The 101828-nt window shown below is 72.0% G+C and carries 79 protein-coding genes and 5 pseudogenes (1 of these 84 only partly in view); 51 read left to right on the top strand and 33 right to left on the bottom strand.

From position 1 onward, the window contains the following. A pseudogene (locus tag ACWGR4_RS26190) lies at window positions 1-798 on the top strand (hypothetical protein); the annotation flags it as partial. Then, window positions 795-1661: a hypothetical protein gene (locus ACWGR4_RS26185; RefSeq protein ID WP_452128711.1), complete on the top strand. Its 867-nt coding sequence runs from the start codon at window positions 795-797 to the stop codon at window positions 1659-1661. The pseudogene ACWGR4_RS26190 and the gene ACWGR4_RS26185, both read left to right, overlap by 4 nt. Window positions 1662-1798: 137 nt before the next feature. On the opposite strand, the gene ACWGR4_RS26180 is transcribed toward ACWGR4_RS26185, so the two are convergent. The 3 genes and pseudogenes from ACWGR4_RS26180 to ACWGR4_RS26170 all read right to left on the bottom strand — a co-directional run bounded on the left by ACWGR4_RS26180 (window position 1799) and on the right by ACWGR4_RS26170 (window position 4193). Then, a complete protein-coding gene (locus tag ACWGR4_RS26180) occupies window positions 1799-2797 on the bottom strand; it encodes an alpha/beta hydrolase (protein WP_452128710.1) in 999 nt (332 codons plus the stop codon). Window positions 2798-2837: 40 nt separating this feature from the next. After that, window positions 2838-3310 (bottom strand): annotated as a pseudogene (aac(6'), locus tag ACWGR4_RS26175) (aminoglycoside 6'-N-acetyltransferase). 274 nt (window positions 3311-3584) lie between these two features. Beyond that, window positions 3585-4193, bottom strand: a complete 609-nt coding sequence (locus tag ACWGR4_RS26170) for a TetR/AcrR family transcriptional regulator (RefSeq protein WP_452128709.1) — start codon at window positions 4191-4193, stop codon at window positions 3585-3587. Window positions 4194-4302: 109 nt separating this feature from the next. On the opposite strand from ACWGR4_RS26170, the gene ACWGR4_RS26165 reads away from it, so the two are divergent. Beyond that, a complete protein-coding gene (locus ACWGR4_RS26165) occupies window positions 4303-5004 on the top strand; it encodes an SDR family NAD(P)-dependent oxidoreductase (RefSeq protein ID WP_452128708.1) in 702 nt (233 codons plus the stop codon). A gap of 213 nt (window positions 5005-5217) precedes the next feature. On the opposite strand, the gene ACWGR4_RS26160 is transcribed toward ACWGR4_RS26165, so the two are convergent. Further along, window positions 5218-6999: a PucR family transcriptional regulator gene (locus tag ACWGR4_RS26160; RefSeq protein WP_452134248.1), complete on the bottom strand. Its 1782-nt coding sequence runs from the start codon at window positions 6997-6999 to the stop codon at window positions 5218-5220. 368 nt (window positions 7000-7367) lie between these two features. On the opposite strand from ACWGR4_RS26160, the gene dnaK reads away from it, so the two are divergent. The 9 genes from dnaK (at window position 7368) to ACWGR4_RS26115 (ending at window position 17656) form a co-directional block, all read left to right on the top strand. Continuing rightward, entirely contained in the window at window positions 7368-9266 is a 1899-nt protein-coding gene (dnaK, locus tag ACWGR4_RS26155) for a molecular chaperone DnaK (RefSeq protein WP_452132080.1), read from the top strand. An 8-nt stretch (window positions 9267-9274) separates the two neighbouring features. Then, complete coding sequence (locus ACWGR4_RS26150) at window positions 9275-9871, top strand: nucleotide exchange factor GrpE (RefSeq protein ID WP_380003837.1); 597 nt, start codon at window positions 9275-9277, stop codon at window positions 9869-9871. 6 nt (window positions 9872-9877) lie between these two features. Beyond that, window positions 9878-10831: a DnaJ C-terminal domain-containing protein gene (locus tag ACWGR4_RS26145; RefSeq protein ID WP_452132079.1), complete on the top strand. Its 954-nt coding sequence runs from the start codon at window positions 9878-9880 to the stop codon at window positions 10829-10831. Further along, window positions 10828-11235 carry a chaperone modulator CbpM gene (locus tag ACWGR4_RS26140; RefSeq protein WP_380003835.1) on the top strand — a complete coding sequence of 136 codons (408 nt, stop codon included), beginning with the start codon at window positions 10828-10830 and terminating at the stop codon, window positions 11233-11235. The genes ACWGR4_RS26145 and ACWGR4_RS26140 overlap by 4 nt, the downstream gene beginning before the upstream one ends. Further along, entirely contained in the window at window positions 11226-13865 is a 2640-nt protein-coding gene (gene clpB / locus ACWGR4_RS26135) for an ATP-dependent chaperone ClpB (RefSeq protein ID WP_452132078.1), read from the top strand. Before ACWGR4_RS26140 ends, clpB begins: the two co-directional genes overlap by 10 nt. Next, entirely contained in the window at window positions 13862-14320 is a 459-nt protein-coding gene (trxA, locus tag ACWGR4_RS26130) for a thioredoxin (protein WP_452132077.1), read from the top strand. Before clpB ends, trxA begins: the two co-directional genes overlap by 4 nt. Before the next feature lie 38 nt (window positions 14321-14358). Then, the gene (locus ACWGR4_RS26125; protein WP_452132076.1) at window positions 14359-14622 is read left to right on the top strand and encodes a UBP-type zinc finger domain-containing protein; all 264 of its coding nucleotides are present in this window, start codon (window positions 14359-14361) and stop codon (window positions 14620-14622) included. Continuing rightward, on the top strand, window positions 14622-16376 hold the full coding sequence (locus ACWGR4_RS26120) for an FAD-dependent oxidoreductase (protein WP_452132075.1): 1755 nt from the start codon (window positions 14622-14624) through the stop codon (window positions 16374-16376). Before ACWGR4_RS26125 ends, ACWGR4_RS26120 begins: the two co-directional genes overlap by 1 nt. A gap of 161 nt (window positions 16377-16537) precedes the next feature. Further along, window positions 16538-17656 (top strand): hypothetical protein, encoded by a 1119-nt coding sequence (locus tag ACWGR4_RS26115; protein ID WP_452132082.1) that lies wholly within the window; start codon window positions 16538-16540, stop codon window positions 17654-17656. A gap of 214 nt (window positions 17657-17870) precedes the next feature. Here ACWGR4_RS26115 and ACWGR4_RS26110 read toward each other — a convergent pair whose 3' ends face one another. Next, a complete protein-coding gene (locus ACWGR4_RS26110; protein ID WP_452132074.1) occupies window positions 17871-18686 on the bottom strand; it encodes an AraC family transcriptional regulator in 816 nt (271 codons plus the stop codon). Between the two features lie 112 nt (window positions 18687-18798). On the opposite strand from ACWGR4_RS26110, the gene ACWGR4_RS26105 reads away from it, so the two are divergent. Continuing rightward, a complete protein-coding gene (locus tag ACWGR4_RS26105; RefSeq protein WP_452134247.1) occupies window positions 18799-19503 on the top strand; it encodes an alpha/beta fold hydrolase in 705 nt (234 codons plus the stop codon). A gap of 45 nt (window positions 19504-19548) precedes the next feature. Here ACWGR4_RS26105 and ACWGR4_RS26100 read toward each other — a convergent pair whose 3' ends face one another. From ACWGR4_RS26100 to ACWGR4_RS26085, 4 genes are all read right to left on the bottom strand, one after another. Continuing rightward, window positions 19549-21435: a tetratricopeptide repeat protein gene (locus ACWGR4_RS26100; RefSeq protein WP_452132072.1), complete on the bottom strand. Its 1887-nt coding sequence runs from the start codon at window positions 21433-21435 to the stop codon at window positions 19549-19551. Continuing rightward, a complete protein-coding gene (locus tag ACWGR4_RS26095) occupies window positions 21435-22706 on the bottom strand; it encodes an AAA family ATPase (RefSeq protein ID WP_452132071.1) in 1272 nt (423 codons plus the stop codon). Before ACWGR4_RS26095 ends, ACWGR4_RS26100 begins: the two co-directional genes overlap by 1 nt. A 364-nt stretch (window positions 22707-23070) precedes the next feature. Continuing rightward, window positions 23071-24255 (bottom strand): lipase family protein, encoded by a 1185-nt coding sequence (locus ACWGR4_RS26090; RefSeq protein ID WP_452134246.1) that lies wholly within the window; start codon window positions 24253-24255, stop codon window positions 23071-23073. A 445-nt stretch (window positions 24256-24700) separates the two neighbouring features. After that, the gene (locus ACWGR4_RS26085; protein WP_452132069.1) at window positions 24701-25246 is read right to left on the bottom strand and encodes a MarR family winged helix-turn-helix transcriptional regulator; all 546 of its coding nucleotides are present in this window, start codon (window positions 25244-25246) and stop codon (window positions 24701-24703) included. A 187-nt stretch (window positions 25247-25433) separates the two neighbouring features. Between ACWGR4_RS26085 and ACWGR4_RS26080 the strand changes: the two genes are divergently transcribed. The 4 genes from ACWGR4_RS26080 (at window position 25434) to ACWGR4_RS26065 (ending at window position 30635) form a co-directional block, all read left to right on the top strand. After that, entirely contained in the window at window positions 25434-26684 is a 1251-nt protein-coding gene (locus tag ACWGR4_RS26080; protein ID WP_452132068.1) for an MFS transporter, read from the top strand. Window positions 26685-27071: 387 nt separating this feature from the next. After that, on the top strand, window positions 27072-28151 hold the full coding sequence (locus ACWGR4_RS26075; protein ID WP_452132067.1) for a prenyltransferase: 1080 nt from the start codon (window positions 27072-27074) through the stop codon (window positions 28149-28151). Window positions 28152-28194: 43 nt separating this feature from the next. Continuing rightward, window positions 28195-29556 carry an ATP-binding protein gene (locus ACWGR4_RS26070; protein ID WP_452132066.1) on the top strand — a complete coding sequence of 454 codons (1362 nt, stop codon included), beginning with the start codon at window positions 28195-28197 and terminating at the stop codon, window positions 29554-29556. Further along, window positions 29553-30635, top strand: coding sequence for a tetratricopeptide repeat protein (locus ACWGR4_RS26065; protein ID WP_452132065.1), 1083 nt, complete (start codon window positions 29553-29555; stop codon window positions 30633-30635). Before ACWGR4_RS26070 ends, ACWGR4_RS26065 begins: the two co-directional genes overlap by 4 nt. A 28-nt stretch (window positions 30636-30663) precedes the next feature. Here the strand turns inward: ACWGR4_RS26065 and ACWGR4_RS26060 are convergent, their stop codons facing one another. After that, a complete protein-coding gene (locus ACWGR4_RS26060; RefSeq protein ID WP_452132064.1) occupies window positions 30664-32427 on the bottom strand; it encodes a gamma-glutamyltransferase family protein in 1764 nt (587 codons plus the stop codon). A 352-nt stretch (window positions 32428-32779) separates the two neighbouring features. Here ACWGR4_RS26060 and ACWGR4_RS26055 point away from each other — a divergent pair, with 352 nt between their 5' ends. Then, window positions 32780-34924: a hydantoinase/oxoprolinase family protein gene (locus ACWGR4_RS26055; protein ID WP_380003818.1), complete on the top strand. Its 2145-nt coding sequence runs from the start codon at window positions 32780-32782 to the stop codon at window positions 34922-34924. Window positions 34925-34926: 2 nt separating this feature from the next. After that, window positions 34927-36807 carry a hydantoinase B/oxoprolinase family protein gene (locus ACWGR4_RS26050; protein WP_380003817.1) on the top strand — a complete coding sequence of 627 codons (1881 nt, stop codon included), beginning with the start codon at window positions 34927-34929 and terminating at the stop codon, window positions 36805-36807. Between the two features lie 153 nt (window positions 36808-36960). Here the strand turns inward: ACWGR4_RS26050 and ACWGR4_RS26045 are convergent, their stop codons facing one another. After that, entirely contained in the window at window positions 36961-39024 is a 2064-nt protein-coding gene (locus ACWGR4_RS26045; protein ID WP_452131494.1) for a sigma-70 family RNA polymerase sigma factor, read from the bottom strand. After that, window positions 39021-39368: a YciI family protein gene (locus ACWGR4_RS26040; RefSeq protein WP_380003816.1), complete on the bottom strand. Its 348-nt coding sequence runs from the start codon at window positions 39366-39368 to the stop codon at window positions 39021-39023. Before ACWGR4_RS26040 ends, ACWGR4_RS26045 begins: the two co-directional genes overlap by 4 nt. A 291-nt stretch (window positions 39369-39659) precedes the next feature. Here ACWGR4_RS26040 and ACWGR4_RS26035 point away from each other — a divergent pair, with 291 nt between their 5' ends. Beyond that, window positions 39660-40256, top strand: coding sequence for a dihydrofolate reductase family protein (locus tag ACWGR4_RS26035; RefSeq protein ID WP_380027162.1), 597 nt, complete (start codon window positions 39660-39662; stop codon window positions 40254-40256). A gap of 397 nt (window positions 40257-40653) precedes the next feature. Further along, the gene (locus ACWGR4_RS26030) at window positions 40654-43458 is read left to right on the top strand and encodes a hypothetical protein (protein ID WP_452131495.1); all 2805 of its coding nucleotides are present in this window, start codon (window positions 40654-40656) and stop codon (window positions 43456-43458) included. 419 nt (window positions 43459-43877) lie between these two features. Here ACWGR4_RS26030 and ACWGR4_RS26025 read toward each other — a convergent pair whose 3' ends face one another. Beyond that, on the bottom strand, window positions 43878-44957 hold the full coding sequence (locus ACWGR4_RS26025; protein ID WP_452131496.1) for a GNAT family N-acetyltransferase: 1080 nt from the start codon (window positions 44955-44957) through the stop codon (window positions 43878-43880). Between the two features lie 30 nt (window positions 44958-44987). Between ACWGR4_RS26025 and ACWGR4_RS26020 the strand changes: the two genes are divergently transcribed. The 3 genes and pseudogenes from ACWGR4_RS26020 to ACWGR4_RS26010 all read left to right on the top strand — a co-directional run. Then, complete coding sequence (locus ACWGR4_RS26020) at window positions 44988-45455, top strand: MarR family winged helix-turn-helix transcriptional regulator (protein ID WP_452131497.1); 468 nt, start codon at window positions 44988-44990, stop codon at window positions 45453-45455. Between the two features lie 157 nt (window positions 45456-45612). Beyond that, window positions 45613-45849 carry a hypothetical protein gene (locus tag ACWGR4_RS26015; RefSeq protein WP_380003810.1) on the top strand — a complete coding sequence of 79 codons (237 nt, stop codon included), beginning with the start codon at window positions 45613-45615 and terminating at the stop codon, window positions 45847-45849. 274 nt (window positions 45850-46123) lie between these two features. Beyond that, window positions 46124-46723 (top strand): annotated as a pseudogene (locus tag ACWGR4_RS26010) (helix-turn-helix transcriptional regulator); the annotation flags it as partial. On the opposite strand, the pseudogene ACWGR4_RS26005 reads toward ACWGR4_RS26010, so the two are convergent. The 3 genes and pseudogenes from ACWGR4_RS26005 to ACWGR4_RS25995 form a co-directional block, all read right to left on the bottom strand. Then, window positions 46720-47049 (bottom strand): annotated as a pseudogene (locus tag ACWGR4_RS26005) (SDR family oxidoreductase); the annotation flags it as partial. The pseudogenes ACWGR4_RS26010 and ACWGR4_RS26005 sit on opposite strands and share 4 nt — an antisense overlap. A 188-nt stretch (window positions 47050-47237) precedes the next feature. Continuing rightward, on the bottom strand, window positions 47238-47810 hold the full coding sequence (locus ACWGR4_RS26000) for a dihydrofolate reductase family protein (RefSeq protein WP_380003807.1): 573 nt from the start codon (window positions 47808-47810) through the stop codon (window positions 47238-47240). A 187-nt stretch (window positions 47811-47997) separates the two neighbouring features. Beyond that, a complete protein-coding gene (locus tag ACWGR4_RS25995; protein WP_452131498.1) occupies window positions 47998-48804 on the bottom strand; it encodes an alpha/beta fold hydrolase in 807 nt (268 codons plus the stop codon). Between the two features lie 155 nt (window positions 48805-48959). On the opposite strand from ACWGR4_RS25995, the gene ACWGR4_RS25990 reads away from it, so the two are divergent. Beyond that, window positions 48960-49664: a TetR/AcrR family transcriptional regulator gene (locus ACWGR4_RS25990; RefSeq protein ID WP_380003805.1), complete on the top strand. Its 705-nt coding sequence runs from the start codon at window positions 48960-48962 to the stop codon at window positions 49662-49664. Window positions 49665-49790: 126 nt separating this feature from the next. On the opposite strand, the gene ACWGR4_RS25985 is transcribed toward ACWGR4_RS25990, so the two are convergent. The 3 genes from ACWGR4_RS25985 to ACWGR4_RS25975 form a co-directional block, all read right to left on the bottom strand. After that, a complete protein-coding gene (locus ACWGR4_RS25985) occupies window positions 49791-49988 on the bottom strand; it encodes a DUF397 domain-containing protein (protein ID WP_452131499.1) in 198 nt (65 codons plus the stop codon). 193 nt (window positions 49989-50181) lie between these two features. After that, window positions 50182-51483 carry a cytosine deaminase gene (gene codA / locus ACWGR4_RS25980; protein ID WP_452131500.1) on the bottom strand — a complete coding sequence of 434 codons (1302 nt, stop codon included), beginning with the start codon at window positions 51481-51483 and terminating at the stop codon, window positions 50182-50184. 40 nt (window positions 51484-51523) lie between these two features. Next, window positions 51524-52975, bottom strand: coding sequence for a purine-cytosine permease family protein (locus ACWGR4_RS25975; RefSeq protein ID WP_452131501.1), 1452 nt, complete (start codon window positions 52973-52975; stop codon window positions 51524-51526). 172 nt (window positions 52976-53147) lie between these two features. Here ACWGR4_RS25975 and ACWGR4_RS25970 point away from each other — a divergent pair, with 172 nt between their 5' ends. The 10 genes from ACWGR4_RS25970 to ACWGR4_RS25925 all read left to right on the top strand — a co-directional run bounded on the left by ACWGR4_RS25970 (window position 53148) and on the right by ACWGR4_RS25925 (window position 69306). After that, window positions 53148-54944: a PucR family transcriptional regulator ligand-binding domain-containing protein gene (locus ACWGR4_RS25970; RefSeq protein WP_452131502.1), complete on the top strand. Its 1797-nt coding sequence runs from the start codon at window positions 53148-53150 to the stop codon at window positions 54942-54944. A 467-nt stretch (window positions 54945-55411) separates the two neighbouring features. Beyond that, on the top strand, window positions 55412-56188 hold the full coding sequence (locus tag ACWGR4_RS25965; protein ID WP_380003798.1) for an LPXTG cell wall anchor domain-containing protein: 777 nt from the start codon (window positions 55412-55414) through the stop codon (window positions 56186-56188). 257 nt (window positions 56189-56445) lie between these two features. Next, the gene (locus ACWGR4_RS25960; RefSeq protein ID WP_452131503.1) at window positions 56446-60738 is read left to right on the top strand and encodes a hypothetical protein; all 4293 of its coding nucleotides are present in this window, start codon (window positions 56446-56448) and stop codon (window positions 60736-60738) included. A gap of 154 nt (window positions 60739-60892) precedes the next feature. Next, complete coding sequence (locus ACWGR4_RS25955) at window positions 60893-61819, top strand: SDR family oxidoreductase (protein WP_380003797.1); 927 nt, start codon at window positions 60893-60895, stop codon at window positions 61817-61819. A 29-nt stretch (window positions 61820-61848) separates the two neighbouring features. Beyond that, window positions 61849-63114: a CaiB/BaiF CoA transferase family protein gene (locus ACWGR4_RS25950; protein ID WP_452131504.1), complete on the top strand. Its 1266-nt coding sequence runs from the start codon at window positions 61849-61851 to the stop codon at window positions 63112-63114. Window positions 63115-63125: 11 nt separating this feature from the next. Then, the gene (locus ACWGR4_RS25945) at window positions 63126-64667 is read left to right on the top strand and encodes a carboxyl transferase domain-containing protein (protein ID WP_380003795.1); all 1542 of its coding nucleotides are present in this window, start codon (window positions 63126-63128) and stop codon (window positions 64665-64667) included. 218 nt (window positions 64668-64885) lie between these two features. Next, window positions 64886-65914 carry a carbamate kinase gene (locus tag ACWGR4_RS25940; RefSeq protein ID WP_452131505.1) on the top strand — a complete coding sequence of 343 codons (1029 nt, stop codon included), beginning with the start codon at window positions 64886-64888 and terminating at the stop codon, window positions 65912-65914. 183 nt (window positions 65915-66097) lie between these two features. Next, window positions 66098-67204: a barbiturase gene (locus tag ACWGR4_RS25935; RefSeq protein WP_126637145.1), complete on the top strand. Its 1107-nt coding sequence runs from the start codon at window positions 66098-66100 to the stop codon at window positions 67202-67204. 224 nt (window positions 67205-67428) lie between these two features. Then, the gene (locus tag ACWGR4_RS25930) at window positions 67429-68277 is read left to right on the top strand and encodes an SAM-dependent methyltransferase (RefSeq protein WP_380003793.1); all 849 of its coding nucleotides are present in this window, start codon (window positions 67429-67431) and stop codon (window positions 68275-68277) included. A gap of 87 nt (window positions 68278-68364) precedes the next feature. Next, window positions 68365-69306, top strand: a complete 942-nt coding sequence (locus tag ACWGR4_RS25925; protein WP_452131506.1) for a D-2-hydroxyacid dehydrogenase family protein — start codon at window positions 68365-68367, stop codon at window positions 69304-69306. Here ACWGR4_RS25925 and ACWGR4_RS25920 read toward each other — a convergent pair. From ACWGR4_RS25920 to ACWGR4_RS25910, 3 genes are all read right to left on the bottom strand, one after another. Next, window positions 69296-69970: a DUF2867 domain-containing protein gene (locus ACWGR4_RS25920; protein ID WP_452131507.1), complete on the bottom strand. Its 675-nt coding sequence runs from the start codon at window positions 69968-69970 to the stop codon at window positions 69296-69298. The genes ACWGR4_RS25925 and ACWGR4_RS25920 overlap by 11 nt on opposite strands. A gap of 298 nt (window positions 69971-70268) precedes the next feature. Next, the gene (locus ACWGR4_RS25915) at window positions 70269-70715 is read right to left on the bottom strand and encodes a hypothetical protein (RefSeq protein WP_380003789.1); all 447 of its coding nucleotides are present in this window, start codon (window positions 70713-70715) and stop codon (window positions 70269-70271) included. A gap of 187 nt (window positions 70716-70902) precedes the next feature. Then, complete coding sequence (locus ACWGR4_RS25910; protein WP_380003896.1) at window positions 70903-71289, bottom strand: SPW repeat protein; 387 nt, start codon at window positions 71287-71289, stop codon at window positions 70903-70905. Between the two features lie 256 nt (window positions 71290-71545). Here ACWGR4_RS25910 and ACWGR4_RS25905 point away from each other — a divergent pair, with 256 nt between their 5' ends. The 4 genes from ACWGR4_RS25905 (at window position 71546) to ACWGR4_RS25890 (ending at window position 74252) form a co-directional block, all read left to right on the top strand. Further along, window positions 71546-71857 carry an ArsR/SmtB family transcription factor gene (locus ACWGR4_RS25905; protein ID WP_380003787.1) on the top strand — a complete coding sequence of 104 codons (312 nt, stop codon included), beginning with the start codon at window positions 71546-71548 and terminating at the stop codon, window positions 71855-71857. Window positions 71858-71973: 116 nt separating this feature from the next. Next, on the top strand, window positions 71974-73152 hold the full coding sequence (locus ACWGR4_RS25900) for an MFS transporter (protein WP_452131508.1): 1179 nt from the start codon (window positions 71974-71976) through the stop codon (window positions 73150-73152). Window positions 73153-73204: 52 nt separating this feature from the next. Further along, window positions 73205-73537 carry a LuxR family transcriptional regulator gene (locus tag ACWGR4_RS25895; RefSeq protein ID WP_452131509.1) on the top strand — a complete coding sequence of 111 codons (333 nt, stop codon included), beginning with the start codon at window positions 73205-73207 and terminating at the stop codon, window positions 73535-73537. Window positions 73538-73643: 106 nt separating this feature from the next. Then, on the top strand, window positions 73644-74252 hold the full coding sequence (locus ACWGR4_RS25890) for a HutD/Ves family protein (RefSeq protein ID WP_452134245.1): 609 nt from the start codon (window positions 73644-73646) through the stop codon (window positions 74250-74252). A gap of 28 nt (window positions 74253-74280) precedes the next feature. Here ACWGR4_RS25890 and ACWGR4_RS25885 read toward each other — a convergent pair whose 3' ends face one another. From ACWGR4_RS25885 to ACWGR4_RS25875, 3 genes are all read right to left on the bottom strand, one after another. Continuing rightward, window positions 74281-76032 (bottom strand): chitinase, encoded by a 1752-nt coding sequence (locus ACWGR4_RS25885; RefSeq protein WP_452132190.1) that lies wholly within the window; start codon window positions 76030-76032, stop codon window positions 74281-74283. Window positions 76033-76351: 319 nt separating this feature from the next. Further along, window positions 76352-77149 (bottom strand): TIGR03084 family metal-binding protein, encoded by a 798-nt coding sequence (locus ACWGR4_RS25880; RefSeq protein WP_452132189.1) that lies wholly within the window; start codon window positions 77147-77149, stop codon window positions 76352-76354. A 199-nt stretch (window positions 77150-77348) separates the two neighbouring features. Continuing rightward, window positions 77349-78143 (bottom strand): metallophosphoesterase family protein, encoded by a 795-nt coding sequence (locus tag ACWGR4_RS25875; RefSeq protein ID WP_452132188.1) that lies wholly within the window; start codon window positions 78141-78143, stop codon window positions 77349-77351. Between the two features lie 64 nt (window positions 78144-78207). Between ACWGR4_RS25875 and ACWGR4_RS25870 the strand changes: the two genes are divergently transcribed. Further along, the gene (locus ACWGR4_RS25870; protein ID WP_452132187.1) at window positions 78208-78444 is read left to right on the top strand and encodes a hypothetical protein; all 237 of its coding nucleotides are present in this window, start codon (window positions 78208-78210) and stop codon (window positions 78442-78444) included. Between the two features lie 61 nt (window positions 78445-78505). On the opposite strand, the gene ACWGR4_RS25865 is transcribed toward ACWGR4_RS25870, so the two are convergent. Then, window positions 78506-79705 (bottom strand): helix-turn-helix domain-containing protein, encoded by a 1200-nt coding sequence (locus ACWGR4_RS25865; RefSeq protein WP_380003777.1) that lies wholly within the window; start codon window positions 79703-79705, stop codon window positions 78506-78508. Between the two features lie 94 nt (window positions 79706-79799). Further along, window positions 79800-79967, bottom strand: a complete 168-nt coding sequence (locus tag ACWGR4_RS25860; protein ID WP_170222150.1) for a hypothetical protein — start codon at window positions 79965-79967, stop codon at window positions 79800-79802. Between the two features lie 223 nt (window positions 79968-80190). On the opposite strand from ACWGR4_RS25860, the gene ACWGR4_RS25855 reads away from it, so the two are divergent. The 9 genes and pseudogenes from ACWGR4_RS25855 to ACWGR4_RS25815 all read left to right on the top strand — a co-directional run bounded on the left by ACWGR4_RS25855 (window position 80191) and on the right by ACWGR4_RS25815 (window position 91908). After that, entirely contained in the window at window positions 80191-81255 is a 1065-nt protein-coding gene (locus ACWGR4_RS25855) for a DUF3068 domain-containing protein (RefSeq protein WP_452132186.1), read from the top strand. A gap of 245 nt (window positions 81256-81500) precedes the next feature. Further along, window positions 81501-82673, top strand: coding sequence for a glycosyltransferase family 4 protein (locus tag ACWGR4_RS25850; RefSeq protein WP_380003774.1), 1173 nt, complete (start codon window positions 81501-81503; stop codon window positions 82671-82673). 4 nt (window positions 82674-82677) lie between these two features. Beyond that, window positions 82678-83403, top strand: a complete 726-nt coding sequence (locus tag ACWGR4_RS25845; protein ID WP_380003773.1) for a class I SAM-dependent methyltransferase — start codon at window positions 82678-82680, stop codon at window positions 83401-83403. A gap of 87 nt (window positions 83404-83490) precedes the next feature. After that, window positions 83491-87909, top strand: coding sequence for an alpha-(1->3)-arabinofuranosyltransferase domain-containing protein (locus ACWGR4_RS25840; protein WP_452132185.1), 4419 nt, complete (start codon window positions 83491-83493; stop codon window positions 87907-87909). Continuing rightward, window positions 87906-89312: a condensation protein gene (locus ACWGR4_RS25835; RefSeq protein ID WP_452132184.1), complete on the top strand. Its 1407-nt coding sequence runs from the start codon at window positions 87906-87908 to the stop codon at window positions 89310-89312. The genes ACWGR4_RS25840 and ACWGR4_RS25835 overlap by 4 nt, the downstream gene beginning before the upstream one ends. After that, entirely contained in the window at window positions 89312-90031 is a 720-nt protein-coding gene (locus ACWGR4_RS25830; protein WP_452132183.1) for a class I SAM-dependent methyltransferase, read from the top strand. Before ACWGR4_RS25835 ends, ACWGR4_RS25830 begins: the two co-directional genes overlap by 1 nt. Window positions 90032-90045: 14 nt before the next feature. Continuing rightward, window positions 90046-90999, top strand: a pseudogene (locus ACWGR4_RS25825) (hypothetical protein); the annotation flags it as partial. Beyond that, window positions 90932-91141, top strand: coding sequence for a Trm112 family protein (locus ACWGR4_RS25820; protein WP_380003768.1), 210 nt, complete (start codon window positions 90932-90934; stop codon window positions 91139-91141). The pseudogene ACWGR4_RS25825 and the gene ACWGR4_RS25820, both read left to right, overlap by 68 nt. Continuing rightward, window positions 91138-91908, top strand: coding sequence for an FkbM family methyltransferase (locus ACWGR4_RS25815; RefSeq protein WP_452132191.1), 771 nt, complete (start codon window positions 91138-91140; stop codon window positions 91906-91908). Before ACWGR4_RS25820 ends, ACWGR4_RS25815 begins: the two co-directional genes overlap by 4 nt. Before the next feature lie 12 nt (window positions 91909-91920). Here ACWGR4_RS25815 and ACWGR4_RS25810 read toward each other — a convergent pair whose 3' ends face one another. Together ACWGR4_RS25810 and ACWGR4_RS25805 are read right to left on the bottom strand one after the other, a co-directional pair. Continuing rightward, entirely contained in the window at window positions 91921-92637 is a 717-nt protein-coding gene (locus tag ACWGR4_RS25810) for a response regulator (protein WP_452132182.1), read from the bottom strand. Further along, a complete protein-coding gene (locus ACWGR4_RS25805; RefSeq protein WP_452132181.1) occupies window positions 92634-93875 on the bottom strand; it encodes a sensor histidine kinase in 1242 nt (413 codons plus the stop codon). Before ACWGR4_RS25805 ends, ACWGR4_RS25810 begins: the two co-directional genes overlap by 4 nt. A gap of 246 nt (window positions 93876-94121) precedes the next feature. Here ACWGR4_RS25805 and ACWGR4_RS25800 point away from each other — a divergent pair, with 246 nt between their 5' ends. Continuing rightward, window positions 94122-95501 carry a tannase/feruloyl esterase family alpha/beta hydrolase gene (locus ACWGR4_RS25800; RefSeq protein WP_452132180.1) on the top strand — a complete coding sequence of 460 codons (1380 nt, stop codon included), beginning with the start codon at window positions 94122-94124 and terminating at the stop codon, window positions 95499-95501. Window positions 95502-95626: 125 nt separating this feature from the next. Here ACWGR4_RS25800 and tatA read toward each other — a convergent pair whose 3' ends face one another. From tatA to dctA, 4 genes are all read right to left on the bottom strand, one after another. Next, window positions 95627-95893, bottom strand: coding sequence for a Sec-independent protein translocase subunit TatA (gene tatA / locus ACWGR4_RS25795; protein WP_380003764.1), 267 nt, complete (start codon window positions 95891-95893; stop codon window positions 95627-95629). 116 nt (window positions 95894-96009) lie between these two features. Further along, window positions 96010-98838 (bottom strand): HAD-IC family P-type ATPase, encoded by a 2829-nt coding sequence (locus ACWGR4_RS25790; protein ID WP_452132179.1) that lies wholly within the window; start codon window positions 98836-98838, stop codon window positions 96010-96012. Beyond that, a complete protein-coding gene (locus ACWGR4_RS25785; protein WP_078980386.1) occupies window positions 98822-99211 on the bottom strand; it encodes an ArsR/SmtB family transcription factor in 390 nt (129 codons plus the stop codon). Before ACWGR4_RS25785 ends, ACWGR4_RS25790 begins: the two co-directional genes overlap by 17 nt. A gap of 126 nt (window positions 99212-99337) precedes the next feature. Next, window positions 99338-100780, bottom strand: coding sequence for a C4-dicarboxylate transporter DctA (dctA, locus tag ACWGR4_RS25780; RefSeq protein ID WP_452132178.1), 1443 nt, complete (start codon window positions 100778-100780; stop codon window positions 99338-99340). Window positions 100781-101033: 253 nt separating this feature from the next. Between dctA and ACWGR4_RS25775 the strand changes: the two genes are divergently transcribed. Then, a protein-coding gene (locus ACWGR4_RS25775; protein WP_452132177.1) for a sensor histidine kinase crosses the window boundary here: on the top strand, window positions 101034-101828 show its beginning. Its footprint extends 837 nt past the window's final position; 795 of the gene's 1632 nt are visible here — the first part of the coding sequence; the start codon lies at window positions 101034-101036; its stop codon lies beyond the right edge, outside the window.

The following is a 101828-nucleotide window of genomic DNA, read 5'->3' as shown; positions in this document are numbered from 1 at the left end:
CGCACGGTCGTGGACGGGCGTCCCGTCGCGGTGACCGGCTCCCGGGATCACAGCCTGCGGGTTTGGGACCTGACCAGCGAACAACCACGCGGCGAACCCCTCACCGAATACACCCACTCGGTGAATGCGGTGGCGTGCACGGTCGTGGACGGGCGTCCCGTCGCGGTGACCGGCTCCCGGGATCACAGCCTGCGGGTTTGGGACCTGACCAGCGAACAACCACGCGGCGAACCCCTGACCGGACACACCCACTCGGTGAAAGCTGTGGCGTGCACGGTCGTGGAGGGGCGCCCCGTCGCGGTAACCGGTTCCGACGATCGCACGGTGCGAGTGTGGGACCTGACCAGCGGCCGGCCACGCGGCGAACCCCTGACCGGACACACCGGCTCGGTGAATGCGGTGGCGTGTTCGGTCGTGGAGGGGCGCCCCATCGCGGTAACCGGCTCCGAGGACCGCACGGTGCGAGTGTGGGACCTGACCAGCGGTCAACCGCACGGCGAACCCCTGACCGGACACACCCACTCGGTGAAAGCTGTGGCGTGCACGGTCGTGGAGGGACGCCCCGTCGCGGTGACCGGTTCCGACGATCGCACGGTGCGGGTGTGGGGCCTGGGCTCGGGGCAATGCATCGACCGGATCCTCCTGCCCGCTCCCTGCCACGCGCTCGCCGTCGGAGACGGAAATCGGCTGTTCGTCGGATTCGGCGCGGACGTCGCGCTCCTGACAGGCGCCCCTTCACCATCGCCGGCACGGCCGGCCCCCGGGCACGCCGACACCACCACTCAGGAGGATGCGTGACACAGGCCGTCGTGGGAGTCCACGGCATCGGGAACCTCCGCCGCGGCGAGACCCCCGAGCAAGCCGCCCGAACCCTGGGACGCATCTGGCAGACCCACCTCGCCACCGCCCTGCGCCGCGCCGGAGCCGGCGGTGCGTCACCCGAGGTGTCCGTGGCCTACTACGCCGACCTGCTCCGCAAGCCCGGTCGACAGGGCGCCGGGGACGACCTCGACGACCTGGACCCGGCCGAGGCCGAGTTCGCCCGCCGATGGATGGACGCGTTCGACCTGCCCACCGGAGTCGCCGCGGGCCGGTCCACCATCGAGGTGCGCCAGGCCGCCGAGACCCTCGCGCGTATGCGCGGCCTGGGCGCGCCGGCCACCCGGTGGTTCGTCGCGCTCCTGTGCCGGGAGGTCCCCGCCTACCTCGAGGACCCGCACAGCGCCGCCCGCGCCGCCGCCCGCGCCCGCGTCACCGACGCCGTCGAAACCACCGGCGCCCGCGTGGTGATCGCCCACTCACTCGGTTCCGTCGTCGCCTACGAAGCCCTGTGGGCCCGCCCCGACCTGACGATCGACCTCCTGGTCACCCTCGGCTCTCCCCTGGCCCTGCCCCACGCCGTCCTGCCCCGCCTGCGACCCGCACCCGTCCACGACCGCGGCGCACGACCCCCCGGCGTCGCCCGCTGGGTCAACCTCGCCGACCCCGGCGACATCGTCGCCATCCCCAAAGGCGGCATCGGCCGCAACTTCACCGGCGTCGACACGGACGAACACACCCTCATCCACACCTTCGACTTCCACCTCGCCAAGAACTACCTCGCCCACCCACGCCTCGGCGAAATCCTCCGCGACACACCCCGACACCCGGGAAGGACGTAGCAGCGCCGCGAAGTGCCCACGGCATCAGTCGAGTCCGGCGCGTTCGGGCCCGACGCGCCCGCCCGCTCGGCGATCCCCGCGGCCAACGCGACCTTCCCCCGGTGCCGGGTCGCGTCGCGCCTCGTGGTCCGGGGCGATCAGTCGGCGGGAGGGTGGTCTCGGGCGGGCGTAAGGGTGCGGTGGAGCCAGTGGGTGCGGGTCTCGTGCGCGGCTCGGCTTATCGCCGCCTGGGGGGCGTGGGTGTCGAAGCCGTGGAAGGCGCCGGGCCAGACGTGGAGTTCGGCTCGGCCGCCGGCTCGCCAGATGGCGTCGGCGTAGGTGACGGCCTCGTCGCGGAGGGTTTCGGCGGAGCCGACGTCGAGGTAGGCCGGGGGCAGGCGGGACAGGTCGACGGCGCGGGCGGGGGCGGCGTAGGGGGAGACCTCGTGGTCGTGGGTGCGCTCGCCGAGGAGGGCCTGCCAGGCGGTTGCGTTGGAGGTGCGGTCCCAGGGATCGAGACCGGCCATCTGCCGGGCCGAGACGCTGTCGTTGCGGTGGTCGAGCATCGGGGACAGCAGGAGTTGGCCGAGCGGGGTGGGGCCGCCCCGGTCGCGGGTGAGCAGGGCGAGGGCCGCCGCGAGTCCGCCGCCGGCGCTCTTGCCGCCGACGACGACGCGGTCCGGGTCGATGCGGAGGTCGGCCGCCTGTTCGGCGACGTGGACGAGTCCGGCGTAGCAGTCCTCCACCGGTCCCGGGTGACGTGTTCCGGGCGCCAGGCGGTATTCGACGGAGACGACGGCCAGTTCGAGCCGGTGGGCCCACGCGCGCAGGAGGCGCGGGAGTACGGACCACGCGTTGCCGGAGACCATGCCGCCGCCGTGCATGTAGTACAGGAGCGGCAGCGGTCGGGCAACCCCGGCGGGGCGGGCGCTCACGAGCGTGACGTCGGGCCCGTCCGGCGGGCCCGGCACGCGCAGTTCGTCCACCTCGAAGCGTCCGCCGTCCCGCAACCGCTCGGGCGTCGGTCTGGGCCGCACGGCCGCGTCCCGGGCCTGCCGCTCCGCGAGGTTCTCCGGCGTCAGCGGCTGCGCCGACCCCCCGCCGCCCAGTTCGGGGTCGAACGGCGGCGCGGCTCGGAAGGTGCGCGTGGGGTCCATGGGACGCAGTCAACCATCCGCCTGGACGGCCGCCGGCGGCTCAGGTCAGTTCGTCCGCGAGCAGGTCCATCAGCAGGCCGTCCTCCCAGTCGCCCGTGCGGTGGTCGCGCCAGTAGCGCCGCATGACCCCGACGGGCTTGAAGCCGACCTTGGTGTAGCAGCCGATCGCGGCGGCGTTGGCCGCCGCCGGGTCGATGGTCAGCCGGTGGTGGCCGCGTTCGTCCAGCAGCCACCGAGCGAGGGTGCGGACCGTGTCGGAGCCGAGCCCTTCCCCGTGCCGGCGCGCCGTCAGAAACAGGTCGATGCCCGCGTGCCGGAACTCGGGATCGGTCTCCTCGTCGAACTGCACGGCCCCGATGACCTCGCCCTCGAACACGACGGCCCACATGTCGTCGTAGTCCTGCGGCGGCGACCACCACGCCGCCACCTCGGGCTCGGCGACGATGCGATCGAGGATCGCCGATCCGCCTCGACAACCGCCCGCAACACGACCCGATCCCCGCGCAGTTCCATGCCCGCATTCTCCCACCCGCCGGCCATGAACCCCGAACGCCGGGTCGTCACCATGGCCGACGGCGAGGGCGACGGTGGCGCTCACGCGAGCGCCTGGACGGCCTGCCCAAGCGCCGGCACCACCTGGCCGCCGCGCCCGACCCGAGCACCGAACAGGCCGTCGTGTAGCCGATCCCCGAGGTGATGCACATGGACAGCGCCGCCACCGACCGTTTCGACACCGATCGGTTCGAGGCCGGCCGCACCCGGCCCCGGTGGTGCCGGCACCCGCTGCTCAGGCCGCGGGACGTCGGGGCTTGAGCAGGTCCGTGACGAGGGTGTCGACCAGGGCGCGCGGGATGGTCGAGCCGGTCATCGCGCGGTAGACGATCGGGCCGACGAGGGCGTCCATCGTGGCGTCGGGGGCCAGGGCGGGGGCGATCTCGCCGGCGGCGGTGGCACGGGTGAGCAGGTCGCGCTCGGCGGCGCGGCGGGGGTCGAGATAACGCTCGTGCAGCGAGGCGGCCGTGGCGGGGTGGTGCTGGGCCTCGGCCAGGAGCGCGAGCAGGACCCGGCCCGCCGGATCGCGGGTGACGAAGCGCGCGAAGGCCCGCAGATAACGCCGGATGTCGTCGGCCGTCGGCTGCTCCTCCGTCGGCACCGAGAAGCGCTTTTCGCTGTCCTCGACGAGTACGTCGAGCAGGATCTCGACCTTCGACGGCCACCAGCGGTAGATCGTCTGCTTGGCGACACCGGCCCGGCGGGCGATGGATTCGATGGTCAGCGCACCGAAACCGTGCTCGACGAGCAGGTCGTCTGCGGCGTGGAGCACGGCCAGACGCGCGGCCTCGTCGCGCCGATTCCCGGAGTGCGCTCTGGGGGGCGCAGAGCTGGCGGCGGACATGGGGACACCGTACCGGGCGGCGCCGCCGCGATCCAGTCTTGACGCAACGTCTTGTCTAGACACGACGTCGCGTCTAGATTGAAGCCATCGACCCCATGAAGGAGCCAATGTGTCCGGCACCACCACGCCCCCGCGCCACGCTCTCGTCATCGGCGCCTCCCGCGGCCTGGGCCTCGTCCTCGCCGACGAACTGGTTCGCCGCGACTGGCAGGTCACCGCGACCGTGCGCGCGGACGGCGACGAACTGCGCGCGATGGCCCGGCGATCGGGAGGCAGGCTGACGGTCGAGTCGTTGGAGATGACCAGCGCCGAGGACCTGGCGTCGCTGCGCAAGCACCTGGCGGGTACGCGACTCGATCTGCTCTTCGTCAACGCCGCGATCGACCGGGGCGATCTGCCGATCGACCAGGTCCCGACGGAGATGTTCACCGAGGTGATGATCACCAACGCGTTCAGCCCGCTGCGCGCCCTCGAAGCACTGCGCGAACTGGTCGCGCCGGGCGGGACGGTCGCGGTCATGTCGTCCGACCAGGGCAGCATCTCGCGCAACACCGAGGGCGGTTACGAGCTGTACAAGGCCAGCAAGGCCGCGCTCAACCAGCTGATGCGCAGCTACACGACCCGTCACGCCGACGACGACCACACGAAGCTCCTCATCGACCCGGGCCACAACCGCACCAGGCTGGGCGGCTTCGACGCACCGTTGGCCCCCGAGGAGAGCATCCCGGCGGTGGTCGACGTCCTGGAGGCGCAGGCGGGCGCCCCGGGGCTGCAGTTCCTGGACCTGAATGGCGAGGTGGTGCCCTGGTAGTTCGGGGGTCCGCACACACGAAATCCCATGATCACCTCCGTGGTCGGGCCGGAGCATCGGCGGCGGCTCAGCAATTGTCGTATCGGTGCCGGGAGCCGGCCGCGTATTCGCGGTGCGCGTCGGCCCGGGTGAGGAGCGCCGCGAGGGCGCGGGCGGTGGCGCTGTCGTGCAGGGCGGACTCCTCCCCGCCGCCACCGCGGTTTCGGCGGGATGTCAGCTGCGTCCGTTCAACACGATCTTCCACACTCGGGTGGCCACCTGGAGGTTGAGCCGGTCCTCGACGTTCGCGAGGTCGTTGCCGCTGATGTCACGGATGCGCTGAAGGCGGTAACGGAGCGTACTGCGGTGGATCACGAGGGACTCGGCGGTCTCGTCGTAGTTGCCGCCGCAGTCGAAGTACCGCGACAGGGTTTCCACCATGGCCGTGTGGTGCCGGGAGTCGTAGTCGATGAGCTGCCCGAGCCACTCGCGCACGAACATCTCCAGCTCCCGGCGATCGTTGCCGGGTCCCAGGATCCGGTACAGGCCCAGTTGGTCGAAGAACGTCGTGCCGTAGCGTTCGCGGGAGGCGCGGCGCACCTCCAGGGCGCGCCGCGCCTCCTGGTAGCGGTGGGGGATGTCGTCCGGAGAGTCGCACGGGCCGCTTACACCGATCGCCCCGGACAGTGACCCGGTCTCCCGGGCGAGAGCCGTGTACAGCGCACGCGCGTGGGGCCTGTCGTCGGCGACCAGGACCACGTGGTCGGAGCGCCGGGTCAGCAGCGACCGCATGCCCACGGCGGAGGCCGCCCGCTCCACGGTCTGCGCGAAGGAATCGTCCGCAGCTTGGTCCGACCACTGCGCCACGACGACGTAGTGGCTGCGGTGTAGGTCGTGTCCCACGGCCTCGGACCGGGCGTAGGCGCTCTCCTCGTCTGTCCCTGCCAGGAGGTCGTCGACCAGCTCCCGGCGCAGCCTCAGCTCCACTTCGGCCAGGTTGCGCAGGTGCGCCAGCTCCCAGGCCAGTGACGTGGCGGCGTTTTCCAGCGCGAGCACGGTGTGTTCGTCGGCCTCGCTCTCTGTATCGACCAGGGCCAGTACGGCCAGGATCTCGCCGTGCGGGCGGACCAGAGTGATCAGCCGGTCCTCTATCCGCACGGGGCCGATCTCCCGGGCGACGGCGTGCAGCATCTCGTCCCGGCGTACGCGGTCCGGTTCCGGATAGGGGTCGGGGCGGTCGGGGCCGGTCCACGCCCTCAGCCGACCGAAGCGGTCCTCGACCAGCGCGGGGAGTCCGGTGAGTCCGTGCAGTGCGCGGGTGACGGCCTCCTCGCCGCCGCCCGAGGCGGCCACGTCGGTCATGAGCGCGTGGATGGCCCGCTGGTACCCCAGCTCGGCGACGACCGAGACCAGTTTCTGCTGGAGGGCTGTGCGTTCCTCCTCGAGCCGGTGCAGTTCCACCGCGTCCTCGCGTCGGCGGCGGTGGGCGTAGGCGACCGACAGAGCGGCGGCGGTGTGCCGGACGAGCGTGGCCAGCAGGGATCGCTCGGCCTCGCTGGGCCGGCAGTGGGACGTCACCACGAGGTAGCCGTGGAGGCCCTCGGGTCCGCGAAGCCCCAGGGCCCGGCTCCAGGGCCTCCCGGGTACGGTCACAGGGCCGTCTCGCCCGGCCAGCTCCCGCACTGTTCGATCGACGGCCGAGGTATGGATCTGCGCGGTCCTCGCACTGGGGACCAGATCGCCGTTCACTCTCAGGTATCCGGCTTCGGCGCTGTATGGCCCTGCGGCGGCCGTGTGGTCCATGGCCAGGCGCAGGATCTCGCCTCCATCCCGGGCGTCGAACTGGGCGCGGGAGAGCGCGGTCAACTCGTGGAGGGCACGGTTGGTCGAGGTGGGGGCAGGTGGGCGGCGCCCTCGCCGGGTGGCCGTGGCGTGTGGCCCACCGCCGCCCCGGGGAAGGCCGCCCTCTCGGTCGGAGTGGCGGCGATACAGGGTGTGCACTCGGCTGTCACCCATGGGATCACTCCGTTCTTCCCGAGCTTCGAGAGGGCTGGGGGTGTTCCGGACACCCGCTCCCCGACCCGGGTGTCCGAGACGTTCGGATGCCCCCTCTCATCCTCGTGGGACGACCGGGCCGGTGCATTTCCGGCTCGCCAGGGGCAGGCGTGGCGCCACTCGGCTCGCGACCCTGGGAAGCGTTCGCAATCCACCGGGCGCACCCGCAGGACGGCCGGACGTCGGGCGTGTCGGCACACGCCCTGCGGAGCGGTCGCCGGCTCGCCGCAGCGCGATGCGGACCGCCCGGCGGAGGTTTCATCCGTACCCGGACGAACCCGATCCGGAGAGCCGGCGCGGATCGCCGCGCCGGAAGGGAGAAGTTCCTCATGGCCAAGGCAGTGGGCATCGACCTGGGCACCACCAACTCGGTGATCGCCGTATGGGAGGGCGGCGAGCCGTCCGTCGTACCCAACAGCGAGGGCAACCGCACGACGCCGTCCGTGGTGGCCTTCACCGACACCGGCGAGCGGCTGGTGGGCCAACTGGCCCGACGGCAGGCGATCCTCAACCCCAAGGGCACCATCTACTCGGCCAAGCGGTTCATCGGCAGGCACTTCGACGAGATCTCCGACGAGGCCAAGGCGGTGGCGTACGACGTCGTCGAGGGCGACGGCGGGGCGGCGCGCTTCAAGGTGCGCGACAAGTTGTACGCGCCTGAGGAGATCAGCGCTCAGGTGCTGCGCAAACTCGCCGACGACGCCTCCAAGCAACTGGGGGAACGGGTCACGGAGGCGGTCATCACGGTGCCCGCCTACTTCAACGACGCTCAGCGCACCGCCACCAAGGACGCCGGGCGAATCGCGGGGCTGGAGGTGCTGCGGATCATCAACGAGCCGACGGCCGCCGCCCTCGCCTACGGCATGGACAAGAAGCAGCACGAGACCGTCCTCGTCTTCGACCTGGGCGGCGGCACCTTCGACGTAAGCATCCTCGACGTCGGCGACGGCGTGGTGGAGGTGCGCTCCACCGCCGGCGACAGCCACCTGGGCGGCGACGACTTCGACCGGCGTCTGGTGGATTACCTCGCGGACGACTTCCAGAAGGCGAACGGCATCGACCTGCGCAAGGATCCGCAGGCGCTGCAACGGCTGTTCGAGGCGGCGGAGAAGGCCAAGACGGAGCTCAGTTCGGTGACGCAGACGCAGGTCAGCCTGCCGTTCGTCACCGCGGACGCTTCGGGCCCCAAGCACCTCACCGACTCGGTCATGCGGTCCACGTTCGAGCAGATCACCGGCGACCTGGTGGAGCGCTGCCTGGGCCCGGTCCAGCAGGCGATGGCCGACGCCAAGGTCGGTGACAGCGACATCGACGAGGTCATCCTCGTGGGCGGCTCCACGCGTATCCCGGCGGTCCAGGCCCTGGTCCGTCGGCTGACCGGGGGCAAGGAACCCAACATGAGCGTCAACCCCGACGAGGTCGTGGCCCTGGGCGCCGCGATCCAGGCCGGGGTACTCAAGGGCGACGTCAAGGACGTCCTGCTGCTCGACGTCACACCGTTGTCGCTGGGCGTGGAGACGCGCGGCGGAGTGATGACGAAGATCGTCGAGCGGAACACCACGATCCCGGTGCGCCGTACCGAGACGTTCTCCACCGCCGAGGACAACCAACCGGCCGTCGATGTGGTCGTCCTTCAGGGCGAGCGCGAGCGGGCCGCCGACAACCGGGTGCTGGGCCGGTTCCAGCTCACCGACATCCGGCCGGCGCCGCGGGGCGAACCGCAGGTCGAGGTCACCTTCGACATCGACGCCAACGGCATTCTCAACGTCACGGCCCGCGACCGGGACACCGGCAAGGAACAGGGCATCACCATCACCGAGAGTTCCAACCTGGACCGCGGCGAGGTCGAACGTATGGTCCAGGAGGCCGAGCGCAACCAGGGCCAGGACCAGGCACTCCGCGAGGCCGTGGACGCCCGCAACGAACTCGACGCCGTGGCTTACCAGGTCGAAAAGCGCCTCGCCGAACTGGGCGACGCGGCGCCCGCGCACGAGAAGGCACGCGCCGAGATGCTCGTGTCCGACGCGCGGGCGGCGGTCAAGGAAGAGGCGGGCGTGGAGCGGGTGCGGCCCCTGACCTCCGAACTCCAGCAGGCGCTCGCCGGGCTGGCGGCCCATCAGGCAGCCGGGGCGGCCGGCGGCGGGTCCGACCGGGATGCCGCCCCGAGCGGTCCCACGAGCGACGGTGGCGGCGACGATGTCGTCGACGCCGAGTTCGACAAGGAGTGAGGTGCGCCATGCGCAGCCACTCCCAGGAACCGGACCGGGCCGCGTCGGATCCGGTCGAACCGGTCCCGGACGGCGCCGTGCGCTCTCCTCGCGGGGAGTTGCCGCAATCCGACTCCCCGGAAGCGGCGAACGACGAACCCGGCCCCGACGCCACCGACCCCGCACCCGCGCCCCCCGAGGACCCGATACAGGAACTGGAGGACCACCGGCGTCGCGCACTCGCCGACCTCGCCAACCTCCGCAAACGCCACGCCAGGGAACTGGAGCGGGAACGGGCGGCCGAGCGGTCCCGTACGGCGACCGCCTTTCTACCCGTCCTGGACAACCTCGAACTCGCCCTGACCCACGCCGACGCCGAACCGGGCGCGGTCGTGGAGGGCGTCCGCGCCGTACGCGATCAGGCGGTGAACGTCCTCGAACTGCTCGGCTACCCGCGGCGGGCGGAGACGGGCGTCGCCTTCGACCCGGCCCGGCACGAAGTGGTCGGCGTCGTCCAGGCCCCCGACGCCGTGCCGGGCACGGTCGTCGAAGTGCTTCGCCCGGGCTACGGGGACGGCGAACGGCAGCTCAGGCCCGCGTCCGTGATCGTCGCGAAACGGGAGTGAGCGGTCATGGCACAGGACTTCTACGAAGTGCTGGGCGTGTCCCGGACGGCGAGCCAGGACGAGATCCAGCAGGCGTATCGCAAGCTCGCCCGCAAGCACCACCCCGACGTCAACAAGGATCCGGGGGCGGAGGAACGCTTCAAGGATCTCAACGAGGCGTACAGCGTCCTGTCGGATCCCAAGACCCGGGCCCGCTACGACCGCTTCGGCGAGGACTTCCGCAAGATCCCCGAGGACTTCGACGAACGAGTCGCGGCCGGCGCGGGCGGCGGCTTCCGCGCTCGCAGGACCGCGGGCGCCGATGGCCGCCGCGTCCGGTACGCCACCGGCTTCGGTGACGACTTCGCCGGGGAGGGTGTCGACATCGAGGATCTGCTCGGTTCGATCTTCGGGGCAGGCGCCGCCCCCTCCGGTGTGCCGGGAGCCGATCAGGAGGCCGAACTGCCCCTCACCGTCGAGGAGGCGTACAGGGGCGGTCGGCGCAATGTCACGCTCGCCGGTCCCACCGGGCAGCCGCGGCGGTACGAGGTCGTCGTGCCGCCGGGCGTCACCGACGGGCAGCGCATCCGGCTGACGGGCGAGGGCGGCCGGGGCGGTGGCGACGCCCCCGCGGGCGACCTGTACCTGCGGGTGCGTATCCGGCCCCATCCCCGGTTCCGGCCGGACGGCCGCGACGTGCACGTCCAAGTCCCGGTCGCCCCCTGGGAAGCGGCCCTGGGCGCGACCGTGCCGGTGCCCACTCCCGGTGGCGGCACGGCCAAGGTCACGGTGCCCGCGGGCTCGTCCAGTAGCCGGCGGCTACGGCTGCGCGGCGAGGGCATGCCGAACCCGCGCGGCGCGAACGGCGATCTGTACGCCGAACTCCGTGTCATGGTGCCGCCCACCCTCGGCGACCGGGAGCGCGAACTGTTCGAGGAACTCGCCGCCACCTCCTCGTTCGACCCCAGGAGGACACCATGAACGACCAACCTGCGGGAACGGCAGGGGCCGGCCCGGCGGACGTCGGCGACCGTTCGATACGAACGAATTCCCATGCCACCGCGTCGATGAGTGTCCGGTACGCACTCGTGCCCGTCCCCAGACTCTCCCTGCACACCGTGGCCCGTCGTTCGGGCCTCCACCCCGGGTTGGTTCGCCGGTTCGTCGCCCTCGGCTTGGTCGACGCCGAACGCGACGCCGCAGGGCACCTGGTGTTCGCCCCCGAGGCCCCGGCGGTCCTCGCCCGCATCCAGCGGCTGCGTTCCGGACTCTGCCTCAACTACGCATCCATCGGCTTGGTGCTCGACCTGCTCGACCGCATCAGCCTGCTCGAAGCCGCCCTGCGCGGGCACGGCACGAGGAGTGAACCACCCCCATGGACATGAACCGCCTCACCCAGAAGTCCCAGGAAGCCCTCCAGGAAGCCCAGACCGCGGCCGTCCGCATGGGGCAGACCGAGGTCGACGGGGAACACCTGCTGCTCGCACTCCTCGACCAAGAGGACGGTCTGATCCCGCGGTTGCTGCAACAGGCCGGCGCCGAGCCGGAAGAGCTGCGCGCGGCCGTACGCGAGGAACTCTCCCGCCGCCCGAAGGTCACCGGCCCCGGCGCAACGCCCGGCCAGGTCTTCGTCACCCAACGCCTCGCCCGCCTGCTCGATGCCGCCGACCAGGAAGCCAAACGCCTCAAGGACGAATACGTCTCCGTGGAGCACCTCCTACTCGCCCTGGCCCAGGAGGGCTCCTCGACCACCGCCGGGCGCCTGCTCGGACAGGCCGGCATCACCACGGACTCGTTCCTCGGCGCGCTCACCCAGGTGCGCGGCAACCAGCGCGTCACCTCCGCCAACCCGGAAGTGGCCTACGAGGCACTGGAGAAGTACGGCCGCGATCTCGTCGCCGAGGCCACGGGCGGCAGGCTCGACCCGGTCATCGGCCGGGACGCCGAGATCCGCCGTGTCACCCAGATCCTCAGCCGCAAATCCAAGAACAACCCCGTCCTCATCGGCGACCCCGGTGTCGGCAAGACCGCCGTCGTCGAGGGACTCGCCCAACGCATCGTCCGCGGCGACGTGCCCGAAGGACTCCGCGACAAGATCGTATTCGCTCTCGACATGGGCTCCCTGGTCGCCGGCGCCAAGTACCGCGGCGAGTTCGAGGAACGCCTCAAGGCGGTGCTGTCCGAGGTGAAGGCCGCCCAGGGACGCATCCTGCTCTTCGTCGACGAACTGCACACCGTCGTGGGAGCGGGCGCCGCCGAAGGGGCCATGGACGCGGGCAACATGCTCAAGCCGATGCTCGCGCGCGGCGAACTGCACATGATCGGCGCGACCACCCTCGACGAGTACCGCAAGCACATCGAGAAGGACGCCGCCCTCGAACGCCGGTTCCAGCAGATCCTGGTCGACGAGCCGAGCGTGGAGGACACCATCTCCATCCTGCGCGGACTACGCGAACGCCTGGAGGTCTTCCACGGCGTGAAGATCCAGGACACCGCGCTGGTCTCCGCGGCCACGCTCAGCCGGCGCTACATCACCGACCGGTTCCTGCCCGACAAGGCGATCGACCTTGTCGACGAGGCGTGTGCCCGGCTGCGCACCGAGATCGACTCGATGCCCGCCGAACTCGACGAGATCACCCGCCGCGTCACCCGGCTGGAGATCGAGGAGGCGGCCCTGTCCAAGGAGACCGATCCCGCCAGCGAGGCCCGCCTGGAGGAGTTGCGCAGGGAACTTGCCGATCTGCGCGGCGAGGCCGACGCCAAACACGCCCAGTGGGAGGCCGAGCGGCAGGCGATCCGCCGCGTGCAGGAACTGCGCCAGGAACTGGAGCAGGTCCGCCACGAGGCGGAGGAGGCCGAGCGCGCCTACGACCTCAACCGCGCCGCCGAACTGCGCTACGGCCGTCTCCAGGATCTGGAGCGCCGGCTCTCCGCGGAGGAGGAACAACTGGCTGCCAAGCAGGGCCGGAACCGGCTGCTGCGCGAGGTCGTCACCGAGGAGGAGATCGCCGAGATCGTCGCCGCCTGGACCGGCATCCCCGTCACCCGACTCCAGGAGGGCGAACGCGAGAAGCTGCTGCGTCTGGACGAGATCCTGCGCGAGCGCGTCATCGGCCAGGACGAGGCGGTCAAGCTCGTCGCCGACGCCGTCATCCGCGCCCGCTCCGGCATTCGCGATCCGCGTCGGCCCATCGGGTCGTTCGTCTTCCTCGGCCCCACCGGCGTCGGGAAGACCGAGCTGGCCAAGACCCTCGCCGGCGCCCTGTTCGACTCCGAGGAGAACATGGTCCGCCTCGACATGAGCGAGTACCAGGAACGGCACACCGTCAGCCGGCTGATGGGGGCCCCTCCCGGATACGTCGGCTACGAGGAGGGCGGCCAGCTCACCGAGGCCGTACGCCGCAAGCCGTACTCGGTCGTGCTGTTCGACGAGATCGAGAAGGCGCACACCGATGTCTTCAACACCCTGTTGCAGGTCCTCGACGACGGCCGCATCACCGATGCCCAGGGCCGCACCGTCGACTTTCGCAACACCGTGATCATCATGACGTCCAACATCGGCTCCGAGCACCTCCTCGACGGCGCCACCACCGAAGGCGAGATCAAGCCGGACGCGCGCGCCCTGGTGATGGGCGAGCTGCGCGGGCATTTCCGCCCGGAGTTCCTCAACCGCGTCGACGACATCGTGCTGTTCAAGCCGCTCGGCGAGCAGCAAATCGAGCGCATCGTGGAACTGCAGTTCGACGAGCTGCGGCGGCGGCTCGCCGAACGCCGCATCACCATCGAGCTCACCGACAGCGCCCGCGAATTGATCGCCCACCAAGGCTACGACCCGGTGTATGGGGCCCGGCCGCTGCGGCGGTATATCTCCCACGAGGTCGAGACGCTGGTCGGGCGCGCCCTGCTGCGCGGAGACGTCCAGGACGGCGCGGCGGTCCGCGTCGACGCCGAGCACGGAGAGCTGATGGTGACCTACGACCAACAGGAGGAGGCCCGGGCGGAGAGAGCGACGTGAACACCCCCCGGACGACGACGGTGACCTGCCCCAACTGCGGGCGCGACAACCGAATTCCGGTGGCTGCCCGGGGACGTCCCAAATGCGGCCACTGCAAGCGGTTTTTGCCCTGGATCGTCGACGCGGGCGACGACGACTTCGCCGAGATCGCCGACAACGCCACCCAGCCCGTCCTCGTCGACCTCTGGGCCACGTGGTGCGGCCCCTGCCGCATGGTCAGCCCTGCCCTCGAACAGGTCGCCCGGGACCTCGCCGGACGGATCAAGCTCGTCAAGGTCGACGTCGACAAGAACCCACGGGTCAGCCTCCGCTTCGAGGTGCAGGCGGTGCCGACCCTGCTCGTCCTGGACCAAGGTGGGACGGTCGCCCGGCAGGCCGGCGCGGCACCCGCGCACGTCCTGCGCTCGTGGGTCGAGCAGGCGATAGCCGGCCGGCAGACCACCGCAGGAGAGTGAACTTGCTCGACCGGAGCCCAACACGGAAGGAGCCCCTCATGACCACAATCCCCGACCCACACCTGGCGATGGTGCGCCCGGTGACACCGCGTACCCCGCAGGGCTGTGAAGAGTGCCTCAAGGAGCACTCCCCGTGGGTGCACCTACGGCTCTGCCTCACGTGCGGGCACGTCGGCTGTTGTGACTCCTCGCCCCTCAAGCACGCCAGGCGGCACGCGGCCGGCGTCGGCCACCCCATCGTGCAGTCGTTCCAGCCGGGAGAGGACTGGCGCTGGTGCCATGTCCACGAGGCCCTGATCTGATGGGCACCGACGAGCAGGACACCGGCGCGGTCCGCGAGACACCGGACCGATACGGGGCGTTCCCGCGCCTGACACCGGAGCAGCTCCGGGACTTGGCCGCGGAAGGTGAACGCCGGCAAACGGCCGAGGGCGAGGTGCTGTATCGCGAGGGCGAGCCATTCCGAGAGTTCCTGGCGATCCTCGACGGGACCGTCGAGATCCTCCACGATCTGGGCGGGCCCGACGAGCGCACGGTGGCGGTGCACGGACCCGGCAGATTCCTGGGTGAACTCGGGCTGCTGGAAGGCCAGGCGGCGTTCGACACCGCCGTGGTGCGCGAGGCGGGCGAGATCCTGGCCGTACCGGTGGAGCGGCAGCGCACCCTGGTCGGCGGCGACCCCGTCCTCGGCGACCTGATCCTCCGCGCCTACCTGTGCCGGAGGTATCTGCTCATCGGGCTGGGCGCGGGCTTCCGGATCCTGGGGTCGTGCTATTCGCCGGACACGGTACGGCTGCGCGAGTTCGCCGCACGCAACCGGCTGCCCCACCGCTGGGTGGACCTGGAGAAGGACAAGGAGGCGGAGGCACTGCTGCGCCGGTTCGCCATCCGCCCCGAGGAGACACCGGTGGTCCTCTGGAAGGACGAGCGGGTGCTGCGCAATCCGACCAACGCCGAACTCGCCCGGCTCATCGGACTGCCCGCCCCCTCGCCGGAGGCCGAGCGATGCGACGTGATGGTGATCGGTGCCGGGCCCGCGGGACTCGCCGCCGCCGTGTACGGCGCCTCCGACGGCCTCACCATGGTCGCCGTCGACGCCGTGGCCGCCGGAGGCCAGGCCGCCACCTCGTCTCGCATCGAGAACTACCTCGGCTTCCCCTCAGGCATCTCCGGCGGCGAGCTCATCGAACGCGCGGTGCTCCAGGCCCACAAGTTCGGCGCCCGCCTCACGGTGCCGGCCCAGGTCAGCGAGCTCATCCCGCAGGACGACGGGTACACGGTCACCTTCACGGACGGGTCCCGGGTTCGGGCGGACGCGGTCGTACTCGCCTCGGGAGTGTCCTATCGCAGGCTGGACGTACCCGGCATCGACCGTCTGGAGGGCGTCAGCGTCCACCACGCCGCGACGATCCACGAGGCGAGTCTCTGCCGGGCGGATCCGGTCGCCGTGGTCGGCGGCGGGAACTCCGCCGGCCAGGCGGCGCTGTTTCTCGCGGACCACGCCTCCCGGGTCTACCTCCTCGTCCGGGCCGGCGACCTCGACGCCTCCATGTCGCGCTACCTCGTGGACCGTGTCGAACGCCACTCGAAGATCGAGGTGCTGCTTCGCACCGAAGTTCGGGGCATCACCGGGGAAGACGAACTGGAGTCCCTGATCGTGGAGAACAACGCGAGCAGTGAACGCCGGGAGCTGCGGGCCGCGGCGCTGTTCGTCTTCATCGGGGCCCGCCCACGCACGGAATGGCTCAATGGCGTGCCGGCCCTGGACGAGAAGGGCTTCGTCCTCACCGGCGCTGATGCCCGGGCGGTAGCCGACACGACCCGGTGGGCCCCGCTCGGCCGTGGTCCATTGCCCCTCGAGACAACCCTTCCCGGGGTCTTTGCCGCCGGCGACGTCAGGAGCGGCTCGGTCAAACGGGTGGCCTCGGCGACCGGCGAGGGCGCCATGGCGATCCACCTCGTGCACGAGCACCGGCAGCAGACCGGCAACCTGGTCCGCGCCGCCGGTCCCGAGGAGCATCCGCCGACGGCGGTCCGGCACGTGTCCCAGCGGTGACGCCCTCCTCGACGGCGGCGGGGGACGTGCAGGGCGTGCGGATCGTGATGAACGGAGATCGCCCGGAGGTGAAGCGGGCCCTGTGCCGGGAAGACGCGGAGATCCGGCCGTACTGCCCGTATGGGTGGGATCGCCGGGCAGCCGACGAGGAGGGTCCAGTCATGCGGGTGTCATCTCAGGGCGTAACGGTGGTGGGTCTGTTGGCGGATCCGGACGTACCAACGGAGATCGCCCGGCGCTTGGCCCAGACCCTTCCTGATCGGCTCGCCGACGAGTCTGGTCCGGGACATCGGTTCGACGTCGAGGTGGTCAGTGAACCCTTCACTGCGGGGACCGAGGACCCGTCCACCTTGATGCACCGGATCATGGATCGCGGCAGCACGGAGAGCTGGGACATCGTCGTGGCCCTCACCGACCTTCCGCTGCACTCGCACGGGCGCAAGCTCGTGGTGAATCTGAGTCACGAACACGGCTTGGCACTGCTGTCTCTTCCTTCGCTGGGGGGCTTGCGGCTGCAGACGATGGCGCGGCGGGCCGTGGAAGCAGCGGTTCTCGGCCTGGCGGGTCCGCGGGCCACCGGGGCTGAAACACCTCCGCGGATTGAGCCGCTGCGGGGGCCCTTTGCCCGTCGTTTCGCTTCCATCCACCCGGGCCCGGTCGATGAGGGGGAGACCGTCGATCTTCGGTACATCGTCAGCGGCCCACGCGGTTACCTGAGGGTGCTCTTCGGCATGGTTCGCGCCAACCGGCCGTGGCGGTTGGTGACGGGCTTGTCGAAAGCCCTGGCGGCAGCACTCGCCACGGGGGCCATCGCCACCCTGGACTCCAACATCTGGAGCCTTGCTGCGGCCCTGAGCGCGCCACGCCTCGTGTTCGCCATGGTCGGGTCCGTCGGGCTCATGATCGGCTGGCTGATCGTGGACGGGGAACTGTGGCATCGAACAGCAGAGGCCTCGCCGGAGGCGAAGCAGAGGGCGCGGCTCTACAACGCCTCCACGGTCGTGACTGTGGGTATCGGGGTGCTGGTCTGCTATGTGGGTCTGCTTGTCATCAACTTGCTGTGGGCGCTGTTCATCCTCAACGGCCGGGTATTCGCTTCCATGACACAAACCCCACTGCACGCCGCGGAGTACTGGACGTTGTCCTGGTTCGTCGCATCGGTCGCCACCGTGGGCGGCGCGCTGGGATCGGGTTTGGAGAGCGACGAGGCGATCCGGGCCGCCGCCTACTCCAAACGTGAACAGGAACGACGTCAAACGCTCCAAGACGACCAGGCGTGAAGTGAGCCATATCGACACGAACTCCAGTGACTCCGGCGAAGCGTGACCGTCGACGAGAACGGCCGGTGCCACTGGCCCGACCATCCCAGAGGGGCCGCCTCAGTGGCGGGCTTGCGCGTGTGTGAGCGGTCCACGTCCGGCACCGGTTCACCGAAGCCGATGCGCGCGACCCGACCCACTCGGAAAGGCACCCGCCGGATCGAACCGCACCCCTTCACCGATCCCCTCGGCCCCCGCCGCCCGTGCGGTAGCGGCCCGGGGTGGTGCCGATGATGTGGGTGAAGGCGGTGATGAAGCCGCTGGGGTTGGCCCATCCGCACGCGTGGGCGGTTCGGGTGGTGTCGTGGCCGGCGGCGAGGAGTACGAGTGCGTGATGGATGCGCAGTTGGGTGCGCAACTCGTGGAAGGTCATGCCGAGTTCGTCGCGCAGCAGGCGGCTGAGCGTGCGCGAGCCGGCGCCGACCGCATGTCCGAGTTCGGCCAGTGTGGAGTTGTCCGCCGGGGTCTCGGACAGGATCCGCGCGAGGGATCGCAAGCGGTCGTCCCGGGGCTCCGGCAGGTGCAGTGGCTGCTCGCGCGTCTCCCGGAGTTCGTCGACGAGCACACGAAGCAGGCGGGAACGGGCGCCGCGGCCGTACGCCTCTGCCGCGGAGCCGTCGTCGTCGCGGGGCGCGGTCAGCGCGAGCAGGACCTCGCGCGCGAGGCCGGAGGCCAGGAACACGGCGGGCCGGTCCGGGATGCGCCGGGCCAGGGACGGGGCGAGGAAGACGATGCGCATGTCGGTGTCGCCGTGCGCGCGGTGCCGGTGCGGGTATCCGGCGGGCGTCCAGGCGATCCGGTCGGCCGGAACGATCGAGGTGCCCCGGTCGGTGTGCACCGTCAGGACGCCGGTGGCCGCGTACACCAGGTGCCCGCGCGAATGCGACTGCGGCGCGCTCGCTCCGCCGGACGGCCAGAGGTGGCGCCCACCGGACGGCCACACCTCCGACGTCACTTCGGCGCTTCCACGCGGTTGGCGGCGATCGGGCATGATGCGGCAGTTTATCGGTGGTCGGCCAGGGCCCGACGTGGTGATCTGGAGTGGTCCCGAGCCGCAGACGGCCCACCCGGCGATGCCGCCGCGGTCGAAGAAAGGCAAGCTCATGGCGACATTCGTCCTCGTACCCGGCGGTTGGCACGGCGCGTGGTCGTACGACCCGGTGACACCGCTCCTGGAGCGTGCCGGGCACACCGTCCACGCCCTCACCCTGACCGGCCTGCGGCCCGACGACGACGCCGCGACGGTGGCGACCGCCAACCTCGACACGCACGCCGACGACGTATTGCGCCTCCTCGATCGTGCCCACCTCACCGACGCGACACTGGTCGGCCACAGCTACGGCGGCATGGTGATCTCGGCCGCCGCCGACCGCGCCGGCGGCCGGGTCGCACGCCTCGTACACCTCGACGCCTACGTCCCGCGCGACGGCGAATCGTGCTGGTCGTCGACGAGCGACGGCTACCGACAAAAGTTCCTGGCCGGCGCCGCGACCAACGGCTACGCCGTACTCCCACCCACCGGCGGCGACCCCCGCCGCCGGCCCCACCCCCTCGCCTCGTTCACCCAGGCGATCCACCTCACCGGCGCCGTCGACCTGGTCCCCCGCCGCGAGTTCGTCTACTGCTCCGGCTGGGAAGACGGCACCCCCTTCACCCACCTCCGCACCCGCCTACAAGCCGACCCGGCCTGGCAGGTCCACGACCTCCCGACAGCCCACAACGCCATGCGCGAGGCCCCGAAAGCCGTCGCCGACCTCCTGACGACCCCACACAGCCAAACCACGACAGCCCGGATACCCGCTTCCTGACCGCGCTCGAGAACAAGCCGTCGGCAACCTGACGGGTGAATACACCTAGGTCACGGCGGCGGCCAAGCGCGTGCGTACCGTCTCCACGAACGTGTGCGCGTCGGCGGATTCCGGGTCGGCGAGGATCGCCTCGATCGCGGAGCCGGACGCGTGCTTCGGGTCTAGCGCGCGCGCATCCGCCGCGACGGCTCGTGCCCACCGCAGCGCCTCCGGGTTGTCCTCTGTCGCCGCGATCATCAACAGACCCACGAGTCCGTACCAGAGGTTCGCCCTGTCCGACGGGGTCATGGCGTTCGACGAGTCCGCCTCGCCCAACAGAGTCAGCGCTTCGAGGTAGACCTCGCGAAGCGCGTACGGCACCCCCCAACCCCGTACCTGGTCCCGAATCAGCCGAGGCACCGTCAACCCCCGCACAGGCGCGGCGATCGCCCTCTCGAAGTCGGCGAGTGCCCGCGTCCACTTGCCCTGCATCAGACGGGCCGAGGCGAGCATCGCGTGTGTCAGCCCGTCCGCCGACGGCGGGCCCGAGGCCAACAACGTTTCGGCATCGACGAAGTTGTGGGCCCGTACGAGCAGTGCGGCGCGGTGCAACCGGCCGAGGTGGGCGCCCGTGGTCGGTGTCAGGACCGTGTCCAGGAGCTGCACCGCGTCATGACTCGAGCCGGACTCGGTTGCCGCGCGCGCGAGTTCGATGAGCGGACGGCAGGGGCTCACGGCCGCGAGCCGTGTCGCGTGTACGGCCGCGGCCACCGCCTCCGTGCGGCGCCCCGCGGTGAGCAGCGTGCGCCAATGCCAACACGAGAGGTCGAGGTGGTCCGGATGCCGGGCCGCGGCGGCCTGCGCGAGATCCAGGGCATCGGCGGCCCGGGCAAGCTTCACGGCGGCGTGGATGGCGACGAGGTACGTGTGCGGTATGTCGTCGTACCCGTCGGCAAGCAGGCCGGTGGCCAGGGCGTCCGCACCGACGTGGTCCCCGTCCTCGTCGGCGATGGTCATTGCCGCTTCGCGGCCCACGCGGTGCGTCGGGTCGGCCGCCAGGATCGCGGTGACCAGTGCGCGGGCCTGCTCGCCCGCCGCCCTGGGCCACGTGTGTCCCGCCTTCTTCGCCTCCCGCCACAGGGTCTGGGCCAATCGCGCCTGCTCGGTGAGGAGTTCGCCGTCGTCCCCGGCAGCTCCCGGCACGCTGAGGCGGGGGCGCCCGACGGCGAGGCAGGCCAGTGCGTAGACATCGGCCAACTGCTCGCAGAAGCCGTTGGTCTCGATGTCTCGAATCACCCCGCGGACGGCCCTCGGTGACGGATCCAGACGCAGGCAGCTCGTCAGCAGGCCACGCGCCTCCTCGACCTTCCCGAGCCGCAGTTTGACCAGTGCCATGTCCGCCAGGTTGTCGATACTGTGCGGGGCGCAGGCAAGGGCCTCGGCCAGCGCGGCCTCCGCCTCCGACCAGCGCTTGCTCGCGCTGTATGCGCGAGCGCGGACCTGGTACCCCGTGCCGCTGTGCGGATCCAGTCGAATGGCCTCGTCGGCGGCCGTGAGCGCTTCGTCCGTGCGGCCCGGAAGCAGGGCCAGAATCCTGCCCAGCAGCGTCCACGTGTTGGCGTCATCGGGGGCGAGTTCGACGGCGCGGCGGGCGTGCGACTCGGCTTCGACCCGGCGTCGCTGATGGAAGCGAATCCACCCGAAGCGCCGATGGCCCTCCCGGTCGTTGGGGTAGCGGGCGACGAGCAGGGCGGCAACCTCGGCGGCCTCGTTCGGACGGTTGTCGAGATCCAACAACCACGCAAGGTATGACAGGCCGCCGAAGTGGTCGGGATCGGCCGCGAGAACGCGGCGCAGTACGGTCTCCGCGTCACCGTACCTGTGGATGTCGATCAGATTTCGCGCCCGCTTGACGTCCTTGCCCAGTACGTCGCCGGCCTCGCCGACCGGCATCAGAGCAGCCTTTTCTCGCGGAGATAGGCGGCCAAATCGTCGTACGCGCCCCCTTCGTTCGCGAACAGCGCGACGGACTTGGCCGCCTCGAACCAGGCGGTGACCGAGGATTTCAACTCGCCCAGAGCGGCGTCGAAATCGGGCATGCCGATGAGCCGTACCTCGCCGGTGCGGATCGAGTCGACGAGCGCCTTCTCGGCGGCCGACTCGCACAGGTGCGCCAGGTCCGCTCCGGAATAGCCCTCGGTGCGCCCGGCGAGCGACGGCACATCGATCTCGCAGATCGGACGGTCTTGGAGGTGGAAGCGCAGGATCTCCTCACGGGCGGGCGAGTCCGGGGGCAGGACCAGCAGGGTGCGGTCGAAGCGGCCGGGGCGGCGCAGCGCGGGATCGACATCCCACGGGCTGTTGGTGGCGCCGAGTACGAACACGCCCTCGTTTCCGGCGTCGACGGAATCCAACTCCTGGAGGAATTGGTTGACGGTGGTTCGCATGGCGCTGCTGTGCAGTTGGCTCCGGCGCCTGCCCAGGGCGTCGATCTCGTCGAAGAACAGCACGCAGGGGGCGTGGCGGCGCGCGGTCACGAAGATCTCGTGCATGTTCCGCTCGGAGTTGCCGATCCACATTTCCAGCACGTCCGAGATGCCGACCGAGACGAACGACGCGCCGAGTTCGCCGGCCACCGCCCGCGCGATGAACGTCTTGCCGCAACCCGGCGGGCCGTACAGCAGGAGGCCGCCGCGCAGCGACTTGCCGTACATGCGGCGTAGTTCGGGGTTGCGCATGGGGGCGAGGAACGCGCTGTCGAGGCGGTCCTTGACGTGTTGGAGGCCGCCCACGTCGGCGAGTGTGACGGTGGGGCGCTCGGTCTCGAACGTGTCGGCGGGGCCGTGCTCGTCGTGGTTGGCGACCCGAAAGCGCTCGGGCTGCCGGGTGTCGCCCAGATCGTTCTCGGCCGCCGACCAGTCGAAGGAAGCCGTCCGCGCGTCGGCCGGGGGCGGGGACGGCTCGGGGGCGGCGGGCCGTGCGGTCTCGGCCGGCGCGGATCCCGCGGCCCGACCTACGGCCACGGCCATCAGATCACGCGCCGCGACCGAACCGGGATCCAGCTTCAGCGCCTCGGCGATCTCCATGACGGCGTCCACCGCAGCACCCCCGGCGATCAGGGCTTCCGCGAGATGCAGGCGGTATTCGGGCCGATCGGGCGCCGCCGCAACCGCTTGCCGCAGTGCCTCTATCAGCGGACTCTCGGAAGAACCTGCGACCGACATGCAATTCCCTCCGTGGACTCCGCAGGAACCTATCCGCACGGAGCGGCCCGGCACGACGCTCCCGCGCTATCCGGCCGGTCGGCGCGGCGAAATCCGCGCTCGACGTACAGCGACGCCTCGGTGACGGCGCGACGCGCCCTGATGCGCGCGCTACTGAGGTTGGGTGGCGGGTCGACTCCCAAGGAACGCGCGGCTCGGGAGCGGTTGCGGTTGGACGCCGCCGACCACGACTGGCCGACGGTCGTCCAACTGCCGAGCCCGGTAGACGACGCGGAGCACTCCTCGACGGCGGCGCGCGGCACCGGGATGGGGGCCGACTCCTCGTCTGCGGCGGCCATCGGGCTCCCATGTCCGCCGGACCGGTTCAGGCCTGTCGGGCGAACCCGGCGAGTACCTGCGGGATGGCAAGCCGCCGCGATGCGAAGTGGTCCACCGGGCCGACGTTCACGACCCGTACGGACGCGGCGCGTTCGGTCAGGCGGCGGGCGCAGTTCTCGGTGTTCGCGAACGGGACCGTATGGTCGGCGGCGCCACCGAACAGCACGACGGGTACCGAAGGCGTCCACGAGCAGGTCGCGTCGTTGGCCCGCAGCGCGGCTGCGAGCGCGTCGTCGGGCTGCCGCAGCCGGGCCACGAACTCGGCCCGGAACAGCCCTTCCAGGGTGTCGGGGAGCCGGTCGAGCACGTCCTTGTCGGGCAGTTTGCCGGCGAACAGGTTCGTCACGTTCTCGACCTGATCCGCGCGGAAGACCTCCGCCGGGTTCCGGTACAGACCGTAGATGGGGCCCCAGGCGAGCATGAGGTAGGCCAGCGAGAGGTTGGTTTCCTTGCCCTGGTACGCGAGCGCGGCGGGCCGCATGACCCCATCGAAGTCGTAGGGGCCGGCCACCGGGGCAAGCGCGCCGAGGCGCAGATGCGGATCCGCGCCGCCGTCCAACGACCGCGCCAGTGCCATCGCCGCGTGGCCGCCCTGGGAGAACCCGGTGACCAGCACCCGTTCGTCGAGCCGGAGGTGGGCCCGATCCGCCAACCGGCGGGCGGCGCGGATCAGGTCCAGGGAGGCCGTCGCCTCCGAGGCGGCGTGCTCGTAGGGATGGAAGCCGGGGCCGCTGCCCAGGCCGAGATAGTCGGGTGCGACGGTGAAGTGGCCCGCGCTCGCGAAGTACAGCGGATAGGTCAGGTTGTCGTGCGCGTTCGACCCGCTCGGCGCGCCCGCACGCTCGACGGTGGTGCCGTGCTCGTACACGACCACCCGCTGCGCGCGGGGGGCGCCCCTGGGGATCGCAACGACGCCGCTCGCCACGGTCGGCCGTCCCTGGGGATCGATGGTGCGATAGCGGACCCGGTGGACGTCGATCGGGTGGCGGGCGTCGGTTTCGGGCAATTGCTCGGCCTTGAGCACGTCCCGCACCTCCGCGCGCGTCAACCGCTCGACGTGGTGGGACAGGAGGGTCCCGCGGCCGGTCCCGTCGCCCCCGGTCCCGTTGCCACCGGCCGCCGACGCCGCGGGAACCGCTCCCGAACACGCCAGGAGGACACCGACACACACGGCGCCCGCACCCCGGGCAATCCGCTTGTACCGCACACCGATTCCGATACCGATTCTGATTCCGCGCGATCCGCGCCGTAAGGATTCCATGCCTCCACGGTAGGAATTCCACTTCCCTCGATCACTCCACCGAGGCCCACGAACGATCGGGGGGTAACTCCAGCACGGGCACACCGGGAGACCGGAGGGCCGGAGGGCCGAAAAGCCGTACGTCAGGGGGCGTTTCAGGGGGAGAACGTTCCGGGTGGAGGAGACGTGGGTGCCCGGGTACCCGATCGACATGCGTTCGGAACATCAGCGGGATCGGGCGCGGAAGAACCACGTGTCGAACCGACGGGTGGGGAGGGCGTGTTCTCCACACGAGGCGTTGCTCCTCGGCGTCGGCCGACGAGGCGTAGGCGGCGACGCTCACCTCCTTGCCGGCCGGCGGCGCCGGCGCGGGACCTCAGTAGTCCGGCAGCGTGCGGCCCAGCTTGCGCAGTAGGTGGGTGAGTGTGGCCTGTTCGTCGGGGGTCAGGCCGGCGAGGAGGTTCGACTCGTTGTGGAGGTGTTCGCCGACCAGGGCGTCGATCAACTCCCGGCCCCGGTCGGTGAGTCGGATCAGGCGGCCTCGGGCGTCGCCTTCGGCGGCGCGGCGGGTGACCAAGCCGGCGCGTTCGAGGCGGTCGACACGTTTGGTCACCGCGCCCGAGGTGACCATCGTCGAACCGCTCAGCTCACCGGCGTTCAGCTCGAACGGCGCACCGGAGCGGCGCAGCGTGGCCAGGACGTCGAACTCGCCCCGGCCCATGTCGTATCGGCCGAAGACCCGGAGCAGCCGCTCCTCCAACGCCCAGTGCAGGCGCGAGATCCGACCGACCACATGCATCGGGCTCGGATCGAGGTCGGGCCGCTCGCGACGCCACTGGCCGACGATGCGATCGAGGGCATCGGCGTCCTCGGGCGAAACGGGGGCGGGGACGGGGACGGGCTCGGTGGGGTCCTGGGCCATGCTTGACGATCCTTTCCACGGAAAGTAATCTGCTTTCCATGGAAAGTATCTAGGCCGTCACGCCTGGACACAAATCGGCGACCCTCGCCTCCCCACCTTCCCGACCTCCCTCCCGCCCGCCCGGGCGGCGCCCTTTTCGGCATGCCCAAAAAACCGAAACCCCCGAAACCCCCACCGGAAAGCAGAAATGTCACCGAACGCACACCCCCACTCGGCTCTGCGGTCGTGGCTGGGCGTCGCGGTCATCACCGCGAGCCTGTTCACCTTCGTCACCACCGAACTCATGCCCGTCGGCCTGCTCACCCCGGTCGGCTCCAGCCTGGACATCTCGGTGGGCGTCGCCGGGCTGATGGTCACGCTGTACGGCGTCTCGGCCGGCCTCGGCGTCCCGTTCATCGTGGCCTGGACCCGCCGCGTCAACCGGCGCACGCTGCTCACCGTGCTGCTCGCGGTATTGGCGCTGGGCAACCTGGTCACCGCGATCGCGCCCAACTACCCGCTCGTACTGGCCGCACGGCTCGTCATGGGCTTCGCCAACGGCGTCTTCTGGGCCATCGGCGTGAGCATGGCCATGCGTCTGGTCCCCGAACACCACGCGAACCGCGCGGCGGCGGTGGCGCTTTCCGGCATCTCGATCGCCACGGTGGTCGGCATCCCGCTGGGCACCTTCCTGGAGGATCTGACGAGTTGGCGGACCACGTTCCTGATCTGGAGCGGTCTGAGCGCGGTGGTCTTCCTCGCCGTCGCGGTCACCGTCCCCTCGCTGCCGTCGCAGAACGCGGTGCCGGCCCGGGAGGTCTTCGGCCTGGCGGTCAAGAACGTTCCGCTGCGGCTGGTGATGATCACCGTCGTGCTGTACGTCCTCGGGCACTTCGGGGCGTACACCTTCGTCCGGCCGTTCCTGGAGGAGAAGTCGTCGGCCACGCCGGGCTTCGTCACCGCACTGCTGATCGTGTACGGAATCGGCGGCGCGGCGGGCAACTTCGCCGCCGGGTACACCGTCGGCAAACGCCTGCACGGCACCTTTGTCGTCGCCCTCGCCGGAATCGTGGCGGCCCTCGTACTCCTGCTGACCATCGGCCGGTCGCGCACCGGCGCGATCATCGCCCTGGCCCTGTGGGGCGTGTGCTTCGGCGCGGTGAACCTGTGCCAGATCAACCTGACGCTGGCCGCCGCACCGGACACCTTCGAGGCGGCCATGTCCATCAACACCCTCGGCTACAACACGTCCATCGCCCTCGGCGCGCTGTTCGGCGGCCTGCTCACCGACCACGTGGGCGTCGCCGGCGCCGTCGGCTTCGGCGTGGCCCTGACCACGGCCGCGCTGGCCCTCACCCTCGCGACTCGCCGCACCGGCGGGCGGACCCCGTCCGACACCGATACCGATACCGATACCCCGACGACCGAAGCCGAACGGCAGGCCCTGCCCGCCCGGTAGACGGATGAACTCGACCGCACATAAGGCGAGTTCAGCGCCAAGGGGCGGGAGAAGGACGCTGATCTGTCCCGTCGACCGAACACACCGAATCGCCCTCGTAGGTCTGCCCTTTCGGGTCCGCCCGCATACCCGGGAGCGGGCGCGGGGCAACAGAGAGCGAGCCCGGCGCACGCACGGATGCCCCGGACGCGATGCGCCACGGGTTCGACGGCACCTCAACCGGAAGCGGTGGCGGCTCTCACCGGCCGGCTCGAACGTGGCTTCCGTGCGGGTGGGTTCCTCTCGTACGTTGGACGGGTCGCGCCGGGGCAGGGCACGTCGTATGCGCATGTCCCGTTGCCACAGGCGGACTTCGGCCCGGGCATGCGCACGGGTCGAGGGGGAACCGTGAACCGCACCGAGTGGATCGGCTTCGTTCGGCTGGCCCGGTTACGGTTCCTGCTCTACAATATGCTGCCCGTCGCGCTCGGCGGAGCGGTGGCGGTGCACGAGGGGCATCGGATCGACCTCGGTTGGTACGCGCTGGCCCAGGGCTTCGCGTGGGTCACCCACCTGATGACGCACTACTGCAACGAATACTTCGATCTCGACGCGGACCGCGCCAACCGCTACCACACACCCTGGACCGGCGGCAGCCGCGCCCTGGTCGACGGCCTGGTCCGGCCGATCGTCTCGCTGTCCACCGCCTTCGTACTGCTCACCGGCGCCGTGTTCGTCGCCGTCGCGATGCCCACGCTGCCCACCCGCCTGACGGCCGCCGCCGGCATCGCGCTCGCGTGGTTCTACACCGCGCCGCCGCTGCGGCTGAACTATCGCGGACTGGGCGAACTGACCGTGGCCGTCGGCCTCAACGGGATCTGGCCGATCGTGGCGGTATCGCTGCTCGCGGGTAGCGTCCCCGGGCTGATCCTGCTGATCCTGGCGCCGACCGCGCTGTTGCAGGCGGCGCGGATGATGGTGATGAACCTCGCCGACATCGAGTCCGACGCCCGGGTCGGCAAACGCACCCTGCCGGTCCTGCTCGGACCGCGCCGGGTCATCGTGATCTTCACGCTGTGTCAGGTCACGGCCTATGCGGCGCTGATCGTGTTCGCGCTTGCGGGATGGGTCCCCTGGCCGGTTTGCGCGGTGATGGCGGGCACGGCGCCGCTGTCGGTGTGGCTGGTGGGCCGGCTGCGGTCCGGTGCGCTCGCCGACCACGACCCGCGCCGGATGACGCCCGTGGTGTTCTGGGCCTCCAATCACGTCGCCCTGATCGTGTGCGCGGCGCTGGTCGGCGTACTGGCCGAGACCGCCACGGATCCGCAGGTCAACGACGGTATGGCCGGCTCGTTGAGCTTCCTGACCGCGATCCTGGCCGGCTTCCTCGTGTTGTTCGGCGTACGCCTGGTGATGGCGCTGCGTCGACTGCGCCGGGAGGACGAAACCGTCCCGATCCCCTGCCCCGCCGAGAATGCCTCGACCTGAACCCGGTCGGAGTGGGCAGCGTCCAAGATCGTAATCTGGGCGTATGTCCGACGAGCTCTCCCCGTCGCCCGAATCCGAGGCGGTGCGGGATTCCCCGCTGATTCGGAGCCTGCGTTCGGCCGTCGACGCGGCGCCCCGAGATCTGCCGCTGCGCCTGCACCTGGCCCAACTGCTGCTCGACGCCGGGCACTTGGACGCCGCCGTCGGCGAGGCGGCGGTCGCGCTCAGCCAGGCGCCGGCGGACCCGGAGGCACGGGCGCTGATGGCGCGGGCGATGGGCGGCGCGGCGCCGGCGGCGGAGGCACCGGCCGCCGCGGAGACCCCTGCCGCATCCCCCGCCGCTCCCCCGCAGCCGCAGCCGCCCCGCCCGGCGGGTTTCGACTGGGCCGCCGCCGAGGAGGAGGTCGAGGGCGTCGTCCCGCCGCGCTTCGTCGCGCCGCCGGCCCCGGGCACCCCCGACGCTCCCCGCGCCCCCGAGGCGCCCCTCGCCGCCGACGGCTCCGGCGACCCCGGCGGCGCGAGCGCGTGGGACGTCGAGGCCCCCGAGGGGTTGCGGCTCGCCGACGTCGGCGGCATGCAGGAGGTCAAGGACCGCTTGGAGGCCGCGTTCCTGGCCCCGATGCGCAACCCCGAACTGCGCCGGCTCTACGGCAAGAGCCTGCGCGGCGGCCTGCTCCTGTACGGGCCGCCCGGCTGCGGGAAGACGTTCATCGCCCGCGCCGTCGCCGGCGAACTGGGCGCCAACTTCATCTCGGTGTCGATCAGCGACGTGCTGGACATGTGGATCGGCAACTCCGAGCGCAACATGCACGAGGTGTTCGCCACCGCCCGCCGCAAGGCGCCGTGCGTGGTCTTCCTCGACGAGTTGGACGCGCTCGGCGCCAAGCGCAGCCGTACCCAACACGGCGGCCTGCGCAACACCGTCAACCAACTGCTCACCGAACTGGACGGCGTCGGCGACGTCAACGAGGGCGTGTTCGTACTTGCCGCGACCAACGTGCCGTGGGACGTCGACCTCGCGCTGCGCCGCCCCGGCCGGCTCGACCGCACGCTTCTCGTGCTGCCGCCCGACCGCCCGGCGCGCGAGGCGATCCTGCGCTACCACCTGAGCCAACGTCCGATCGCCTCGGTCGACCTGGGCAAGCTGGTCAAGATCACCGACGGCTTCTCCGGCGCCGACCTCGCGCACGTGTGCGAGAGCGCCGCCGAGTCCGCGCTGCTCGACTCCGCCCGAACCGGCTCGGTCCGGATGATCGGCATGGCCGACCTGCTGGCGGCGGCGAAGGCGATCCGGCCGTCCACCGAGGCCTGGTTCGCCACCGCGCGCAACGTCGCGATGTTCGCCAACGACGGCGGCACCTACGACGACCTGCTCACCTACCTGCGAAAGAACGGCAAGCTGTGACCGAGCACCCGCTCGTCGAACAGGCCCGGGCGCTGCTGACGCTCGACCGGGACGAGGAGGCGGGCGAACTGCTCGCCCGGCGGCTGGCCGAGGACCCGGACGATGTCCGTGCGTGGGTGCAACTGGCCTATGTGCACCAGGGTTTGGGGCGGGACGAGGAGGTACTGACCGCCACCGCCGCGGCGTTGGCCCTCGCGCCGGACGACTACGAGGCGCTGATCGTGCGGGCGTACGCGCTCCGCCGGTCGACGCGGCGCGAGGAGGCGGAGGTCGCGGCGCGGACCGCGATCGGGCTCGCGCCCGAGTTGTGGAACGGATACGCGGCGCTGTCCGAGGCGTTGACCGCGTGGCAGGAGCGGTGGCCGGAGGCGTTCGACGCGGCCTCGATAGCGGTGCGATTCGGCCCGGAGGCGGTCAACGCCCACCGCGCGTTGTGGAAGGCGTCCCTGCTGGTCGGCCGCAACGACGTACGCGCCCGAGCCGTGCGCGAAGTGTTGCGCCTGGACCCGCAGAACGCCTGGGCGTTGGCCGAACTCGCCGACCAGGCCGAGTACGACGCCGCCCGCGCACCCGTGATCGGCGCCGGCGCCAAGCTCACCGCCTCCGCCGACGCCGCCGCCACGGCGCTGGTCGCCGACCCGACCTCGGAGCGCTTGCGCAAGCAGATCGACGCGGCCGTGTTCCGCATGTTGCGCGGGACCCGCTGGATCGCGCTGGTCTGCCTGGTCCTGGCCGCCCTCGCGGCCCGGGTCTTCCCCACCGGCGACGACGCCACGTCGTTGCCCGCCCCGCTCGGCACCCGCGTCTGGGCGCTGACCCTGATGGCCCTGGCCTGGGCCTTCGGCGCCTGGCGCCGCTACCGCCGGTTGCGCACGGGGGTACGGCTCAGCATGTGGTCGCTGGTGCGTCGGGTCGGCTGGGCCCGCCTGGTGGTGGGGCAATCCGCGTGGATCACCACCACCGCCGTGGTGGTCGTGCTGATCCCGTGGTCCGAGCGGCTGATCCCGCAGATCCTGTTCTGGGTGGCCCTGGTGCCCACCCTCCTGACGATCCGGCTGGAACGCGCGGCCGCGCGCTGACCGGCGCCGTCGGCGCAGAGGGCCCGGGTCAGCGCCCGACCGCGTAGCCCTGTACGCCGCGTGAATCCGCCGCCGCCGACAGCACGCCCGTGCGGGGATCGCGCGCGACCGCGCACAGGCGGCCCTGGGACCACGGTTCGTCGACCGTGACCAGGTGGCCCCGCTCGCGCAGTGCGGCGACGGCCTTGTCGCCCAGACGGGATTCGACCGTGAGGCTGCCGGGGCTCATCGTGCGGGGGTGGAACGAGCCGGGGAAGCTCGCGGTGTGCCAGTTGGGGGCGTCGATCGCGGCCTGGAGGTCGAGGCCGCCGAGGGCCACGGCGAGGAAGAAGTGCAGGGACCACTGGTCCTGCTGGTCGCCGCCCGGCGTGCCGAAGGCCAGCACGGGTATGCCGTCGCGCACGGCGATCGACGGGGACAGGGTGGTCCGGGGGCGGCGGCCCGGGGTGAGCGAGTTGGGCAGGCCGGGCTCCAGCCAGGCCATCTGGAGCCGGGTGCCGAGCGGGAAGCCGAGTCCGGGTATCGCCGGGCCGGACTGGAGCCAGCCGCCGCTGGGCGTCGCGGAGACCAGGTTGCCCCAGCGGTCGGCGACGTCGAGGTGGCAGGTGTCGCCCCGGGTCGCCCCGTCGGCGCGGACGGTCGGCTCGCCGGTGCCGGGCGGCCGGGTCGACCCGGCCTCCGCCTCGCCCTGCGCCACCGACAGGCCGGGCAGGCGCGGGACCCGGCCGCCGGGGGCGCCGGGGCGCAGCTCGTGGGATGCCCGTGCGTCGATCAGCATGCGCCGGCCGGCGTTGTACCCGCCCGCCAGCAGGTCGTCGAGCGGCACCGGCGCGGCGTCGCCGTACCAGGCCTCCCGGTCGGCCATGGCGAGCTTGGTGCCCTCGACCAGGGTGTGCACGTAATCGGGGTCGTCGTAGTCGAACTCGTGCGGCAACAGCGCGAGTTGCTGGAGGAAGACCGGGCCCTGGCTCCACGCGCCGGGCTTGTACACGGTCCAGCCCCGCCAGTCGTGGCCGGCCGGCTCCTCGTAGTGGGCGGCATATCGCACGAGGTCGTCACCCACGAGGGTGGAGGCGTGGCGCCGTCCCGAGGTGTCCATCGCGGGCTTCGCGGCGAAGTCGGCGACGGCCTCGCCGATGAAGCCCTCGCGCCAGATCCGCCGGGCCGCCTCGATCTCCGCCTCGCGGGTGCCGCCCGCGCATTCACGCAGCAGCGTGCGCCAGGTGCGGGCCAGGGCGGGGTTGCGAAAGAGCGTCCCGGTCTGCGGCGCGGGCAGGTACACCTCGGCCGAGCTGGTCCACTCGGTCTCGAACTGCTCGCGCATCCGCGCCACGGTCGCGGCAAGCAGCGGCGAGACGGGGTGTCCCGACTCGGCGTAGCCGATCGCGTACGTCAGCACCTCGGCGAGCGGCTTCGTCCCGTGGTCGCGCAGCAGCGTCAGCCACGCGTCGAAGGAGCCCGGCACGGCGGCGGCCAGCGGCCCGGTCCCGGGCACGAGGTCGAGGCCGAGGGAGCGGTAGTGCCCGATGGTGGCCCCCTGCGGCGCGGGCCCCTGGCCGCACAACACCCGGACCGCGCCGCCCACCGGAGCGAGGATGATCGGCACCTCTCCGGCCGGCCCGTTCAGGTGCGGCTGCACGACCTGGAGCACGAAGCCGGCCGCCACCGCCGCGTCGAACGCGTTGCCGCCGTCCTCCAGGACCGCCATCGCCGACTGCGACGCGAGCCAGTGGGTGGTCGACACGACCCCGAAGGTCCCCCGTACGGTCGGCCGGCTCGTCCAGTCGCTCATCGCGCCTCCTCCGCGCCGGGCGTCCCGGCCCCGCCCTGGGGCACCGCCGAGCACGATTCGGCCAGTCTCGCGAAGTCGTACGGCTACCGAAAGTGATTCGGCGGGGTTGCGCACGCTTCGGCAAACCGGGGACACACGCTTCGGTAGACGAGAACGCAAGCGTCGGTAGACGGGAACCCACGCATCGGCAGACGGGATCAACCGAGAGCGATTCACCAACTGTTGCCGAGCTGCTTGGCAGATGTTGCCGATTCCGCAGGATCGCCCGGCGAGTTGAATCGCTGTCAGCAGCCGGGCGAACAGCCCTCCACGAATGTGATCGAATCACCTCCCCTCCGATTGGAGCGCGCTGATGACGCCTGCCGCAGCGGCGGGACCCCGCCGACGGATCCGAATCGGCATCGACACCGGCGGTACCTTCACCGACGTGGTCGCGCTGGACGAGGAGTCCGGCGAGCTGGTCACCACCAAGACGCCGTCCACGCCGAGCGACCCGGCCGACGGCTTCATGAACGGCATCGACAAGGTGCTGGGCCTGCTCGGATGCACCGGGGCCGACGTCACCGCCGTCGCGCACGGCACCACGGTGGCCACCAACCAGCTCCTGGAAGACAAGATCGACCGCCTCGGGTTCATCACCACCGAGGGCTACGAGTACATCCTGGAGATCGCCCGCCAGGCGGTCCCGGACGGCTACGGCAACTCCTACTTCTGGGTCAAGCCGGACCGGATCGTCCCGGTCGACCTGGTGCACACCGTGGGCGGCCGGTTCGACCACAAGGGCAACGAGGTCCGCCCGTTCGACGAGGAGGGCGCCCGCGCCGCCGCCCGTCGACTGCGCGAGCAGGGCATCCTCACCATCGGCGTCTGCTTCCTGCACTCCTACGCCAACTCGGCGCACGAGGAGCGCATGCGCGAGATCCTGCGCGAGGAGCACCCCGAGGCAATCGTGTCGATCAGCTCCGAGGTGCTGCGCGAGTACCGCGAGTACGAGCGCTCGATGACCACCCTCGTCGACGCCGCGGTCAAGCCGCGTGTGGCCCGCTACGTCGGCGGCATCCGGCAGCGCCTGGACGCGTTCACCACCGCCGGCGAGGCGCCCCGCCGCGTGCCGTTCGCGATCATGAAGTCCAACGGCGGCGTGCTCTCCGCCGAGGAGGTCGTGCACCAGCCGATCACCACCGTGCTCTCCGGCCCGGCCGCCGGCGCCCTGGGCGCCGCGCTGATCGCCGAGAAGGCCGGCTTCGACAAGGTCCTGACCTGCGACGGCGGCGGCACCTCCACCGACGTGTCGGTGGTGCTCGGCGGCGAGCCGACGCTGACCACCGAGGGCACGGTCGGGCGTTTCCCGTCCAAGATCCCGATGATCGACGTGGTCACCGTCGGCGCCGGCGGCGGCTCGATCGCCTGGATCTCCCCCGAGGGCACGCTCAAGGTCGGCCCCCGCTCGGCCGGCGCCGACCCGGGCCCGCTGTGCTACGGCAAGGGCGGCACCGAGCCGACCATCACCGACGCGCACGTCCTGCTCGGCCGCATCCCCCCGCACCTGCTCGGCGGCGAGATCCCGCTGGACGTGGACGCCGCCCGTGAGGGCCTGACCAAGATGGCCGCCGAACTGGGCATGGGCATCGAGCAGTTGGCCAACGGCATCCTGGAGATCTCGGCCTGGAACCAGGCCAACGCGCTGCGCCAGATCACCGTCAAGCGCGGCCTGGACGTCCGCGACTTCACCATGGCCACCTTCGGCGGCTCCGGCTCGCTGCTGCTGTGCCGCCTCATCGACATCCTCGGCCTCGCCGGCGTCATCGTGCCGCGCGACCCGGGCAACGTCTCCGCGTTCGGCCTGCTCACCGTCGACGTGCGCTGCGACTACGTGCAGACCGCGGTCGGCAGCCACCCCGAGCTCGATCACCCCAAGGTGGCGGGCATCTTCGACGAGTTGGCGGGCAAGGCGGGCGACGCCCTCGACAAGGAGGGCTTCGCGGCCGAGGACCACCGCTACGTGCGCACCGCGGACCTGCGCTACTTCGGCCAGGCGTTCGAGGTTCGGGTCCCGGTGCCGGACGGCCCGTTCACCGCCGAACTCGCCGACACCGTCGCCGAGTCGTTCCACGCCGCGCACGAGCAGCTCTACGGGTACAACTTCCGCGGCGACGCGAGCCAGCCCGTGGAGTGGGTCAACCTGCGCGTCACCGGCGTCGGCCCGATCCGCCGCCCCGAGCTGCGCGAACTCCCGGGCCGCGAGGACGATGTCGAGCGCGCCCGCACCGGCACCCGCGCGGTCTGCTTCGTCGACCGCGACGGCTACGTGGACACCGCCGTGTACGCGCGGCCCGAACTCGCCCCGGGCGACCTGGTCGTCGGCCCGGCGATCATCGAGGAGTTCGGCTCCACCATCCCGATCCACCCGGGCTTCGCCGCCCGCGTGGACGCCTACGGCAACGTCGTGGTCACCCGCGACACCGACACCACCTCGACCGCTTCGAAGGGAGCCTGAACATGAGCGCCGGCACCACCGCCACCACCCCGCAGGACGCGCTGCACGGCGTCGACCCCGTGCTCCTGGAGATCGTCGAAGGCACCCTCGCCTCGGTCGAGATGGAGGTCGAGACCGCGATCGGGCGCACCTCGCGCTCGCCGATGATCCGCGACGCACACGACTTCCGGGCGGGCATCCACGACCGCAAGTTGCGCAAGCTCACGGGTCGTTCGTACTCCGCGCTGGTGCACCCCATCGCCCGCGACTTCCCGCTGGAGACGATGCGTCCGGGCGACGTGTTCTTCCACAACGACGTGTACGAGTCGGAGGGCGGCATCGGCCACCTGCCCGACCTGTGCGTCACCGTCCCGGTCTTCGCGGACGGCCAAGTGGTCGCGTTCGTCCAGGCGTTCGGGCACCACGACGACATCGGCGGCTGCTGCCCCGGGTCGATGCCCTCGGGCGCGACGACGGTGTACGAAGAGGGCCTGATGGTCCCGCCGATCAAGCTGTGGGACCAGGGCGTGCCGAACCAGGCCGCGCTGCGCATCATGACCCGCAACTCGCGGATGCCCGATTCGCTCGCCGCCGACCTGGACGCCGAGTGCTCGGCGTGCCTGATGGGTTCGCGCCGGCTCGGCGAACTCTTCGAGCGCTACGGCCGCGAGACCGTCGAGGCGTGCTTCGACGCGATCCTGGACAAGACCACCGAGACCTACCGTCGCGAGATCCTGTCCAAGATCCCCGACGGCGAGTACGTCTGGGAGGACTACGCCGAACACGACGGCGTGGACGAGCCGATGCTGCACACGCAGCGGATCACCCTGACCAAGACGCCCGACAAGATCCTGATCGACTTCACGGGTACGTCGAAGCAGGCCAAGGGTCCGATCAACCACTGCGGCGACTACGCGGACGGCAACTTCCTCAAGAAGTGGCTCGCCCCGATCCTGCGCAACCTCGCGGACACCCCCGAGCGGATGGCCGAACTCGACGTCAACGAGGGCGTGGTGCCGCTGATCGAGATGAAGTTCCCGGAGAAGGGCACGCTGCTCACGCCGATCTTCCCGGCGCCGACCAACGCGCGCACCTTCGTCATCCTGCGCCTGCTCGGCGTGCTCTCCGGCGTGCTGGCCAAGGCGGTCGACGGCCGGATGCCCGCCGACCAGGAGACGATCCGCTACACCGGCGTGTACGGGCACGACGCGGAGGGCCGCTCGTACCTGATGCGCGAGGTGCTCGGCGGCGGCTCGGGCGGGCGCTACTACGCGGACGGCGAGGACACGATCCACGTCGTGCCGGACTCGCGCAACCTGCCGACCGAGTTCACCGAGTCGCGCTTCCCGTTCCTGGTCGAACGCCTGGGCCTGGCGGCCGACTCGGGCGGCCCGGGCGAGTTCCGCGGCGGCCTCGGCTACGAGAAGCACATCCGGATGTTGCTCGACGCGTCGTTCATGTCGATCGCCGACCGCTCGATCCTGTCCTGCTGGGGCGTCAAGGGCGGCAAGGCCGGCCGCCCCTTCCAGGTCGTGATCGACCCGGGCGGCCCGAACGAGCGCGAGATGGAGGGCCTGGTCGACGACGAGCCGGTCAAGGCCGGCGAGGTGATCCGGATCCGCACCACGGGCGGCGGCGGCTGGGGCGATCCCCTCGACCGCAAGACCGAGTCGGTCCTGCGCGACGTCCAGTGGGGCAAGGTCTCCCGAGCGGCGGCGGCGGACGACTACGGCGTCGTCCTGACGGGCGAGGGCGACGAGTTGGCGGTCGACGAGGCGGCAACGGAAGCACTGCGCGAGTCGATCCGCACGGCCCGCCCCGAGGTCGAGCCCTTCTTCGACCGCGGCCCGGGCTACGCCCTGCTGTCGGGCGGGCAGGCATACGCGGCAGTGGACATGCTGTAGGGCCTCGCCAGGCAACGACGAGCCGGCCCCGACCGTTTCGACGGTCGGGGCCGGCCACGTGGTGGCGGCTTTCCCGCGAAGCCGGCAGTTCACCACGGTCGCCGGGCTCCCGAGCAGCGAGGCTCGGCCCGAACCACGATCCGCCGCACGGCGTCAGGTGCGATCCGCGTCCCGGTCGCGTAGTCGGCGCAGGGTCAGTCCGGTCGTCGATTTGCACAGGAACTCGGCGCGTTCGTAGGACAGTCGGCCTCGGCCGGTCTGCGGGCAGATGTCGTCCGGGCCCAGCGCGCGGGCCCGCGCGGGTCCCGGGCGACGGTCGGCGAGGAAGACCGGGCCGTGGGTCCGGCCGTCCAGGAGTTCGGCCAGGAGCGCGGCGGTCCGCGCGCGCCAGGTGATCCACGCACCGGGCCGGGTCCCCCGGCTCGGGCGGCGGGCTCGCCGCTCCGCCGGGTCGAGGTCCTGGACGTTGAGCGCCAGTACGGCCGTGACGGTGGCGCCGGATTCGCGCAGCAGCGTCCACAGCGCGCGGTCCCGCAACGGGGCTTCCGTTTCCCAGGGTTGCGCGGGGGCGGAGAAGGCCGGGGCGGAGATGGCCGGGTCGGGCTCGGTCGCGGTGCGGGGTTCGGCCGGTCGCGGTGGGATGCCCGTGTCGAGGCCCGGGGTGTGCGTCCACGCTCCGAACGCCCTGACTGCGGCGCGGTGCCGGTTCCAGGTCGCCGCGGCCGTGCCGTTCCACGACATGCGGAACGCGTCGGCGACCCGGTCGGGGCTCAGCGAGGCGAGCGGCAGGCCCACCCCCAGGGCGAGCCGCAGGCGCCACAACGTCTGTCTGTAGGAGCGGGCGGTCGCGGGTGCGAGCCGATCCTGGGCGAGGAACGCGTCGACGGCCTCGCCGAACGTGCGGACGGGCGCGTCGTCCCCGGTCGCGATGCCCTCGGCACGGCGGGTCAGGTAGGCGCGTTCGGCGGCGTTGCGGGTCAGGAGCGCCGCCCGCTCGAACTCACGGCGTGCCTCTTCGCCGCGACCCAGGCGCAGCAGCAGGTCGCCGCGTACGCCGGGGAGCAGGTGGTAGTCGCGCAGCGCCGGGTCGCGGGTGAGCGTGTCGGCGAGTGCGAGACCGGCGGCCGGGCCGTCCGCCATGCCCACCGCGACGGCCTCGTTGAGGCGTACGACCGCGGTGGGCAGGATTCGCGCGAGTGCCGCGTACAGTCCGGCGATCCGCGGCCAATCGGTGTCCTCGGCGGTGCGCGCCTGTGCGTGGCAGACGGCGATGGCGGCCTGGAGGACGTACGGGCCTGGTTGGCCGGGTATGCCTGCCTCGCGGGCCCGCAGCATGGCGGCGAAGCCGCGGCGGATGAGCGATCGGTCCCACCGTCCGCGGTCCTGCAGATGCAGGGGGACGGGTTCGCCGGCGGGACCGGTGCGCGCGGCGGCACGGGACGCCTGGATCTCCATGAGCGCGACCAGGCCGTGGACTTCGGCCTCGGCGGGCATCGAGTCGGCGAGCAGTCGCCCGAGCCGCAGCGCCTCCAGGCACAGGCCGGGCCGGATCAGGTCGTCGCCCGAGGTCGCCGAGTAGCCCTCATTGAAGATCAGGTAGAGGACCTCGATGACGGACGCGAGGCGTTCGGCCGTCTCGGGACCCGTCGGGAGTTCGAACGGCACGCGCGCTTCGGCGAGCGTGCGCTTGGCGGTCGCGATGCGGCGGGCGATCAGCGGCTCGGCCGTGAGGAAGGCCCGGGCGATCTCGGACGCGGTCAGCCCACCGAGGAGGCGCAGAGTCAGCGCGACACGCGCCTCGGTGGGCAGCACGGAGTGGCAGGAGACGAACATGAGCCGCAGCACGTCGTCCTGCTCGTCGTCCTGCTCGTGGACGCCATGCCCGGCACCCGCCTCGGGGCCCGGCTCGAGGCTGCGGATATCCGCGTCGAGACGATGTTGTTCGGCCAGCTCGTGCGCGAGCAGTTCGCCGTGTTCCGCCGCCCGCCGGTCGCGGCGGATGTGGTCGACGGCGCGGCGTTTGGCGACGGTGGTGAGCCAGGCGCCCGGGTTGTCCGGGACGCCCGACCGGGGCCACTGCTCCAAGGCCGCGACCAGTGCGTCCTGCGCCAGTTCCTCCGCCACCCCGATGTCGTGCACCATGCGGGTCAGCGCGGCGACGATGCGGGCCGATTCCGTCTTCCAGATGGAATCGACCGTGCGGTGGACATCCGTCACGGGCCGAAGACCTGCTGGATGACGCTCTCGCCGTCACCGACGATCGCGCGGAACCGGCGACCGAGTGCGACGGCCTCCTCCTTGGAGCCGACCTCGATGAGCGCGAAGCCGACGACGGCCTCCTTGGCCTCGGCGAACGGGCCGTCGGTCACGGTGACCTCACCGCCCGCCGAGACCAGGCGCACGCCGCCGGGCTCCAGTCCGCCGGTGGCCAGCAACACGCCGGCAGCGCTCAGCTCGTCGATGAAGGCGCCCATCTCGGCGAACAACTTCTCGTCGGGGGCGGTGTCGTTCGGGCCGGCCTTGGTGGTCATCAGGTAGCGCATGGTGGTCTCCGGTCTCACTCGGTCTTGTTCGATCTCGTTCGCTCCGGCTGTATTGCCGGACGCTGACACGTCGCAGAGAAGATGTGACAGGGAATCGCATTATTCCCTGTCACATCGATGGATCGACGAAGGTGCGAGCCCCACGGAAGACGTCCGAGGTGGCCGGCCCGCCCCGAAGGAGTTCCACCGTGACGACCACCGCGCCTCTCCCGCACACCACCGCCGCCTGAGCGGCACGCCTTTCGGGCGACAACCCTGCACCTGTAACCCTTCAACCCCCTTCAACCAGCAAGAGAGCGAGACGGTTCGATGCGCATCATCATTGGTGAATTCGTCAGCCTGGACGGCGTCGGTCAGGCCCCCGGCGGCCCCGACGAGGACACCGACGGCGGGTTCGCCCACGGCGGCTGGACCCACCCCTTCTTCGACCCGCAGGTGATGGGCGGCGCCCTCGCCGAATGGGCGGCCACCACCGACGCGCTGCTCTTCGGCCGGCGCACCTGGCAGGTCATGGCCGCGGCCTGGCCCGGCCGAGCGGGCGACCCCTTCGCCGACCACATGAACTCGGTCCGAAAGTACGTCGTCACCGACACACTCGGCGACGACGACCTGACCTGGAACAACACCACCCGCATCCCCGGCGACCAGACCCTCGACCGGATCCGGGAACTGCGCGCGACCGAGGGCCGAGACCTGGTGCTGATGGGCAGCCTCACACTCGCCCGAACCCTTCTGACCGAAGGACTGGTCGACGAACTGCGCCTGATGATCATGCCGGTGCTCCTGGGCGGCGGAAAGACCCTCTTCCCAACCGACGGCGCCCTGCGCACCCTCGAACTGGTCTCGACCAAGCTCAGCACCACCGGCGTACACGTCGCCACCTACCGCCCGGCACCCGGGGCGTAACGACCGACACCCGGCCGAACCCATGGACCGGACGCGGGGAACCACCCTGATCTCCAGGGAGGTTCCCCCGCCGTTCGTCGCCGACCACCGGCCGGCAACGGCGGGCAGGAGGGGTCTCGGGTCGAGTCCACCCCTTCCTGGGCCCGACCCCCACCCAAGCCCACACCGTCGGCAACCACGTCGCCGTCACCGGCCGGGTGGCGCCGGTGCGGCGCGGGTCGGAGCCCTTTCGGTGGCGAGGTCTTCACCAAGGAAGACGGCGACGACGAGGAACACCCCGATCACGGCACGCGTCCCGAATCCTGTGTTCCACGTGGCCGTGCCCGGCTGAGGGTCCGGGACAATGGGGCCTCGGGCCGACGCTCGTCGGCGACCTGCCGGCCGGGGAAGGCGAGGCATGACCGCGCGGCGCACCGACCCCCGGCCACCCGAGGCGTGGTGGTCGGAGGAGGACCAGGAATGGGTCCTCGGCGACAAGGACGAACACGGACGTCTCACGGGCCTGATCCGCTACTGGGACGCGGACGGCCGGTTCGTCTGCGAGTCCGAGCTTGTGGCCGGCCGGCCGCACGGCGTCTTTCGGCGCTACGACCACCCCGGTGGCGAGTTGTCGCAGGAGGGCCGGTACACGGACGGCCGCGTCGACGGCGTACGGCGCTTCCACCGGCCGAGCACCCCGAAGCCACAGTCGCCGGAGCCGGGGGCGGGATACGGCTCGGGCGGCCCGTGGCGGGACGCGGTGGAGTCGGTACGTGTCTACGAGTGCGTGTACGCCGACGGCGACCTGATCGGCACCCGTCATCTCGACGGAGCCGGGGTCGAGGTCCAACCCGGCTCGGGCGAGCCCGTGCCGCCGCGCCCCGAAGGCGTGGCACCCACGGCGAGCCGGCTGCCGGGTTCGGGGGACATCGCGTGGCTGTTCATGCGGCGGCGTGGCGAGCAAGGTGAGGAGACGCTCGAAACCCGGCACTGGTGGGCCGACGGCACCCTCCAGAGCGAGTGGACCGTCGACGGCACCGACCGGCGCTATTACCGCAGTGGCGTCCTCTGGCGGGAGGCCCGTCGGGTGCCCCGCGAGGACATCCGCCCCCTGCACGGCACTTTGTGCTACCACGACGTGCACGGACTGCTGCGCCGTGAGTCCGGCCACGACTTCGGGTCCGGACGCGAAGTCGAGCGGCACCGGACCTGGCACCGCACGGCCGCGGAGGCGGACGGCCGCGGCGTCACCCGCTCCGGCCCGGTCGAGGACGCCGTCGAGGTGGGCGTGTGGCAGGTCCGCGACGCCGATGGGACACCCGTACGGGAGGTCCGGCTCGGGCGCCTGTGGGGCGACGCCGACCTGCCGGCCACCCCGTCCGCCGCCGAACTTCCGTACAGCACGGCGGAGTTACACGCCGTACTCGCCGAAGCCGACGCCGACGACCCGGACGGCGGCCCCACGCAGCTGGCCCGGATCCGGCTCGCCGCCCGCGAGGGCGCCGCGGCGCTCGCGCCGGTCGTCGGCGACGAGCGGCCCTGGCCCGCCGTCATGGTCGACGGTCCCTACTGGCACGAGGGCGTACCTGTCTCGCCGCTGACCCCGCAGTCGTCACTCACCGAGGTGATCCATGCCCTGCGGTGGGGAGAGCCCGCGGGCCCGACCCTGGCCCGGCTCGCCCACGACCTCTTCCGGTACGGGCACCCGCACACCGCCCTGGACGCCATCGAAGCGGCCCTCCTCCTCGGCGACGACGCCGACCGGCACCGGACACGGGCGGTCCTGCTCGGGGCCCTCGGCCGCGACGCCGATGCCGACGCCGACGTCCCGGGACCGGACCACGTCGACCCGGCCGCCACCCGTCTGCTGCTCGCCATCCGGGCACGCCCCGCCGACAACGGCCCCCGGACGGCCTATGCGGAGCTGGTGGCCGTCTCCCACCCCGAGCACGCCCGGCTGATCAACGCCCAGTGCGGTGGCAACGCGGACGACGAGGACGCCGCCGTGGCCGCGTACGTGGCCGCGCTGCCCGAGGAGGTGCGTGACGTCCTCATCGGCGACCCGGAACGCGGGTTCGTGCGCTCGGTCACCGACATGGAAGCGGAGACCTTCCTGCGCCACCACGACGCCCTCTTCCGTGCCGCGCCCGAAGACGACTGCCTTGAACTGCAGTTCGCGAGCGACCATTTCGCCGAGATCTCGCTGCTTCCCGCGCTCGGCCGCTACCGCGGTCTACGCACCTACGACACCCACCTGGACGGCGACGCCGCGGCCCGGCCGGCCCGCTCGCCGTATCTACGACAACTGGAAAGTCTCGCGCTGCCGGATTCCAACCTGGACGACGACGCCCTGACCGCCCTGCTCGCCGGCCACGGCTACCCGCGCCTGCGTGAACTGGACGTGTCCGCCTCACGTTACGACGAGCAAAAATTCACCTCGGCCGGGCTCCTGCGGCTGCCCGATGCCGTCTTCGCGCCGCATCTGGAGCGCCTCGACCTCAAGCGCAGCACCTTCGACGATCTCGACAGCGCCTTGGCAACGGTCCTACCGGCACTGCCGCGCCTCACCGACCTCACCCTCGACAGCCACCTGCTCGGCGACGGATTGCTGACCCGGCTGAGCGAGCTTCCCAACCGCTTCACCGCGCTCGACCTCGCGAGCGGCGCCTTCACCCGGGCAGGCGTCGACGCGCTGGTCAACTCCCCTGCGGCAGCCGGCCTCCGGAGTTTCGCCATGGCGATCCACGGCGACAATACCGGCGCCGCCATGCTCACACTGGTGCGCGGGCGGCGGCTGGGCGCCCTGCGGACGCTCCGGCTGTCCGGGGGCCATCCCGACCGGCTGCCACCCGAGATCGGCCCCGCCCTCGCGGAGTCGGTGTTCACCGAATCGCTGGAAACACTGCGGCTGAACGGGGGCCGCTTCGGCCCCGACGGCACCGCCGGACTGGCAGCGGCACCGTTCCGGCGGCTGCGCCGCCTCGACCTCGGCAACTGCGGCATCGGCGACCGCGGAGCGGCCGTACTGGCCCGCACCCCGATGCCGCCCACCCTGCGGTGGCTGGTGCTCGACACCAACGACATCGGCGACGCGGGTGCACTCGCCCTGGCCCGCTCACCCCACCTGACCGGACTCGAAGGACTCGAACTCCGGCACAACCGCTTCGGCGACCGTGCCACCCGGGCACTGCGCGCACGCTTCGGCGGTGCGCTGTACGGCTGACGCGGCGGGCGGGGAGGGGCTCGGGTCGAGTCGGCCGGGGTGCCTTTGCGGGTGGGTCGGGTGTGTACGGCGGGCGCGGTGCTTTGGCCGGGAGGCCGGAACCGGCCAGAGTCGCCGGGCCGGCCGCCGCCGGCATCCGGCCCGGCCGGCCTGGTTATTGGTACTCCGGTGTGGCTGTGTTGGGCTGCCTGGGGGTCTCGACGTGTCCTGCGGTGCCGGTGTGCTGCCGTTGCGCTCCTGCTGAGGTACGTCCCTTCTTCACGAAGCCGGCCTCGTCCACGGTCGGTGCCGCGCTGCCGTGGGCGTCCCGGTGTGCGTACCGCAGCGCGAGCACCGGATCGGGACCCGACCTGACCGAACCGGTTCGTGATCCGAGCCGTGACCCTGTCGAACATCCCTCGCCCGCCTGCGGGCCCGGTCTACGCTACGGCCGGCGGGGTTATGGCCTTGGTGAGGCGGGTGGTTCCGTCGTCGCCGGTGTGTGGCTCCGACCGGTACCCCTCGTCCTGGTAGAGGGCGATGTTCTGCCGGCTGTGGACGCCGGTGTGCAGCACGAGGCGGCGGCAGCTCGGGTCGGCCGCGGCTTCGGCGGTGCGCAACAGCCAACGGCCCAGTCCCCGGCCCCGCAGGTCGGGCACGACGCCGAGCCGGCCGACGTGCCAGTCGGTGTCGACGCGTCGGGCCCGCACCATGCCCAGCAGCCGGCCGTCCCGCCACAATCCCATGGCGTGCCAGGTCGCCAGCCACTCGCCCATCTGCTCCGGCGACTCGTGCAAGGCCGGGATGTCCAGGGTGTCGTTGGCGAGAGCCTCGTCCACCCAGCAGCACCGCTGCACCACCGTGACCTCGGGAGCGTCGTCAGGGGTCAGCCGTCTCAGGTAGGAGCCCGGCAGCGGGCCGGGCGGCAGGCCGGGGCGTGCTCCTTCGCGCATCGGACGCAGGGCGTGGGCAACCCGGACCAGTTCGTCCAGGACGCCGACGGCCGCCCCGGCAAGAGTGGCACTCGGGCGGATCCGGCCGTCTTCGACGGCGTCACCGATGCGTATCGCGACCGTGCGTCCCAACGGCACCAAGCGCAGTGTGGTCACCACCTGCTTGGCGTGCTGGACCGCGCGCGTGCCCGCGGAAGTGTTCCCGTAGCTGACGAAGCCGATCGGTTTCCATGCCCACTCGCGACCGAGGTAGTCGAGCGCGTTTTTCAGAGTCGCCGGCATTCCGTAGTTGTACTCCGGGGTCACCACAATGAAGCCGTCCGCGGCGTCCACGAGCGCGCTCCATCGTCTGGTGTGTTCGTGCGCGTAGAGGCCCGACGACGGATGCTCCTCTTCGTCCAGGAAGGGCAGGTCGAGGTCGCCGATGGCCATGGGCACGAGTTCGACGTCGAGTTCCCCGGCGCGAGGCGTGATCGTCTCGATCAACCACGTGCCGACCGCCGGGCCGAGGGCGCCGGGCCGGGTGCTGCACACGAGGACGAGGACGCGCGCCGTTTTCGTTGACATGGAAACGAAAGTAACCGCTAGATTGATTACATGTCAAAGAAATCCTCGACCGAGAATGTGCGCCGGCTGAACCCGGACGAAGAGCGGGCGTGGCGGGCCTACCGGCGCATGGTGGTCGCCGTGCAGGCCGCCACGGCGCGTGACCTGGCCGCGGTCGGGCTCTCCGAGCCCGACTACGAGGTGCTCAGCACGTTGTCGGAGCGGCCCGACCACACCAGCACCCTGCGGGAACAGGCCGCCAAGATGCGATGGTCCCGCAGCCGGCTCTCCCGGCACGCCACCAGGATGGAAGCCCGCGGCCTGCTGCAACGTGCACCCGACCCGGCGGATGGCAGAGGATGTTTCCTCATTCTCACCGACCACGGCCTGGACACGCTCGAGAACGCCGCCCCGGCGCATGTCGCCTCGGTGCGACGCCACTTCATCGACCGGCTCCCGCCCGAGGACCTCGGCGCCCTCGAACGCATCGCCCGGAAGCTGGAGGACATCGAGGGCTGACGGCGAGCGCCGATCAGCCGCGCACCTACGACGGCGACCGGCGAGACCCGGTATCCGTCGCGACCGGCGAAGAAGCCCGCGTCAGCCACTACGAGCGACGAGGAGACCCACTCCCGTCCTGACGGACCAACACCGTTGCAGGACTAGACTTCGGGGCATGATGTTCGGCACCGATCGCACCGTGGAGAGCCGGCTCGTCCGGGTGGAGCGGAAACTCGATCTGATCATGCGTCACCTCGGCATCGAGGAGGACGACTCGGAACTCGCCCAGGTCCGGGCGCTCGTGGACGAAGGCCGGACGATGGAGGCGATCAAGGTCCATCGGGAGACCACCGGCGCGAGTCTCAAAGAGGCGAAAGACGTGGTCGACGCCATCAAGGCGGGACGCCGCTGACCCCCGGTCCCGCGTCATGGACACCCGCCTCGCAAGCGGACTCGGTCCGACGCGGCGCCGGCATGGTCCGATCGACATCTCGCGGCTCCCGGCGCACGCAAGCGAGCACCGACGCTACGACGTGACCGCCCACATCGGCGCACAGCGAGCCGTTGGCCCCTGTACGACCTCGCCTGCACCATGGCGACACACCAAGGCGTCACGGCAGTAGGCGAGTTGCGTGCACATCACACCGTGGGTCGAACGGTCGGCGCGTATTACCCCCGGTTCACGAATGGCCGTGCTCGTCCAGTTGAGCCCCGGCCTGACCGCCTCCGCCATCGCCCGCGAGCTGGACGTCTCCGAGCGCACGGTGATCCGCGACGTCCAGGCGTTGCAGGAGGCCGGCATCCCCGTCAGGTCGGAGCGCGGCCGGGTGGGCGGGTACCACCTGGCGCCGGGCTATCGAACCCGACTCGCCACACTGCACCCCTCGGAAGCGGAGACGCTGTTCCTTTCCGGTCTGCCCACGGCGCTACCGGATCTGGGGTTGTCGGATGCGGCGGACAGTGCCCGCCTGAAGTTGACGGCCACCCTGCTCCCGTCGGTGCGGGCGGCGGCCGAGTCGTCGGTGCGCCGGTTCCATCTCGATGCGCCGGCCTGGTTTCGGGAGCCGTGCACGCCCGGACTGCTGCCGGAACTGGCCCGCGCCGTGTGGTCCGACCACATGGTCGAACTGGCCTATGCGCGGCCGGGCCGCGACGGCGCGCCGCCCACCACGGTGTCCCGTGTGGTCGAGCCGTACGGGCTCGTCCTCAAAGCGGGCTTTTGGTACCTCGTGGCTCGGCACCCGGTCGACGGGGCGAGCCGTGACGGGGCTTGGCGCACCTACCGCCCTTGCTCCTGGTCGATCCGCCGGACGAGGGAGCGGACTTGGCCCTCGTCGAGGTGGTCGGTGGGGACGGCGATGCCCGTGCCGCCGGCCGCGGTGACGAGTTCCGCGGTCTCCTCGATGGTCTCCGTCGCCCGGCCGACCTCGCTGGCCTGCGTGCGGGTGGTGCGTCCGGTGACATAGACGGTGGCCCCGGCCCGCCCGAGCTCGACGGCTTGGGCACGCCCGGCGCCGCGGGTGGCCCCGGCCACGAGTGCGATTCGGCCCGCGAGCGGGCGCTCCTGGGAGGCGTTTCGATCGATGTTCGGAAGCGACGTTTTTTGGCTCATGCCATTGATCGTCCACGCCAATGGCGACAGAACACGTCACCCTTTCCCGGATGTTCCGCGCGCACCGGGCCGGACCGCCCGCGGGCACGTTCGCGAGGCGATCCGGTTCGCGCGGTCGGGTGCGTTGGCGGCGCCATCGCACGTACATCGAGTCGACTGTGCCGGCGGCGGTGACCGTGGAACCTCGGTCAGTGGACGACGTCGAAGACGTTCTTCTGCACGCCGTTGGCGTATGCCTCGTGCTCGACGAGCTTCAGCTTCTGGGTGTCCTTGTCCGTGGCGCTGAACAGGCGCTTGCCCGCACCGAGCAGGAGCGGGAACACGAGCAGGTGGTAGCGGTCGATCAGGCCTGCGTCCGACAGGGCCTGGTTCAACGTGGCGCTTCCGTGCACGATGATCGGACCGCCGTCGGTCTGCTTCAGCGCGGCGACGTCCTCGAGCGAGCGCAGGATCGTGGTCTCGCCCCAGTTCGACACCAGGTCGCCCTCGGACAACGTGGTGGAGACGACGTACTTCGGCATCACCTTGTAGTCGGCGAAGTCGGCCATGTCCGGCCACACCGCGCTGAACGCCTGGTAGCTGACCCGACCCATCATCATCGCCGCGGCTTCCTGCTGTTCACGGCCCTTGATCTCGAAGGCCTCGGGGAGGAACTCGATGTCCTTGAAGGTCCATCCGGAGTTGCGGTAGCCGGGCTCCCCGCCCGGGGCCTCCACGACGCCGTCGAGCGAGACGAAGGCGGTGCTGATCAAAGTACGCATCGAAGATTCCCAGATGTCTCGTTGCCGTTTCCGGCGGGTTCGGTCGGTGTGCGCTCGTTTCGCGGCGCACCGGACATGATCTTGGACTGTGGATCGCGGGGGAACCCGTCTTCCCCTGTTCGAGTTATTCGGGCGCCCGGCTGTGGTCGCGCCAGTGACGCCGCGGCGCCGGGTAGCCCATGGGTGCTCAGGCGAAGAAGTCGAGGAGAACGGGCGCGAGGACAGCCGGGGCGACGTCGTGGGTCTGGCCCGGCAGGCTGATGTAGCCGGCGGCGGGGATCGCGGCGGCGACGGCGCGAGTGGGGGCGCGGAGGATTTCGGGGCTTGCGTCACCGTCGACGGCGAGGACGGGCACGGTGATGTCCGCGAGGAGCCCGGCGGGGACCCCCGCGCCGGTGTCGATGCCCAGGGCCGCAGCGTCGTAGGCGAGGGTGGGCGCAACGGCTTCGAACGCGGGCCACATCGGGGTGGCGCGCATCTGCTCGACCGCCGGGGCCGGAGCGCCCGCATAGCGCATGAGTTCGGCGACGGCGTCGCCGTGCCGGTCCTCCGCGAGCGCGGCACGGAGGTTGCGGACGTAGCCGGCGAAGTCCGCGGCGCCGGCCTCGTCGGTGGTGAACGGGGGCTCGTACACGGCGACCTTGCGCACGCCGATCCCGGCGGTGGCGGCGCGCAGGGCGAGCGCGGAACCCGACGACATTCCGACGAGGTACGCCGTCCCGCCGGCCGCGGCGATGACCGCGGCGAGGTCCTCGATCTCGCGGTCGACGTCGAACGGCGCGGTGTCGCCACTGGCGCCGCGCCCGCGCCGGTCGTAGGTGAGGACCGTGTGGTGGGCGGCCAATTCCGCGGCGAGGGCGGGGCCGGGGCCCAAGGCGCGGTGGCACAGGGCACCGTCGACGAACACGACCGCCGGACCGGTTCCGGTGGAGGTGTAGGCGATGGGCGTGCCGTCCGCGGAGACGACGGGGGCGGGGGCGAGCGTGACGGTCATGACGAGCCTTTCGAGATGGGCGCGGGGCCGGTGTGCACGCGACGGACCGCTATTGTGGACAACGTCCACATGGTGCGGGCGGTCGGGACCGGCCGCCGCGGCGGATGTCAGGATCCTGCCACACACATGTGGACGCCGTCCACAATGGAGGAAGTGTGCCCGTCGACCGCCCCGAGCCCCCGTCCCGCTCACGCAGCACCTACCGGCACGGCGATCTGCGCCGGGCGCTGATCGAGGCCGCTTTGGAACTGGCCCGCGCCGGAGGACCCGACGCGGTGGTACTGCGGGAGACCACACGCCGCGTGGGCGTTGCCCCGAACGCCGCCTACCGCCACTTCGCCGACCGCCACGCCCTCCTCGCCGCCGTCGCCCAAGCCGCCATGGCCCGACTGGCGGTCACGATGGAGACCGAGATCGACGCCGCCACCGCACACTTGGCCCAGGACGCCGACCGGCTCTCCACCGCCTACGCGCGCTTCCGCGCCGTCGGACAGGGCTACGTCGCCTTCGCCCAGGCCGAACCCGGCCTGTTCCGGATCGCGTTCACCTTCCACGCCGACATGGCCCAGGCCGAGGACGGCACCGCCGCCGGAACCGCGGGGCGCACCCCGTTCCAGATCCTCGGCGACGCCCTCGACGACCTGGTCGACGCCGGGGCACTCGACGAAACCCGCCGCCCCGGCGCCGAGTTCCTGGCCTGGTCCGCCGTCCACGGCCTCGCCGCGCTGCTCGTCGACGGCCCCCTGCGCGGCCTCCCCCCCGCCCAGGCCCGCGCGTCCACCGACGACCTCGTCGACATGATCGAACATGGCCTCCTCACACCACCGCCAACGGACGACCACCCGGGCACGCATGGGTGAACGTCCCTACGGGCTGCGGAACCCGGGCGCGCGGACGGCTTCGGACGTGCCATATCGGCGACGCCGGGACCTGGATCGCAGACCTCGCACGACCCGACATCCACTGACCACAACCGGATACATGACCTAGGCGCGGAGCGGAGGCTCGGTGGACTTCAGGGCGGCAAGGAAGGGGGTCCAGGTGGTTTCGTGGAAGAGGAAGGCGCCCTGGGCGGGGTCCTTGGAGTCACGTATGGAGATGGCGTGGCCGGGAGAACGGGCTCCCTCGACGCAGTTCACATCCGGGTTGCTGTACGTGGACTTGAACCATTCGCTCGTGGTCATTTCGTTCCTCCGCACACGATTCAAGTGTCCCGGCGAACGTCCCGCCCCGGCAAGAACGTTCTGCGTCACAGCGGGAATTACCGTGCGCGAGTGCATTTCGGCTCATCTCGGCCCGTAATCCCGCCGCCATGCTGGTGGCCGAAACTCACGCGTCGCCGCCGAATCGGTGCATTGCGTGATCATGGTGGAGGTGTCAGTGCCGCCCGAAGTCCACCTCCTCCGCCTCCCGTCCCGGCCACATCAGCCGCGTCGGCGCCGCCGGGGTCTCGGCCACCACTCTCCCCCGCGCGATCACGTGGCTCGGCCGCACCTGGCGGCGCAGCACGTCGAAGGGGGAATCGGCGCGCAGGAGCAGGAAGTTGGCCGGGCGGCCGATCGCGATGCCATATTGCTCGCCCAAGTCCAAGACCCCGGCGGCCCGTGTCGTGACCATCGCGAACGCCTCGTCGATTTCCGTCTGGCCGGACAGTTGCGCGGCCAGGATGCCGGCGTGGGCCACCTGGATCGGGTTGGCCGTGCCCAATGGGAACCACGGGTCCATCACGTCGTCGTGGCCGAATGCCACATTGACGCCGGCCGCCAGCATCTCCTTGACCTGGGTCAGGCCGCGGCGCTTGGGGTAGTCGTCGAAGCGGCCCTGGAGGGTCAGGTTCACCATCGGGTTGCTCACCAGGTTGATGCCCGAACGGGCCACGATCCGGCGCAACTTGCGGCTGTACGCGCCGTTGTACGAGCCCATCGCGGTGGTGTGACTGGCCGTCACCCGGGAGCCGAGGCCGCCGCGCCGGGCCAGTGTGGCGACCACCTCGACGAATCGGGACTGCTCGTCGTCGATCTCGTCGCAGTGCACGTCCACCATCAGCCCGTGCCGCTCGGCGAGTTCGAAGGCGATCTCCAACGACCGCACACCGTCCTCGCGGGTGTCCTCGAAGTGCGGGATGGCCCCGATCACGTCCACCCCGGCGGCCACCGCACGCTCCATCAGCGCCTCTCCGCCGTCGAAGGACACGATGCCCTCCTGGGGAAACGCCACCACCTGGAGGTCGAGCACATCCCGTACCCGCTCGCGCAGTTCGATCAGCGCGTGCAGCGCGGTGAGTTCGGGGTCGGTGACGTCGCAGTGGCTGCGTACGTGCAGTACGCCGTGGGCCACCTGCCAGCGCAACACCTGTTCGGCGCGGGCCAGTACGTCCTCGCGTGTGAGCATCGCCTTGCGTTCGGACCAGCGTTCGATGCCTTCCCACAACGTGCCGGAGGTGTTCCAGCGGGGTTGGCCGGCGGTCAGGGCCGTGTCGAGGTGGATGTGCGGCTCGACGTACGGCGGCGTGGCCAGCGCACCGGCGGCGTCCACGACCTGACCGGTCGGCGCGACGGCTCGCGTCCCGGCGGGGGTGATGTCGGTGACGATGCCGTCCGTCACCACGATGTCGACCCGGTCGGCCCGGTCGGCCCGGTCGAGGAGCCGGCAGTCGGTCACGGTGAGGCTGCTCTGCATGTTCGGTCGCTCCAGGGATGGTTCGGGGATCGGAATCGGGTCACGATCGGGCGGGTTCGGGCACCCGCTCCTGCTTGCGCTCGTGGCGACCCAGCACCAGGTACAGCCCACCCGCGGCGATCGCGCCCGCCAACCAGGACAGGTCCACGTTGCCGATCGCCCGGGCGCCCGGGCCGCGCAGCGCCTCGGGGACGCCGTACTCGAAGCACCAGGTGGCAACCATGCCGCACAGCAGCGCGACGATCGCCGACCAGCGCACGTCGGCGCGCAGGCCGCGGCGCGGCGCGGCGTACAGCGCGGCGACGTCCACGCGCTGTCGGGCGAACACGTAGAAGTGCACCAACATCACCGCGGCCCACGGCGCGACCCAGGTGACCATGCCCGCGAGCCAGGTGTCCAGGGTGTGCGCCAGGCTCGCCCGGAAGATCAGGAACAGCGTGAACACGGTGGCGAACGCGCCCACCAGGCAGGACAACACGCGCCGCGAGACCTTGATGTCCAGGGTCTGCGCACAGAGCGAACAGCTGTACAGATTCAGGATGTTGGTGGCGATCGGCCCGTGCAGCACGAGCAGCAGCACGGGGATGGCGAGCGGGCCGAACGAGTCGACGATCAGTTGCCCCGGGTCGGCCTTGGCGTTCACCGTGGCCAGTGACGCGCCGAGCACGCCGAGCCAGACCACGGGGACGAACTGGCCCAGCACGCTGGCCGCGTACAGCTTGCGGCGGGAGGTGGTGCGCGGCACGAAGCGGGAGTAGTCGGAGGCGTAGGCGAACCACGTGATGCCCCAGCCGACGCCGATCGCGGTCATCACCGTGCTCATCGCCGACCAGCGGTCGCCGCCGCTCAACGTGCTCGCGTGGCCCCAGTCGATGTCGAGCCGGGTCCAGGCCACCGCGGTCATCGCGGCCAGCACGACCAGGGTGGCGGGTACGGTCCAGCGCTCGAAGCCGGCGATGGCGGCGAAGCCGGATGCGGCGATCGCGATCTGGACGGCCATCACCACCAGGACGACCACGACCTTGGTGCCGTTGCCGCCCTCGTAGCCGACGCTGTCGAGGAGGGCCATCACGAGGTCGAGCACGATCCAGGTGTTGATCGCGCACCACCCGGCGGAGATCACGCCCTGGACGGCGGCGGGCAGGTAGGCGCCGCGCCGACCGAACGCGGCCCGGGCCAGCACCATCTGGGTCACGCCGGTGCGCTGGCCCATCAGTACGAACAGGCCGAAGACGCCCATGCCGATCAGGTTGCCGACGATCAGGACCAGTACGGTGTCGACCAGTCCCAGGCCGAGCACGATGCCGAGGGCGCCCAGGACCCAGTTGATCGGCGCGATGTTGGCGCCGGCCCAGATCCAGAACTGGTGCGCGGGCGTCGAGTCGCGGGCCTCGTCGGGTACCGGTTCGAGGGACTGGGTGTGGTCGACCTGGATGTGGTCGACCGCGCGCTCGGGGCGAGCGGGTTGCGCGGGGTGGTCGAGGGTTGCCACGGAGACCTCCGGTGGGACGGAGCGGAGCACTGCGATGGGGGACGCGGTGCGATGCGATGTGGTCTGCGGTGAGAGCTACGGTGGGGTGATCACCGAAGGTTCCTCGGCCGGGCGGGTCGTGACAACGGACACCGTGACCGCCATACTGACGGATCTTCCGGACGGAGTGTCCATGACGCTGTCCCTGCGCGCGGTCCTCGACCATCCGCTGATGCGCGGAGCCGACCCGGCGGTACCGGATCCGCACGCGGACCTGGATCGCCCGGTGCGCTGGGTGCACTCCAGCGAGATCTACGAGATCGCCCCGCTGCTGCGCGGCGACGAACTGCTGCTCACGACGGGTCTGGGCCTGGCCGGACGGGACGCGGGCGAGCGGCGACGCTATGTCACGGAGCTGGCGGCGGCGGGCGTGGCCGGGGTGGCCCTGGAGGTCGGCCGTACGTTCCGCGAGGTCCCGGACGACGTGGTTCGCGCGGCGGCGGACGCGGGGCTGCCGCTGGTCGTCCTGCGCGGCGTCGTGCCGTTCGTCGAGATCGCCGAGGCGGTCAACGCGGCCATCCTCGACTCGGCGGTGACACGACTGCGCCACGTCAACCGCATCGTGCGAACCCTGTCCGGCGTCCTGGCGCGAGGCGCGGGCGTCGAAGAACTCACCACCACGCTGTCCACGCTCACCAACCGCCCGGTGGTCCTGGCGGCCCTCGACGGAACGCTCACCGCCTACGCGGGCACGGACGACCCGACCGCGGTCGTCAGGACCCCAACAGCCGAAGCCGGCGTCGAACTCAGGGGCGCACTGTGGGGACGGCTACTCGTGGGCCCGGCGGGCGCGGCGGACGCGACGGACGCCAACCCATCACCGGGCGCGGCGGGCGCGGCCAACCACAACGCGACCGGCCCCGCGACCAGCACAACCAGGACAGCAGGCACGACCGGCACGACCGACGCCAACCACATGCCGGGCGCGGCAGGCGCGGCCGACCCCAACACGGCCAACGCCACGACCAGCGCAACCAGGACAGCAGGCACGACCGACGCCGACCACACCCCGGGTGCGGCGACGCCGAGCGCTGCCCCCGTCGACGGGCCCTGGTCGACCGCGGGAGCGGCGATCGCGCGGGAGGTGGCCGAGCACGCCGCGCAGGTGTTCGCGCCCGCCCTGTTGCGGCTCGCCGACCGTGGTGGCCGGGTGGGCCGCGAGCGGCGGGAGCTCGTGGAAGGGCTGCTCGGTGACGCGTTGCCCCCGCGCGAGGTCGCCGCGCGCCTGACGGTGTGCGGCCTCGTCCCGGCCGGCACCGCCGTGTGGGCGACCGTCGCCCTGCGCCGGCCCGACCCGGTGCAGGCGGTGACCACCCTGTACGAGGGCCTGCGCGCGTGCGGCGGCCGCGGCCTCGTCAGCGACGGCCCCGGCGGCGCGTACGCCCTGATCGCCCTGGACCGCCCCACCCACATCGCCGAACTCGCCGACCGCCTCGGTCTGCCCGGGGCCGCCGGCCACGAGCCGACCGCCGCCCTCGGCCCGCTCGTGCGGGACGTGGCCCGGGTCGGACACAGCCTGCGCGCCGCGCGCGACACCCTGCGCCTGGCCCGCCGAGTACACCCGATCCGGCCCACCGGCGTCGCCGAAACCGTACTCGCCGACGACTGGGCCCTTGAACGCCTCCTGGACGGACTGCCCCCGGAGGAACTGGCCGACCTCGTCGAGGACCAACTCGGCCCGCTCCTGGCCGCCGACGCCACCCGCGGCACCGGTCTGGTGGACACCCTCGAGGCGTACCTGCGCTGCGGCTGCTCCAAGACCGAGACCGCCGGCGTCCTGTTCCTCCGCCGCCAATCGGTCCACCAACGCCTCGCCCTGATCGAATCCCTGCTCCACGTAAGCCCCGACGCCCCCGACCGCCAGGGCCCCCTACGCGCCGCGCTCACCGCCCGCGACCTCCTCACCACCCGAGGCCCGAACCCGACCTGAGGCGTGTCTTCAGTCTCCCGCCGAGCTCCACGACGCCCGGCACCGCACCCGACCCGACACCGCGGGCGAAGTCCCGCTCCCACGACGGCGAACGGCACCGGCCGGCCGAGCCCCATCCATTTCCGGCCACGACCGCCATCCCCATCGACGGCCCGCGACACCTTGATCACCATGAGTTCATCCCGGCTTGGGCCAACCGTCCCGACTATGCCGCGATGGCGGAAATTGTTATATCCGATCCCGGTCATCAAACCGGAGATCAGCCGCCATTATGGACAGTTCGATCTTGACGGTGAACTCGCCGGAGTGGGAATCTCGGCTGCCCTCATCGAGGGTCTTTTTCGGTCCTGGGGGGGGCGAAGCGGTCTTCGGGCGAGCGCAGCGAACCGTCTCGGTGGCGATTCTCGTTTCGGGTGACGCGAGTGATCCTCCGGGATGCGATTCACTCCTGCCCAAGAGGTATCTCCATGTCTTCGTCCTCCACGCTCGCCCGCTGGGCGGCCGTATTGGCCATACCGTCACTGGCCGTGGCGGTCGGCGCGGCGCCCGCGCTCGCCTCCGGCAACACGTACACCGTGAAGCTGCACCAGCAGACGCCCGTATCCGCCACCGACCCCGGGGTCTCGCATGAGGGCGGATGCCCGACTCCGGCCGACCAGGACGGCTGGCACTTCGTACTGCCCACCAACGAGGCGACGTTCGTCACGCTGACCGTGACGTTCCAGCCGGGTGGCCAACAGGTCCTCACCACGTTCGGTCCGCCGACCGACAAGCACGCGTACGTGGCCTCGCCGGCCGGCGCCAAGCTGACCTCGGCGGTCGCCCAGGTCAAGGGCGGCAGCGTCAAGTTCTTCAACCTGTCCCACACCTGCCCGGCGAAGTCGACGCCCACCAAGCCGCCGACGACCCCGCCGACCACCACTCCGCCCACCACGCAGCCGCCCACGACGGCCCCGCCGACCACGGCGCCGCCCACCACTCAGCCCCCGACGACGGCACCGCCCACCGGTGGGACGCCGACCACGGCCCCGCCGACCGGCACCCCGTCGACGTCCGCGTCCTCGTCGCCCTCCACCTCGGCGACCGCGACCGCGACCCAGCCCGCCACCACCGGCGGCGGCGGTGGCGGCGGCTCGCTCGCCAGCACCGGCGGCGTAGCGGTGGGCGGCCTCCTCGCCACCGCCGCGGCCCTCGTCGGCGGCGGCATGATCCTCCGCAAGCGCCGCGGCAACCGCGCCTCCTGACCCGAAGCGCGACACGGGCCCACACCATCGTGTGAACCGACCCGCCGCACGTGAGGTGTCCCGCCGAGCCCAGGCCCGGCGGGACACTTCGCGTTCCGGGCATGGTGGCGCGAGAGGTCGGCCGGATCCGGGGACCCGATCGCCGGACCGGCCCGCCGGCATTCGCCGCCTGGGGTGAAGCGCATGTGATCGGCGCTGTTCCCGGGGTGCGCGCGTGCGTTTCTTGGCATCCTGGCGTCCGAAGAACGGGGGTACCGGTGGGCGCCGAGCGCGCGTTGGTGATCGGGATCGGCCGCTTCGACGCCGACTCCTGCCCGGACGAGACGCCGGTCGGCGCGCCGACGTGGTCCGACCTGCCGTTCGTCGCCGAGGTCGTCCCTCCGGTGGCGGCGGCGCTGGACCGACTGGGGTACACCATCGACGTGCGGATGGACCCCGACTCGGTCGCGCTGCGGTCGGCGGTGGACGGGGCGTTGGGGTCGGCGCGGGTGGTGTACGTCGCCGCGCACGGGAACGCGGACGTGTCCGACCCGTCGCGGGTGGACGTGGTACCGGCGGACGCGCGGGTGGGCCGCGGGACGAACGCCACGCAGTGGGTGAACGACGCGCAACGCCTGGGCACGCCCACGCTGTTCCTGCTCGACCTGTGCCGCTCCGGCCGCGCCGCGACCCTGCCGCACCTGGTCCACCGTGCCGGAACGAACGTGCGGGCGTGGGTGATCGCCGCGTCGACCGGCGACCAGGACGCCTTCGACGGGCTCTTCAGCCGGGTCGTCGCCGAGGTCCTGGACGATCTCGCGCGCACGGGCCTGGACACCGACCCCGCCCGCCCGTATGTGCACTTCTCGGTGGTGGCGCGGCACATCCACGCCCGGATGTCGCAGCGCTCGGCGTTCGCACAGGACGTGTGGAGCACCCCGCTGGACCCCGGACCCGTCGAGCCGGACCTGCCGTTCTTCCCGAACGGCGCGTACAACCCGGCCGCCGCCGCCCGTGGCGGGGTCGCCGATCCCGCGCTGCGCGTGTTCCTGGACCCCGCCGACGCCCGCCACTTCACCGACAAGGCCGGTACGCGCTTAACCGGCCGCCGCACCCATCTGCGCCTGCTGGCACCGTGGTTGGACGACGTGACCACCGGCGGCCTGCGGGTGGTCACGGGCAGCCCCGGCGTGGGCAAATCCGCCCTGCTCGGCGCGCTGGCCTGCGCGGCACACCCCGAACTCGTCGCGGTCGCACCCCAGGTCCGCGAACGCCTCGGCGCGCGCGACACGGCGGGGTGTCCGTCGATCAACGACCGCCTGGCCGCGGTACACGCCCGAGGTCGCTCGTCGAGCGAGGTACTCGCCTCCGTCGCCCGCCAACTCCGCCTGGCCCCCGACACAGACACGGACGCGAACGCGGACACGCCCGTCGACGCCGGCACCCTGGCCGCCCTGCTGCCCGCCACCGGCGACGTGCCCGCGGTCCTCGTGGACGCCCTGGACGAAGCGGCCGACCCGCCGGCGCTCTGCGCGGAACTGGTCCGACTGGCCCGCGCCACCCGCCCCGACGGCACCCGGGCGGCACGCCTATTGGTGGGCACTCGCCCGTGGCGGCCGATGTTCACCGCCCTGCTCGACCCGGCCGAAGCCGCGGGCGGCCTGACCGACCTGGACGACGCCGACCCGGTCGAGGTCCGCGACGACCTCGCCGCCCACCTGAGCGCGCGCCTGGCCGACCTGCCCGCCTACGCCCCTCCCGGCCGCCGCGCCATCCGCGAATCCCTCGCCCGCGGCGCCGCCGAACGCCTCGCCCCGACCGGCGGCCGGCGTCCCGAATGGGGGGCGTTCCTGGTTGCGGGGATCCTCACCCGCCACCTGGAACACCGCCCCGCCCCCGAAACCCCGGACGCCGCCGCCGAGTTGGGCCGCTCCGCGCCCATCACCCTGCCGGACGTCCTGGATCTCGACCTGGCCGCGCGCCCCGACGGCCGAACGATCCGCGCGCTCCTCACCGCCCTCGCCACCGCCCGGGGCGAGGGGATGCCACTCGAAGTCGCCCTCCCCCTCGCCGGCGTCTTCGCCCCCGACCTCACCCCCGAGCAGGCCCGAACCCTCCTACCCGAGGCCCTGTTCTACCTGCGCACCACGCCCGACACCGACGGCACCCTCCTGCACCGCCTCTTCCACCAGGCCCTCGTCGACCATCTCGCGCCCCGCCGGCCCGACACCGCGCACCGGATCCTGGACCATCTCCTGACCACGCACGCCACCCACGCCGACCACCTCCGCGCCTGGGACACCGCCCCGCCCTACCTGCTGCGCCACGCCCCGGCACACGCCGAAGCCGCCGACCGCCTCGACGACGTCCTCACCGACACGGAATACCTCACCCACGCCGACCCGGCCGCCCTCGTGGCCGCGTTCCCCAACGCCCACGGCGACGACGCCGTACTCGCCTCGTCCGTCTACCGAGCCTCCATCGGCACCCACCGCCACACCGACCCACCCACCCGTCGCCGGCTCCTCGCACTGGACGCGACACGCCTCCGCGCTCAGGCCCTCGCAACCGCGTTCACCGACAAAATCGCATCCGATGGATGGACAGCCGTCGCAGCGACGGGAGGACGCCTCGACCCCGCCTGCCGCGACACCCTCACCGGCCACACTGCCTGGGTGCTCGCGGTGGCGTGCACCGTCGTCAATGGGAGGCCCATCGCCGTCACCGGCTCCTTCGACCACACAGTACGGACATGGGACCTGACCTCGGGACACCCGGTTGGTGAACCTCTCACCGGCCACACCGGCCCCGTGTTCGCGGTGGCGTGCACCATGCTGGACGGACGAGCCGTCGCCGTCACGGGCTCCGACGACGACACCGTACGGATCTGGGACCTGACCTCCGGACGCCCACACGGCGAGCCCCTCACCGGCCGAACGTACGGCGTGCGTGCCGTGGCGTGCACCGTCATGGATGGGAGGCCCGTCGCCGTCACCGGCTCCAACGACAACACCGCGCGGATCTGGGACCTGACCTCCGGACGCCCACACGGCGAGCCCCTCACCGGCCACACCGGCCCCGTGACCGCGGTGGCGTGCAGCGTCATCAACGGAAAACCCGTCGCCATCACCGGCTCCGACGACCACACGGCACGGACATGGGACCTGACCTCCGGACACCCGCTCGGCAAACCCCTCACCGGCCACACCGGCCCCGTGACCGCGGTGGCGTGCAGCGTCATCAACGGAAAACCCGTCGCCATCACCGGCTCCGAGGACCACACGGCACGGACATGGGACCTGACCTCGGGACACCCGCTCGGCAAACCCCTCACCGGCCACACCGGCCCCCTACGCGGAGTTGCGTGCACCATGTCGGACGGAAGTCCCGCCGCCGTCACCACCTCCGACGACGAAACCGTGCGGGTATGGGACCTGATCTCGGAACGCCCACACCGCGCACCCTTCACCGGCCACTCCGACTGGGTGCGCGCAGTCGCGTGCACCGTCGTCAACGGCAGCCCCATCGCTGTCACCGGCTCCGACGACCACACCGTACGGACATGGGACCTGACTTCGAGACACCCACACGGCGGGCCCCTCATAGGCCACACCCTCCCGATACGCGCGGTGGCGTGCACCACGTTGGCCGGGAGACCCATTGCTGTCACCGGTTCCGACGATGAAACCGTGCGGGTGTGGGACCTGGCGTCGGCACGCCCGCACGGCGAAGCACTCACGGGGCACTACGACTGGGTGCGCGCAGTCGCATGCACCGTCGTCAACGGCAGCCCCGTCGCCGTCACCGGCTCCGACGACCACACCGTACGGATATGGGACCTGGCCTCGGGGCGCCCGCTCGGCAAACCCCTCACCGGCCACTCCGACTGGGTGCGCGCAGTCGCGTGCACCGTCGTCGACGGGAAATCCGTCGCCGTCACCGGCTCCGAGGACGAGACCGTACGGGTGTGGGACCTGACCTCGGGACGCCCGCACAGCGCGCCGTTCACCGACCATGCCCTCCCGGTACGCGCGGTGGCATGCACCACGTTGGCCGGGAAGCCCGTCGCCGTCACCGGCTCCAACGACTACACCGTACGGACATGGGATCTGCTGTCGGCAAGCGAATTCGGCGCACCTCTCACCGGCCACACCGGCCCCGTACGCGCAATCGCGTGCACCACGTTGAACGGGAAACCCGTCGCCGTCACCGGCTCCGACGACGAGACCGTGCGGGTATGGGACCTGACCTCGGGACAGCCACACCACGCGCCCCTCACCGGCCACACCGGCACGGTGCTCGCGGTGGCATGCACCGTGTCGGACAGGAGACCGATCGTCGCCACGGGCTCCACCGACCGCACCGTGCGGGTATGGGACCTCGGCACCGGATCGTGCGTCGACCGGATACCCCTGCCCGCACCATGCAGAGCTCTCGCCGTCACGGACGGCGGTGACCTGGTCGCCGCCTTCGGCGTGGATATCGCGCTACTGGCACGCACCTCGCGCCGGTCGTCGGCAAGGGCGGTACGCCGCGCCGGCGGCACAGCCGGCGCGCGACGGGATCCGTGACACGGATCATTGCCGGCGTCCACGGCACTCGGGGCCGCCTCCGCCGCTACCGCCCCACACACCCCGGCTTCGGCACTATGTGCCCGATTCAGCGGGGCCGTGTTGGCGAGGGCGCACCGTGAAACCCCGGGCCGGTGCTGCCTAGCGTGGGGGCATGATCGTGATTACCGGGGCCGCGGGGAAGACCGGGCGGGCGTTGACCTGGGCGTTGGCCGAGCGTGGGGTGCGGGTGCGGGCGTTGGTGCGGCGGCCCGAGCAGGTCGCGGTGGCGCTCGCGGCCGGGGCGAGCGAGGCGGTGGTGGGCGACGTCACCGTGCCGGCCGACCTCGCCGAGGCGCTGGCCGGGTGCGAGGCGATCTATCACATCGCGCCGAACGTGCACCCGGACGAACCGGCCATCGGGCGCGCCGTGATCACCGCCGCCGAGCGGGCAGGCGTGAGCCGGTTCGTGTTCCATTCCGTGTTGCGGCCCCAGCTGCGGGCGATGCCGCATCACGAGGCCAAGGCGCGGGTCGAGGAGGCCCTGTTCGAGTCGGGCCTCGCGGTGACCGTGCTGCAGCCCGGGCCGTACCAGCAGAACATCCTGGACGCCCGCGACGCGATCGTGCGGATCGGCGACTACGTGGTGCCCTACCGGGTGGACGCCCCGTTCGCCGCCGTCGACCTGCGCGACGTGGCCCAGGCCGCGGCGGTCGTGTTGTGCGAGGGCGGCCACGAGAACGCGGTGTACGAACTGGCCGGCCCGGAGGCGCTGACGCCCCGGCTGATGGCCTCGCACCTGGCCGCCGTACTCGACCGCCCCGTCACCGCGCGCCGGATCGACCCGCGCGAGTGGTGCGAGAACGCCCGCGCCGGCGGCCTGTCCGGCTACGCCCTGGACACGCTGACCGCGATGTTCGCGTTCTACGACCGGCACGGCCTGACCGGCAATCCGCGCACCCTGGCGATGCTGCTCGGCCGGGCGCCGACCCGCTTCGAAGACTTCGCCCGACGGGTGTTCGCCCCCGACGACGCCCACTACGCCCCAGGCTTCCAACACCAAGTATTGCCAAGCGAGCGCGATTCCTTGGGCAGTAACTGACGGCGAGCAACGCCGCGTCGCCGCCTAACTTGGACGCATTCGACGCCGGACTGCGCACCGCCGCACACATGCAGAAAGGGGTGTTCGACGTGAGCGGACCGCTCTGCGATCTCGTCGTGCTCGACCTCTCCCGCGCCCTCGCCGGCCCGCACGCCGCGATGATGCTCGGCGACATGGGCGCCCGGGTGATCAAGGTGGAGAACCCCGACGGCGGCGACGACACCCGAGGCTGGGGCCCGCCGTTCGTCGGCGCCGAGGACGCCCGCGAGTCGACCTACTTCCTCTCCTGCAACCGCAACAAGGAGTCGATAGTCCTCGACCTGAAGACCGAGGAGGGCCGGGCCACCCTCGCCCGGCTGATCCGGCACAGCGACGTGCTCGTGGAGAACTTTCGCACCGGCGTGCTCGACCGGCTCGGCTTCCCGATGGAGGAGCTGACCAGGCTCAACCCGCGCCTGGTGGTGTTGTCCATCACCGGCTTCGGCCACGACGGTCCGCAGGGCGGCCGGCCCGGCTACGACCAGATCGCCCAGGGCGAGGCGGGCCTGATGAGCCTGACCGGCCCCGGCCCCGACGACCCCACCCGCATCGGCGTACCGATCGGCGACCTGCTGGCCGGGATGTACGGCGCCTACGGCGTGGTCGCCGCGCTGCACGAGCGCGAGCGCACCGGCCTGGGCCGGGTCGTGCGCACCTCGCTGCTGTCCGCGATCGTCGGCGTACACGCCTTCCAGGGCACCAACTACACCGTCGCCGACCAGGTCGGGCGCGCGCAGGGCAACCTGCACCCCTCGCTCCAGCCGTACGGCTCCTACCGCTGCAAGGACGCGATCATCCAGGTCGCGGTGGGCAGCGAGAAGTTGTGGGCCAAGTTCGCCCCGATGGTCGGCCTCGCGGTGGACGACGCCCGGTTCGCGGTCAACGCCGACCGGGTGGTCAACCGGGCCGAACTCGCGGAGGCGATCAACGCCGCGTTCGCCGCGCGCGACGTGGACGACCTGCTGCCCGAGTTGGCCGCCGCCGGCATCCCGGCCGGCGAAGTGCGCACCATCGACCGGGTCTACGACTGGGACCAGACCAAGTCGCAGGGCCTGCTGCTCGACGTCATGCACAGCACCCTCGGCCCGATCACGCTGCCCGGCCCGCCGATCCGCCTCGACGGAGTCGACGGTACGAGCGACGACGGGCGCCGGCGGCACGACGCCCCGCCGACGCTCGGCCAGCACACGGACAGCGTGCAGGCCTGGCTCGACGCCGAGGACGCCCGCGCCCTGCACGCCGCGCGGCGCGCGTGAGGGCCGAACCGGTGGGGGCGGAAGCGGTGCCGGCCGCGCCCGCTCCCGCCGCGCCGCCCCGCCGCCCCCGCGTCGGCGCGCACGACCTCATCCGCCTCGTGCTCGACCCCGACACCTGGACGAGCTGGGACGCCCCGCCGCACCGCCCCGAGCGCCTGGACCCCGGCTACCGCGACGAGTTGCGCGCCGCCGAGGCCAAGAGCGGCGTCGACGAGTCCGTGGTCACCGGCGAGGGCCGGATCCGGGGCCGCCGGGTGGCCGTGGTGGCCTGCGAATTCGGCTTCCTGGCCGGGTCGATCGGAGTCGCCTCGTCCTCGCGCCTGGTCGCCGCGATCGAACGGGCCACCGCCGAGGGCCTGCCCCTGGTCGCCTCGCCGACCTCCGGCGGCACCCGGATGCAGGAGGGCACGGTCGCCTTCCTCCAGATGGTCCGGATCAGCGCCGCCGTCGCCGCGCACAAGAGCGCCGGCCTGCCCTACCTCGTCTACCTGCGCGGCCCGACCACCGGCGGCGTACTCGCCTCCTGGGGCTCGCTCGGCCACGTCACCGCCGCCGAACCCGGCGCGCTGATCGGCTTCCTCGGCCCGCGCGTCTACGAGGCGCTGTACGGCCGGCCGTTCCCCGAGGGTGTCCAGGTCGCGGAGAACCTGTACGCGCACGGCCTGGTCGACGCCGTCGTCGAGCCCGACCGGCTCGGCGACGTGGCCGCCCGGGTCCTGGACATCGTCACCGCGCCGCGCGAGAACCTGCCCGACGTGGCCCCGCTGCCCGTCGAGGACCTGGCCGACGTACCCGCGTGGACCTCGGTCGAACTCTCCCGCCGCCCCGAACGCCCCGGCGCGCGCGCCCTGCTCCGGCACGCGGCGAGTGCCGTGGTGCCCCTGCACGGCACCGGCCAGGGGGAGAGCGACCCCGGCCTGCTGCTCGCGCTGGCCAGGTTCGGCGGCGCGCCCTGCGTCGTGCTCGCCCAGGATCGCGCCCGCCAGTCCAGCCACGGCCCGTTCGGCCCGGCCGGCCTGCGGGTGGCCCGCCGCGGCATGCGCCTGGCCGCCGAACTCGACCTGCCGCTGGTCAGCGTCGTGGACACCGGCGGCGCGGCGCTCAGCCCGGAGGCCGAGGAGGGCGGACTGGCCGGCGAGATCGCCCGCTGCCTGGCCGAACTGGTCACCCTGCCCACGCCGACCCTGTGCCTGCTGCTGGGCCAGGGCGCGGGCGGCGGCGCGCTCGCCCTGCTGCCCGCCGACCGGGTGCTCTGCGCCCAGCACGGCTGGTTGTCCCCGCTTCCGCCCGAGGGCGCCTCGGCGCTGCGCTACCGCACGCCCACCCGCGGCGCCGAGATCGCGGCGGCGCAGGGCATCCGCTCGCTCGACCTGCTGCGCGACGGGGTGGTGGACCGGATCGTCGCGGAACGGCCCGACGCGGCCGACGAGCCGATGGCGTTCCTGGCCCGGCTCGCACAGGTCCTGGAGTACGAACTGGTCGGCCTGCTGCGCCGACCGACCGAGGAACGCCGCGCGGCGCGGCTGGAGCGATACGCCCACCTCGGCTGCTGAAACGGGCGCGCGCCCGGCGTGGACCCCCGAACCCGGGCGCGCGTGCCACTCGGCAATTTCTGCCAGATCGATCGGTGTTTGTAGTCAAATGACTCTCAAGCCATCGACCCGGTTCCCCACCTAGAGTCCCAATTCCCGGACGGACGACGGCCCAACGGGCCGAACCGCGACGGGTGCATCGGGACTCCCGCGTACGACAGGACAGGAGAGTTCGACACATGACAACTCCCCGCACCGCGAACGGCACCCGGAGCACGAACGGCACCGGGAGAGTGCTCATCGCCCTCGGCGGCAACGCCATGACGGGGCCGGACGGGAGCGCCACCCCCGACGCCCAGCGGGCGGCCGTCGCGGTGGCGATGGAGGCGGTGGCCGACCTGATCGTCTCCGGCGTCGACGTCGTGCTCACCCACGGCAACGGCCCCCAGGTGGGCAACCTGCTGGTCAAGAACGAGTTGACCGCGCATGTCGTACCTCCCGTGACCCTGGACTGGTGCGGCGCGCAGACGCAGGGCACCCTCGGCTTCACCGTCGTCTCCGCCCTGGAGGCCGCGCTGCGCCGCCGCGGGCAGCCGGCCCGGGTGGCGGCCGTGGTCACCCGGACCCTGGTGGACGCCGCCGACCCGGCGTTCGAGCACCCGACCAAGCCGGTCGGCCGGCATCTGCCGCAGGCCGAGGCGCAGCGCTTCGTCGCGCTCGGCCAGCACTGGGAGGACCGGGGCGCCAAGGGCTGGCGTCGGGTGGTTCCGTCGCCGGATCCGCTGGAGGTGGTCGACGCGCCGGCCATCCGCACCCTGGTCGCGGCGGGCTTCACCACGGTCGCCGCCGGTGGCGGCGGCATCCCGGTGGTGCGCGACGCGGACGGCGCCGAGCGCGGCGTGGAGGCGGTCCTGGACAAGGACCTCACCGCGGCCCTGCTCGCCGCGTCGGTCGACGCGGACGTGCTGGTGATCGCCACCGACGTACCCAACGCGATGCTCGACTACGGCACCGCGAACCAGCGCGAGCTGGGCCGGGTCACCCCGGAAGAGCTGCGCGAGCACGCCGCGGCGGGGCAGTTCGCGGGGGGCAGCATGGGGCCCAAGGTCGAGGCGGCGGTGCGCTTCGTCGAGGCGGGCGGCCGGCGCTCGGTGATCACGTCCCTGGACCGGATCACCGCCGCGGTCGCCGGCGAGGCGGGCACGGTGGTGGAGGCGAACGCGGCTACGGCGGCGGCACCGGCCGTGGCGACGGCGGACGCCGGGTAGCGTCCCGTCGGCCCGCGCGCCCCGACGCGCGGGCCTGCCACGCGGGCAACGCGTCCGGAGCGGTCAAAGCATCGGGATCGGCCACAACATCCGACGCGGCCGAAGCGGTGCAACCGGCCGCAACGGTCGCAAAATCGGTCAGTATCGGTAATTCAGCGAACTCCAATGAACGAGGTGGAACGAGTGCCCAGGCCGATCGAGGTTCACAAGGTCGCCATCGAGAGCGTCACCGACGCGTCCGGATTGGCCAAGCTGATCGACGACGGCGTGTTCGCCGCGGACGACGTGCTCGCCGTCATCGGCAAGACCGAGGGCAACGGCGGGGTCAACGACTACACCCGCATCCTGGCCGACCGCGCCTTCCGCGAGGTGCTGGTCGCCAAGGGCAAGCGTTCGGTCGAGGAGGCCGGCAAGGTACCGCTGGTCTGGTCCGGCGGCACCGACGGCGTGATCTCCCCCCACGCGACCGTCTTCGCCTACGCGCCGGAGAACCGGTACGAGCCCACCGACGAGCCGCGCGTGTCGGTCGGCGTGGCGATGAGCGAGACGATCCTGCCCGAGGACATCGGCCGGGTGCCGATGGTGGAGAAGGTCGCCGCCGGCGTGCGTGCGGCGATGGCGGTCGCGGGCATCACCGACCCGGCAGACGTGCACTACGTACAGACCAAGACCCCGCTCCTGGTCCTGGACACCATCAACGACGCCAAGTCGCGCGGGTTCGACGTGTGGACCGAGGACACCCTCAAGTCCATGGACGTCTCCAACTCGACCACCGCGCTGGGCATCGCCGTCGCGCTGGGCGAGATCGACCTGCCGACGGCCGAGCAGATCCACCGCGACCTGTCGCTGTACTCGTCGGTGGCGTCCTGCTCCTCCGGCGTGGAACTCGACTGCGCGCAGATCGTGGTGGTCGGCAACGTGCGCGGCGTCGGCGGCCCGTTCCGGGTCGGTCACGGCGTGATGAAGGACGCGCTCGACGCCGACGGCATCTGGTCGGCGATCCGCTCGGCCGGGATCGACCTGCCGGAGCGTCCGCACACCTCCGACCTCGGCGACCGCCTGGTCAACGTGTTCCTCAAGTGCGAGGCCGACCCCAGCGGCAGCGTGCGCGGCCGGCGCAACATCATGCTGGACGACTCGGACGTGCACTGGCACCGGCAGATCAAGGCCACCGTCGGCGGCGTGACCGCGGCCGTCACCGGCGACCCGGCCGTGTTCGTCTCGGTCGCCGCCGTGCACCAGGGCCCCTCGGGCGGTGGGCCGGTCGCGGCCATCGTCCGGATGGACTGACGCACCCGCGCTCCCGGTACCCCACGCCGACGGCCACCGCTCCCCGTTCCGGGTGGTGGCCGTCGGCATGTCCGCCCGGCCCGCGCTGCGCGGTTCCACCCCACCGGCACCAATCCCCGCACGTGTTACGGAAGTTGCCGCTCGGTGGCGGAGGGACTCGGATAGGCTCCGTACGCCCGTAAGACGCCATGGGTGAGCGCGCGAGACATCGACGAGGAGCAGCCGTGGTCGAGCGGGAGCAGGACGAGTGGGGCTTCGACGCCCTGCCGGAGGGGGAGTCGCCCGAGGACTGGGCGCCGACCGGGATCGACGTCACCGTACCCAGCGTCGCGCGGGTCTACGACGCCATTCTGGGTGGCAAGAACAACTTCGCGGTGGACCGCAGGATCGCCGACGAGGCGCTTGCGAACCTGTCCAACGAGGGCGCCTGGCACAACCGGTACATCCTGGCCCGGGGCGTGCGCTATCTGGCGGCCCAGGGCATCGACCAGTTCGTCGACCTGGGTTCGGGCCTGCCGACCGTGCAGAACACGCACGAGGTCGCCCAGGAGGTGAACCCCGACGCCGCCGTCGTCTACGTGGACAACGATCCGATCGTGCTCGCACACGGGCGGGCGCTGCTCGCGGACAACCACCGCACCCGCGTGGTGACCGCCGACCTGCGCGATCCGGCCGACGTGCTGGCCCGCCCGGAATTGCGCGAACTCATCGACTTCACCCGCCCGGTCGGCCTGCTCCTGGTGGCCGTCCTGCACCATCTCGCCGACGACGAGGACCCGGCGGGCGTGGTCCGCGCCTACCGCGACGCACTGCCGCCGGGCAGCTACATCTTCATCACCCACTTCTGCGACTCCACGCCGGAGGGGCGCGCGCTGGAAAAGATCTTCCTGACCCAGTTGGGCAGCGGTCGTTTCCGACCCCTGGAGGAAATCGAGAGCTACTTCGACGGCCTCGAACTCGTGGACCCCGGTGTGGTCCTCCTCCCCCTCTGGCACCCGGACGAGCCGGTCACCCGCCCACTCACCCCCGAAGGCCACCTGTCCGTGGGCGGAATCGGCCGCCTTCCGGGCTGACCCTCGAACCCACGCGGGCCACGCGGGGTGTCCGGTTGGGGCGCGTCGGGGGGTTGGGGGTTGGGGGTGGCATTAGCCTCGGGGGTCATGAAGATCGCCATTATCGACGACTATCAGGACGTGGCTCGGGGGCTGGCCGACTGGGGTTCGCTCGACGCCGAGGTGCACGTGTTCACCGAGCCGTTCGCCGATGCCGACGCGGTGGTCGCCGCGCTCGCCGGGTTCGAGGTGATCGTCGCGATGCGCGAGCGCACCCGGTTTCCGGCGGAGGTGTTGGACCGGTTGACCGGGCTGCGGCTGCTGGTGAGTACCGGGCCGGTGAACGCGGCGATCGACGTGGCGGCGGCGCGCGGGCGTGGTGTGGTGGTCTGCGGGACGGGCTATGTCGCCCATCCGACCGCCGAGCTTACCTGGGCGCTGATTCTGGCCGCCGCCCGCAATCTGCCGGTCGAGGAGCGCTCGATGCGGGCCGGCGGCTGGCAGGTGGGGCTCGGCGTCGGCCTGCGCGGCAAGGTGCTCGGCGTGCTGGGCCTGGGCCGGCTCGGCAGCGAAGTGGCCCGGATCGGCCACGCGTTCGGCATGGAGTGTGTGGCCTGGAGTCCGCACCTGACCCCGGAGCGGGCCGCGGCGCACGGCGTGACGGCGGTGACCGAGGAGACGTTGTTCGCCCGGTCCGACGTGCTGTCCATCCACCTCGTCCTCGGCTCCCGTACCCGGGGCCTGGTCGGCGCCGCCCAACTGGCCCGGATGAAGCCGACCGCGATCCTGGTCAACACCTCGCGCGGCCCCATCGTCGAGGAGTCCGCCCTCTTGGACGTGCTGCGCCGCCGGGCCATCGCCGCCGCGGCGCTGGATGTGTACGATGTCGAACCGCTGCCCGCCGACCACCCGTTGCGCACACTGGACAACGTCGTGCTCACCCCGCACATCGGCTATGTCACGCGCGAGCTGTACCAGACCTTCTACCGCGACGCGGTCGAGGACATCGCCGCCTACCTCACCGGCGACCCGATCCGGGTCATGAGGTGACGGACGCCCCGGGGCGGTCGGCGGGGCCGGCGGGCGTGGCCTGCCCGGGGACTGCGCTCGCCGCGTGCGCCTCGGCGGCGGCGAGCAGTTGCGCACGGTCGAGCCAGATGCGCTCCCACTGGCGGGTCAGCGCCGGGTAGACGATCAGGTGCCGAAACGGTGCGATGCCGGCCATGTACAGTCGGCCGAACCGGCCGTTGGGCTTGACCAGGACCGCCATCCGCAGCTCGTGGCCGCCGTCCCCGGTCGGCACCCAGCCCAGGTGCATGAGGGCGTGCGCGGTCTTGTTCCCCAGCTCGCCGACGAACTCGCGGTCGAGCCCGTACACGGGCGTGAGCGGCATGCCGCCGGAGTCGGCGGGGTCGACGGTGTCGCGGAGTTCGTCCGGCAGGCGATCACGCAGCGACACCACGCGCTCCCCGAGCCCCGCCCCGGGCCGGTCCCAGCCGAGCAGGACGCCGAGCTTCCGGCGTACCGCGAGCAGGAACCGCGTCGGCGCCGCCTGCCGGCCGCCGCTCGCCCGCATCGCCGCGAGCATTACGGGAAAGTCGTCCGGTCCGGCGCCCGGAGTGCGGTAGGACCACACGTCCTCGACTCGGAAGTCGTGGGCGAACTCGTGGAGCCGCCAAGGCTGTTCGACGTAAGCCGTGCGAGGAAGTCTCATGCCCGCTGCCACCTTTCCGGCGTCGGAACGCCCTGCGCCGCCCCCATATACGCCACCGTACACGAGCATACGAGCCACGTATACGGCGGCGTATATGGGGGCGATTCAGGGGCCGCACGACCCGGAAGCGCACGTCGGGCCGGACCAGGGCAAAAATGTGACACGGCAACAATGTGACACGGCAACGCTCAAACAGCCCGAAACAACGCGGATCGCGCGCCGAGAGCGCACTGGATCGCCCGAGCGTGCCGAAGCCGCCCGGGTCACACCGTCGCCGCGTGCGTCGACGCCGTATCCGTTACGGTTCGCGGCGCCGGTCGTCGCTGCCGCGACGCTCCGTGCCGTCCGTTTCGCCCGTGCCGTCGACCCGATCGGCGCCGTGCGCCCGCAGCCACCCGTGCGTACGGGCGCGCCGGCCACGACGTGCCGCGTGGGCGCCCGCCGGGCCGTCCGCGTGCCACCTCAGGTAGGCGAAGGCACCGATCAGAAGCAATGCCGGCACCGACACGGCCACCGCCACCAGGACCACCACGGGCGCACCCGTGAGGATCGCGGCGATCAGCAGTCCGATCGAGGTGCCGGACAGCAGCAGCGCCGTCCACTTCAGGATCGTCGGCCAATGCGGCGTGCCGATGCGCACGCCGATGCCGAATCGACGGTGCCGCGGAGTCGGTACGGAGGGTGGGTCGTCGAACACGCGCAGCAGTTCGACCAACTGCTCGTCGTGCGCCAGGGATTCCTCCATGCGCGCGAGTGTGCGCCGTTCCCGGCCCGAAAGCGAAGGTCCGCTCACCACATCCACCTCCCAGCCGGAGCTGCGAGGCGAGACCTGCCGGCGGGGCACGCCCGGCGATGGCCGCCGGGGCGAACCGTGCGCCGGCCGGACCCACCGGCGGCCCGGTCTCGGACTCGGATCACACAGACGGGATCACTCACAAACGGTGAATCCCGATGACACCCCTGAGCGCGAGAACCAGCGCCATCAGGCACGCCACCGCACCGACGATCACGTTGCTGGTGATGGTCCGCGTGGTGTCGAAGGAACCGCTCACGGCCCAGGGCGCGATAATCGTCCACACACCGATGCCGAACGCGGCCCAGCTCATCGCGTGCGTGCGTTCGTAGGCGGACCCGAAGGCGCCCATCATCAGCAGCGCCAGCGCCACGCCGGTGATCAGGTTGTTCGTGGTCAAAGTCGTGAAGCCGTTGAACCCGACGATCCAGGGGGAGGCCGCCAGGTACACACCGCACAGTACGCCCAACGCTTCCGCGGCCTGCGCCACGGCGCCGGTGGTGGCGCGTTCGGAACGAAGCCGCATGGTGACTATGTCGGGGTGCTGTTCAATCGATGGCACTGTCCCTGTCGGTGTCGATGTCGACGTGGACACGTCCACCACCCTCTTTCCGAGAATCGCAGTCCCTTGGTTGATAGCCCTCCCACCTGCAACTAACCCGCTCAAACCTCAATATTTACCGACATTTCGTTCGACCCGATTGACACGACCACTACATATCGAGAAAACTGGATGCGATACCGCGCCCATCGGCGCCCGCCACCCCGGAAGGCAGCCCGCAGTGGACCCCCTGGCCGTACACAAGGCGCTCGCCAACCCGGCCCGGCTCCGGTTCATGCAGTGGCTGAAGGAACCCGCGAAGTACTTCGACGAGGACTCCTACCGGCAGCAGGGCCTGGGCTTCCACATCGGCGTCTGCGTCGGCGACATCCAGTCCCGCGCCGGCCTGGCCCAGTCGGTGGTGTCCGGCTACCTCCAGACCCTCAAGGACGCGGGCCTGCTCGAATCCGAGCGAATCGGCAAGTGGACGTACTACCGGCGCAACGAACGCACGATCGCCGAGTTCGCGGAACACGTCCGCACCGAACTCTGACCCGGACACTCCGCCCGAACACCCGCCCCGTCGCACGTACACGCACGCCCGTACGCACGGGCAAACGCATCTACATATCTCGATATGTATCACCAGCATCGAACGACAAGGCCACGATGAGAACCACCACCATCACGATCGCAACCCTCGCCCTCGGCGTATTCGGGATCATCACCACCGAGATGGGCATCGTCGGCGTGCTGCCGCAGGTGGCCGACCGGCTGCACGTCGGCACCTCGACCGCCGGCCTCCTCGTCGGCGCGTTCGCCCTGGTGATCGCGGTCTCCGGGCCGTTCATGACGCTGTTCGCGTCGCGGATCGACCGCAGGACCGTGCTGGCCTCGGCGATCCTGGTGTTCGCGATCTCCAACGCCGTGTACGCGCTCACCACCCGGTTCGACGTGATGCTCGCCTTCCGGATCCTGCCCGCCGTAGTCCATCCCGTGTTCTTCTCCGTCGCCCTGACCACCGCGGCCCGCCTGGTCCCGGCGGCGGACGCCACACGGGCCACCACCCGTGTGTTCGCCGGCGTCACCGTCGGCTTCGCCCTCGGCGTGCCGCTGACCTCCTACCTGGCCGAACACCTGTCCCTGGAGGCGGCGTTCTGGTTCGGCGCCGCGATCAACCTGCTCGCCTTCCTGGGCATCCTGCGCTTCCTGCCCACCATGCCGGTCGAGCGTCGGTTGTCGTACGGCGCCCAGGTCGGCGTGCTGCGCAGCGGCCGGATGTGGCTGAGCATCCTGTCGGTGGTCTTCGTCTTCGCAGCGATGTTCTCGGTCTACGGCTACTTCGCCGAGTATCTGGACGAGGTCACCGGCATGGACGGCTCGTGGGTCGGCGCGCTGCTGATGGTGTTCGGCCTCGTGATGATCCTCGGCAACTTCGCCTTCGGCGCGCTGCTGCGGCGCGACGCGACTCGTACCGCGCTAGCCTTTCCCGCCCTGTGCCTGGCCGTGTACGTCCTGCTCTACGCGGTCGGTCCGCACATGGCGCCGATGCTGGTGGCGATACCGATCTGGGGCCTGGTGCACTCCGGCGGGCTGATCGTGAGCCAACACTGGCTCGGGCGCGACGCGCGCGACGCCCCCGAGTTCGGGAACAGCCTGTTCATCTCCTTCTCCAACCTCGGGATCACCGCGGGCACCACGATCGGCGGCTGGCTCCTCTCCGTCACCGATCCCCGGCAACTCGCCTGGCTCGGGGCCGGGTTCGCGCTCGCCGCGCTGGGCTGCACGGTGCTGCGACTGAGCCTGGACCGGGTGCGGCCCGGTGTGGCGGCGCAACTTCCGGTGTGACGCGGGTGCGGTCGTTCGGGGTTTTGTGAGCGCTCGTGTGCACACTGTGGCTATGGAAAAGCTCTCCTTGGAAGCCCAGGTCCGCGAACTGCTCAAGCTGGCCGCCACCGCCTCTACGGGGCGCAGCGCGCACACCGTGTACGGGGGCCACGAACATGTGTTGCGGCAGACGCTGATCGCGCTGAACGCGGGGACCTCACTGTCCGAGCACGAGAATCCCGGCGAGGCGACCCTGCTGGTGTTGCGGGGGCGGGTGCTCCTGATCGACGGCGAGACGTCGTGGGAGGGACGGACGGGCGACTTCCTGGTCGTACCGAGGTCCCGGCACAGCCTGGACGCCCTGGAGGATTCGGCGGTACTGCTCACCGTCGCCAAGCACGGGTGAGCGACGGCGTCGGGATCACGGCGCGCACATGCCCGCAAGGCGGCCGGCATCATGGCGGGCCCGGCCGATCTCCGGCCGTCCCGATCCCGTGGAAGCAGGCCCGTACGTGACGCCGACGCATCTCTTCGACATCGAGACGCTGCCCGTCGGCCCGTGGCGCAACGGGGGCGGCGACACGCGGGAGATCGCGTGCGAGGGGTCGGCGGGTGCGGGCGGCGACTCGGCGGACTTCGGCTGGCGGGCGAGCATCGCGACGATCGCCGCCGACGGGCCGTTCTCGCCGTTCCCGGGCGTCGACCGCACCATCACCCTCCTGGCGGGCGCGGGCGTGCGCCTGATCGCGGACGGCGGCGGTGCGCCCGGGGCCCCGCCGCTCGATCAACGGCTCGACCGCCCCGGCGTGCCGTTCGCCTTCTCCGGCGACCTGAGGCTCCGCGCCCGCCTGCTCGGCGACGGCGGTGCGGTCCGGGTGCTCAACATCATGACCCGGCGCGGCCGATGGACCGCCGACGTGCGGCGCATCGACGCTCCTGTGCCGCTGCCCGCCGGGCACGCCGGTGTGCTGTACCTGCTGTCCGGGCGCGGAACGCACGGCGGCCCCGGCCCGGCGCTGCGACCGGGGCGGGGCCTGTGGTGGACGAGCGGCGCCGCCGACGAGGCGGCGCCGCTCGAACCCGGCTCGGTGGCGCTGTGGGCGGATATCCGCCCGGTGTAGCGCCCCTCGACCGTCACCTGCCCGTCGATCAGGGCATCGTGCGCAGGTGCGCCGAGATGGTGTTGGCCAGCGCGTATCCGGCGGTCGCGTCCCAGTTGACGGACCAGGTCATCGCGCCCCGAATGCCGCGCCAAGTGGTCGCGGGTCGGTAGGTGCCGCAACCGGTGCCCGACTCCAGGCAGTCCAGCGCATTGTTCACCACGCCGGGCGAGACGTATCCGCTGCCCGCCGCGCGTCCGGTGGCCGGTACGCCGAAGGCGACCTGGTCCGGGCGCAGGCCGCCCTGGAGTTGGATGCACGCCTGCGCGGTGAGGAAGTCGACTCCGCCCTGGGCGTACAACTTCTGGTCGCAGCCGAACATGGTGCCGGAGTTGTAGTACTGCATGTGGACGATGGTCAGGATGTCCTTGATGCTCAGGGCGAGTTGGAAGTAGGCGGTTTGGGTGGTCTGCATGTCCAGGGTCTGCGGGGCCATCGTGATGATCAGCGAGGTGCCGACCTGGGCCCGGATGGCGCGCAGCGCGGTGGCCATGTAGGTGGGGCTGACCCCGTTCTCCAGGTCGATGTCCACGCCGTCGAAGCCGTATTCGCGCAGCAGCGCCGTGGCGGTGCTCGCGAACATGTCGGCGGAGGCGTTGTCGCCGACCCAGACCGCGCCCAACTCGCCGCCGACGGACAGGATGACCTTCTGTCCCCGGGCGTGCATCGCGACGATGTCCGCCTTGAGGTCGGCGTTGGTGTAGCCGCCGAGCGCGGTGGACAGGCCCGGATCCACGCCGAACGTGATGGCGCCCCAGCGGCTGCGGTCGGCCTCGGCGAACGCCACCGCGACCAGGTTGTAGGACGTCGGTACGTCCCGCAGGCGCAGGTTCGTGGAGCCGTTGACGAAGTTGTGCCAGTAGCCGGTCATCACCCGTTTGGGCAGTCCGGTCGGGTCCTGGCCGGTGGGGCCGTCCGGCGCGGTGGTGGCGGTGACGGGGGCGGAACGCGCGGACGATCCGGCGCTGTTGGTCGCGGCGACGGAGAAGGTGTAGCTGGTCTGCGGGGTGAGTCCCGGGATCTCGGCGGAGGTTCCGGCGACCGTGGCCACCTTGGTGTCGGCGCGGAAGACGTCGTACGAGGTGGCGCCGGGCACCGCGGTCCAAGACAGCGAGGCGCTGCGCGCGGTGGTGCCGGCGACGGTCAGGCCCGTGGGTACGCCCGGGATCGTGGTGGATCCGCCCGGGCCGACGAGCGAGACGTCGTCGGCGTAGTAGGCGGGCTGCCCGTACCAGCCGTTCAGGTAGATCGTGACGCTGGTGGTGCGCGCGCCGGTGTGGAACGTGGTGGTGAGCTTTTGCCAGGTGGTGGCGGAGGAGGTCCAGGTGGACACGTCGGTGGTGCCGGTGCCGCTCGCGCCGAGGTAGATGTAGGCACCCTGGACCCAGGCGGATTGGGTGTAGTCGGAGTCGGGTTGCACGGCCACGGTCTGGCTGCAGCGGGCGTTGTCGCCGCCGGCCGGGGTGGCCTGGAGAGCGCCGGTTCCGGTGTGTACGGGGGTGGTGGTCGCGCGACCGGTGCCGCCGGAACAGGTCCAGCCGGAGAGGCCGGTCTCGAAGCCGCCGTTCACGACGAGTTCGGCGGTGCCGGCGGCGGGCGCGGACGGAGCGAGGACGAGCAGGCTCGCCGCGGCCGTCGTACAGGCCGCGGCGAGGAGCGCGGCCCAGCGGCGCGGGCCGGGCCGGGCTCGACGCGAAGTCGGGGTATCGGCAAGGGTGTTGGGGGGACGTGGGGGTGCCATGGTGGTGTGCCTCCCGTACCGGCCCGGGCGGTTGTCCGCGGGCGTGGGTGTGCGTGGAGGGTGAACCCGGATCGGCGCCGCATCGCCTGATGGGACGTCAGGCTCCCTCGGTGCGGGACGTGCGCAGGCCGTCCGGGCGCACCCGGAGGTGCCGGGGTGCCTGTGTGCAGGACGAGTTGACCGCCGCGACGGCGGAACTGTCAATAGGTCTGGACCAATTCGGGCCGGGCGGAAGGCGGTTGGGCGGTTGGACGCGGGGGCCGAAGGCGCGGGCGTGCGCGGCCTCGATCACCGGGGGCAGGTCGCGGACCGGACCGGATCAGTCGAATCGGCCGGGCGCACGGCCCGCTCCGGGCGGGCCGGCGTAGGACTGGGTGATGGTCAACCAGCGGATCGCCTCGGCGCCCTCGGCGCGCACCGCGAGGTCGGTCGGGTGCCGGCGGCGGGTGACCAGGAGGCAGAAGTCGAGCATGGGGCCGGTCACCCGCTCCGTGGCGTCCTCCGGGCCGTGGGTCCAGGTGCCGCCCGGCTCGTCCGGGTCGATCAGTTCCACCCGGAACTCCCGCTCGGGTGGCCGCAGTCCGTGCACGCTGTAGGAGTAGTCCCGGGCCCGGACGCCGAGTCGGGCGATGTGCCGGAGTCCGGCGGTGGGGGTACGGAGCGCGCCCAGCGTGTCGGCGATGTCCTGGGTGTGCGCCCAGGTCTCCATGATCCGGGCACCGGCCATCGACGCGGCGCTCATCGGCGGTCCGTACCACGGCAGTCGGGCCCCGGCCGGCAGCGCCGCCAGTAGTTCCGGGACCGCGTGCCGGCCGTCCCGCCAGCGGGCCAGGATGTCCTTCGGCGGTGCCGTCGCGCCGGCTTCCGCGCCTCGATCGACGAAACCGTCGGGGTCGGCGGCGGCCACCGCGACCGCGCCCGCGAAGGCGGTGGGATCGGTCGCGGCGAGCCGGACCTGATCGTCGGTCCAGGCCAGATGGGCGATCTGGTGCGCGATGGTCCACCCGGGCGCGGGCGTCGGCAGCGCCCACTCGGCCGCCGACAACGAGGCGACGAGCCGGTCCGACTCGGCGCCCTCCGCGCGGAGATCGTCCAGCATGGCCGCGAGATCCACCATCGATGCCGTCCTCTCGTCGCCCGCAGCGTCGCACCGCGGCGAGGTCGCGGGCAAGCACCGGGATCGGCTCACGGGGGCGGGGCTGCCCGGTGGCCCTGCCGGTGGCGGTCGCGCCGGCCGGATCGGCCGGGGTCGATGGGTCGGGCGGTGGTCGACCCGGTCGCTGCGGCGACACGGGCTCCACATGGCCGTGTCGGGGTCAGACCGTCAGGAGGATCGCGCGGGCGTCCGTGTTGAGGGTGTGGCCGCCGGGGGTGGGGGCGACCGGGACCGGCCAGTGCACGTGGCCGCAGATGGTGAGGGACGGCGGGGCGGCCCGGATGCGGGCGGCCGGCTCGGCGCGGCCCGGCTGGGTGGGCGTGGCGCCGGGCGGCCCCTCGTGCAGGATCAGCACGTCGGGGGTGGCGCCGAGGACGCGGTCGACGAGGGCGGTCTGCGTCTCCTCGGCCCGGCGGCCCGGCCGGTTCGGGTCGCCGATGATCCGGCCCACGCCGGCGAAGCGGACCCCGCCCACGTCGACGTGTGCGCCGTCGAGCAACACGACGTGCGGGCCCGCCTCGACCAGGTCCGCCGTCGACACCTCGTCGTGGTTGCCGGCCACGCCGACCACGAACGGGCAGCCGGCCGCCGCGAACGCCCACCACACGTCCCGGACCGCCCCGCTCGCGCCGCGCCGATCCGCCGCCGGCGCCGCGTACAGGTCGCCCGCCAACACCACGCCCACCCGCTCCGGCGCCGGCGCCGACCCCTCCTGCGCCCACACCGTCAGGAAGTCGGCGAGCGCGACACCCAACAGCACCGGCGGCCCACCCCAGGGCGAGGGCGCGACCCCCTGGAGGTCACCGGCGACCAACACCGCGTCGCACCCCGCCGGCAGTCGATCCACCCGCAACCGCCCCACCGGCAACCGCGCCGCCTCGCTCCCGCCCCCGACTCGCGCCCGGCGATACCCGACCTCGGTCACCGCCTCCACCCCACCACCCACGATCCGCATCCCCGCACGGTAGTTCCCGGGCGGGCATCGAAGGCAGGGCAACGGCCCGACTAGGCTGCCGGACATGCCGAACAACGACGGATACGAGCCGGTTTTCCGACGCAGTCGCCTCCGGGGAGGCCGCTACGTCTACAACGTCCACAACCCCGTGGGCCGCGTCCTGACCGTGCTCGCGCTGACCGTCACCGGCGTCTTCATGCTCCTGATGGCCACCCACACCGGACCCTTCGCGGACTCCCCCACCCGGCCCGGGCCGACGCTCCCACAGAGCGGGCCGTACGCGCCGACGTCGGCCCCCTGAGCCTCCTCGGCCCCCCTGAGCCCCCGGTCCCGGCATCCCAACGATCCCCCCTCCGGTCCCCTCAGTCCCCCTCCTCTCGCAACCGCCGGGCCCGCAAAACCAGTTCCAGTTCGAAGCGGCGATCCGGCTCGTTCATCTCGTCGCCGAGCAGGTCCCGGATCTGCCGCAGCCGATAGCGGACCGTCTGGGCATGCACGCCCAACCGGGCCGCGATCTCCGGTGCGCCGCCCCGGGTTTCCAGCCACGCCAGCAGGGTTTCCTCCAGCCGACGGGCGTGCGCCGGCGAGCAGCTGTCCAGGGGGGCCAGGCAGCGGCGGGCCAGGTCCTCGATCAGCTCCTCGGGCGGAAGCAGCACCAACGCCTCGGTGTGCTCCGTACATCGGATCAGCCGCCCCTCGGGCAGGTGTCCGCGCTCCACCAGACGCAGCGCCGTACACGCCCAGTGCAGCGACTTCGCGGCGTCGGCGATCGGCACCGACGGGCCGATCGCGCCCGACCAGCCCGCCATCGCCCGCCGCACCAGTTCGGGGCGTCCGGCCGTGTCCGGGTCGGGCAGGATCATCCGGGGCCGTTCGCACTCCATGTCCAGGAGCACGTCCCGACCCACCGCCGGCGCCACCGCGTCGGGCGCTGGGCGCAACAGCACGCCCACGGCGACCTGTTCGGGCACCGTCCAGCCGATGCGGGCGGCGTGTTCGGCCAGCGCGCTCGCGGGTTCGGTGCCGTATTCGGTGAGCAGCAGTTTGATCAACCGCTTCTGCGCCCACAGCCGTTCGCCGACCTGGCGGGCCGCGGCCTCGGCATAGCCGTGTACGGACTGGGCGACCAGTCCGTCGAGGAACTCGAAGCCCGCCTCGGCGAGTTCGTACATCGCGGGCGGCGGGATCTCCACCCGCTGACCGATCTCGGCCAGCCGCCGCCAGGCCAGCCGCACGCCGAGCCGGTACATCGCCTGCAACGAGTCGAGGCTGCGCCCCTGGAGCACTTCGGCGCGGCCGAACAGCTCGAAGATCTCCAGACGTTCGTGCCGCCGATCGCCGGTCGCGGCCAGGTGCTCGACGAAGTCGACGAGGGCGCGCCGGATGGCGACCAGCGCCATCGGCTCGCCCGACTCGTCCGGCACCAGCGGCACGCCGGGGTATTCGATCCGGATGTCACGCAGGATTCCCTGCGCCAGTTCGGGTACCTCGGCCATGGCCAGATCGGCGAACCGCCGCAATTGCGGCCGGGGTACGTCCCGCCAGGCAGTGCGCACCGTCACCTCGCCCCTCCCTCGCGCCGGTCGGTCGGCGCCGTCTTCGGGGTCCGCCGGCCGATGCCGGGCCGGACCCGTCTCCCGGCGTACGGGCTCGGCATCAGGGCTGCGCGGTCGGCGCCGGCGTCGGGTCGGTACGGAACGAGACCAGCGGCGAATTGGGTTGGTCGGGAGTGGAGTTCAACGCGGCGACGATCCCGAGCCCGGCACCCACGGCGAGTGCGGCGGCGAGGATCACGGTCGACCCGGCGGCGAGCAGTCTGTGCATGCTTCGACGAGCCTCTCGATCGGAGGGCACCCCGCCCATTCCCATGCACCGGCTCTATATCAGCACAGTGTGCGAGGTGTATTGACACTCCGTCAAGGGTGCGCCTACGGTTCCCGGCCTGGGACGGACCCGAGCCCGACCTGCGTCGGAACCCACGCCGGAACCGCCCAGACCCGAGACAGACGTGCACGTGCCCGAGGCCGAACGCCGTCAGGAGTGCCGGATGCGCCGCCCCACTTCGCCCCGCCCCATCTCGTCCCGCCCCTCGATCCCGTCCCTGCTCCTGCTCGGTGTGGGAGTGTTCCTGCTCGTGCTGGCCGCGATGCTGGCCTGGTACGTCGAACCACACGCCAAGCGCACCCCCGTCGACATCGACGACACCGTGGTCTTCGCCGGTAGCGGCAGCTATTTCGACACCGCCACGCTGAAACCCGTGGACGGAAAGACGATCACCGTGACCCGCCGCGTGCTCGGCGACGTGGCGGAGGCCAAACGCAGCGGCCGCGCGGTGTGGGACGTGTCGACGACCATCGACACCCCCGAGACGCTGGCCTGGGGGGACCCGCGCCGGTCCTACCAGTGGACGCTGGCGCGCTGGGTGACCGACCGCCGCACCAACGCGCCCGTGCACTGCTGCGGCGAGACGCCGCGGATCGAGGGCGAGGCGTTCCTGAAGTTCCCGTTCGACCTGGAGAAGCGGCAATACCGCTGGTGGGACGAGACCTTGGGGGCGGCGATCCCGCTGGACTACCGCGGCACCACCAAGGTGCTGGGGCATCGCGGCTACCGCTTCACCGGCGCGGTGCCGGACACCCGGATCGGCGTACGCCAGGTCCCGGGCGCACTGGTCGACCTGCGCGCGCAGCCGCAGGTGCTCGCCGAGGAGTGGTACGCCAACGCGGGCATCGAACTGGTCGTGGATCAGCGCACCGGCCGGGTGATCGACGCGAAGATCGCCCCGCGCAAGACCCTGCGCGCACCCGGCGCGGCGACCGCCTCGGTGGTCCTGCTGAACAGCGACCGGATCGCCTTCACCCCGCAAACCCGGCGCCACCAGGTCGACTTGGCGAAGCGGGACGACCGCAAGCTGATCGCCATCGGGTGGATCGCTCCGCTCTCGGCGGCCGGCCTCGGGGTCGTGTTGGTGACGCTCGGGGTGGTATTCCTGGTCCGAGGCCCGCGCCGCGCGTCCGGCGGCGCCCCGGGCGACGGTACGGCCGACGACCGCGACCCCGAGGGCGACACCCGCCCGCTGCCCGAACGGCACGCGGAACCGGCACCACATTGACGGTTCGCGGCCTCACCCGGGAGCAAAATTGTCACCTCGGTGAGTAGCCGACCGGTGACGCGGTGGCGAAAACTACGAACTCACCCCGCACATCCCGCCCGTCCCGCAGAACCGGCACCGCCGTTCCCATCGCGGCGACCACGCAGCCATCCCTCCCCCGGGATCCGGCCCGACCCCGCGCACCGAACGCTCGCTCGCTCCAGGACCGAGAACGAGACCGAGATCGAGAACGAGTTGGAGCTCAGATGCCCCAGCACGTGCCCGCGTTGCGTGCAGTGACGCCCGTATCGCCGCGCCGACCCGTCCCGCCCACCCGCTCGTCCGACCGTTCCCCGCACCCCCACCGCATCGTCTTCCTGGCTCGCCGCGACCTGGCCAACCCCGCCGCCGGCGGCTCCGAGCTGCTGGTCGACCGGCTGGCCGACGGACTCACCGCGCACGGCCACCGGGTGACCCTGATGTGCGGCGGCCCGGCCGCCGATCGGGACTACCGGGTGGTCTCGGCGGGCGGCGACACCGACCACTACCTGCGCGCCCGTCGGACCCTCGATCGCCGGATCGGCGGCTGCGACCTGCTGGTCGAGGTGTGCAACGGCATGCCGTACCTGACCCCGCTGTGGCATCGCGGCCCCACCGTGTGCCTGGTCAACCACGTGCACACCGACCAGTGGGCCATGCGCTTCCCGGGCCCCGCCGCCCGGATCGGCCGGCGCCTGGAGCGCTGGGGACTGGCCGGCACCCATCGGGGCAACCTGATCGTCGCGGTGTCCGGCTCGACCGCCGGCGCGCTGCGGGAGATCGGCGTACCGCCGGAGCACATCCGGGTGGTGCACAACGGCGTCGAGGAGCCCGCCCCGCCGGTGCCCACCTCGACCGAGCCGCTGTTCGTGGCCGTGGGCCGGCTTGTCGACTACAAACGCATCGATCTGCTGCTGCGGCTGTGGGAGCAGGTCCGGCCGGTGACGGGCGGTCGGCTGGTGATCGTCGGCGACGGTCCCGAACGGGATCGGCTGCGTGCCGTCGCCGGGCCCGGAGTGCGCTTCACCGGCTGGGTGTCCGAGGCGGAAAAGCACCGACTCCTGTGCGCGGCCTGGCTGTTGCTGCATCCCTCGCAGGTCGAGGGCTGGGGTCTGGTGGTCACCGAGGCCGCGGCGCGCGGCACACCGGCCGTCGGCTTCGACATCCCCGGGCTGCGCGACTCGATCGACGACGGCGTCACCGGCGTACTGGCGCGCGGCGAGAGCTCGTTCGCCGCCGCGTGGTGTGCGCTGGCACTGGCCCCGAGACGCCGCGAGGCGATGGCCCGCGCGGCGAGGCGACGCGCCGCCCGCTACCGATGGAGCGCCACCGTCCGGCAGTTCCGGGCGGTGGCCGCCGAGGCGGCGGCGTCGGGGACCGGACGGAGCAGCCGGTGGTGATCGTGTGAAGGACCCGTCGCTGCGCCGGTCCCTCGCGCTGTTCCGCGCCTTCCGGCACGAACAGAGCGACCCGGACGGCTGCTACGGGCTGCTCGCCCGGGACGCCGCCGACCAGATCGAGCGGCACATGCGGCTGCGCGGGCGGGTGGTGGTCGATGTCGGCGGCGGCAGCGGGCACTTCACCCGCGAGTTTCGTCGGCGCGGCGCGCACGGATACCTCTTCGAGCCCGATCCCCGGGAGTTGACCGCACGCGGCACCCCGCCCGAAGGCGCGGTACTGGCCGACGGCTACCTGCTGCCGCTCGCGGACGGGACGGCCGACGTGTGCTTCTCGTCCAACGTGCTCGAACACGTCGCGGATCCGCGCACGCTGCTGAGCGAGTTGGTGCGGGTCACCCGCCCGGGCGGATTGATCTACGTGTCCTTCACCAACTGGTACTCCCCGTGGGGCGGTCACGAGTGGGCGCCGTGGCACTACATGGGCGCCGAACGCGCCCGCACCCGCTACGCGCGCCGCACCGGCCGCGCGCCCAAGCACATCCTGGGCGAGAACCTGTTCGCCGTACACGTCGGCCCCACCCTGCGGTACGTACGGGCCCGGCCCGACGTGGTGGTGGTCAGCGCCCGCTCCCGCTACTGGCCCTTCCTCGCCGGCACGGTCACCCGGATCCCCGGGCTGCGCGAGGTGATCACGTGGAACCTGCTCCTCATTCTTCGGCGGTGCCCGTGACGGCGCGGCCATCGCCCGACGCATCCGTCGGTCCCGCCGCCGGCTCCCCCGACGCCGGGTATCGCGCGCGCCCCGCAGGAGGCACCCGTGGCTGAGACGACCCTGACCCTCCCTCCGGCCCGGCCCGGTCGACCGCCCGCCGCGCCGCCGGCCGTCGAACCACCGGCCGAGCGGGCGCGGCATCGGTTGTGGGTGCCGGCGTTCTGGGTGGTCGTCCTGGTCGGGTTCCTGGCCAAGTCCCCCGGCAAGACCACGTTCGAGACCAAACTCGGCGTGGCCACCGACCCCTGGGACTTCATCGGCGACCTGGGCAGCCTGTGGCACGACCGGGCCGGCTTCGGCGGCCTCGCCGACCAGTACATCGGCTACGCCTTCCCGATCCTGCCCTACTACGCGCTCGCCGACCTGGTGCGGCTGCCCGTGTGGTTGGCCGAGCGGCTGTGGTTGTCGCTGATCGTCACCGCCGCCTTCTGGGGCGCGTTGCGGCTGGTGGAGGCGCTGCGGATCGGCACCGCGCGCAGCCGACTGCTCGGCGCGGCGGCCTACGCGTTGTGGCCGACGTTCACCATCGTGATCGGCTCCACTTCGGCCGGCGTACTGCCCGGTGCCGCGCTGCCGTGGGTGCTGCTGCCGCTGGTGTCCGACCGGCTGAGCCCTCGGCGTACGGCCGCCCGGTCCGCGGTGCTGATCCCGTTCATGGGCGGGGTCAACGCGGCCTCCACGCTGGCCGCGCTGCTCCCGGTGGGGCTGTACCTGCTCAGTCGGCCGGCCGGGCCGCGCAAGTGGCGGCTGATCGCCTGGTGGGTTCTCGGGGTGCTGCTCGCCACCGCCTGGTGGGTGATCCCGCTGATCCTGCTGGGTGTGTACGGCGAGAACTTCCTGCCGTACGTCGAACAGGCCGACACCACCACGACGACCATGTCGGCGACCGAACTGCTGCGCGGCGCGGGCAACTGGGTCGCCTATCTCGACTTCGGCGAACCGTGGTTGCCCGCCGGCCGAACCGTGGTCGCCGCCGTGGTCACCGTCGTGTGCTCCGCGTTCGCCGCCGCGCTCGGCCTGGCCGGGCTGGCCCGCCGCGACCTGCCCGAGCGGCGCTGGTTGACGCTGACGGTGCTGGTCGTGGCGGCGATCACGCTTGCCGGATACTCCGGTTCGTTCGGTGCGCCGTTCCATGGCACGATCCGCGACTGGCTCGACGGTCCGATCCGGCCGTTCCGCAACATCTACAAGTTCCAACCCGGACTGGCCCTGGCCCTGGTGCTCGGCCTGGCCCACCTGGTCGGCACGACGAGCACCGCCGCCCGAGGCACCGTCCCATCGGCCCGACACGGGCTGCGCTCCGGTCGCCCCTACGCGCCGCTGATCGCCGCCGTGCTCGTCCTGCCCGGGCTGGCCTGGCCGTACCTCAACGGCACGATCCTCCAGCCCGGCGCCTTCAAGGAGTTGCCGCACCACTGGCACCAGACCGCCGACTGGCTCGAGCACAACTCCGCCGACAGCCGGGCCCTGGTGGTGCCCGCCACCGCGCACGGGCTGTACACGTGGGGGTCGCCGATCGACGATCCGCTCGATCCGCTCGCCGATTCCCCCTGGGCGCAGCGGGACTTCGTCCCGTTCGGCACGCCGGGGCAGCGCCGGGCGACGGACGCGATCGAGCAGGCGCTGCTCACCGGCGGTGAAGTACCGGGCCTGCGCGACTTCTTGATCCGCGCCGGACTCTACAACGTGGTGGTGCGCAACGACCTCGATCCGGACCAGATCGGCTACGTCCCGCCGAACGTGGTCGAACGCACCCTGGTCGCCTCCGGATACCACCGGGTCACCGCGTTCGGTCCGGAGATCACCGGCGGGCGCATCCCGGAGAACACCCCGGTCCAGGTACAGGGCCTGTTCAGCCGCCGGCAGGCGGTGGAGATCTACGCGCCGCCCGCCGACACGCCGCGACCCGGCCGGGTCGGCACGCGCGCCGTCGCGGATACCGCGGTGCTCAGCGGCGGTTCCGAGGCGCTGCTGCAACTGTCCGCCGATCCCGGCATGCGTGACCGACCCACCGTGCTCACCGGCGACGACCACCCCGGCATCGACCGGCCGGGGGTACAGGTGATCGCGGACGGACTGCGGCGCGCGGACACCCGGTTCGGGCTGGTGAACAACAACACGTCGTACACCTACACCGCGACCGAGCGGAATCCGTCCGAGAGCGCGCAGGCCGCCGGCGAAAAGCCGAAGCAGATCCTGCCGACGACCGGCACCGAGCACCAGACCACGGCGGTGTTCGCCGGCGCGAAGGCGGTGACTGCGTCCAGCAGCGGCAACTGGCTGTTCCATCTGCCACAGTTCGACCCGGTGAACGCCTTCGACGGCGATCCGGGCACCGCCTGGACCGAGGGCAGCGCGGACGGGCCGGTCGGCCAATGGTTGCGGGTGGCGTTCACCGGGCCGATCGATCTGCCCGACACGCTGCGCCTGACGCCATTGGCAGGCAGCGCCATGCGCGCCGCGCCGACCCGGGTGCGGGTGGAGACCGCGCGGGGCTCCGAGGAGAGTTCGCTGCAACCCGACGGCACCGCGCAGATCGTCCGGGCACCGGCGGGCCGGGCGAGCTGGTTGAAGATCACCATCCTGGGCGCGCAGTCCCCACGTTCGGGCCTGTCCGGCGCCGGGTTCGCCGAGGTGTCCGTCCCCGGGGTGCAGGTCTCGCGGGTATTGCGGCTGCCCACCGACGCGGCCGGCGCCGATGCCTCGACCCGGGTCTACTCGCTGCACCGCGACGAGGATCCCGGCGGGTTGTCCCCGGTGAACGCCGAGAACGGGCTGCACCGGCGGTTCGACACCGCCACCGACGGCACATTCACCGTCGACGTGCGCGCCGCCGGAGTCACCGGCGCCGAGCTGGACCGCCTCGTGCAAAACGCGGTACCGGACCGGCCGCCGGGCATCACGGTGACCGCCGAGTCGACCGGATACACCGGCAGTCGGCTCGACGCGCGCAATCTTGTGGACGGCGACCTGACCACCGCGTGGATCGCGGGCGATCGACCCGTACTGCACCTGAACTGGGGGCAGCCCAGGTCCGTCGACCAGATCGTGCTCGGCGCGGCCGGCGGGTTGTCCGCGCGCCCCGAACGCATCGAGATCTCCACGCCCTTCGGCTCGACCACCGCCTCGGTGGACGAGAACGGCACGGCCCGGTTCCCCTCGATCTTCACCGACCGGTTGACCATCACGATCAGCAAGGTCGCGCCGCTGACCCTGCACAACCCACTCGCCGACCAGCGGCTGCAACTGCCCGTGGGATTGAGCGAGATCTACATCCCGGCACTGGCCGACCTGCGGCAGCGCCCCGCCGACCCGGGACAGACCTTCCAACTGCCATGCGGCCAGGGCCCGACGCTCAAGGTGGACAACGTGCCACACCCGACGAGCGTGTCGGGCACGGTGCGCGACCTGACGGAGCGTCGGAGTGTCCGGGTGCGACTGTGCGACGGCGACGCTCCCGGGGCCACGCTGTCCCTGCCCCGGGGCACGCATACGGTCGAGGCGGACAACCGGGGACCCGTCGAGATCACCGACGTGACCCTGACCGGCGGGCAACTGCCGCCCACGAACCGGCAGTCGGCGCGGGTGGCCACCGCCGTCGACTGGAGCGGCGACCACCGGACGGTACGCGTGGGGTCGGGCGAGGCCACCTACCTCCAGATGTACGAGAACCGCAACTCCGGCTGGAAGGCCACACTCGGCGGCAAGAAGCTGCGCCCGGTCCGGATCGACGGCTGGCAGCAGGGCTGGCTGGTCCCGGCGGGCGCGGCCGGGACCGTGCGGCTCGACTACGAGCCGGGCGGGATCTACCGGGGCGGACTGATCGGCGGCGCGGTGGCCCTGGCCGCCCTGCTCGCCCTGGCGTTCGTCCGGCGGCGCAACGAACTCCCGGCCGGGGACGCTCAGTCGCGGGTCGAACCGCCCGCGCCCGGCTCGATCCTGGGCGTGGTCGCGCTGACGGCGGTGATCGTTTTGGCCGCGGGGCCGTTGGCGCTGGTGGTGCTCGCGCTCGCGGTGGTGGCGCGTCGATGGCAACACCTGCTGGTGCCGGTTGCGTTGGTGGCGATGGTCGGAGCGGGCATCGCGGCGGCGACCGGGGCGGGCGAGCCCGTCGGCGCCGGGGACGGCGCGTTCGGGCCGGCCGCGCAGATCCTGGCGCTGATCGCACTGATCGCGGCACTGGTGACGGTGGGCGAGGCGGATCGGGGCAGCGGCGACGACCCGACCCGGCGGGACCCCGCCGTCGAACCCACACACCGGAGCACCGGGCAGACGCCCGGCGACGAGGCCACCGGGGGGCCTCCCGATCGGGAGGCCGATACGGCGGAACTGCCCACCGTGGCACCGGACTCGCGGCGGGCCGAACCCGGGGAGGGCGATGACGCGAAGCCCGGGCACAAGAAGACCGACCCCGGGGCGACCCACCCCGACCAGTCCCACACCGAGGAGACCGACCAACCATGAGCGCGGTGCGCCCGGCTCGGCGCGAGCACCCGGCCGAACCGGCCCCGGCCCGGATCCCGTTCCCGGTCGTCGACGAGGTGTCCCGGCAGTGTGTACGGCCGGGCGAGGCGATCTCGGTGCACATGGAGATCCGGCTGCCCGGACAGCCGGATCCGGCCCGGCTGCGCACCGCGTTCCGGGCGGCGCTGCGCACGCACGCCCGCGCGCTGGTCCGCGAGGCACCCGCGCCCTGGTACGCACGCCGCTACGCGTGGGAACTCACCGACGCGCCGGACGTGGAGCCGATCCGCTTCCCGCCGCCCGGACCCGACGCACTGGCCCGGGCCCGGGCGGCGGCGCTGGCCGAGGCACCGCCGCTGACCCTGGCACCGCCGATCCGGATCGAGGTGATCCGCTCGTCGCCGACCGCCGCCGGGTGTGTCCTGCTGTGCACGATCCACCACACTGCCCTGGACGGCCCCGCCTTCCTGCGCGTGCTGGCGACGACGGCGAAATTCTACGGCGGCGCCGGCAACGACCCGCCGGCCGCGCCGCCCACGACGGATCGAGCCGCCGCCGGCACGCCGACCGACGGGCCCGGCCTCGACCCCGGGAGTCCGTCGGCCCGCTCCGCCCGGGTCGCGCCGGCGCCCTCGTCCGACCCGAACCGGCGCACGGGCAACGGCGTGCTGCTCGGCGAACTCCCCCTGCACGCCCGCCCGTCCGGCGCCGACCACACCGTCAACGACCGCCTCCTGGTCGCCACGTGCCTGACCATCGCGCACTGGAACCGGCTGCACGACGCACCGCTTCGACCGATCCGGATCACCATGCCCGTGGACGACCGCCCTCGCGGCCTCGACATGCCGATCGGCAACGGCACCCGCCTGGTCGACGTCTGCTTCGGGCCGCGCGAATACGCCCCGGAACACGACGGCAGGCATGACGGCGGGCACACCTCGTACCCGAGCCCCGACCACATCGCCGACCTGCTGCGCCGCACCGCCCGCCGCACCCGCGAACTCCGTGCCGCGCGCCGACCCCCGCTCGGTCGCGGCGCCGCCCTGCTGACCGCGCCGGTACTGCCCGTCGGCGTGCGCGCCGCGTTCACCCGGGCCCTGGGCCGTGCGGTCGGACCGTGGACCTCGACCACCCTGCTCAGCAACCTCGGCCGCATCCCCTACCCGCTGGACTTCGGCGACGCGGGCCGGGCAAGCGCCGTGTGGGTGTCCGCACCCACCCGGATGCCCAGGGGTCTGACCCTGACCACGACGGGCACCGCCGACCGCCTGAACGTGAGCCTGCGCTGGTCCCGAGCGCTGCTCGACGACGCGGCGGCCCGGCAGCTGTACGGCCTCCTGGACGCATACCTTGCCGCCGTCGCCGCCGCACCGAACCCGCCGCCACCCGGAGGTGGTTCGTGATGACCGCCACCCGCCCCGCCGGCCTGCGCGCGTTCTACGAGGACCCCTCCGTCCCGGTCGCCTCCGGCCCGGAACGCAGCCGCCGGCAGGCCGCCATGCTGGCCCGCGCGCTCGGCCCCGAACCGGCGCTGATCGTGGACATCGGCTGCGGCGACGGCTCGGCGGCAGCGATCGCCGGACCGCTGCTCGCCCGCCATACGCTGGTCGGCCTCGACTGGTCCCAGGACGCGCTGCGCCGCGCCGCGCCCCGGCTCGGCCATGTGGTGCGCGGCGAACTGACCGACGGCGGGCTGCCGTTGGCCGACGGCGCGGTGGACGCGGTGATGTTCGCCGAGGTGTTGGAGCACCTGGTCGACCCCGACGCCGCGCTGGACGAGCTGCGCCGGGTGCTCAGACCGCGCGGCCACCTGATGGTGTCCACCCCGAATCTGGCCGCCTGGTACAACCGGGCGCTGCTGCTCGCGGGTGTCCAGCCGGTCTTCTCCGAGGTCAGCCTGCGCGGCATCCACGGCCGCCCCGGCACCGAGGTGGTGGGCCACCTGCGGCTGTACACCGCCCGAGCGCTTCGGGAGTTCCTGGTCGCGGCCGGCTTCGAGGTGGTCCGGGTCGCCGGCGCGCCCTTCCACGGCGTGCCCCGCCCGTTGCGCCCGCTGGACCGGATCGCCTGCGCCGCCCCCTCGCTCGCCTCGATCCTGCTCGTGCACGCGCGGCGGCGGTAGCCGTGTGGTGGGGCGTGGCCGCGGCGCTGCTCGCCAACGTGCTCTACAGCGGCGGATTCGTACTGGAGAAGCGGGCGTTGACCGGGCTCCCCGCGCTCACCGTCGGCCGCCCGCTGCGCACGATCGGGCTGCTCCTGCGCAGTGCGCCGTGGCTGGTCGGCTCGCTCGCCCTCGCCGCCGGATTCGCCGCCCAACTCGTCGTCTACCGCGCCCTGCCGCTCGCCGCCGCACAGGGCATCCTGGTCGCCGGCCTGGTGCTGCTGCTCGTGTTGTCCTCGGTGGTGCTGGGCGAGCGACCCTCCGCCCGGGAGCGCGCGGGCGTGCTTGCCGTCCTCGTCGCACTGGCGATGGTGGTCGGCTCGCTCCGGTCCTCGGACACCGTCGGCGACCACGCCCCGGTCGGCCGACTCCTGGCCGTGTGCCTGCCGGCCCTGGTCGGGTCGGCGTGGCTGTACGCGGCGGCGGGCCGCCGGGCCCGGGATCCGGGTCGCCCGCCCGTCACCGGCGTCGAGTACGGCGTGGCGTTGGGCCTGCTGTACGGGGTGAGTTCGCTGGCGATCAAGGGCGTCTCCGGCCGGGTGGGCACGCACGACCCCGGCGGCCGGATGCTGGAACTGCTGCGCTCGCCCTACCCGTACCTGCTCGTCGGCACCGGCGCGGCCGGTTTGGTGTTGTCCCAGACCGCGCTGCAACGGTGCCGGGCGTCGTTGATCGTGCCGGTGTGCACCACGGTGTCCGCCCTGTTCACCGCCGTGCTCGGCAGTGTCGCCTTCGACGAGGCGCTGCCGCACGATCCGCCGCGGCTGGCGCTGCGCGTGGCCGGCACGGTGCTCGTCGGCGCCGTCCTGCTCGTCCTGCCCCGGCACGACCGAGTCCCCGTCCCGGAAGAGGAGTCGCCCGATGGAACCCGACAATCCGCTGCTCCGGATCCTGGCCTGCCCGCTGGACAAGGGGCCGTTGACCCTGCTGATCGCGGAGGACGCGTTGTACAACCCGAGGTTGCGCCGGCGCTATCCGATCGTGGCGGGCATCCCGCAGTTGTTGCCGTCCTCCGGCGTGCCGGTCTCCGACGACGAACACGCGCGGATCACCCGCCGGAGCGCGCCGTGACGCTCGCCGCCCGGGTCGGTCCCCGGGTGCCGCCGAAGCTGGTCACCACCGCCGTCGACGTGCTGTATCCGCGCTTCGAACCGGAGTTGCGCCGGCTCGCCGACTTCGTCCCGGCCGGCGGCACGGCCGTGGACGTGGGCGGCTGGTACGGGCCGTGGTCGCGGCGCTTGGCGCGGCGCGCGGACCGGGTGGTGACCGTCGAACCGGTGCCGCACCTGGCCCGGCTGCTCGCCGAGGGCGCCCCGGCCAACATGCGGGTGGTGGCCGCCGCCGCGGGCGATCGGGCCGCGGACACCGTGTCGTTGTGGTTGCCGCCGGGCGACCGGGGCGATCGGGGTGTGTCGTCGCTGGTTCGCCGGGAGATCCACGACCGGGCGCTGGAGGTGCCCTGCGTGCGGCTCGACGATCTGGGGCTGACCGGGGTGGTCTTCGTCAAGATCGACGTGGACGGCAGCGAATCGGCGGTACTGCGCGGGGCGGAGGAGGTGTTGCGCCGCGATCATCCGGCGCTGTTCATCGAGTTGGAGACGCGCATCGGGTCACCGGCGCCCGTGCTCGACCTGCTCGCCGAACTCGACTACGCGGGCTGGGTATTGCCGGGGCGGAACTGGTTGCCGCTGGCCGGGTTCGATCTGGCCGGGCATCAGTCCCGGACCGCGCATGTGGCGGAACGCGGGTTGTTGCGCCGGACGTTGGCCCCGTTCAGTCGCCGCTACGTCAACTCGGTGCTGTTCCTGCCGAAGTCGCGCCGGCCCGGCGACGGTTGACGCCCGCCCCCGTCACAACAGGCCGTGGTCGTGGGCGTAGATCGCCGCGTGGGTGCGGTCGCGCAGGCCGAGGCGGGACAGGATCCGGGAGATGTGGTTCTTGACCGTGCCTTCGCTGAGGTAGAGCCGGGAGGCGATCTCGCGGTTGGTCGACCCGGTGGCGATCAGCCGCAACACCGCGGTCTCCCGCTCGGTGAGCACACCGGGGCCGGGTCCGGAGCCGGAGCCGGAGCCGGAGCGCGCTTCGGGCAACGACACCACGGCATCGACCGGCCTCGGTTCCGGCTCCGCGCGGGCCAGGTTGGCCGCCAGTCGGCGGGTGATCGAGGCGTCGAGCTGGGCGACGCCCGCCCGGGCCAGCCGTACCGCGGCGGCCAGTTGCGCCGAGGGCAGGTTCTTCAGCAGGTAGCCCACCGCGCCGGCGCGCAGCGCGTCCGTCACGTACTCGTCGTCGTCGAAAGTGGTCAGCATGATCACCCGGCACAGCGGCGCCCGTTCGCGGATCTGCGCGACCGCGGCGACACCGTCGAGAACGGGCATCCGGACGTCCATCAGGATCACGTCGGGGTGCTCGGCCACCGCGACCGCCACCGCCTGTCGGCCGTCGGAGACCGCGCCGATCACGGTGATCCCGGGCTGGATGCCGAGCAGCGACGCAATCCCCTCCCGGACCAGTTCCTGATCGTCGACCACCAACACCCGTACGGGGTCCGCCTCGGGCCCCCTCATCGGCGCCCCGCCGCGGCGCCGACCGGCTCTCGCGGCACCGTCACGGTGATCCTGGTCCCGTGTCCCGGCGCCGCCTCGACCTCGACCCGCCCGCCGAGCCGGTCCACCCGCTCGCGCATGCCGCGCAGGCCGAACCCGCCGTCCTCCTCCCGCCCGACCGCGAACCCGCGTCCGTCGTCGGCGACCACCAGGCACGCCTCGTCCTCGCCGTAGCGCGCGCAGACGCTGACCAGACGGGCCTCGGCATGCCGGTGGGCATTGGTCAGCCCCTCCTGGGCGGCGCGATACAGCGCGGTGAGCGATTCGACGTGGTAGCCGCGTTCCTCCCCGGACACATCGAGGGTGACCCGGGCGGGCCCGCCGTCGACGTGCCGGACCAGGTCGGCGAGCGCCGAGGACAACGAGAAGGGCGCGTCCTCGTCGCGCAACGCCCGTACCGACACCCGGACTTCGTCCAGCGCCCGGCCCGCCGACCAGCGCGCGTCGGCGATCGCCCGCTCGGCGATCCGGGCGTCCAGGTCGCGAAACGCCGACGCCTTCTCCAACTGGACGGCGATCGCGGTCAGATGGTGGCCCAGCCCGTCGTGGAACTCACGGGCCAGCCGGTTGCGCTCGCGGGCGGTGGACAACCGCTCGACCCGGGCCGCGTAGTCGGCCAACCGGGCGTGTGACTCCCGGAGTTCGTCGAGCGTGTCGGCCAACCGCACCCGCCCGGCCTGCTCGCCCACGGCGATCGCGGCCATCGCCACCGCGAGCGCCAGGCCCAGGCCGGACATCAGCAGGTCCGTGACGACGTCGGCGCGCAGATACCAGCGGGGCACCCACAACACGTCCCCGAGCAGGATCGCCCCCGTGCAGGCCACGGTCAGCGCCACACCCACCCGGCGGCCGAACGCGAGGAACGCGGTGATCGGGACGAGCACGAACAACGCCCGGGACACCCCGGAGCGGTCCAGAGCGACGGCCGCGGCGAACAACACCAGACGGGCCGCCAGGAGCAGCGCGGCCGGGCGGGGTGGGGTGCGCGGCGAGTACCGACGCTGTTCGATCCGGTCCAGGGCGATCAATACCAGCAGGCACACGACGAACCCGGCCAGGCGCGGCGGCCGGACCGGCCCGTCGGTGACCAGGCCGCCGTACAGCCCGCCGAGCAGCACGGCCGCGTGCACCGCGGGCGGCAACCACGGCATGGGTCGGGACGCCCCCGCGGTCGGGGCCGATGGTGACAACGCGGTCATCCGGTATCTCCATTCGATCCCCCGGGTGCGGTGCGCCGAACGATACCCGCAGGTCGGCGGGGATCGGCGGGTGCGGCGGGGTCGGGACACAACCTTGGCCGAAGGTCATGTGCCGTTCGGCCGCGGGTGCTCCCGCAGGGCCGGCCGCGAATCGGCCATTCGGCATCTGGGGCCGGGCCGGGGGCGTTCCTAGGCTGGGTCGGGCCGGATCCCGGCGCTCCCATCCACCCCACGAAGGGCAGTCCCTTGCTGCTATCGACCACCCGTCCACTGGCCGTCGCCGCCGCGCTGCTCCTGACCGCGACGCTCGGTTCGACCGCGGCGAACGCGGCGGCCGAGTCGGACCGGGGCGACTCCTCGTCCTGCACGGCGCGTGTCCCGGGCGCCGAGTACGTGATCGGCGCCTGCCTGGCGGATCTGACCACCAACGGCACGATGAAGACCGGGCACACCGACCCGACCGACTGGCTCGGCCTGGAGGCGCCCGGCACGGTCACCCCGTCCGGCGTCGCGGGTGTGCAACTCGACGGCTATTTTCCGGACACGTCCACCAGTAATCCCACGCACGGCTGGAATCACGACAGCCAGTTCGTCATTCGCCTACCGAAGAAGTGGAACGGCGGACTGGTCGTGGCCGGCCCGCCGGGGCTGCGCGAGCAGTACGCCAACGACCGGATGATCTCCGATCAGGCGCTCGCCAAGGGCTTCGCCTACGCGGCCACCGACAAGGGCAATACCGGAACGAAGATCTACCGGGACGGGGTGCGTCCCGGCGATGCCATCGCGGAATGGCACCAGCGGGTGGCGCAGTTGACCGTGGCCGCCAAGAAGGTCGCCGGGCGGCACTACGGCCGGGCACCGAGGACCACCTACATGGCCGGCGCCTCGGCCGGTGGATACCTGGTCCGGTGGCAGTTGGAGCACAACCCGGGGTTGTTCACCGGTGGTGTCGAGTTGCACGGGCTGCTGTTCACCCCCGACTCGCCCAACATCCTGGACACCGCGCCGGCCGCGCTGCGGGCCTATCCGCGCTACCGGGACAAGGTGCCGGGCGGGTACGAGGAGATGTTGGCCGCGGGTTACCCGAAGGGCTCCGAGCAGACCTGGGAGTTCCACTACCAGAAGTTGTGGGACTCGCTGCAACGCACGATGCGCGAGGAGATCGACCCCGACTACGACGGCGCCGGGGAGGCCGGAACGCCGTTCTGCCCGCCGAACACCGTCAAGGGGTGCGACACCGATTACGTCTACGCCAAGCGGCCGGCCGCCGTGCACGACGCGGTGGCCCGGCTGTCCCTGACCGGGAAGATCAAGCGTCCGCTGATCACCCTCCAGGGCACGCTCGACGCGCTGTTGCCGATCAGCCGCAGCGGTGACGTGTACGCGAAGATGGTCGACGACTCCGGGCGCGGCCGGATGCACCGCTACTACCGGGTCACCGGTGGGACGCACGCCGACGGGTTGTACCAGGGGCTGGAGCAGTTGGTCCGGCCGATGTCACCGTGCTTCGCGACGGCCTTCGACGCGCTGTCCGCCTGGACCACGCGGGGTACGCCCCCGCCGCCGAGCCGGACCGTTCCGGCGCCCGCGCCGGGCACCGACAAGGTCAACGGCTGCACGCTGTAGGCGGACGGTTCGGATCCCTGCGCGGCAGCGGGCACTTCACCACGGGCCACCCGTGCGGCGTCGTCGACGCGGCACGGGTGGCGTCCGGGTGTCCGCCCTGTTCGACGGGCGTCGGGTCCGGCGCCTCAGCGGACGTTCGGGTTGGCCGGCTCGCGCTCGGCGGTCGTGCGGACGGTGTCGGCGGCGCCGGGCGCGCTTCGTACCGCGCGGGCCGAGGTCTGCGCCGGCTGCGTGGTGTCGTCCTCGCGCATCGCCTTGGTCTCGCTCTTGAGAATGCGCATCGACCGGCCCAACGCCCGTGCGGTGTCCGGCAGTTTCCGGGACCCGAACAGGACGATCACCACGATCGCCAGGACCAGCAGGTGTCCGGGCTCCAACCCGTTGCGCAACATCGCCACTCGCCTACTTCCACGCCGCGGGCCCGACGCCGCGCCCGACGCCGGGCAGCCCGATGAGGACACCTTACTTGCCGTTTTGCGCAACTGTACAACTTCAGTGGTGTCGAGGGTCAGCCGCGCACCGCACGCCGCCGGTCGTAGCGCCGGCGCACCAGCGTCAGCGCCCCCGCGTACAACGCGAGCACGCCCGCGAGCACCGGGTAGTAGCCGATCGGCAGCGACGCCATGCCCAGCGCGGGGGCCACCGGGGCCAGCGGCAACAGCACGCCGATCGCGGCCAGTCCGGCGGAGGCGATCAGGATCGGCCTCGACGCCCGGCGCCCCGCGACGCCGCGTCCGGTGCGCAGGAGCAGGATCACCAGTGCCTGGGTGAGCAGGTTCTCGGTGAACCAACCCGCGTGGAACGCCTCCTGGTCCACCTCCCCGCCGTGCCGCACCATCAGCACCAGGACGGTGAACGTGGCGAGGTCGGCAACCGCGTTGAGCAGGCCGAAGCCGGTGATGAAGCGCAGCAGGTCGCGCGGGTGCAGCGCGCCGGGGCGGCGCAGCGTGCCGGCGGCCGGGCGGTCGAACACGAACGCGGCCTGGGCGGCGTCGAAGCACAGGTTCTGCACCAGGACCTGCGCGGGGAGCATCGGCAGGAACGGCAGCAGCAGCCCGGCCATCAGCATCGCGATCACGTTGCCGAGGTTGCAGGACAGGGTGATCCGCAGATAGCCGGCGATCGTGCCGGTGCCGCGCCGCCCGGCCACGATCGCCTCGTCGATGGCGCCGAGGTCCTTGGACACCAGCACCACGTCGGCCGCCTCGCGCGCCACGTCGACCGCATCCCGGGGGCAGATCCCCACGTCGCAGGCGTGCAGCGCGGGCAGGTCGTTGACCCCGTCGCCGAGGAATCCGGTGGTGTGGCCGGCGGCCCGCAGCGCGCCGACGATGCGGGCCTTGTGCGCGGGCGTACAGCGGGCGAACACGGTGTGCGCGGCGGCGAGCCGGCCCAGTTCGGCGTCGTCGAGCGCGTCGATCCGCTCGGCGGTGACCACCTCGCCGGGGTCCAGGCCCAGGTCGCGGCAGACCCGGGCGGCGGTGCCGGGCAGGTCGCCGGTGAGCACCTTGACCGCGACGCCGCGATCGGCGAGGACCGCGAGCGCGTCGGCCGCGGTGTCGGCGAGCGTGTCGCGCAGGCCGACGAAGCCGATCAGGGTCAGTGCGCCCGCGTCGAGGGCGGCCTCGGGATCGGTGTCGGCGGGCCGCTCGGTCAGCGCGACCGCGAGCAGCCGCAGGCCGTCGGCGGCCGGCTCCGCGGCCAGGCGCTCCGCGTCGGCCCGGGCGGCGGCGTCCAGGGGCTGCTCCCGGCCGTCGAGCCGGACCCGTGCGCAGCGGTCGAGTACGTCGTCCACCGCGCCCTTGACCACCACGCTCAGCGGGCCCGGACGTCCCGGGCGCCGGACCACCGCGCACGAGGTGCGGCGGACGGGGTCGAACGGCGACGCGGCAAGGCCGTCGTGGTCGGCGGGGTGGTCTGGGTGGTCCGGCAGCGCGACGAGCCCGGTCCACGGCGCGTCCGGCTCGCGCTCGGCGGTCTCCACCTCCCGTGCGCCGGCTTCCTCGTACCCGGTCAGGACCGCCTCGTCCAGCGCGTCCGGCACCGGCGGATCGGCCAGGTGCAGCGTCCACCAGCTGTTCAGCGCGGCCCAGTGCAACACGTCGGGGTCGGCCCGGCCGGCCGGGTCCACGTGGCAGTCCAGAATCGGCTGATCCCGGGTGAGGGTGCCGGTCTTGTCGGTACACAGCACGTCCATCGCACCGAGGTCGTGCAACGCGGGCAGCCGCTTGACGATCACCTCGTGCTCGCGGGCGAGCAGACGCGAGCCGCGGGCGAGCGTGGTGGTCACGATCACCGGCAACATCTCGGGGGTCAGCCCGACCGCCACCGCCACCGCGAACGGCAGCGTCGCCAGGCCCCGCCCGCGCACCACCGAGTCGGCGAGCAGTACGAGGGCCGGGGTGACCAGCATGAAGCGCATCAGCGTCCAGGAAATCCCATGCACCGAGCGGTCGAACGCGGTCTCCCGGCGGGGTGGGGCCAGGCGCGTGCGCGGGGTACCGGGGAAGCGGACGCGGGTGCCGGCGAATCGGGTGTCGGCGCCTGTCGCGTAGACCACCGCGGTGCCGCTGCCGGCCGCCACGCTGCTGCCCTGGAAGCACAGGTGGGGCCGCGCGAACAGGTCGTCGGCGCCGGGCTCGTCCGGCGGCACGTCCACCGGGTGTTTGGCCACCGGCGCAAAGGCCCCGGTGAGCGCCGACTGGTACACCGTCAGGCCACTCGCGCGCAGCAGCCGCAGATCGGCCGGGACCAGGTCGCCGGGGCCGAGCCGGATCACGTCGCCCGGCACCAGCTGGTCCACCGGCACCTCGCGCGGCGCCGGGTCCGCGAGCGGCGGCCCGCCCGGGTGCTCCCGGCGGCGGACGCTCGCGGTGCCGGCGACGAGTTCGCGCAGTGCGGCGGTGGCCCGCGCAGCCCGGTGCTCGCCGGTCGCGCGCAGGGCACAGCTGACCACCACCAGGACCACGATCACGCACGCGGTGGTCCAGGCGGTGACCGCGGCGGACACCAGGCCGAGGCCGAGCAGGACGGCGGTGAACGGGTCGCGGGCGCTGCGGGCGAAGCGGCGGAGCAGACCGGGCGGGCGTCGGCCGGCGACGGTGTTCTCGCCGTACCGGACCAGTCGGGCGTCGGCCTGCGCCTCCGTCAACCCGCGCGGACCGCTGCCGAGCAGGCGCAGCACTTCCAACGTGGGCGCGTCGGCGGCGGCCCGGGCCGGGTCCGGGCCGGTGACCTCACGCCGCCGGGGGCCGGGTACGCCGGCGGCCGGGTCGTCGAGGTCGGTGGCCGGGCCCGTCGTGCCGGATCCGGGTACGACCTCAGGCGCCCAGGCCACGGGACCGTCCCGGCACCGCCCCGGACTCGGTGCGTTCGGCGAGTCGTTCGATCAACCAGCGCACCATGGTCACCACATCCGGGTGGTCGACCAGGTACACCACGCGCCGACCCTCGCGCCGGGAGCGGACCAGGCCGGCCAGTTTGAGCTTGGCCAGGTGCTGGCTGACGGCGGGCAGCGCGCCGCCGACCCGCTCGGCCAGCGCGGTGACGTCGCTCTCGCCGGCGGCCAGCGCCCACACGATGTGCAGGCGCGCGGGCGAGGCCAGCAGTCCGAAGGCCGCGGCGGCCTCGGCCAACACCTCGGCCGGCGGGTCCTCGAAGTCGTGGACCGCTGAGGCCACAGTCGTACTCCCGTCCACGTGCGCGGCCATCGGATCATCGCCGCCGCGCGGCGCCCGGGTCCCGCGAAAGAACACTCAGTCTAGGGTCGCACCGCGTCACGGAGGGGAACCCGGGGGCCGATCGCCCCGCCACGACGCGTGGGGTGGTGCCGACGCTCAGGCGGGAGTCGGCTTCGTCGTCGACACCAGGGTCGGGGGCGACGCGGCCGGCACCTGCTCGGGTGTCGGTGCCGGTGTCGGTGTCGGCTCCGGTGGTGCGATCGGCTCGATCGGGGTGACCCCCGCCAACACCTTCCGGGCCCGTTCCCGATCCAATACGCCCTCCCACGAGGCCACCACCAGCGATGCCACGCTGTTCCCGCACACGTTGGTCAGCGCCCGGCACTCGCTCATGAACCGGTCGATGCCGAACACCAGCATGATCCCCGCCACCGGCACGTGCCCAACCGTGGACAACGTCGCGGCCAGCACGACGAACCCCGAACCGGTCACCCCCGCCGCGCCCTTGGAAGTCAGCAACAGCACCGCGATCAGGCTCAGTTGTTGCCCCAGGGACAGCGGGGTGTCGGTCGCCTGGGCGACGTAGAGCGCGGCCAGGGTCAGATAGATGCAGGTCCCGTCCAGGTTGAAGGAGTAGCCACCGGGCACGGTCAACCCGGCCACCTGGCGCGGCACGCCGAGGTTCTCCATCTTCGTGATCACCCTCGGCAGCACCGACTCGCTGGAGGAGGTGCCGAGCACGACCAACAACTCGTCCTTCATATAGCGCAGCAGATGCAGGATGTTCAGCCGAATCGCCGCCAGCACCGCGCCGAGCACCACCACCACGAAGAACAGACTGGTGCCGTAGAAGATCGCCACCAGCTTGCCCAGACTGGTCAGCGTGTCGAGCCCGTACCTGCCGACGGTGAACGCCATCGCGCCGAACGCTCCCACCGGCGCCGCGTACATCACCACGCGCAACACCGCGAACAACACCCGGCCGGTCTTCTCCACCCCGACCGCCACACCCGTTGCCGCCGGGCCGACCAGCTTGATCGCGACGCCGAACAGGACCGCGAAGAAGAGCACCTGGAGCACGTCGCCCTCGGCGAAGGCACCCACCACGCTGCTCGGTACCAGGTCGGTGAGGAAGTGCCACCAGGACTGGGCCTGACCCTTGTCGATGTACCCCTGCGCGGTCGCGGAGACCTTCATCGAGCCCACGTCGGCGTGTACGCCGTCACCGGGGCGCAGCACGTTCATCACCACGAGCCCCAGGAGCAGCGCGATCGTGGTCAGCGCCTCGAAGTACACCAGCGACTTCCAGCCGATCCGGCCGGCGCCGCGCAGGCTGTCCACGCCCGCGATGCCGGTGACCACGGTGACGAAGATGATCGGCGTGATCACCATCCTGATCGCGTTGACGAACGTGTCGCCGAGTGGGCGCAGCGACTCGCCGGTGCCGGGCCAGGCGGCGCCGACCACGACACCGGCGAGGATCCCGACGAGAACCCAGACGTAGAGCAGGGTGTACCAGGGGCGGCGCGCGGGCGGCGGTGGGGTGGGTGGCGCGCCGGGCGTACCGGCGTCGTGGTCGGATGTGGTGGCCTGGGGCATCGGGGGCCTCCCGGTCGGGGACGGGTGTGGCGCCGCCGGCGGTCCGGAGCGCGCCCCGTCGGGGCTCGGACACATCGGACACATCGGCATGTCGGCGCGATACGCGTCGTAGCGTGGCGTGGTCGTGACGCCGGCCGGGACTTACGCGCATTACGCGCATGGCGAGAATTTCGCCGAATGCCACCAAAGTGGATGAAACCTCGGTAATGGACGTCTTGCCCCGGACCCGGGACGTCCGTCGATAATCTCCGGCATGGCCAACCAGAGCATCGCGCGGCAAGTCCTGCTGTGGCAGCTCGCCCTCGTCCTGCTCCTCGTCGCGACCGGCTCCGGCGTGGCGCTGCACGCCGTGCATCGGTCGGGCGCGCAGACCGCCCGGGAACGCGCGCTCGACGTGGCGCGCACCCTGGCCCGATCCCCGGGTCTGGCCGAGGCGGCCGGCTCGGCGGACCCGACCGCCCGCCTCCAGCCGACGGCCGAGACCATCCGCCGGGAGAACAAGGTCGACTTCGTGGTGGTGATGAGCATCGAGGGCATCCGGTACACCCATCCGGACCCGACCCGGATCGGCAAGACCTTCCTCGGCCACATCGACGGCGCCGCGCACGGGCGGACCACCACGGAGACGTACACCGGCACCCTGGGCCCGTCGGTGCGGGCCGTGGTCCCGGTCCTCGGCCCCGACGGGCGGCCGGTGGCGCTGGTCTCGGTCGGCGTGACCAATCGCCGCGTCGATGCACTGGTCGGCGCGGAGATCCCGCTCGTGCTCACCGTCGCGGCCGGCGCGCTGGCCCTGGCCTGTGCGGCGAGCATGGCGGTGCACCATCGGCTGCGTCGGCAGACGCTGGGGCTCGGACCGGTCGAGCTGCGGCGGGTGTACGAGCACCACGACGCGGTGTTGCACGCGGTGCGCGAGGGGCTGGCGGTGGTGGACGCGGACGGTCGGCTGGTGTTGGCCAACGACGAGGCGGTCCGTCTGCTCGCACTGCCGGCCGACTTCGAGGGTCGGCACGTGGGCACGCTCGACCTGGACGAGTCGCTGGCGGAC

This window comes from Embleya sp. NPDC055664, from assembly GCF_053618075.1.
The sequence above is the reverse complement of the archived record's forward strand: the minus strand, read 5'-3'. Positions and strand labels throughout refer to the sequence as shown.

What these genes read in the sequence shown, in the direction of transcription:
- ACWGR4_RS26180 (WP_452128710.1), bottom strand. Translation starts at nt 2,797, where the DNA reads ATGGACCCCACGCGCACCTTCCGAGCCGCGCCGCCGTTCGACCCCGAA.
- ACWGR4_RS26170 (WP_452128709.1), bottom strand. Translation starts at nt 4,193, where the DNA reads ATGTCCGCCGCCAGCTCTGCGCCCCCCAGAGCGCACTCCGGGAATCGG.
- ACWGR4_RS26160 (WP_452134248.1), bottom strand. Translation starts at nt 6,999, where the DNA reads ATGGGTGACAGCCGAGTGCACACCCTGTATCGCCGCCACTCCGACCGA.
- dnaK (WP_452132080.1), top strand. Translation starts at nt 7,368, where the DNA reads ATGGCCAAGGCAGTGGGCATCGACCTGGGCACCACCAACTCGGTGATC.
- ACWGR4_RS26150 (WP_380003837.1), top strand. Translation starts at nt 9,275, where the DNA reads ATGCGCAGCCACTCCCAGGAACCGGACCGGGCCGCGTCGGATCCGGTC.
- ACWGR4_RS26145 (WP_452132079.1), top strand. Translation starts at nt 9,878, where the DNA reads ATGGCACAGGACTTCTACGAAGTGCTGGGCGTGTCCCGGACGGCGAGC.
- ACWGR4_RS26140 (WP_380003835.1), top strand. Translation starts at nt 10,828, where the DNA reads ATGAACGACCAACCTGCGGGAACGGCAGGGGCCGGCCCGGCGGACGTC.
- clpB (WP_452132078.1), top strand. Translation starts at nt 11,226, where the DNA reads ATGGACATGAACCGCCTCACCCAGAAGTCCCAGGAAGCCCTCCAGGAA.
- ACWGR4_RS26125 (WP_452132076.1), top strand. Translation starts at nt 14,359, where the DNA reads ATGACCACAATCCCCGACCCACACCTGGCGATGGTGCGCCCGGTGACA.
- ACWGR4_RS26120 (WP_452132075.1), top strand. Translation starts at nt 14,622, where the DNA reads ATGGGCACCGACGAGCAGGACACCGGCGCGGTCCGCGAGACACCGGAC.
- ACWGR4_RS26115 (WP_452132082.1), top strand. Translation starts at nt 16,538, where the DNA reads ATGCGGGTGTCATCTCAGGGCGTAACGGTGGTGGGTCTGTTGGCGGAT.
- ACWGR4_RS26110 (WP_452132074.1), bottom strand. Translation starts at nt 18,686, where the DNA reads ATGCCCGATCGCCGCCAACCGCGTGGAAGCGCCGAAGTGACGTCGGAG.
- ACWGR4_RS26105 (WP_452134247.1), top strand. Translation starts at nt 18,799, where the DNA reads ATGGCGACATTCGTCCTCGTACCCGGCGGTTGGCACGGCGCGTGGTCG.
- ACWGR4_RS26100 (WP_452132072.1), bottom strand. Translation starts at nt 21,435, where the DNA reads ATGCCGGTCGGCGAGGCCGGCGACGTACTGGGCAAGGACGTCAAGCGG.
- ACWGR4_RS26095 (WP_452132071.1), bottom strand. Translation starts at nt 22,706, where the DNA reads ATGTCGGTCGCAGGTTCTTCCGAGAGTCCGCTGATAGAGGCACTGCGG.
- ACWGR4_RS26085 (WP_452132069.1), bottom strand. Translation starts at nt 25,246, where the DNA reads ATGGCCCAGGACCCCACCGAGCCCGTCCCCGTCCCCGCCCCCGTTTCG.
- ACWGR4_RS26080 (WP_452132068.1), top strand. Translation starts at nt 25,434, where the DNA reads ATGTCACCGAACGCACACCCCCACTCGGCTCTGCGGTCGTGGCTGGGC.
- ACWGR4_RS26070 (WP_452132066.1), top strand. Translation starts at nt 28,195, where the DNA reads ATGTCCGACGAGCTCTCCCCGTCGCCCGAATCCGAGGCGGTGCGGGAT.
- ACWGR4_RS26060 (WP_452132064.1), bottom strand. Translation starts at nt 32,427, where the DNA reads ATGAGCGACTGGACGAGCCGGCCGACCGTACGGGGGACCTTCGGGGTC.
- ACWGR4_RS26055 (WP_380003818.1), top strand. Translation starts at nt 32,780, where the DNA reads ATGACGCCTGCCGCAGCGGCGGGACCCCGCCGACGGATCCGAATCGGC.
- ACWGR4_RS26050 (WP_380003817.1), top strand. Translation starts at nt 34,927, where the DNA reads ATGAGCGCCGGCACCACCGCCACCACCCCGCAGGACGCGCTGCACGGC.
- ACWGR4_RS26035 (WP_380027162.1), top strand. Translation starts at nt 39,660, where the DNA reads ATGCGCATCATCATTGGTGAATTCGTCAGCCTGGACGGCGTCGGTCAG.
- ACWGR4_RS26030 (WP_452131495.1), top strand. Translation starts at nt 40,654, where the DNA reads ATGACCGCGCGGCGCACCGACCCCCGGCCACCCGAGGCGTGGTGGTCG.
- ACWGR4_RS26025 (WP_452131496.1), bottom strand. Translation starts at nt 44,957, where the DNA reads ATGTCAACGAAAACGGCGCGCGTCCTCGTCCTCGTGTGCAGCACCCGG.
- ACWGR4_RS26020 (WP_452131497.1), top strand. Translation starts at nt 44,988, where the DNA reads ATGTCAAAGAAATCCTCGACCGAGAATGTGCGCCGGCTGAACCCGGAC.
- ACWGR4_RS26015 (WP_380003810.1), top strand. Translation starts at nt 45,613, where the DNA reads ATGATGTTCGGCACCGATCGCACCGTGGAGAGCCGGCTCGTCCGGGTG.
- ACWGR4_RS26000 (WP_380003807.1), bottom strand. Translation starts at nt 47,810, where the DNA reads ATGCGTACTTTGATCAGCACCGCCTTCGTCTCGCTCGACGGCGTCGTG.
- ACWGR4_RS25995 (WP_452131498.1), bottom strand. Translation starts at nt 48,804, where the DNA reads ATGACCGTCACGCTCGCCCCCGCCCCCGTCGTCTCCGCGGACGGCACG.
- ACWGR4_RS25985 (WP_452131499.1), bottom strand. Translation starts at nt 49,988, where the DNA reads ATGACCACGAGCGAATGGTTCAAGTCCACGTACAGCAACCCGGATGTG.
- codA (WP_452131500.1), bottom strand. Translation starts at nt 51,483, where the DNA reads ATGCAGAGCAGCCTCACCGTGACCGACTGCCGGCTCCTCGACCGGGCC.
- ACWGR4_RS25970 (WP_452131502.1), top strand. Translation starts at nt 53,148, where the DNA reads ATGACGCTGTCCCTGCGCGCGGTCCTCGACCATCCGCTGATGCGCGGA.
- ACWGR4_RS25965 (WP_380003798.1), top strand. Translation starts at nt 55,412, where the DNA reads ATGTCTTCGTCCTCCACGCTCGCCCGCTGGGCGGCCGTATTGGCCATA.
- ACWGR4_RS25955 (WP_380003797.1), top strand. Translation starts at nt 60,893, where the DNA reads ATGATCGTGATTACCGGGGCCGCGGGGAAGACCGGGCGGGCGTTGACC.
- ACWGR4_RS25940 (WP_452131505.1), top strand. Translation starts at nt 64,886, where the DNA reads ATGACAACTCCCCGCACCGCGAACGGCACCCGGAGCACGAACGGCACC.
- ACWGR4_RS25925 (WP_452131506.1), top strand. Translation starts at nt 68,365, where the DNA reads ATGAAGATCGCCATTATCGACGACTATCAGGACGTGGCTCGGGGGCTG.
- ACWGR4_RS25920 (WP_452131507.1), bottom strand. Translation starts at nt 69,970, where the DNA reads ATGAGACTTCCTCGCACGGCTTACGTCGAACAGCCTTGGCGGCTCCAC.
- ACWGR4_RS25915 (WP_380003789.1), bottom strand. Translation starts at nt 70,715, where the DNA reads ATGGAGGAATCCCTGGCGCACGACGAGCAGTTGGTCGAACTGCTGCGC.
- ACWGR4_RS25910 (WP_380003896.1), bottom strand. Translation starts at nt 71,289, where the DNA reads ATGCGGCTTCGTTCCGAACGCGCCACCACCGGCGCCGTGGCGCAGGCC.
- ACWGR4_RS25900 (WP_452131508.1), top strand. Translation starts at nt 71,974, where the DNA reads ATGAGAACCACCACCATCACGATCGCAACCCTCGCCCTCGGCGTATTC.
- ACWGR4_RS25895 (WP_452131509.1), top strand. Translation starts at nt 73,205, where the DNA reads ATGGAAAAGCTCTCCTTGGAAGCCCAGGTCCGCGAACTGCTCAAGCTG.
- ACWGR4_RS25885 (WP_452132190.1), bottom strand. Translation starts at nt 76,032, where the DNA reads ATGGCACCCCCACGTCCCCCCAACACCCTTGCCGATACCCCGACTTCG.
- ACWGR4_RS25880 (WP_452132189.1), bottom strand. Translation starts at nt 77,149, where the DNA reads ATGGTGGATCTCGCGGCCATGCTGGACGATCTCCGCGCGGAGGGCGCC.
- ACWGR4_RS25875 (WP_452132188.1), bottom strand. Translation starts at nt 78,143, where the DNA reads ATGCGGATCGTGGGTGGTGGGGTGGAGGCGGTGACCGAGGTCGGGTAT.
- ACWGR4_RS25870 (WP_452132187.1), top strand. Translation starts at nt 78,208, where the DNA reads ATGCCGAACAACGACGGATACGAGCCGGTTTTCCGACGCAGTCGCCTC.
- ACWGR4_RS25860 (WP_170222150.1), bottom strand. Translation starts at nt 79,967, where the DNA reads ATGCACAGACTGCTCGCCGCCGGGTCGACCGTGATCCTCGCCGCCGCA.
- ACWGR4_RS25855 (WP_452132186.1), top strand. Translation starts at nt 80,191, where the DNA reads ATGCGCCGCCCCACTTCGCCCCGCCCCATCTCGTCCCGCCCCTCGATC.
- ACWGR4_RS25850 (WP_380003774.1), top strand. Translation starts at nt 81,501, where the DNA reads ATGCCCCAGCACGTGCCCGCGTTGCGTGCAGTGACGCCCGTATCGCCG.
- ACWGR4_RS25835 (WP_452132184.1), top strand. Translation starts at nt 87,906, where the DNA reads ATGAGCGCGGTGCGCCCGGCTCGGCGCGAGCACCCGGCCGAACCGGCC.
- ACWGR4_RS25830 (WP_452132183.1), top strand. Translation starts at nt 89,312, where the DNA reads ATGACCGCCACCCGCCCCGCCGGCCTGCGCGCGTTCTACGAGGACCCC.
- ACWGR4_RS25820 (WP_380003768.1), top strand. Translation starts at nt 90,932, where the DNA reads ATGGAACCCGACAATCCGCTGCTCCGGATCCTGGCCTGCCCGCTGGAC.
- ACWGR4_RS25810 (WP_452132182.1), bottom strand. Translation starts at nt 92,637, where the DNA reads ATGAGGGGGCCCGAGGCGGACCCCGTACGGGTGTTGGTGGTCGACGAT.
- ACWGR4_RS25805 (WP_452132181.1), bottom strand. Translation starts at nt 93,875, where the DNA reads ATGACCGCGTTGTCACCATCGGCCCCGACCGCGGGGGCGTCCCGACCC.
- tatA (WP_380003764.1), bottom strand. Translation starts at nt 95,893, where the DNA reads ATGTTGCGCAACGGGTTGGAGCCCGGACACCTGCTGGTCCTGGCGATC.
- ACWGR4_RS25785 (WP_078980386.1), bottom strand. Translation starts at nt 99,211, where the DNA reads ATGGCCGCGCACGTGGACGGGAGTACGACTGTGGCCTCAGCGGTCCAC.
- dctA (WP_452132178.1), bottom strand. Translation starts at nt 100,780, where the DNA reads ATGCCCCAGGCCACCACATCCGACCACGACGCCGGTACGCCCGGCGCG.